This window comes from Streptomyces sp. NPDC058052, assembly GCF_042885515.1.
Taxonomy (GTDB): domain Bacteria; phylum Actinomycetota; class Actinomycetes; order Streptomycetales; family Streptomycetaceae; genus Streptomyces.
This window is the reverse complement of sequence record NZ_JBHVRX010000001.1, coordinates 445891-545926: the sequence shown is the minus strand read 5'-3', so window position 1 is coordinate 545926 and position 100036 is coordinate 445891. Positions and strand designations below refer to the sequence as shown.

General features: G+C 72.9%; 84 protein-coding genes and 1 pseudogene (1 of these 85 cut by a window edge). 32 read left to right on the top strand and 53 right to left on the bottom strand.

The window, feature by feature from the left end; genetic code table 11:
• Nucleotides 1-328: 328 nt before the first annotated feature.
• The 3 genes and pseudogenes from ACFVU3_RS02615 to thyX form a co-directional block, all read right to left on the bottom strand.
• Nucleotides 329-2014, bottom strand: a complete 1686-nt coding sequence (locus ACFVU3_RS02615) for a ribonuclease J (protein WP_030496538.1) — start codon at nt 2012-2014, stop codon at nt 329-331.
• Nucleotides 2015-2129: 115 nt separating this feature from the next.
• Nucleotides 2130-3029, bottom strand: coding sequence for a 4-hydroxy-tetrahydrodipicolinate synthase (gene dapA, locus ACFVU3_RS02610; protein WP_390062980.1), 900 nt, complete (start codon nt 3027-3029; stop codon nt 2130-2132).
• A 177-nt stretch (nt 3030-3206) separates the two neighbouring features.
• Nucleotides 3207-3946: pseudogene (gene thyX / locus ACFVU3_RS02605) on the bottom strand (FAD-dependent thymidylate synthase).
• Between the two features lie 158 nt (nt 3947-4104).
• On the opposite strand from thyX, the gene ACFVU3_RS02600 reads away from it, so the two are divergent.
• Both ACFVU3_RS02600 and ACFVU3_RS02595 read left to right on the top strand, forming a co-directional pair.
• Entirely contained in the window at nt 4105-4344 is a 240-nt protein-coding gene (locus tag ACFVU3_RS02600; RefSeq protein ID WP_390062979.1) for a hypothetical protein, read from the top strand.
• A 54-nt stretch (nt 4345-4398) separates the two neighbouring features.
• Entirely contained in the window at nt 4399-4947 is a 549-nt protein-coding gene (locus tag ACFVU3_RS02595; protein ID WP_390062977.1) for a hypothetical protein, read from the top strand.
• On the opposite strand, the gene ACFVU3_RS02590 is transcribed toward ACFVU3_RS02595, so the two are convergent.
• The 6 genes from ACFVU3_RS02590 to eccD form a co-directional block, all read right to left on the bottom strand.
• Entirely contained in the window at nt 4937-5389 is a 453-nt protein-coding gene (locus tag ACFVU3_RS02590; protein ID WP_390062976.1) for a hypothetical protein, read from the bottom strand. The two genes, ACFVU3_RS02595 and ACFVU3_RS02590, sit on opposite strands and share 11 nt — an antisense overlap.
• A gap of 5 nt (nt 5390-5394) precedes the next feature.
• Nucleotides 5395-6147, bottom strand: a complete 753-nt coding sequence (gene dapB / locus ACFVU3_RS02585) for a 4-hydroxy-tetrahydrodipicolinate reductase (RefSeq protein ID WP_390062975.1) — start codon at nt 6145-6147, stop codon at nt 5395-5397.
• 26 nt (nt 6148-6173) lie between these two features.
• Nucleotides 6174-7553 carry a M16 family metallopeptidase gene (locus ACFVU3_RS02580; protein WP_390062973.1) on the bottom strand — a complete coding sequence of 460 codons (1380 nt, stop codon included), beginning with the start codon at nt 7551-7553 and terminating at the stop codon, nt 6174-6176.
• Nucleotides 7550-9760 (bottom strand): polyribonucleotide nucleotidyltransferase, encoded by a 2211-nt coding sequence (locus ACFVU3_RS02575; protein ID WP_390062971.1) that lies wholly within the window; start codon nt 9758-9760, stop codon nt 7550-7552. The genes ACFVU3_RS02580 and ACFVU3_RS02575 overlap by 4 nt, the downstream gene beginning before the upstream one ends.
• Before the next feature lie 268 nt (nt 9761-10028).
• Complete coding sequence (gene rpsO, locus ACFVU3_RS02570; RefSeq protein ID WP_128976159.1) at nt 10029-10319, bottom strand: 30S ribosomal protein S15; 291 nt, start codon at nt 10317-10319, stop codon at nt 10029-10031.
• Nucleotides 10320-10512: 193 nt separating this feature from the next.
• Nucleotides 10513-12012, bottom strand: a complete 1500-nt coding sequence (eccD, locus tag ACFVU3_RS02565; RefSeq protein ID WP_390062970.1) for a type VII secretion integral membrane protein EccD — start codon at nt 12010-12012, stop codon at nt 10513-10515.
• A 293-nt stretch (nt 12013-12305) separates the two neighbouring features.
• Between eccD and eccCa the strand changes: the two genes are divergently transcribed.
• A complete protein-coding gene (gene eccCa / locus ACFVU3_RS02560) occupies nt 12306-16271 on the top strand; it encodes a type VII secretion protein EccCa (protein WP_390062969.1) in 3966 nt (1321 codons plus the stop codon).
• Nucleotides 16272-16279: 8 nt separating this feature from the next.
• On the top strand, nt 16280-16813 hold the full coding sequence (locus ACFVU3_RS02555; RefSeq protein ID WP_390062968.1) for a hypothetical protein: 534 nt from the start codon (nt 16280-16282) through the stop codon (nt 16811-16813).
• Between the two features lie 98 nt (nt 16814-16911).
• Here ACFVU3_RS02555 and ACFVU3_RS02550 read toward each other — a convergent pair whose 3' ends face one another.
• The 9 genes from ACFVU3_RS02550 to eccB form a co-directional block, all read right to left on the bottom strand.
• On the bottom strand, nt 16912-17547 hold the full coding sequence (locus ACFVU3_RS02550; protein ID WP_390062966.1) for a hypothetical protein: 636 nt from the start codon (nt 17545-17547) through the stop codon (nt 16912-16914).
• A gap of 72 nt (nt 17548-17619) precedes the next feature.
• Nucleotides 17620-17988 carry a hypothetical protein gene (locus ACFVU3_RS02545; RefSeq protein WP_390062964.1) on the bottom strand — a complete coding sequence of 123 codons (369 nt, stop codon included), beginning with the start codon at nt 17986-17988 and terminating at the stop codon, nt 17620-17622.
• 294 nt (nt 17989-18282) lie between these two features.
• Complete coding sequence (locus ACFVU3_RS02540; RefSeq protein ID WP_390062962.1) at nt 18283-18582, bottom strand: WXG100 family type VII secretion target; 300 nt, start codon at nt 18580-18582, stop codon at nt 18283-18285.
• Between the two features lie 62 nt (nt 18583-18644).
• Nucleotides 18645-19007 (bottom strand): WXG100 family type VII secretion target, encoded by a 363-nt coding sequence (locus ACFVU3_RS02535; RefSeq protein ID WP_390062961.1) that lies wholly within the window; start codon nt 19005-19007, stop codon nt 18645-18647.
• A 96-nt stretch (nt 19008-19103) separates the two neighbouring features.
• Complete coding sequence (locus ACFVU3_RS02530; RefSeq protein ID WP_390062960.1) at nt 19104-20396, bottom strand: S8 family serine peptidase; 1293 nt, start codon at nt 20394-20396, stop codon at nt 19104-19106.
• 37 nt (nt 20397-20433) lie between these two features.
• Nucleotides 20434-22218 (bottom strand): hypothetical protein, encoded by a 1785-nt coding sequence (locus ACFVU3_RS02525; RefSeq protein WP_390062958.1) that lies wholly within the window; start codon nt 22216-22218, stop codon nt 20434-20436.
• 6 nt (nt 22219-22224) lie between these two features.
• Complete coding sequence (locus ACFVU3_RS02520; protein ID WP_390062957.1) at nt 22225-22674, bottom strand: hypothetical protein; 450 nt, start codon at nt 22672-22674, stop codon at nt 22225-22227.
• A gap of 220 nt (nt 22675-22894) precedes the next feature.
• A complete protein-coding gene (gene mycP, locus ACFVU3_RS02515; RefSeq protein WP_390062956.1) occupies nt 22895-24136 on the bottom strand; it encodes a type VII secretion-associated serine protease mycosin in 1242 nt (413 codons plus the stop codon).
• The gene (gene eccB / locus ACFVU3_RS02510) at nt 24133-25659 is read right to left on the bottom strand and encodes a type VII secretion protein EccB (RefSeq protein WP_390062955.1); all 1527 of its coding nucleotides are present in this window, start codon (nt 25657-25659) and stop codon (nt 24133-24135) included. Before eccB ends, mycP begins: the two co-directional genes overlap by 4 nt.
• Nucleotides 25660-25840: 181 nt before the next feature.
• On the opposite strand from eccB, the gene eccE reads away from it, so the two are divergent.
• The 9 genes from eccE to ACFVU3_RS02465 all read left to right on the top strand — a co-directional run bounded on the left by eccE (nt 25841) and on the right by ACFVU3_RS02465 (nt 38245).
• The gene (eccE, locus tag ACFVU3_RS02505) at nt 25841-27202 is read left to right on the top strand and encodes a type VII secretion protein EccE (RefSeq protein ID WP_390062954.1); all 1362 of its coding nucleotides are present in this window, start codon (nt 25841-25843) and stop codon (nt 27200-27202) included.
• On the top strand, nt 27199-27918 hold the full coding sequence (locus ACFVU3_RS02500; protein ID WP_390062953.1) for a hypothetical protein: 720 nt from the start codon (nt 27199-27201) through the stop codon (nt 27916-27918). The genes eccE and ACFVU3_RS02500 overlap by 4 nt, the downstream gene beginning before the upstream one ends.
• A gap of 341 nt (nt 27919-28259) precedes the next feature.
• Entirely contained in the window at nt 28260-28493 is a 234-nt protein-coding gene (locus tag ACFVU3_RS02495; protein ID WP_390062952.1) for a DUF397 domain-containing protein, read from the top strand.
• A 502-nt stretch (nt 28494-28995) separates the two neighbouring features.
• A complete protein-coding gene (locus ACFVU3_RS02490; RefSeq protein WP_390062951.1) occupies nt 28996-32283 on the top strand; it encodes an SCO5717 family growth-regulating ATPase in 3288 nt (1095 codons plus the stop codon).
• A 200-nt stretch (nt 32284-32483) separates the two neighbouring features.
• Nucleotides 32484-34352: an ABC transporter substrate-binding protein gene (locus tag ACFVU3_RS02485; protein ID WP_390063020.1), complete on the top strand. Its 1869-nt coding sequence runs from the start codon at nt 32484-32486 to the stop codon at nt 34350-34352.
• A 2-nt stretch (nt 34353-34354) separates the two neighbouring features.
• Complete coding sequence (locus ACFVU3_RS02480) at nt 34355-35416, top strand: ABC transporter permease (protein ID WP_390062950.1); 1062 nt, start codon at nt 34355-34357, stop codon at nt 35414-35416.
• A complete protein-coding gene (locus tag ACFVU3_RS02475) occupies nt 35413-36297 on the top strand; it encodes an ABC transporter permease (protein ID WP_390062949.1) in 885 nt (294 codons plus the stop codon). Before ACFVU3_RS02480 ends, ACFVU3_RS02475 begins: the two co-directional genes overlap by 4 nt.
• Complete coding sequence (locus tag ACFVU3_RS02470) at nt 36294-37262, top strand: ABC transporter ATP-binding protein (RefSeq protein WP_390062948.1); 969 nt, start codon at nt 36294-36296, stop codon at nt 37260-37262. The genes ACFVU3_RS02475 and ACFVU3_RS02470 overlap by 4 nt, the downstream gene beginning before the upstream one ends.
• The gene (locus ACFVU3_RS02465) at nt 37259-38245 is read left to right on the top strand and encodes an ABC transporter ATP-binding protein (protein ID WP_390062946.1); all 987 of its coding nucleotides are present in this window, start codon (nt 37259-37261) and stop codon (nt 38243-38245) included. Before ACFVU3_RS02470 ends, ACFVU3_RS02465 begins: the two co-directional genes overlap by 4 nt.
• 57 nt (nt 38246-38302) lie before the next feature.
• Here the strand turns inward: ACFVU3_RS02465 and ACFVU3_RS02460 are convergent, their stop codons facing one another.
• The 9 genes from ACFVU3_RS02460 to rimP form a co-directional block, all read right to left on the bottom strand.
• Nucleotides 38303-39262, bottom strand: coding sequence for a bifunctional riboflavin kinase/FAD synthetase (locus ACFVU3_RS02460; protein ID WP_390062945.1), 960 nt, complete (start codon nt 39260-39262; stop codon nt 38303-38305).
• A 50-nt stretch (nt 39263-39312) separates the two neighbouring features.
• Complete coding sequence (locus ACFVU3_RS02455; RefSeq protein ID WP_390062944.1) at nt 39313-42828, bottom strand: trypsin-like peptidase domain-containing protein; 3516 nt, start codon at nt 42826-42828, stop codon at nt 39313-39315.
• Nucleotides 42829-43029: 201 nt separating this feature from the next.
• On the bottom strand, nt 43030-43929 hold the full coding sequence (gene truB, locus ACFVU3_RS02450; RefSeq protein ID WP_390062943.1) for a tRNA pseudouridine(55) synthase TruB: 900 nt from the start codon (nt 43927-43929) through the stop codon (nt 43030-43032).
• Nucleotides 43926-44366, bottom strand: a complete 441-nt coding sequence (gene rbfA / locus ACFVU3_RS02445) for a 30S ribosome-binding factor RbfA (RefSeq protein ID WP_360312255.1) — start codon at nt 44364-44366, stop codon at nt 43926-43928. Before rbfA ends, truB begins: the two co-directional genes overlap by 4 nt.
• A 29-nt stretch (nt 44367-44395) precedes the next feature.
• Complete coding sequence (locus ACFVU3_RS02440; protein WP_030496575.1) at nt 44396-44689, bottom strand: DUF503 domain-containing protein; 294 nt, start codon at nt 44687-44689, stop codon at nt 44396-44398.
• Nucleotides 44690-44827: 138 nt separating this feature from the next.
• A complete protein-coding gene (gene infB / locus ACFVU3_RS02435) occupies nt 44828-47896 on the bottom strand; it encodes a translation initiation factor IF-2 (protein WP_390062941.1) in 3069 nt (1022 codons plus the stop codon).
• Between the two features lie 149 nt (nt 47897-48045).
• Entirely contained in the window at nt 48046-48336 is a 291-nt protein-coding gene (locus ACFVU3_RS02430; RefSeq protein ID WP_390062940.1) for a YlxR family protein, read from the bottom strand.
• A gap of 95 nt (nt 48337-48431) precedes the next feature.
• Nucleotides 48432-49427, bottom strand: coding sequence for a transcription termination factor NusA (gene nusA / locus ACFVU3_RS02425; RefSeq protein ID WP_390062939.1), 996 nt, complete (start codon nt 49425-49427; stop codon nt 48432-48434).
• 2 nt (nt 49428-49429) lie between these two features.
• A complete protein-coding gene (gene rimP, locus ACFVU3_RS02420; protein WP_390062937.1) occupies nt 49430-49927 on the bottom strand; it encodes a ribosome maturation factor RimP in 498 nt (165 codons plus the stop codon).
• 191 nt (nt 49928-50118) lie between these two features.
• Here rimP and ACFVU3_RS02415 point away from each other — a divergent pair, with 191 nt between their 5' ends.
• The 4 genes from ACFVU3_RS02415 (at nt 50119) to ACFVU3_RS02400 (ending at nt 53125) form a co-directional block, all read left to right on the top strand.
• On the top strand, nt 50119-50751 hold the full coding sequence (locus ACFVU3_RS02415) for a hypothetical protein (RefSeq protein WP_390062936.1): 633 nt from the start codon (nt 50119-50121) through the stop codon (nt 50749-50751).
• Complete coding sequence (locus tag ACFVU3_RS02410; RefSeq protein ID WP_390062935.1) at nt 50748-51164, top strand: ferritin-like domain-containing protein; 417 nt, start codon at nt 50748-50750, stop codon at nt 51162-51164. The genes ACFVU3_RS02415 and ACFVU3_RS02410 overlap by 4 nt, the downstream gene beginning before the upstream one ends.
• 55 nt (nt 51165-51219) lie before the next feature.
• Complete coding sequence (locus tag ACFVU3_RS02405; protein ID WP_390062933.1) at nt 51220-52119, top strand: aminoglycoside phosphotransferase family protein; 900 nt, start codon at nt 51220-51222, stop codon at nt 52117-52119.
• Nucleotides 52120-52237: 118 nt separating this feature from the next.
• Nucleotides 52238-53125, top strand: coding sequence for a slipin family protein (locus tag ACFVU3_RS02400; protein ID WP_390062931.1), 888 nt, complete (start codon nt 52238-52240; stop codon nt 53123-53125).
• A 94-nt stretch (nt 53126-53219) separates the two neighbouring features.
• On the opposite strand, the gene ACFVU3_RS02395 is transcribed toward ACFVU3_RS02400, so the two are convergent.
• The 12 genes from ACFVU3_RS02395 to ACFVU3_RS02340 form a co-directional block, all read right to left on the bottom strand.
• Nucleotides 53220-54920 carry a proline--tRNA ligase gene (locus ACFVU3_RS02395; protein WP_390062930.1) on the bottom strand — a complete coding sequence of 567 codons (1701 nt, stop codon included), beginning with the start codon at nt 54918-54920 and terminating at the stop codon, nt 53220-53222.
• 71 nt (nt 54921-54991) lie between these two features.
• Complete coding sequence (locus ACFVU3_RS02390) at nt 54992-55537, bottom strand: GNAT family N-acetyltransferase (protein ID WP_390062928.1); 546 nt, start codon at nt 55535-55537, stop codon at nt 54992-54994.
• Between the two features lie 28 nt (nt 55538-55565).
• Nucleotides 55566-56411 carry a GNAT family N-acetyltransferase gene (locus ACFVU3_RS02385; RefSeq protein WP_390062926.1) on the bottom strand — a complete coding sequence of 282 codons (846 nt, stop codon included), beginning with the start codon at nt 56409-56411 and terminating at the stop codon, nt 55566-55568.
• A 247-nt stretch (nt 56412-56658) separates the two neighbouring features.
• Complete coding sequence (ispG, locus tag ACFVU3_RS02380) at nt 56659-57816, bottom strand: flavodoxin-dependent (E)-4-hydroxy-3-methylbut-2-enyl-diphosphate synthase (protein ID WP_390062924.1); 1158 nt, start codon at nt 57814-57816, stop codon at nt 56659-56661.
• A 104-nt stretch (nt 57817-57920) separates the two neighbouring features.
• On the bottom strand, nt 57921-59228 hold the full coding sequence (locus ACFVU3_RS02375) for a M50 family metallopeptidase (RefSeq protein ID WP_390062923.1): 1308 nt from the start codon (nt 59226-59228) through the stop codon (nt 57921-57923).
• Entirely contained in the window at nt 59225-60475 is a 1251-nt protein-coding gene (gene dxr / locus ACFVU3_RS02370; protein ID WP_390062921.1) for a 1-deoxy-D-xylulose-5-phosphate reductoisomerase, read from the bottom strand. Before dxr ends, ACFVU3_RS02375 begins: the two co-directional genes overlap by 4 nt.
• A gap of 34 nt (nt 60476-60509) precedes the next feature.
• Nucleotides 60510-61754, bottom strand: a complete 1245-nt coding sequence (gene aroA / locus ACFVU3_RS02365; protein ID WP_390062919.1) for a 3-phosphoshikimate 1-carboxyvinyltransferase — start codon at nt 61752-61754, stop codon at nt 60510-60512.
• Nucleotides 61755-61881: 127 nt separating this feature from the next.
• Complete coding sequence (locus tag ACFVU3_RS02360; protein ID WP_390062917.1) at nt 61882-63327, bottom strand: aldehyde dehydrogenase family protein; 1446 nt, start codon at nt 63325-63327, stop codon at nt 61882-61884.
• Nucleotides 63328-63479: 152 nt separating this feature from the next.
• The gene (locus tag ACFVU3_RS02355) at nt 63480-64955 is read right to left on the bottom strand and encodes a PQQ-binding-like beta-propeller repeat protein (RefSeq protein ID WP_390062916.1); all 1476 of its coding nucleotides are present in this window, start codon (nt 64953-64955) and stop codon (nt 63480-63482) included.
• A gap of 78 nt (nt 64956-65033) precedes the next feature.
• Nucleotides 65034-66104: an EamA family transporter gene (locus tag ACFVU3_RS02350; RefSeq protein ID WP_390062914.1), complete on the bottom strand. Its 1071-nt coding sequence runs from the start codon at nt 66102-66104 to the stop codon at nt 65034-65036.
• A 127-nt stretch (nt 66105-66231) separates the two neighbouring features.
• Nucleotides 66232-67788 carry a PucR family transcriptional regulator gene (locus tag ACFVU3_RS02345; protein WP_390062913.1) on the bottom strand — a complete coding sequence of 519 codons (1557 nt, stop codon included), beginning with the start codon at nt 67786-67788 and terminating at the stop codon, nt 66232-66234.
• A 115-nt stretch (nt 67789-67903) separates the two neighbouring features.
• Nucleotides 67904-70285, bottom strand: a complete 2382-nt coding sequence (locus tag ACFVU3_RS02340) for an ATP/GTP-binding protein (RefSeq protein WP_390062911.1) — start codon at nt 70283-70285, stop codon at nt 67904-67906.
• A gap of 246 nt (nt 70286-70531) precedes the next feature.
• Here ACFVU3_RS02340 and gabT point away from each other — a divergent pair, with 246 nt between their 5' ends.
• Together gabT and ACFVU3_RS02330 are read left to right on the top strand one after the other, a co-directional pair.
• Nucleotides 70532-71866 (top strand): 4-aminobutyrate--2-oxoglutarate transaminase, encoded by a 1335-nt coding sequence (gene gabT / locus ACFVU3_RS02335; RefSeq protein ID WP_390062909.1) that lies wholly within the window; start codon nt 70532-70534, stop codon nt 71864-71866.
• 101 nt (nt 71867-71967) lie between these two features.
• Nucleotides 71968-72702: a phosphatase PAP2 family protein gene (locus tag ACFVU3_RS02330; RefSeq protein ID WP_390062907.1), complete on the top strand. Its 735-nt coding sequence runs from the start codon at nt 71968-71970 to the stop codon at nt 72700-72702.
• On the opposite strand, the gene ACFVU3_RS02325 is transcribed toward ACFVU3_RS02330, so the two are convergent.
• The 8 genes from ACFVU3_RS02325 to ACFVU3_RS02290 form a co-directional block, all read right to left on the bottom strand.
• Complete coding sequence (locus ACFVU3_RS02325; protein WP_390063018.1) at nt 72668-74422, bottom strand: chitinase; 1755 nt, start codon at nt 74420-74422, stop codon at nt 72668-72670. The genes ACFVU3_RS02330 and ACFVU3_RS02325 overlap by 35 nt on opposite strands.
• Before the next feature lie 208 nt (nt 74423-74630).
• Nucleotides 74631-75113, bottom strand: a complete 483-nt coding sequence (locus ACFVU3_RS02320; protein ID WP_390062906.1) for a hypothetical protein — start codon at nt 75111-75113, stop codon at nt 74631-74633.
• A 130-nt stretch (nt 75114-75243) separates the two neighbouring features.
• Nucleotides 75244-76662, bottom strand: a complete 1419-nt coding sequence (locus tag ACFVU3_RS02315) for an NAD(P)/FAD-dependent oxidoreductase (protein WP_390062905.1) — start codon at nt 76660-76662, stop codon at nt 75244-75246.
• Nucleotides 76663-76700: 38 nt separating this feature from the next.
• Nucleotides 76701-77495 carry an ABC transporter permease gene (locus tag ACFVU3_RS02310; RefSeq protein ID WP_390062904.1) on the bottom strand — a complete coding sequence of 265 codons (795 nt, stop codon included), beginning with the start codon at nt 77493-77495 and terminating at the stop codon, nt 76701-76703.
• Entirely contained in the window at nt 77495-78424 is a 930-nt protein-coding gene (locus tag ACFVU3_RS02305; protein WP_390062903.1) for an ABC transporter permease, read from the bottom strand. The genes ACFVU3_RS02310 and ACFVU3_RS02305 overlap by 1 nt, the downstream gene beginning before the upstream one ends.
• The gene (locus ACFVU3_RS02300) at nt 78421-79587 is read right to left on the bottom strand and encodes an ABC transporter ATP-binding protein (protein WP_390062901.1); all 1167 of its coding nucleotides are present in this window, start codon (nt 79585-79587) and stop codon (nt 78421-78423) included. Before ACFVU3_RS02300 ends, ACFVU3_RS02305 begins: the two co-directional genes overlap by 4 nt.
• 40 nt (nt 79588-79627) lie before the next feature.
• Entirely contained in the window at nt 79628-80875 is a 1248-nt protein-coding gene (locus tag ACFVU3_RS02295; RefSeq protein WP_390062899.1) for a spermidine/putrescine ABC transporter substrate-binding protein, read from the bottom strand.
• A gap of 50 nt (nt 80876-80925) precedes the next feature.
• Complete coding sequence (locus ACFVU3_RS02290) at nt 80926-82440, bottom strand: gamma-aminobutyraldehyde dehydrogenase (RefSeq protein WP_390062897.1); 1515 nt, start codon at nt 82438-82440, stop codon at nt 80926-80928.
• A 175-nt stretch (nt 82441-82615) separates the two neighbouring features.
• On the opposite strand from ACFVU3_RS02290, the gene ACFVU3_RS02285 reads away from it, so the two are divergent.
• Complete coding sequence (locus tag ACFVU3_RS02285) at nt 82616-83200, top strand: NADAR family protein (protein WP_390062896.1); 585 nt, start codon at nt 82616-82618, stop codon at nt 83198-83200.
• Here ACFVU3_RS02285 and ACFVU3_RS02280 read toward each other — a convergent pair.
• Nucleotides 83168-83917 (bottom strand): DUF4190 domain-containing protein, encoded by a 750-nt coding sequence (locus ACFVU3_RS02280; protein WP_390062894.1) that lies wholly within the window; start codon nt 83915-83917, stop codon nt 83168-83170. The genes ACFVU3_RS02285 and ACFVU3_RS02280 overlap by 33 nt on opposite strands.
• Before the next feature lie 74 nt (nt 83918-83991).
• Here ACFVU3_RS02280 and ACFVU3_RS02275 point away from each other — a divergent pair, with 74 nt between their 5' ends.
• The 6 genes from ACFVU3_RS02275 (at nt 83992) to ACFVU3_RS02250 (ending at nt 89638) form a co-directional block, all read left to right on the top strand.
• Nucleotides 83992-85023, top strand: a complete 1032-nt coding sequence (locus tag ACFVU3_RS02275; protein ID WP_390062892.1) for an adenosine deaminase — start codon at nt 83992-83994, stop codon at nt 85021-85023.
• Between the two features lie 21 nt (nt 85024-85044).
• Nucleotides 85045-85731 carry a glycerophosphodiester phosphodiesterase gene (locus ACFVU3_RS02270; protein WP_390062891.1) on the top strand — a complete coding sequence of 229 codons (687 nt, stop codon included), beginning with the start codon at nt 85045-85047 and terminating at the stop codon, nt 85729-85731.
• Nucleotides 85731-86507 (top strand): SAM-dependent methyltransferase, encoded by a 777-nt coding sequence (locus ACFVU3_RS02265; RefSeq protein WP_390062890.1) that lies wholly within the window; start codon nt 85731-85733, stop codon nt 86505-86507. Before ACFVU3_RS02270 ends, ACFVU3_RS02265 begins: the two co-directional genes overlap by 1 nt.
• Nucleotides 86507-87655: a sensor histidine kinase gene (locus tag ACFVU3_RS02260; RefSeq protein ID WP_390062888.1), complete on the top strand. Its 1149-nt coding sequence runs from the start codon at nt 86507-86509 to the stop codon at nt 87653-87655. Before ACFVU3_RS02265 ends, ACFVU3_RS02260 begins: the two co-directional genes overlap by 1 nt.
• Nucleotides 87652-88365 (top strand): response regulator, encoded by a 714-nt coding sequence (locus tag ACFVU3_RS02255; RefSeq protein ID WP_390062886.1) that lies wholly within the window; start codon nt 87652-87654, stop codon nt 88363-88365. Before ACFVU3_RS02260 ends, ACFVU3_RS02255 begins: the two co-directional genes overlap by 4 nt.
• 94 nt (nt 88366-88459) lie before the next feature.
• The gene (locus ACFVU3_RS02250; protein ID WP_390062884.1) at nt 88460-89638 is read left to right on the top strand and encodes a serine hydrolase domain-containing protein; all 1179 of its coding nucleotides are present in this window, start codon (nt 88460-88462) and stop codon (nt 89636-89638) included.
• Here the strand turns inward: ACFVU3_RS02250 and ACFVU3_RS02245 are convergent, their stop codons facing one another.
• The gene (locus ACFVU3_RS02245) at nt 89639-90289 is read right to left on the bottom strand and encodes a nitroreductase family protein (protein ID WP_390062882.1); all 651 of its coding nucleotides are present in this window, start codon (nt 90287-90289) and stop codon (nt 89639-89641) included.
• 73 nt (nt 90290-90362) lie between these two features.
• Here ACFVU3_RS02245 and ACFVU3_RS02240 point away from each other — a divergent pair, with 73 nt between their 5' ends.
• Nucleotides 90363-91046 (top strand): IclR family transcriptional regulator, encoded by a 684-nt coding sequence (locus ACFVU3_RS02240; protein ID WP_390062880.1) that lies wholly within the window; start codon nt 90363-90365, stop codon nt 91044-91046.
• Here ACFVU3_RS02240 and ACFVU3_RS02235 read toward each other — a convergent pair.
• From ACFVU3_RS02235 to ACFVU3_RS02225, 3 genes are all read right to left on the bottom strand, one after another.
• Nucleotides 91006-91548 (bottom strand): hypothetical protein, encoded by a 543-nt coding sequence (locus ACFVU3_RS02235; RefSeq protein ID WP_390062878.1) that lies wholly within the window; start codon nt 91546-91548, stop codon nt 91006-91008. The two genes, ACFVU3_RS02240 and ACFVU3_RS02235, sit on opposite strands and share 41 nt — an antisense overlap.
• A gap of 55 nt (nt 91549-91603) precedes the next feature.
• Nucleotides 91604-92767 (bottom strand): spermidine/putrescine ABC transporter substrate-binding protein, encoded by a 1164-nt coding sequence (locus tag ACFVU3_RS02230; protein WP_390062877.1) that lies wholly within the window; start codon nt 92765-92767, stop codon nt 91604-91606.
• Between the two features lie 156 nt (nt 92768-92923).
• The gene (locus tag ACFVU3_RS02225) at nt 92924-94360 is read right to left on the bottom strand and encodes a gamma-aminobutyraldehyde dehydrogenase (protein WP_390062875.1); all 1437 of its coding nucleotides are present in this window, start codon (nt 94358-94360) and stop codon (nt 92924-92926) included.
• 205 nt (nt 94361-94565) lie between these two features.
• Here ACFVU3_RS02225 and ACFVU3_RS02220 point away from each other — a divergent pair, with 205 nt between their 5' ends.
• From ACFVU3_RS02220 to ACFVU3_RS02200, 5 genes are all read left to right on the top strand, one after another.
• Complete coding sequence (locus tag ACFVU3_RS02220; RefSeq protein ID WP_390062873.1) at nt 94566-95057, top strand: Lrp/AsnC family transcriptional regulator; 492 nt, start codon at nt 94566-94568, stop codon at nt 95055-95057.
• A complete protein-coding gene (locus tag ACFVU3_RS02215; protein ID WP_390062871.1) occupies nt 95042-96430 on the top strand; it encodes an aspartate aminotransferase family protein in 1389 nt (462 codons plus the stop codon). Before ACFVU3_RS02220 ends, ACFVU3_RS02215 begins: the two co-directional genes overlap by 16 nt.
• A 211-nt stretch (nt 96431-96641) precedes the next feature.
• Complete coding sequence (locus ACFVU3_RS02210; protein WP_390062869.1) at nt 96642-97370, top strand: ABC transporter ATP-binding protein; 729 nt, start codon at nt 96642-96644, stop codon at nt 97368-97370.
• Complete coding sequence (locus tag ACFVU3_RS02205) at nt 97352-98500, top strand: hypothetical protein (RefSeq protein ID WP_390062867.1); 1149 nt, start codon at nt 97352-97354, stop codon at nt 98498-98500. The genes ACFVU3_RS02210 and ACFVU3_RS02205 overlap by 19 nt, the downstream gene beginning before the upstream one ends.
• A gap of 120 nt (nt 98501-98620) precedes the next feature.
• On the top strand, nt 98621-99790 hold the full coding sequence (locus ACFVU3_RS02200) for an LOG family protein (protein WP_390062865.1): 1170 nt from the start codon (nt 98621-98623) through the stop codon (nt 99788-99790).
• Nucleotides 99791-99831: 41 nt separating this feature from the next.
• Here the strand turns inward: ACFVU3_RS02200 and ACFVU3_RS02195 are convergent, their stop codons facing one another.
• On the bottom strand, nt 99832-100036 hold the 3' end of the coding sequence (locus tag ACFVU3_RS02195) for an ABC transporter ATP-binding protein (protein ID WP_390062864.1). It continues 833 nt past the right edge of the window; 205 of the gene's 1038 nt are visible here — the last part of the coding sequence; the start codon falls outside the window, past its right edge — the gene reads right to left on this strand; its stop codon occupies nt 99832-99834.

Below are 100036 nucleotides of genomic sequence, written 5' to 3'. Positions count from 1 at the left end.
GCTGTTGAGTTCTCAAGGTGCGGACGCTTCCTTCGTTCCTGTTTCCAGGCCCTCCGGGCGCTTCCTTCGTTTCCGACTCTATCAGATCTTTCCGATCCGATTTCCTCGGTGCTTTCCGGTCCCGAATTGTTTTTCTCGGGGCCTTCCGGCGCGTTCCGACTTTATCAGATGATCTGAGTCGGATTTCCCGCCTCCCGTTCAGCCGGCCGGGCGCACTGCGGCGCCGGGGCTTCCCGTTCTGGCGGAGCCGTAAACGTACTGGAGCGGGGCGCCCCGATGCAAATCGAGGTGCCCCGCTCCGTAACCGCGCTGGTCAGGCCCTTCGGGCTCAGACCTCGACGACGACCGGAAGGATCATCGGCCGGCGGCGGTAGGTGTCGGAGACCCACTTGCCGACGGTGCGGCGGATCAGCTGCTGAAGCTGGTGGGGTTCGACGACGCCGTCCTGGGCGGACTTGTTCAGCGCCTGCTCGATCTTCGGGAGCACCGCGTCGAAGGCGGAGTCCTCGATGCCGGAGCCGCGCGCGTGGACGTGCGGGCCGCCGGTGATCTTGCCGGTGGAGGAGTCCACCACGAGGAAGACCGAGATGATGCCCTCCTCGCCGAGGATCCGGCGGTCCTTCAGGGAGGTCTCGGTGACGTCGCCGACCGAGAGGCCGTCCACGTACACGTACCCCGCCTGGACCTTGCCGGTGATGCGGGCGCGGCCGTCGACCAGGTCGACGACGACGCCGTCCTCGGCGATGACGATGTGGTCCTTCGGGATGCCCGTCATCGCGCCGAGCTCGGCGTTGGCCCGCAGGTGGCGCCACTCGCCGTGGACCGGCATGAGGTTCTTCGGCTTGCAGATGTTGTAGAAGTACAGCAGCTCGCCGGCCGAGGCGTGGCCCGAGACGTGGACCTTGGCGTTGCCCTTGTGGACGACGTTGGCGCCCCAGCGGGTCAGGCCGTTGATCACGCGGTAGACCGCGTTCTCGTTGCCCGGGATGAGGGACGAGGCCAGGATGACCGTGTCGCCGGGGACGATCCGGATCTGGTGGTCGCGGTTGGCCATGCGGGACAGGGCGGCCATCGGCTCGCCCTGGGAACCCGTACAGACCAGCACGACCTCGTCGTCCGGCAGGTCGTCCAGCGTCTTCACGTCCACGACGAGGCCGGCCGGGACCCGGAGGTAGCCCAGGTCGCGGGCGATGCCCATGTTGCGGACCATCGAGCGGCCGACGAAGGCGACCCGGCGGCCGTACTCGTGGGCGGCGTCGAGGATCTGCTGGATGCGGTGCACGTGGCTCGCGAAGCTCGCCACGATGATCCGCTTCTGGGCGTTCGCGAAGACGTTCCGCAGGACGTTGGAGATGTCCCGCTCGTGCGCCGTGAAGCCCGGGACCTCGGCGTTCGTCGAGTCCGTGAGCAGGAGGTCGATGCCCTCCTCGCTCAGACGCGCGAAGGCGTGCAGGTCGGTGAGGCGGTTGTCCAGCGGCAGCTGGTCCATCTTGAAGTCGCCCGTGTGGACGACCATGCCCGCGGGGGTGCGGATGGCGACCGCCAGGGCGTCCGGGATGGAGTGGTTGACCGCGATGAACTCGCAGTCGAAGGCGCCGAGCCGCTCGCGGTGGCCCTCGGCCACCTCCAGCGTGTACGGACGGATCCGGTGCTCCTGGAGCTTGGCCTCGATCAGGGCGAGGGTCAGCTTGGAGCCGATGAGGGGGATGTCCTGCCGCAGGCGCAGCAGGTACGGCACGCCACCGATGTGGTCCTCGTGGCCGTGGGTCAGGACGATGCCGACGACATCGTCGATGCGGTCCTGGATGGTCGTGAAGTCGGGCAGGATCAGGTCGACGCCCGGCTGCTCCTCCTCGGGGAAGAGGACGCCGCAGTCGACGATCAGCAGCTTGCCGTCGTACTCGAAGACGGTCATGTTGCGGCCGATCTCGCCCAGGCCACCGAGCGGGGTGACGCGCAGGCCGCCCTGGGGCAGCTTCGGCGGGGCGCCGAGTTCGGGATGCGGATGGCTCAAAAGTCTCTCCTCACCACACGCGCCACGTACCGGTCGGCACGTGGCGCGCATGACAATCGTGCACTTGCTGTTGTCGGTTTTCAGTTGTCGCCGTGTTCAGTTGTGAAGTCGGATGTCAGAGATCTACCCCGCCGGCGGCGAGGTCGACCTTGAGCTGGTCGGTCTCCTGGGCGGAGAGCTCGACGAGCGGGAGGCGCAGCGGACCGGCCGGGAGGCCCTGGAGGGCGAGCGCGGCCTTGGTGGTCATGACGCCCTGGGTGCGGAACATGCCGGTGTAGACCGGGAGCAGCTTCTGGTGGATCTCGGTCGCCTTCTCGAAGTCGCCCGAGAGGTGGGCGTCGAGGAGGGCGCGCAGGTCGGGGGTGACGACGTGACCCACGACGGAGACGAAACCGACGGCTCCGACGGAGAGCAGCGGCAGGTTGAGCATGTCGTCGCCGGAGTACCAGGCGAGGCCGGAGCGGGCGATGGCCCAGCTGGCCCGGCCGAGGTCGCCCTTGGCGTCCTTGTTGGCGACGATGCGGGGGTGCTCGGCGAGCCGGACGATCGTCTCGGTGTCGATCGGGACGCCGGAGCGGCCGGGGATGTCGTAGAGCATCACCCGGAGGCCGGTGGCGTCGGCGATGGCCGTGAAGTGCCGGTACAGGCCCTCCTGCGGGGGCTTGTTGTAGTACGGCGTCACGGCGAGGAGGCCGTGGGCGCCGTCGCGCTCGGCGGCGCGGGCCAGCTCGATCGAGTGGCGGGTGTCGTTGGTGCCGATGCCGGCGACGACGTGGGCGCGGTCGCCGACCGCCTCCAGTACGGCGCGTACGAGCTCCGATTTCTCCGCGTCGCTGGTGGTGGGGGACTCGCCGGTGGTGCCGTTGACGACGAGGCCGTCGTTGCCTGCGTCCACCAGGTGGGTCGCGAGTCGCCGGGCGCCGTCGAGGTCGAGTGCGCCGTCCGCCGTGAAGGGCGTGACCATGGCGGTGAGGACCCTCCCGAAGGGGGTCTGCGGAGTGGAGATCGGAGCCATGGGTAACACGCTACTCGCTGCTCAGCGCCGGGTGTCCCCTCGGGGGACGTGAGAAGAGGAGCCCGGCACTGCCTGCTCGGGGGTTCAAGCAGTGCCGGGTCCGTTTGATCAGCCTAGATGAACTTCACGAAACGTCGCAATACGGACACTTCGCGAGAGTGGGCGAACATCTGTGCCTTACGGCGCGACCCGTCCGTTCTTGTTGAAGGCGGCGTGGGTCAGCGGCATCAGCCGGGCCCAGTGCTCCTCCATCCTCTCGCCGACCATCTCGATCTCCCGCTGCGGGAAGGAGGGGACCGCGGCCAGCTCGTGCTGGGTGCGCAGACCGAGGAAGTGCATCAGCGAGCGGGCGTTGCAGGTGGCGTACATCGAGGAGTAGAGGCCGACCGGGAGGACCGAGCGGGCCACCTCGCGGGCGACGCCGGCGGCGAGCATCTCCTGGTAGGTGTCGTACGCCTGCCGGTACGAGTCCTCCATCGCGCGGCCGACCAGCTCGTGCTGGGCCTCGGTGCCCTCGACGAAGACGTACTTGCCCGGGCGGCCCACCTGGACCAGCCTGCGGGAGGCGTCGGGGACGTAGAAGACCGGCTGGAGCTCCCGGTAGCGGCCCGACTCCTCGTTGTACGACCAGCCGGCCCGGTGCCGCATGAACTCGCGGAAGACGAAGATCGGGGCGCTGATGAAGAAGGTCATCGAGTTGTGCTCGAAGGGCTGCCGTGGCGGTCCCGCATCAGGTAGTCGATCAGGCCCCTGGAGCGCTCCGGGTCCTTCCGGAGCTCTTCGAGGGACTGCTCCCCCGCCGTGGAGACCCGGGCCGCCCACAGGACGTCGGAGTCCGCCGCGGCGCTCTTGACCAGCTCGACGGTGACGTCGCTCCGGAGGTCGATCTTCGCCGGGTCGATGGCGGTGTCGGTCACCAGATGTACCTTCCAGTCCTTCGTGGGGTCCGCATCACAGTAACGGCCTCCGTCCGAAGGATGAGATTCGGCTGCTTCGGTGAAAAACGGCACCAAACCCTCGGTCCGCTCGTCTGTACCTGTGAGACGCACGACAACCACCGAGGAGAGTGACACCCATGTTCAGGCGGACAGAGGTCGTACCGTTCGCATTCGTGGCGGAGGCCGACGAGTTCCGCAGTAACGTCACTCCCCCGCCTCGGGAACGGCTCAGGCCCGGTCAGGTCGTCGGGCGCACGCTGCTCGGGCTGACCGTCGCCGCCGGCCTCGTCGGCTCCCTGGTCCTCGGGATGCCGTCGCTCGACAGCACGGACTCGCCCGCGCACCGGCAGCAGTCCGAAGCCTCCGACAACCGCTGAGGTAGCCTCACCGGGCACCGCCCCTTCGAGCGTGCTTGTGAGTGAGGAACCGCCGTGCCCCTGCCCTTCCTGACGGCCGACCGTGCCTTCGACACCACCGACGCCGTCGCGCTCCCGTTCGACGATCACGACCAGTGGCGCCGTCCGTACCGTCCGGGGCCCTACCGGGTCGGTGCGGCGGCGCTCGCGCTGCTGCTCGCCTCGTTCGTCCTGCTCGCCGCGGTGATCATCGCCGCCGCGGGTGCCGTCGGCGGCGCGCTCGTCACCTTCGGCTTCGCCGTGCTGATCATCCTGGCCGCCCTGCGCCTGCTGCGCATGGGCACCTGGGTGAGCCGGGCCGGCGTCCGCCGCGTCGGCTTCTTCGTCACCGGCACCACCCCCTGGTCGAAGGTGGCCGGGGTCCGCACCGCCCAGCAGCCGGTGCGCTGGCTGAACTTCCCGCGCACCGTCCAGGGCCAGGCGCTGCTCCTCGACCGGACGGCCGGCGAGCAGCTGGTGCTGCTCACCGACCACAACGCCGACTTCCTCTCCCGGACCGAAGCCTTCGACCGGGCCGCCGACACCGTCGAGGCGTGGCACGCCGAGTACGGCGTCAGGCGCTGACCGTCCGGCCCTCGTGGAGGGCGATGGCCCGCTGCATCGCCTTGCGGGCCCGGGGGGTGTCGCGGGCGTCGTGATAGGCGACCGCCAGCCGGAACCAGCAGCGCCAGTCCTCCGGCGTCTCCTCCGTCTCGGCCTTGCGCCGGGCGAAGACCTCGTCCGCGGAGTCGCGGTCGATCCGGCCGCCCTGGGTGCGCTTCAGCTCGTCGACGGGGAGTCCGCCCTCGGCCTCCAGCTCCGCGGCCAGCCGGTTGGCCCGGCGCGCGAAGCTGGTGTTCTTCCACAGGAACCAGGCGCCGACGCAGGGCAGCAGGAACGCCACCGCGCCCATGCCCATGGCCGCCGGCTCGCCGGTCAGGAGGAGCAGGACGCCCTCCATCGCCACCACCCCGAAGACCAGCACGAGGACGGTGGCGAGGAAGACGTACGTGATCTTGCCGCCCATGACCGTCAGCCCAGGTCCAGGAAGTGTTCCAGGCCGAACGTGAGGCCCGGGGTGCTCACCACGCGGCGGGCACCGAGCAGTACGCCCGGCATGAAGCTGGAGTGGTGCAGCGAGTCGTGGCGGACCGTGAGCGTCTCGCCCTCGCCGCCGAGCAGCACCTCCTGATGGGCCAGCAGGCCCGACAGCCGGATCGCGTGGACCCGGACGCCGTCGATGTCGGCGCCGCGCGCTCCCTCCACCCCGGTGCGGGTGTTGTCCGGCTGGGCGCCCAGGCCGGCCTCGGCGCGGGCCTTGGCGATCAGCTGGGCGGTGCGGGTGGCGGTGCCCGAGGGGGCGTCCACCTTGTGCGGGTGGTGCAGCTCGACGACCTCGACCGACTCGAAGTACGGCGCCGCGATCTGCGCGAACTTCATGGTGAGGACGGCGCCGATGGAGAAGTTCGGCGCGATGAGGACGCCGGTCTCCGGGGAGGCGGCGAGCCAGCCGTCCAGCTGCGCGAGACGGTCCTCGGTCCAGCCGGTGGTGCCGACGACGGCGTGGATGCCGTGGCCCACGCAGTACTCGAGGTTGGCCATGACCGAGTCGGGGGTGGTCAGCTCGACGACGACCTGGGCGCCCGCCTCGGCGAGGGTCTCCAGCTTGTCGCCGCGGCCCAGGGCCGCGACCAGTTCCATGTCCTCGGCGGCCTCGACGGCCTTGACCGCCTCGGAGCCGATGCGGCCCCGGGCACCGAGGACCGCCACGCGCAGCTTGCTCATCGCTCTTCTTCCTTCAGGGGTGGAGGTCAGGAGACGGCCTGGTGGAGGCGGTCCGCCTGCTTGTCCTTCAGCGGGCCTATCACCGAGAGCGAGGGCCGCTGGGTCAGCACGTCACGGGCGACCTCCCGGACCTCGTCCGGGGTGACGGCCGCGATGCGGGCCAGCATGTCGTCGACCGACATCTGGGTGCCCCAGCACAGCTCGCTCTTGCCGATGCGGTTCATGATCGCGCCGGTGTCCTCCAGGCCGAGGACGGTGGAGCCGGAGAGCTGGCCGACCGCGCGGGTGATCTCCTCGTCGGTCAGACCGTCGGAGGCGACCTTGTCGAGCTCGTCCCGGCAGATCCGCAGCACGTCGTGGATCTGGCTGGGGCGGCAGCCCGCGTACACGCCGAAGAGGCCGCAGTCGGCGAAGCCCGAGGTGTACGAGTACACGCTGTAGGCCAGGCCGCGCTTCTCCCGGACCTCCTGGAAGAGGCGGGAGGACATGCCGCCGCCGAGGGCGGTGTTCAGCACGCCGAGCGCCCAGCGGCGGTCGTCGGTACGGGCCAGGCCGGGCATGCCGAGGACGACGTGCGCCTGCTCGGTCTTGCGGCCCAGCAGCTCGACCCTGCCGGCCGTGCGGATGGTCTTCCGGCCGTCGCGCGGGGCAATCGGGGCGGCGTCCGTACGGGTGAGGGCGCCGGCCCGCTCGAAGGCGCGGCGGACCTGGCGCACCACCGTGGCGTGGTCCACGTTGCCCGCTGCGGCGACCACCAGATGGGTGGGGTCGTAGTGCTTCTTGTAGAAGCGGGCGATCTGGCCGCGGGAGAGCGCGTTGATCGTGTCGACGGTGCCGAGGACCGGGCGGCCCAGCGGGGTGTCGCCGAACATGGTCTGCGCGAACAGGTCGTGGACCACGTCACCGGGGTCGTCCTCGGTCATCGCGATCTCTTCGAGGATCACGCCGCGTTCGGCGTCCACGTCGGAGTCGAGGATGAGCGAGCCCGTGAGCATGTCGCAGACGACGTCGATCGCCAGCGGCAGGTCGGTGTCGAGGACCCGGGCGTAGTAGCAGGTGTACTCCTTCGCCGTGAAGGCGTTCATCTCGCCGCCGACCGCGTCGATCGCGGACGAGATGTCGAGGGCGGACCGTCGGCCGGTGCCCTTGAAGAGGAGGTGCTCCAGGTAGTGGGTGGCGCCGTTGAGCGCCGGCGTCTCGTCGCGGGAGCCGACGTGGGCCCAGATGCCGAAGGTCGCCGAGCGCACCGAGGGGAGGGTCTCGGTGACGATGCGGAGGCCGCCGGGGAGGGTCGTGCGGCGGACGGTGCCGATGCCGTCCTTGCCCGGGAGAAGCGTTTGGGTACGGGCGACGGCCCGCCCCTCGGAAGAGGGGCGGGCCGTCGTCGCGGAACTACGGGACGTCACGAGGAGGCGTCGTCCTTCGTCTCGTCCTCGCCCTCGATCACGGGGATCAGGGAGAGCTTGCCGCGCTGGTCGATCTCGGCGATCTCGACCTGGACCTTGGAGCCGATCGCGAGCACGTCCTCGACGTTCTCCACGCGCTTGCCGCCGGCGAGCTTGCGGATCTGCGAGATGTGCAGCAGGCCGTCCTTGCCCGGGAGCAGGGAGACGAAGGCACCGAAGGTGGTGGTCTTGACGACCGTGCCCAGGTAGCGCTCGCCGACCTCCGGCATGGTCGGGTTGGCGATGCCGTTGATCGTGGCGCGGGCGGCCTCGGCGGCCGGGCCGTCGGCGGCACCGATGTAGATCGTGCCGTCGTCCTCGATCGTGATCTCGGCGCCGGTGTCCTCCTGGATCTGGTTGATCATCTTGCCCTTGGGGCCGATGACCTCGCCGATCTTGTCCACGGGGATCTTGACGGTGATGATCCGCGGGGCGTTGGGGGACATCTCGTCCGGGGTGTCGATCGCTTCCATCATCACGTCGAGGATGTGGAGGCGGGCGTCGCGGGCCTGCTTGAGGGCCGCGGCCAGGACGGAGGCCGGGATGCCGTCCAGCTTGGTGTCGAGCTGGAGGGCGGTGACGAACTCCTTCGTACCGGCGACCTTGAAGTCCATGTCGCCGAAGGCGTCCTCCGCACCGAGGATGTCGGTGAGGGCGACGTAGTGCGTCTCGCCGTTGATCTCCTGGGAGATCAGGCCCATGGCGATGCCGGCGACGGGGGCCTTGAGGGGCACACCGGCGTTCAGCAGCGACATGGTGGAGGCGCAGACCGAGCCCATCGACGTCGAGCCGTTGGAGCCGAGGGCCTCGGACACCTGACGGATCGCGTAGGGGAACTCCTCGCGGGTCGGGAGGACCGGCACGATCGCGCGCTCGGCGAGCGCGCCGTGGCCGATCTCGCGGCGCTTCGGCGAACCGACGCGGCCGGTCTCGCCGACGGAGTACGGCGGGAAGTTGTAGTTGTGCATGTACCGCTTGCGGGTCACCGGGGAGAGGGTGTCCAGCTGCTGCTCCATGCGGAGCATGTTGAGGGTGGTGACGCCCAGGATCTGGGTCTCGCCACGCTCGAACAGGGCGGAGCCGTGCACGCGCGGGATGGCCTCGACCTCGGCGGCGAGCGTACGGATGTCCGTGACGCCGCGGCCGTCGATGCGGACCTTGTCCTTGATGACGCGCTCGCGGACCAGGGCCTTGGTCAGGGAGCGGTACGCGGCGGAGATCTCCTTCTCGCGGCCCTCGAAGGCCGGGAGGAGCTTCTCGGCGGCGATCTCCTTGACGCGGTCCAGCTCGGCCTCGCGCTCCTGCTTGCCGGCGATGGTGAGCGCCTGGGCGAGCTCGCCGCGGACGGCGTCGGAGAGAGCGGCGTACACGTCGTCCTGGTAGTCCAGGAAGATCGGGAACTCGCCCTCGGGCTTGGCGGCCTTGGCGGCGAGGTCCGACTGCGCCTTGCAGAGGACCTTGATGAACGGCTTCGCGGCCTCGAGGCCCGCGGCGACGATCTCCTCGGTCGGCGCCTCGGCGCCGCCCTTGACGAGGGCGATGGTCTTCTCGGTGGCCTCGGCCTCGACCATCATGATCGCGACGTCGCCGTCCTCCAGGACGCGGCCCGCGACGACCATGTCGAAGACGGCGTCCTCGAGCTCGGTGTGCGTCGGGAAGGCGACCCACTGGCCCTGGATCAGCGCGACGCGGACGCCGCCGATCGGGCCGGAGAAGGGCAGGCCGGCCAGCTGGGTGGACGCGGACGCGGCGTTGATCGCGACGACGTCGTACAGGTGGTCGGGGTTGAGCGCCATGATCGTGGCGACGACCTGGATCTCGTTGCGCAGGCCCTTCTTGAAGGACGGGCGCAGCGGGCGGTCGATCAGGCGGCAGGTGAGGATCGCGTCCTCGGAGGGGCGGCCCTCGCGGCGGAAGAAGGAGCCGGGGATCTTGCCGGCCGCGTACATCCGCTCCTCGACGTCCACCGTGAGGGGGAAGAAGTCGAGCTGGTCCTTGGGGCGCTTGGAGGCGGTGGTCGCCGAGAGCACCATGGTGTCGTCGTCGAGGTAGGCGACGGCGGAGCCGGCGGCCTGGCGGGCGAGACGGCCCGTCTCGAAACGGATCGTGCGGGTACCGAAGGAACCGTTGTCGATGACGGCCTCGGCGTAGTGGGTCTCGTTCTCCACTATGGGTTTCTCCTACGTTCGTCTTTGGTCCGCGCGCCCGTGTGGCGCGGGACGGGTGCGGGAGAAGCACTGATGTGGCGGGCCGGTCTTCGATCGAAGCACCCGGGATGAGGTCCGGGGGCCACTACCGAGGACCGGCGGCGTGCCGGCTGCTTCTCGCGCGGGTTGTGGCGTTCTGCGACCAGAGTAATTGCCGGTCGGTACTTCGCGCACGTACAGCAAAGGGAGCGGCCCCCTGAAAGTGGGAACCGCTCCCTCCACGGCGTCCTTACTTGGCGCCGCCGGCCGCACCGCGGCGGATGCCGAGGCGGTCGACCAGCGTACGGAAGCGCTGGATGTCCTTCTTGGCCAGGTACTGCAGCAGACGGCGGCGCTGACCGACCAGGATCAGCAGACCACGACGGGAGTGGTGGTCGTGCTTGTGGGTCTTGAGGTGCTCGGTCAGGTCCGAGATGCGGCGGGACAGCATGGCGACCTGGACCTCGGGGGAGCCGGTGTCGCCCTCCTTGGTGCCGAACTCGGCCATGATCTGCTTCTTGACGGCGGCGTCGAGAGCCACGCGGTTCTCCTCAGGTTTCGTGCCCGCGAGTGCCCCTGGTCTACATCTCAGGGGAGCTTCCATGACTCGGGAGCGGAGGTCCGATGCGCGCTGCTCCCCGAGGCGGGGCCGATGCGGGGCATCGGCGGGGTGCTGCTGGGGTTGCTTCTGGGAGCGCGTACACAAACGGCCGTCACACAGCGTACCAGGCGGCTCAGGAGGTGAGCGCCCGGATGGAGTGGTAGACGTCGAAGACCGCGAGGCAGAGCGGCAGCAGCGTGAGCAGCACGAACGTCTCGGCGATCTCCAGGAAACGGCCCCAGAAGGGGGTCACGCCCTTGCGCGGCACGATGAGGCCGATGGCCGTCAGGAGCGCGGCGACGCCGGCGATGGCGGCGGAGAGCCACACCGTACGGATGTCCAGGGCCGTGCCGTCGCCCTTCAGGGCCTCCAGGAGGAGCTCCACCGGCGGGTTCAGCGCGAGGCCGAGGCCCAGCAGGACGAGGGAGCCGAGGCCGGCCGCGAGGGCGCAGCCGACCTGCGCCGTGTAGCGGAACAGATGGGCGCGCATCAGCATGGCGACGCCGGTGGCGAGGGCCAGGAGCTGGCCCCACACGGTGTCGGAGAAGCCGAGGACGGCGGCGGAGCCGACGGCGACGAGGGCGCAGCCGCCGACGAGGCCGACGAGGAGCTCGTGGCCGCGGCGGGCCTGGGCGGCGATCCGGGCGGCGTCGACCGGCCCCTGGGGCTCGGCCTCGGAGCCGTAGCCGCCGACGGCGGTCCGGGGCGGTTCGAAGCCGATGGGCAGGCGGGCGAAGCGGGTGGAGAGGCCCGGCAGGAAGGCGAGCGCGCCGACGGCGACGGGGGCGCAGACCGCGGCGGTCTCGGCCGGGGTGAGCTCGGTCAGGATCGCGGCGAAGCCGGCCAGGACACCGACGGTGGAGGCGGCGACGAAGGCGACGAAGGGGCCGTCCCCGCCGGGCGAGACGATCGTGAGGATCACGGCGCACACGAGGACGGCGGTGCAGGCCAGCAGGAACTGGAGCTTGCCGATGCCCTGCCCGCCGGCGAGGGCGAGCAGCCCGGAGCCGGCGACGGCGGCGTTCGCCATCGCACCGGTGCCCAGGGCGACGGCGGAGCCGCGGTCGTCGTAGACGCGGGCGCGGACGGCGGCGAGCGCGAGGAGGAGGACGGCGGTGACGCCGGCCAGGATGCCGGCCAGGCCGTGCATGTCGTGGCGGGGCTCGGCCGTCCACAGGACGAAGGCGAGGAGGACCAGGAGGACCGATCCGCCGAAGAGGCCGGCGCCGCGCATCAGGGCGTCGGACCACAGGGTGCGGTCCTTGGAGACGGCGGAGGCGACCGCGTCGGAGACGTCGTCGAAGACGGCCGGGGGCAGCGACTCGGCGAAGGGGCGCAGCGAGAGCAGCTCGCCGTCGAGGATGCGCTGGGCCGCCAGGGAGCGGCTGCCGTCGAGGACGGTGCCGTCGCGGCGCACCAGGTGGTAGCCGACCGGGGCGCCGGGTGCCGGAGTCTGGCCGGAGAGGCGGAGCACCTCCGGGTAGAGATCGGCGAGGGCGACGTCCTCGGGCAGTGCGACGTCGACGCGGCCGTCGGGCGCGACGACGGTGATCCGGCAGAAGCCGGTGCCGCCGTGGAACACGGTGGTGGGAGCCGACGGGCCGGCTCCGCCGGCCGTGGCTGGGGCCGTCATACTCACCTGCTGCTTCCCCTCGTGGTGGTCCTGGTGCTCCTGGCGGCGGGTCCGGCCGCCGGTCCGCCGGACCGGCTCGCGGACCGGCTCGTGGACCGTGGCCCTCGCGCCGCGGATATTGCGCTCCGAATGACCCGATTTTTGCGATAGTTCATGGCTACGCAAATATTTCGGGCCACCCTACCGCCCACCCGTGACCCCGCACCAAAGTAGGATCCCTCCCCGCGGATGGATCCCGTCGCCACGGGGGCGTGTGGAGGAACTTTCCGTCCGGCAACGGAAATTGGTGAGCTGTGAGCCAGATCGTCGTCAAGCGTCCACCGCGGGCCCTGCCGTCCGAAGTGCCCGACGAGCAGGTGCAGTTGCAACCTCCGCCGGAGCTGCCCCGCGGGCAGCAGGAGGGTGCCCTGATGCAGCTCCTGCCGATGCTCGGCATGGGCGGTTCGGTGGTCTTCTTCTTCATGACCCCGAACCCGATCATGCGGATCATGGGCATGGTGATGATCGCGTCGACGGTGGCCATGGCCATCGCGATGCTGGTCCGCTACCGGCGGGGGACCCAGGGGCAGCTCGCCGACCTGCGGCGCGACTATCTGAAGTACCTGACACAGACGCGCCGCAGCGTGCTGCGGACGGCGCACCTCCAGCGGGACGCGCAGTTCTACCTGCACCCGTCGCCCGAGCAGCTCTGGGCGCTGGTCGCCGAGGGCAGCCGGATCTGGGAGCGGCGCATCGGCGACGGCGACTTCGCGCAGGTCCGCGTCGGTCTGGGCAGCCAGCAGCTCGCGACCCCGCTGATCGCCCCCGAGACGGCTCCCGTGGACGAGCTCGAACCGCTGACCGCGGGCGCGATGCAGCAGTTCCTCACCGCGCACGGCACCCTCGACGGCCTGCCGATGGCGGTGTCGCTGCGCGCCTTCTACCACCTCACCGTGAGCGGGGAACCGGACGCGGCCCGTTCGACGACCCGCGCCATGGTGGGGTCGCTGGCGGCGCTCCACTCCCCCGAGGACATGGTCATCGTCGTCGCCACCGGTGACGGCGCCGCCCCGGCGTGGGAGTGGGCGAAGTGGCTGCCCCACGTGCAGGCGTCGGGCCCCGGCGACGGCGCGGGCAGCCGGCGGCTGATGACGACGGACGCGCGGGAGCTGGAGGACCTGGTGGCCGGCCGGCTGGACGGCCGGCCCCGCTTCCAGGGCCCGAACCACCCGCTGCTCGACTTCCCGCACCTGGTCGTGGTGCTCGACGGGCAGTCGATCCCGCAGACCTCGGCGCTCGCCTCGCCGGAGGGCATCCAGGGCGTCACCATCATCGAGGTCGTGGAGGGCCGGGGCTCCGGTGCCCGCGGCGACCTGTCCGTGGTCGTGGAGGGCGGCGAGCTGCGGCTCGAATCGGGGCACGGGCACGTGTACGACGGCAGCCCGGACGAGCTGAGCCTGGACGCGGCGGAGGCGCTCGCCCGGCAGCTCGCGCCGCTGCGGGTCGCGGGCGGCTCGGACGACGACGAGCCGCTGCTCGCCAACCTGGACTTCACCGATCTGCTGAACCTCGGCGACGCGGCCTCCGTCGACGTGAGCCGCACCTGGCGGCCCCGCTCCCGGTCGGAGCGGCTGCGCGTCCCTATCGGCGTCGGCGAGGACGGCGTCCCCGTGATGCTGGACCTCAAGGAGGCCGCGCAGGAGGGCATGGGCCCGCACGGCCTGTGCGTCGGCGCGACCGGTTCCGGAAAGTCGGAGCTGCTGCGCACGCTGGTCCTCGGCCTGGCGGTGACGCACTCCTCGGAGACGCTGAACTTCGTCCTCGCCGACTTCAAGGGCGGCGCCACCTTCGCGGGCATGTCGCAGATGCCGCACGTGGCCGCGGTGATCACCAACCTGGCGGACGACCTGACGCTGGTGGACCGCATGGGCGACTCCATCCGCGGTGAGCTCAACCGGCGCCAGGAGATGCTGCGCGACGCGGGCAACTACGCCAACATCCACGACTACGAGAAGGCGCGCGCGGCCGGCGCCCCGCTCCAGCCGATCCCGTCGCTCGTCCTCGTCATCGACGAGTTCTCCGAGCTGCTGACGGCGATGCCGGACTTCATCGAGATGTTCGTGCAGATCGGCCGCATCGGCCGTTCGCTCGGCGTCCACCTGCTGCTGGCCTCGCAGCGCCTGGAGGAGGGCCGGCTGCGCGGTCTGGAGACGTACCTCTCCTACCGGATCGGTCTGCGGACCTTCTCGGCGGCCGAGTCCCGGGCGGCGATCGGCGTGCCCGACGCGTACTCGCTGCCGAACGTGCCGGGCTCCGGCTACCTCAAGTACGGCACCGACGAGATGGTGCGGTTCAAGGCGGCGTACGTCTCCGGCACGTACCGCACCAACCAGCACGCCGTCGTGTCCGGCGGGCCGCTGCCGGTGGACCGGCGGCCGGTGCCCTTCACCGCGGCCCCCGTCCCGGTGCGCTACCTGGAGCCGGCGGCGCAGGCGCGGGTCCCCGAGGCCCGCGCGGCCGAGGACGACGCGCTGGCCGACTCGGTGCTCGACGTGATCGTGCGCCGGCTGGAGGGACGCGGCGTCGAGGCGCACCAGGTGTGGCTGCCGCCGCTGGACAACCCGCCGCCGCTCGACTCGGTGCTGCCGGGCCTCGCGGGCGTGGAGGGCCGGGGCCTCACCCAGCCCGGTTACGAGGCGGCGGGCCGGCTCGTCGTACCCCTGGGCGTGGTCGACAAGCCGTACGAGCAGCGCCGCGACACGCTCTACCGGGACTTCTCCGGTGCCGCCGGCCACATGCAGATCATCGGTGGTCCGCAGTCCGGCAAGTCGACGCTGCTGCGGACGCTGATCTCGGCGTTCGCCCTCACCCACACCCCGCACGAGGTGCAGTTCTACGGGCTGGACTTCGGTGGTGGCGGCATGGCCTCGGTCGCCGGGCTGCCGCACGTCGGCGGGGTCGCGTCCCGGCTCGACCCCGAGCGGGTGCGGCGCACGGTCGCCGAGGTCTACGGCATCCTGGCGCGGCGCGAGGAGTACTTCCGCGGCGCGGGCATCGACTCCATCCAGACCTTCCGCCGGCTGCGGGCCCGGGGCGACATCTCGGTGACCGACCAGCCGTGGGGCGACGTCTTCCTGGTGATCGACGGCTGGGGCAACTTCCGCACCGAGTACGAGGGGCTCGAACCGGCCGTCGTGGACATCGCGGCCCGCGGTCTCGGCTACGGCATCCACGTGATCATCACGGCCTCGCGCTCCATGGAGGTCCGCGCCAACCTCAAGGACCATCTGATGAACCGGCTGGAACTGCGGCTGGGCGACACGATGGACTCCGAGCTGGACCGCAAGATCGCCGCCAACGTGCCCACCGGGGTCCCCGGCCGCGGCCTGACGCCGGAGAAGCTGCACTTCATGGCGGCCGTCCCGCGCATCGACGGGATCAGCTCCGACAGCGACCTCGCCGAGGCGACGGCCGCGATGACGCAGGAGGTCACCCGGCACTGGACGGCACCGGGCGCGCCGGAGGTCCGGCTGCTCCCGCGCGAGCTGGACGCGCACGCGCTGCCGGCCGGCTACGCGGAGCCGCAGCGCGGAGTCGCGTTCGCCATCGACGAGAACAACCTGGAGCCGGTCTTCGTCGACTTCGACCGCGACCCGTTCTTCCTGGTGTTCGGCGAGAGCGAGTCCGGCAAGTCGAACCTGCTGCGGCTGATGATCAAGCAGATCTCGGAGCGGTACGACGGCGCCTCGGCGAAGTTCTTCGTGATCGACAACCGGCGCGCGCTGCTCGACGTGACGCCGGCGACCCACCTGGCCGAGTACGTGCCCATGTCGAACAACATGGAGCACCACGTGGACGCGCTGGCCGACCTGATGCGCCGCCGCTCGCCGTCGGCGGACGTCACGGCCCAGCAGCTGCGCGACCGCAGCTGGTGGTCCGGGCCGAACCTGTTCGTGGTCGTCGACGACTACGACCTGGTCTCCACGTCGAGCGGCAACCCGCTCGCCAAGCTGACGGAGCTGCTGCCGTTCGCGCGGGACGTGGGTGTCCGCTTCATCATCGCCCGCAGCGCCGCCGGCGCCAGCCGGTCGGCGTACGAGTCCTTCATGCAGCGCATGATGGAACTCGGCGCCCAGGGCGTCCTCCTCTCCGGCGACCCGCAGGAGGGCGACGTCCTCGGCGGCGTCCGCATGCGCCCCATGCCGGCGGGCCGCGGCGTCTTCGTCTCCCGCCAGCGCGGCAACCCGCTGGTGCAGACGGGACGGATGCAGGAGCTGTAGGGATGCGGATGACAGCGTTCGTGTTCGGGGGCATGGCGGTGCTGTTCGCGGCCCTGGCGTGCGGTGGCCTGGAGAGGGCGGACGGCTTCTTCCGGCGCCCCCGCACCCCCGAGGACCGGGCCGCCCTGCGCGCACGCCACCGCGGCCCGCGCTGGGTGTTCGCGATCCTGGCGGCGGCGACCGCCTGGCAGTGCGTCGCCTCCTTCCAGGAGGCGCAAGCCTGGTCCCGGGGCGGCGGGGCCGTCTCCACCGGAGAGCTGCGGGCCGTGGCCGGGCACCTGGAGGAACAGCCGAGGCTGAGGTTCACCGTCGGCGAGGGATCCTGGGGCGAGTACATCGAGGACGAGATCCGGAGGCCCGGCGAGACGCACGCCGTGACCCTGGTCTCCGGGACCGGTGACACGGAACGGTACGAGGTGGACGGCACCTGCCTCACGGTGACGGCCCACCCCGTGCCCGGACAGGCCCCGCCGAAGTACGCCCACCTGGACGACCGCCGGTACGAGCTGGACGCCGAGGTGTCGGCCGGCGGGTGCGGGTGACGGCGCGGGGGAACCGCCGCGCCCTGCGACGAGCAGGAGGTGCCTGGTGATCTGAGTCGGAGATTAGCCGGCAGTAGGCGGCGAATATCCGACTCAGGTCACCAGGGGGTCCCGGGGGCGGGGACCTGCTGGGGGAGGCGGGCCTCGTCGGCGCAGCCCATGCTGTCGGCGAGGGTGCGGGAGAACGAGGCGAGGACGGTCATCCGGTCCCTGCTCGTGGTGCGCTCCGCCGACTCGGTGCTCAGGTCGACCATCTGAACCGCGAGGTACGGATAGCTCCGTTCGGTGTTGCCCGTCCGGCACCGGAAGAACAGCAGTGCCGAGTCTCCGTCCCTTGTTTCGGCGTGGACGCCCAAGGGGTAGTACGCGACGCTGTCGGGCTCTCCGCCGGCATCCTCCTTCCGGGGCGGGCGCTCCCTCGCCTCGATCCAGAAACTGATCGGGCGGGAGTCCTTCCCGGCGTTCGCCCGGCGGATGGCGCATCCGGTGTACTTCGGGGGACCGCTGCGGAGGCTTGCCGCCGCTCTGGAGAACGCGAAGGTGCGCCGCTCCCCGTCAGAGGTCTCCCCCGCCGCTTCGTAGAAGCCTTCCGTGCCGCCGATGCGCTCCAACGCCTTCGCCGCCGGCGCGTCGAAGGCTCCGTCGCACACGCGCGCCGCCGATGTGGCGGCCGGTGCCGGGGGTTCCTCCGGCTCCTGCGAGCAGCCGGAGAGCCCGACCGCGACGAGCGCCATGAGTGCGGGCCATCGCGGGACGGGGCCCGATGGCCGGCGCGGTCGATGCGTACCGATGCGTACCACGGGGCCTCAGTCCTCCTTCTCCGACGGCGGACGTCCGCGGTGGTCGTTCTCCCCCGCCCCCAGACCCACGTAGGTGTCCTCCAGCTCCCTCATGATGTCCTGGGAGTCCGCCTGCTCGGCGGCCAGACTCCCCTCGTCGACATACTTCTTGTAGCTGTCCGCGATGCTGCTGACGCCCGCTTCGTAGAAGTCCGCGCTGGTCTGCTGGGCCTTCTCCGCCGACTTCTCCTCGCCCTTCTCCACGCTCTTGTCGATCTCCTGGCCGAGGAAGGTGCTCAGGGCTTCGCCGGCGACCTCGGTGGCGACCGGGGCGAAGGCGATGGCGCCGGCTGTCGCGCCGGGCACGGGGATGGCCGCGATACCGCCGGTGATCACGGCGCCCACCGCGTAGGTGACCCAGTCCCCCGACCGGGCGAGGGACTTGTTCGCCTCCTCGGTCGTCCCACCCCATCGCAGCGCCTCTCCCCCGTCGGTGCCCGAACGTCGCCGGGTCCAACCTAGCGAGGGAAGAATGCGTTCGCAGGTGCTATCGCGGCCAGTTCCAGCCCATGACAAGGGCGTTGGCGCATCCGCTTCCGGTCGCTCCCGATGTGTGTGCGATCCCGAACACGCGACAGGGTGGGCGCCTCCCGTGCACGCCCACCCTGTGTTGCCGTTGTGCGCTTCTGTCTAGAAGAAGCCCGCGGCCCGCTTGTCGCCGGCCTGGTAGGCCGGGGCGGCCTGGCGGACGGCCTTGGAGATGCCCTGCAGCGCGTTGTGGATCGCGCGCGTCTCCTGGTCCCACTTGAGGTGAGCGCCGTCGGCGGCGGTCTTCGCCTCACCCTCCCAGGTGCTGGAGACCGAGCGGATCTTCGTCTGGATGGCCTCCAGGGCCTCGTCCAGGCGCTTCGCCTGCTTGTCGATCTGGTTCGCAGCGTCGTCGAGCGAGGCGTACGTGACGAGCATGAGGCCGTCGTTGTTGGCAGCCATGGTCCCTCCGGGTCTGGATGGTGTCGTTCAGGTGGAGTGGTGCGGTGGCTCCGACGCGGACGTCAGAGGCCGGCGATGCCCGAACGGGCCGCCTTCTCGGCGCCCGCGTCGCCGGAGAAGCCCGCGGTGACGTCGATGCCGCGCAGGGCGGCGTCGACCTCGTCGTCGGTGTTGCCGGACGTGGTCCGGGTGACCTGGATGGCCTCCTGGAAGTTCAGCATGAGCTTGGCGATGCGCACCATGCCCTGGTTGATCTCGGTCTGCTTGGCGTCGAACGCGCCGGCGCCGATGCCCTTCCAGCGGCCTTCGAGGCTGTCGATGACGCCCTGGAGGGCCGTCAGCTGGCCCTTCACGTCATCGAACTTGCGGGTGAGCTCGTCCTGGAAATCCTTGAGACTCTGATCGCCAACCTTCAAGACTGACATGTGTCGCTCTCCCTTTCTCGGGTTCTCATTGAGGCCACGTCCGCAGGTTCACGCGGACGCGGTTCGGTGGGTGGGGGGCCTGACACCGGGCCGGCGTCAGGCCGTACGGCGCTTGCGGGCGATCACGACGCCCACGCCCGCGAGGACGACCACGGCCGCCACGGCGCCGATGATGATCCCCGTCCGGCCGCCGCTCTCCGCGCTCTCGCTGGAGCCTGCCACAGCCGTGCCGGACGTCGCCTTGCCGTCGGGCGCTTGTGTCGAAGCTGTTGCGGACGGGGCCCCGGAGGACTCGCCGGCCGGTGCGGAGGCGGAGGCGGTCGCCGAGGGGGCCGTGGACGGCGTCGCGCCGCCGGCGGCGGCTCCGCCCGTGGGTTCGTTGGTCAGGGGGCTGATGTTCGGGTCGCCCGGCTTGCCGACGCCACGGTTGATGTGCGCGTTGGGACGGACCACGCCGTGACCGGCCTTGGTGCTGACCGTGCCCGGCTTCCAGTCGTCACCACGGCCCGCCGACTCGAACATGACGCGGAGGACCTGGCTTCCGGTCCAGTCGGGGTGCGCGGACCAGATGAGGGCGGCGGAGGCGGAGGCGAGGGCGGCGGAGAAGCTGGTGCCGTCGCTCACGCAGTACTTCGTGAGGCTCTTGTCGCAGTATCCGGGAATACGGCTGCCGGGTGCGGCGAGGTCGATGTAGTCACCGTACTGCGAGTAGTCGGCCACGACGCCGTCCTGAGTGGTCGCGGCGACGGCGACGACTTCGGGATAACTCGCCGGGTAGCGCTTCTTGTTGTCCTTGAGCGCGTCATTGCCCGAGGCCGCGAAGATCAACTTGCCCTTCTTGTGGGCGTACTGGACCGATTGCAGGATCTCTTCGCTGTAGTACTCGCTACCGAAGGACACATTGATGACCTGCGCGTCACTGTCAGCCGCGGCCTTGATCGCCTCCGACATGTCGAAGGCATTGACGGCCTGCTCGTTCTGGAGCTCGGTATTGCTGACCCGATAGGGGATCACCTTGGCACCCGGCGCGAGACCCCTGAGGCTGCCCTGCGCCCCGGAGCCGACAATGATCTCGGCGATGGTCGTCCCATGGCCGTCATAGTCGTCCGTCTCGTCACCCTTGGCTTCGGCGGCGTCCCAGCCCTTGAGTACCTTGCCCTTGAGCGAGGGGGTGTCGGGATCGACTCCGCTGTCGATGACGGCGACCGTGATCCCCGCACCGGTCGACTTCTTCCAGATGTCCTCGGCGCCCATGGCGTCCAGGTACCACTGCTGCGACCGCGCGTCGGCAGCGACTGCCGTCGGAGCGACCCCGACGAGAGCCGTCGCCAGCACCACGGTCGCCGTGGTGCCGAGCAGCGCTCGCCGGAGCCTGCCGCCCTCGATCATTCCTGCCGTCATCCTGACTTCCGAGCCTTCCGCGTGGTTAGTCGATCACCGGCGGCACGGCGCCGCGCCGACGGTTGTTCCAGGTCTCTTCGTCCTCCGTCAGGTAGTCGGGGCGCGAAGAGCCTTCCCGTTCCTGTTCCTCACGGCCCAGACGCTGGGTGCCGCGGCCGCCCATGCCCCGGGGCGTCCCCACCACTCCGTTGGAGCTGGGGGTGCCACGGCCGGCGGGACGCGGCGCCGCCTTGGCGTTGTTGGCACCGACCACGCCGGCCTGGCTGGGACGCGCCCCGGCCGCGCGGCCCGCGGCGGGGCCCTCGCTGCCGACGACGGTGCCCCTCGGGATCCGCGAGCCGGTACTCCCGCCGGTGGCACGCTGCTGGGTGCCGCCCATGATGGGGTTGGCCCGGCCGCCGGCCGTACGCCCGGTGGCGGGCTGTCCGGCACGGCCGGTCTGGGGCGCGGCACGCCCCGCCTGCGTGGACTGGGACGTGGCCGGAGGCCCGCCGGCGCGTCCCATGGGGTTGTTGGTGCGGCCCGTCGTCGGGGAGGTCGCCGGATTCCCGGACCGTCCCATCGGCGGCGAGTTCGTCGGGTTGCCCGGCCTGCCCACCGCGGGGGAGGTCGTGGGGCCGGTCGTCCGGCCCATCGCCTGGGGGCCCTTCGGTCCGCCGGTGCGGCCGACGGCCGGCTGGGTCGTCGGTCCGACCGTCCGGCCGAAGCCCGTCCGGCCGGTGGCGGTCCGCGGCCCCTGGTTCACGGGGGCCTTGGGCGCGCCGGTGCGCGGCGGGGTGCCGAGCGTCAGCGGCGGAGGCATCCCGGGCCCGGTCGGGGGCGGCGTGTTGGTGGGCGCGGTCGGGATGGTCGGGGCGTTCGGGAGCTGCGTGGGCGGCGGAGGCGTCCGGACCGTGTCGATCTGGACCTTCGTGTCGTCCGTGGGCTTCTCTCGGATCGGGTCGGATCCGTCGAGCTGGTCGCCGGTGCGGGGCATCGTCTGGGTGGTGCGGTCCTCGACGGTGCTGATGTGCCCGGAGGACTCCCTCGACAGGCCCTCACGGGACGATCCCGAGCCGGACGTTCCGGACTCCCCGGTCCCGAAGTAGTCCTTGGTCGGCATCGGAACCGCCGCCTTGTACGCCTCCGGCGGCTTCGGCAGCTCCTGCCCGAACAGCGTGCTCTGCGACACCGCGTAGAACGACGCCAGGCGGTTCATCTGGTTGATGGCCTCCTGGCGGTCCTTCTCCGCCCGGACCGCCTTCTGGTAGTCCTCGTTCTTCTCGACCTTCTCGACCTCGGTGAAGTCCGTGGGCTTCTTCTGGACGAGGCGGTTGTCGCGCGGCGGCTTGGCGTTGCGGACCGACGTCAGGCCGGTGCTGGCCACCTTCATCTGGGAGCCGACGGCGTTGGCGACCTTGCCGATGTCCCAGGCGTAGGTGACGACCTCGGAGCCGTAGCGCTGGAACTCGACGGCGGCCTCGCCCTTCCACTCGACGCCGGCGACGAAGCTGTTCAGCTCCTTGGCCGCCGCGTTGAGGGACTTCGTGGCGTTCTCCAGGGCCTCGCCGGCCTGCTCCAGGTCGGAGGGGTTGGCGCTCTCCAAGAGGTCGAGCATGTCGTTGAGACGGGCGCCCTCGAAGGACGTCGAGCCGAAGACGCTGCCCTTGGGGCCGAAGCCGAAGGGGAGGATCTCGTCCAGCTTCTCCAGGACGTTCGTCGTCGCGTAGACCGCGTTGATGTCCGCGGTGTCCTTCGCCTGCGCCTGCTCCTGCGGCGTCAGCTCCGGCTGCGGGGGCGTGCTCGGGTTCGGGTTCTTCTCGTCACTCATCGGTCGTCACCTCATGTTCTTCGCGACGGTGCCGGAGTTCTGGCTCTCCTGCGCGGGCTGCGTGGGCTTCTTGCTCCGCGCTTCCTCTTCGCGCTTGATGGCCTCGGCGCGCTCTTCGCTCAGGCGGGCGCGGATGTCGTGGAACCGCCGGCGCTGGTCCTCTTCGACGTTGCTGTAGCCGACATCCGCGGCGTGGACGCCGATCTGGAGGAGTTCGATCTGGCCGCTGAGGGACTTCGACAGGGCCACGAGCGAGCTGTGGACGCGCTCGTACTCGGTGAAGAAGCCGTCCGCCTCGGCGAAGGCCATGCCGGTGCCGAGCGAGGCGCGCGTCACGCGGTTCTGGCCCAGCTTCGAGGCTCCGCCCGCGCTCGCCTCCAGCTCCGTGATGACCCCGTCGACCTTGTCACGGAACTTCTTCAGCTCGCCGACGCCGAGCTCAAGGTTACTCGCCACAGTCGCCCCCGCCCCCGTCACCCGTTACCTCGAACACGAGCCAATCCTCCCCGTTTGCTCCTGCTGTCCTGCATTGCGATCGTGGCGACTCGCCATCCACCGATCACGCGCTTACCACTCTAGTGATTGCGACTGACAGGCCCAAGTCTCTTGTTCGTCACGAGACTTCTACAGTTCGTTTGTCATGTTCGACGCTATCAGCCGTGTGCGTCTGCAATGATCACCGGCCCGCTGTGGCAGCGCGCCTCCGCCGGTGGTCCCGCAGGGCGACCGCCGTCCCGGCGATGGCCGCGACCAGGACCCCTCCGCTGACGACGACGTAGGTCGCCAGGCGGGCGGCGCGCTGTTCGGGGGTCTCGCCGAGGTGGAGGGCGGCCGGGGTCGGGGCCTCGGCGCGGGTGACGCCCTCGTGGGCGACGGGCTTCTCGATGGGCTTGTCGTCCTCGGTCAGGGCCCGGACGGGGTCGACGACGCCCCAGCCGACGAGGCGGTCGTGGCCGGCGACGGAGCGTTCGGCGGTCTGCTGGATCTGGGCGACGATCTGTTCCTGGGTCCAATCCCCGTGCTCGCCCTTGATCAGGGCGGCGAGGCCGGCGACGTACGGGGCGGAGAAGCTGGTGCCGTTGTCGGCGCAGTGGCCGCCGCCGGGGACGGTGGAGACCATGTCGACGCCGGGCGCCGCCACGCCGACGAAGTCGCCGGACTGGGAGAACTGGGCGCGTTCGTTGTTGCGGTCCGACGCGGCGACGGCGAGGACGCCCTTGTACGAGGCCGGGTAGGTGGCCTTGACGTTGCCGCCCAGGCCGTCGTTGCCCGCCGAGGCGACGACGACGATCTCCTCGTCCAGGGCGGCCTGGACGGCCTGTTCCAGGAGCGGCGTGGGCTTCACGGCGTTCGCCGTGTCCTGGGAGATGTTGATCACGTCCGCGTTCTTGGCGATGGCGTGGCGGATCGCCGTCGCGAGCGTCGTCGCGGTGCCGTTGCCGTCGGCGTCGTTCTGCTGGATGGGGATGATCGTGGCGTCCGGGGCCAGGCCGACGAAGCCGGTGCCCTTGACGGGGCGGGCGGCGATGATGCCGGCCACCTTGGTGCCGTGGCCGACGGTGTCGGTGGTGCCGTTCTCCTTGCCGCGCTTCAGCTTGTACCCGTTGGCGTCCTTGACGTCCTTCGGGATCAGGTTGATGCCGGCCTTGGCGTCGACGGCCTTGGCGAGCTGGGGGTTCTTCATGTCGACGCCGGTGTCGATGACGGCGACGCGGACGTTCTTGCCGGTGGACTGGGCCCACACCTCGTCGAGCAGCACGCGCTGGAGCGACCAGGGCCGGCCCTCGTACATCTTGCTGGGGTAGGTGCACTGGCCCTCGTCCGCGGCCGCCGTGGAGAGGGGCAGGCCGAGGGCGCAGAGCGTCGTCGCGGCCAGGACGACCAGGGGGCGCCGGGACGGGCGCGGGGGCGTCCTCATGAGCCCTGCGGCTGGCGTGCGCCGCCGGTGGAGAGGCGGGGGCCGGTGGGCAGGAAGGTGGACCACTCGGCGGGGACGGGGAGCGGCTCGATGTTCTTGTAGCCGAGGCGGTTCTGCGCCTGCTGGGCCTCCGCCTGCCGGGCCTGCTTCTCCTCCTCCGAGCCGGAGGAGCCGATGCCGGAGTCGTCGGTGGCGGTGTCGCCGTTGGACTGCATCGCGTAGCGCAGGCCGGTGTCGGTGACGAGGAAGAGGAAGCCGCTGGAGGTGGTGGATCCCTTGAACTGGCGGAAGAGCTGGCCCGATCCGGGGGTCACGTACGCGCTGCTGGAGCCGGTCGGCAGCATGGCGGGGAAGTCCTTGCCGGCCCAGGTGCTCAGCGTGGTGGCGCCGTTGTCCTCGTCGACCGCGCGGAGCACGTTGCAGACGGTGTTGCGGCTGCCCTCGCCGGTGCCCGCCTCGTTGACGGGTACAGGGGCGGCCGTCGGCCACTTCTTGTCCCCGCCGAAGGTGTCGCCCGGCGACTGGAAGGCGCCGCCGCTGAGCTTGGTGGCCTGGCCGGCCTGGCCGAGGGAGACGAGCTGACGGCTGTTGAGGAGCAGCTTGGCGGTGAAGTCCGAGACGGGCGCGACCCGGTCCTGGAGCACCACGTACATCTGCTGCCGGGTGCCGTCGGTCGCGGAGAGCACCATGCCGACCTTGGCGAACTCGGGCGCCAGACCGCTCGCGCCGGAGGTGGCGCCGGGCTCGCCCGGGACGCGGGGGAAGGAGATGGTGTCGCCCTTGTGGAGGGTGTTCAGCCACGCCTCCGAGACGCGCTGGGCGACACGGCCCTGGCCGACGAGCTGACGCAGCAGCAGCTCGTCCTTCTCGACGGGGTACGCGGTCCCCAGGGCGTCGACGACGTAGCGGGTGCGGTCCGGGCCCTCGACGTAGAGGAGCTGGCCGCCGGTGAGCCGCTCGGGGCCGTCGGTCCTGGCCTCCTCGCGGGCGGCGAGGACGAAGGCGGCCTTCTGGATGGCCCGGCCGCCTTCGCCGGGGCGCTCGCAGACGGCCCAGCGCTTGGCGGCGCCGGCCTCCTTCTCGGCGGGGAGCCGGTCGGGGGCGTAGGGGATGCCGAGGGTGGCGCCGTGCGGGATCTTGCCGTTGTCGAGCACGGACTCCGCGACGGTGATGATCTTGTCCTTGTCGGGGTCGAGCAGGAGCTTCGCCGACGACATGTTGAGGACGGGGTGGAGCTGGACCTTGTCGCCGGTCTTGAGGACCACGTACCGGGTGGTCGACTTGTCAGCGATGATCACGTTCTGGCCGGGCTTGTCCCAGTCCTTGGGGGCGACGGGTTTGAACATGCCCCAGGCCCCGAAAACCGCGAGGATCACCACGCCGACGATGGCGCCCGGCACCACCGCGCGCAGCGGGCGCGGCGCGCCCTCCTCGGAACCCGTCGAGTTCGGCTGCACGAACTGCGCGACCAATCTCCGCTTCGCGAAGGTGTAGGCGTTCAGTTCGTCCCGTCGTGATGCCATCTGTTGTGTCGTCCCTCTCCCCGCCGGCCGACCAGGTTGCCACACTCGGCGAGTCCGTCAGCCGTCCCGCCGCCCCCTACTATGCCTGGCGGCACCCGTGTCTCACCGCTCAGGTAGGGTGATCGCCCGGTCAACGCCCAGGGGAATTCGGCTATTACGGACACGAGGGGGCAACGCGGCGATGGGTACGGCGACGCGTGCGCGCGACGGGCGGCGGACCAGCGGCCGAGCGCCTCAATCTTCCCGACGGCAACGCAGCAACGAGCGCGCGGAGACGCGTGCCGGCGCGCCGGGTCCGGGGGGCCCGCAGGCCGTTCCCGCGACGACGACGCTCCGGCCGCTGTCGCGCACCGGCCGGGTCGGTCCGGTGCAGCTCCGTCAGCTGGTGCTGGTGGAGTCGGCGCTGGCCCTGGTGGCCGTCGGCTTCGTGCTGGGCGGCCTCTGGCTGGTCCCGACGTGCGTCGCCGCCGGCGTCCTCGTGCTCCTCGCAGTGATACGGCGCCGCGGCCAGGCCGTGCAGGACTGGATGGCGACCGCGCTCGCGCTGCGGTCGCGCCGGCGGGACACCGCGCCCTCCGCGCCCGACGCGGACCCCTCCCTCGCCCCGGTGACCGAGAGCGTCCGCGGCTTCGGCGCGCAGCCGTACGTCGACCGGAACCACCGCACGGTCGGCATGCTCGGCGACGGCTCGTTCCTCACCGCGGTGCTGCGCGTCGAGGCGAGCGGTTCGGCGCTGCGGCCGGTCTTCGGTGCCCGCGCCTTCCCGCTGACCCTGCTGGGTGACGCGCTGGAGGTCGACGACATCGTGGTGGAGTCGGTGCAGCTGGTGCAGCAGGTGCGTCCGGCGCCGGCGCCGCACCTCCCCCAGCAGTCGGTGGCCCGGCTCTCGTACGCGCCCCTCCAGGAGCGGACCGGGGCGCCCGCCCTGCGGCTGACCTGGGTGGCGGTGAAGCTGGACCCCGAGCGCTGCAAGGAGGCGGTCGCGGCGCGCGGCGGCGGTCTGGAGGGCGCGCAGCGCTGCCTGGTGCGGATCGCGGACCATCTGGCGAGCCGGATCACCGGCGCCGGCTTCCAGGCGGTCGTCCTGGACCAGGAAGAAGTCAACTCGACGATCGCGACGGCGGCCTGCACGAGTCCGCACGCGGCCGCACGGGCGGGCCGGGCCGACGCCGCCCCGCAGCGGCGGACGGCCGAGACGTCCCGGGTCTGGCGGTGCGACGACCGCTGGCACACCACGTACGCGGTCGGGCGCTGGCCCGAGCTCGGGCGGGGCGCGGCGCCGCTGCCGCGGCTGGTCTCGCTGCTGACGTCGGTGCCCGCGTACGCCACGACGTTCAGTCTCACCGTCCGGCGCGGGACGCGTCAGGGCGCCATGGAGGTCGGCGGCCACGTCCGGGTCACCGGTGGCTCCGACAACGAACTGGTCCGGGTCCGCCGGACGCTGGAGCAGGCGGCGCGCACCGCGAAGGTCGGCCTGCTGCGGCTGGACCGCGAGCAGCTGCCGGGCGTGCTGGCGACGATGCCCCTCGGAGGTGCCCGATGAGGGGACGCGGTGGAGCGGTGAAGGGGCTGCGCGGTCTGATCGGCCCGCGGCACGCGGGGCACACGGTCCCGTCGGCCGAACTCGGGGCGCTCTCCCTCCCGGTGGGCGACGACGGCGTGGTCATCGGGGAGGACTCCGAGGGGCGCTCTCAGCTGGTGGGCTTCCACCGGTCGACGCCGTACGACGTCCTCCTGATCGGCGGTCTGTGGACGGCGCAGGTGCTGGCGCTGCGCGCGGCCGCCACCGGCTCCCGGGTCGTCGTGGAGACCGGCCGCCCGCACGCGTGGGTGGGGCTCGCGCAGGCGGCGGGCGCGGGCCTGGAGTGCATCACGCTCCATGACGTGGGCCGGGTGCCGCCGCTGGGCGCGACGGTCGGCAGCCCGGCCGTGGTGGTGCGGGACTGCGGCATGCGGCCGCCGCGCGGGCGGGTGGTGTCCTCGCCGTGGCAGTCGGTGCTGACCCTGCTGCCGTACTTGAGCCCGGTCGCCCCGCGGCTGATGCGCGCGGCCACGCTCGTCGGCGTCCAGCGGGTCTCGCCGCAGGAGGCCCAGCAGACCGGCCGGATCCTGGGCCTGACGCGGAACGAGGTGGACGCGCTGCCGACGCTCGGCGACGGCGTGACGCTGTGGTGCGCGGGTGCCGAGCGGCACTGGGTCATCACCAACGCCACGGACGCGGAGTCGGGCCTGCTCGGCACGGCCCGCCGGATGGACTGAGGTACGGGGGACGGAACGAGTCCCGGGAGACGGATCGACGTCCCCGGGGAGGCGCATCGACGTCCCGGGGGGCGGATCGACGTCCCGGGGGGGCGGATCGACGTCCCAGGGGGTGGATCGGATCCCGGGGGGGGCGGAACGAGTCAACGGGGCGGAGCGAGGTCTGCCGGACCGGACGGATCCCGTCCGCCGGTGCCGTGGCCCGGGGCGCGATCGGCCGAAGCCGCCCCCGCGCGGGGGCCGGTTCCCTAGTATTTCTCCTGGTGGCGCGGGGCGGGCCCAACTGCCCTGCGCCACGGGACACATGGTCCGCCGACAGGCCGTGAGCGAAAGGAACTCCCATGGGGAGCGCGCAGGAGAAGGACGAGTTGTACGCCCTCGACATCGCGGGTGTGGAGTGGATCGGCGCCCCCGGCACCAGCCCGGACGAGGAGCGCGTCGAGATCGCCCATCTGCCGGGTGGTGCCGTCGCCATGCGCTCCTCGCTGGACCACGGCACCGTGCTGCGGTACACGGAGGCGGAGTGGCGGGCGTTCGTGCTCGGCGCGCGGGACGGCGAGTTCGACCTGCGCTGAACGTGGCGGCCCCGCCCGTCCGCGGCGGGGCCAGCGTCGGACCGGCGGTCGCGCACCCCGCCGCGGGGTGCGCGACCGCCGGTTCGTCGCGTCACCCGTCCGGGCCACGCCGGGACGCGAGGGGCGAGCGGAGCGGGCGGAGCAGGCGGGACCCGCGGGACGGACGGAGCGGGCGGGACGGGCGGGGCGCGGGGCGGGCGGAAGCACACAAGACCGTGGGAATTCCTCCGTGTTGCTCCGTCTTGTACGGTTTCGCCCCGCATGCTTCCTCACGCTCCGCCGCCCCGGCGTCACCCGGGCCGCGCTCCCTGCCGGAGGGAGGGGCTCCGGGAGAGGACGGGCCTGCCGCGGTGGCGTTGCGGACGTTTAGGGTGGGTGGGGACGCGGCGGAGGATCCCTCGGAACGTTCGCCGGGTCCGAGGGGAGAGCCCGCCCGATCGGCAGTGAACGGTGGCTCCGACGCACGACGGCACAAGGGTGCTCGACCACACCAGGAGGCAAAGTGAACGGCGATCGCGACGACATCCGCGGGGGCTGGAACGTGCCCGCCGACGAGTCCGACGCGGATCCCGCCGAGATGACGGGTGAGTTCACCATCGACTACACCCCGCCGGCCTGGTACACGCAGAACGCGCCGGGCGGCCCGGGGGGCGCCGGTGTGACTCCCCCGCCTCCGACGGGTGCGCCGGTCCCGGTGCCCGGGGTGCCCCCGGCCGGCTTCCAGCAGCCCGCCTGGACGCACACCCCGCCGCCGGCGCCGGGCCAGGTCCCGGGTCAGGCCCCCGGCCAGATCGCGGGCCAGGCGCCCGGCCAGGTCCACGGTCAGGTCCACGGTCAGGTCCACGGTCAGGTCCCCGGTCAGCAGCCTCCCGCGCCCGGGCCGTACGGGGGGTACGGCCCCGAGGCCGGCACGCCCGTCGCGCCGTCGGCCTACCCGCTGCCCGCGCCCGTACCGGCGCCCGCCCCGGCCCCCGCTCCCTCCCCCGCCGCGCCCTTCGGCGGCGGCGAGGTGGAGAGCGGCGCCACCATGCGCTTCAACCCCGCCTCGCTGCGTCCGGACGCGGCCGCGCAGCCGGCCCCCGCGCCGGAGGCCGGCCCCCTGCCGGGCTCCCCCGAGGCCGCGGGCCTGGCCCGCGCCGACGTGCCGCCGGTCCTCGCCCACGACGGGGCCGGCGCGGAGCCGGTGGCCGCCGAGGCGGCCGTCGCGGACCCCCGGACGAGCGTCGACGGAACGGCCCCGGAGGCCGTCGCCCCTGAGGCGGAGGCCCCTGCCGGCGGGGACTCGTTCACGGACACCACCCCGCAGGCGTACGCGGACCCGGTCACGGACGCCGGGACGGACACCGACGCCGGCGCGGCCCTCGCCGAGGAGCACGACGAGCCGGCCGGGACCGGGGCCGGGACGGACGTCGAGGCAGGCGTCGGAACCGGTGTCGAGGCGGACGTCGAGACCAGCGTCGAGACCGGTGTCGAGTCCGCCCCCGAGTCCACCCCGGAGGCCGAGGCCGAGGTCGCGGCCGAGGTCGCGGCCGAAGCCGACGCGGAGGACGAGCCCCGGCCCGCCCCCGCCGACGCGGCCCCCCTCGGCGCCGCTCCCGCCGACGCCGTCCCCGCGCCCCTGCCCGCCGCCGCCCCGCTGCCCGCCGAGGGCGCCCCGGCGGAGGCGGGCGCCGCACCCGGCGCCCCGGGCCCCTTCCCGGGCGCGCCCGCCGCGGGCGGCGCGCTGCCGCCGCTGCCGCCGAACTTCCCGCCCGCCTCCCCCGACGCCCAGCAGGCCCCGGCCCCGCAGGCCCCGCAGCCCGCGCCGCAGTGGCCCGGGCAGCCGGTGGCCGGCGCCCCCGGAGCCGTACCGCCGCAGGGGGGATACGGGTACCCGCAGGGCCCCGGTGCTCCCGGTCTGCCTCCGCAGGCGCCCGCTCCGGCCCCGGCTCCCGGCGCGCCCGCCGGGTACGGCTACCCGCCGCCCGCCGCCGCCCAGGCCGGGTACGGCTACCCGCACCCCGGTCAGCAGCCGCAGCCTCCGGTGCCCGCGCCGGGGCCGGAGCAGGCACCGGGCGCGCCCGCCGGCTACGGCCTTCCGCCGCAGGCGCAGGGCGGGTACGGCTACCCGCAGGGTCCGGGCGCGCCCGGTGAACTGCCGCCGCAGGGCCAGGAGGGGTACGGGTACCCGCCGGGTGTCGACCCGCGGACCGGGGCGGCCTGGCCGCAGTCGGTCACGCACGACCAGCGCGAGCGGTCGGTGCCGGGCGCCCCGCTCGGCTACACCGCGGCCGTCGAGCTCTCCTCCGACCGGCTGCTGCGGAACAACAAGCAGAAGGCGAAGTCGAGCCGGAACCCGGGCGCGGCCTCGCGGTTCAAGCTGGGCGGCAAGAAGGAGGAGCAGGAGCGGCAGCGGAAGCTGGACCTGATCCGTACGCCCGTGCTCTCCTGCTACCGGATCGCGGTCATCTCCCTCAAGGGCGGTGTCGGCAAGACGACGACCACCACCGCGCTGGGCTCGACCCTGGCCACCGAGCGGCAGGACAAGATCCTGGCGATCGACGCCAACCCGGACGCCGGCACGCTCGGCCGCCGGGTGCGGCGCGAGACCGGGGCGACCATCCGCGACCTGGTGCAGGCGATCCCGTACCTCAACTCGTACATGGACATCCGCCGGTTCACCTCGCAGGCTCCGTCCGGCCTGGAGATCATCGCCAACGACGTGGACCCGGCGGTCTCGACGACCTTCAACGACGAGGACTACCGGCGGGCGATCGACGTCCTCGGCAAGCAGTACCCGGTCATCCTGACGGACTCCGGCACGGGCCTGCTGTACAGCGCCATGCGCGGGGTGCTCGACCTGGCCGACCAGCTGATCATCATCTCCACGCCGTCCGTGGACGGCGCGTCCAGCGCCTCGACGACGCTGGACTGGCTGTCGGCGCACGGGTACGCGGACCTGGTGCAGCGCTCGATCACGGTCATCTCGGGGGTCCGCGAGACCGGCAAGATGATCAAGGTCGAGGACATCGTGCAGCACTTCCGCACGCGGTGCCGCGGGGTGATCGTGGTGCCCTTCGACGAGCACCTGGCGGCCGGCGCCGAGGTGGACCTCGACATGATGCGGCCCAAGACCCGGGAGGCGTACTTCGACCTCTCGGCGATGGTCGCCGAGGACTTCGCGCGGGCGCAGCAGGCGCAGGGCCTGTGGACCGGCGACGGCCAGGGCGGGGTGCCGCCGCACATGGCGCCGCCGATGCCGGGGCAGTACGCCCCCCAGCCGATGCCGGGCCAGCCCGCGCCGGGGCAGCCGTACGGCGCTCCGCCCGCGCCGGGCCAGCCCTACGCGGAGCAGCAGCCGTACCCTGGCCAGCCCCACCCGGAGCAGCAGCCGTACCCCGGCCAGCCCCACCCGGACCAGCAGGGGTACCCCGGCCGGCCGATGCCCGGCCAGTACGCGCCCGGCCAGCCGGCGCCCGGCCAGCCGTACCCGCCGCAGGGTCAGCCGCAGCCGTACCCCCAGCCGGGGCAGCCGTATCCGGGGCAGCCCGGCCCGGCGATGCCCGGTCAGCAGGCACCCGGTCAGCCGGTGCCCGGGGAGCCGATGCCGGGTCAAGCCGGGTATCCCGGACAGCCGTACGGACAGCAGCCCTATCCGCCGGCGGCGACTTCCGGCCAGCCGGGGCAGCCGGGGCAGCCCGCGCAGCCGTACGGGCAGCCGCCCGCGCCGGGCCAGCCGTTCGGCCTGCCGCTGCCTCCGCAGGCCCCGCCGCAGGAGCCCCCGCAGGCGCCGCCAGCCCCTCAGCAGTAGGGCGTCACAGGAGTAGACCAATGAGGCTCCGTACCGGTTCACCGGTACGGAGCCTCCTTGCATTCCCGCAGCCCACACGGGGTTTGAGTCATCGTTGACGACGGCAGACCACCGCTGATACATCTTCGCTTCACTTGACGTCAGCCCAAGATCCACGACTCCACGACAGATCCCCCGACGCGAGGTCACGTCCCATGGTCATGGTCACGAAGGTTCCATCCCGTCCGCTCCCCCACCGGCCCCACGGGCCCCGCCGGCCCCACCGGACCGCCCGGCTGCTGCTCGCCGCCGGTCTCGCCACCGCCTCGCTCGCGGCCCTCCCCGCCACCACGGCCGCCGCCGAGGACGACAAGTCCGGCGGCACCACGCTCACGGTGGCCGTCTCGCAGAGCATCGACTCGCTGAGCCCGTTCCTGGCCCAGAAGCTCACCTCGACCAGCATCCACCGGCTGGCCTACGAGTACCTCACCAACTACGACGCGAAGGACGCCCGGACCGTCCCGGCCTTCGCGACCGAGTGGTCCTCCTCCGCGGACAAGCTGACGTGGACGTACAAGATCCGCGAGGACTCCACCTGGTCCGACGGGAAGCCGGCCACCGCCGAGGACGCGGCCTGGACCTTCAACACGATGATGACCGACCCGAACGCGGCCACCGCCAACGGCAGCTTCACGGCCAACTTCGCCGAGGTCACCGCGCCCGACGCGACGACGCTCGTCATCCGGCTGAAGAAGCCGCAGGCGACCATGACCGCGCTGGACGTGCCGATCGTGCCGAAGCACGTGTGGGAGAAGGTCGGCGACTTCTCGAAGTTCAACAACGACCAGCAGTTCCCGATCGTCGGCAACGGCCCGTTCGTCATCACCGACTTCAAGGTCGACCAGTACATCAAGCTCAAGCCGAACAAGACGTTCTGGCGGGGCGCGCCCCAGTTCGACGAGCTGGTCTTCAAGTACTACAAGGACGGGGACGCGGCCGTCGCCGCCCTCCAGAAGGGCGAGGTGTCCTTCGTCCCGAACCTGACGCCCGCCCAGGCGGCGGCGCTGAAGACGCAGAAGGACATCAAGGTCAACGACGCCCCCGGCCGCCGCTTCTACGCGCTGGCCACCAACCCCGGCGCCCGCGCCAAGGACGGCAAGACCTTCGGCAACGGCCACCCGGCCCTCCTCGACCCGGCCGTCCGCAAGGCGCTCTTCCTCTCCGTCGACCGCGCCACCCTGGTCGACAAGGTCTTCCAGGGGCACGCCGTCGAGGGCGAAGGGTACATCCCGCCCCGCTTCGGCTCCTACTTCTGGAAGCCGGAGGGCGCCCAGCGGCGGGCCTACGACCCGGCGGCCGCCGCGAAGGCCCTCGACGACGCCGGGTACCGGAAGAACGGCGACGGGAAGCGGCTCGGCAAGGACGGGAAGCCGCTCTCCTTCCGGATCCTCTGTCACGCCACCGACCCCAACGACAAGGCGGTCGGCAAGTACCTCCAGGAGTGGTGGGGCGGACTCGGCATCGGCCTGACCGTCGAGTGCCTGGACAGCGTCTCCGACCCCTGGGTCAAGGGCGACTACGACCTCGCCTTCGACGGCTGGTCCGTCAACCCCGACCCGGACTACGTGCTGTCCATCCACACCTGCGGCACCCTCCCGGCCACCCCGAAGGACACCGGCGCCACCGACAACTTCATCTGCGACAAGGACTTCGACTCCCTCTACGCCCAGCAGGCGGTGGAGTACGACACCGCCAAGCGGGCGGACCTGGTCAAGCGGATGCAGTCCCGGCTGTACGACACGGGGTACATGAACATCATGGCCTACCCCAACGCCCTGGAGGCGTACCGCACCGACCAGATCGCGTCCATCACCACCATGCCCGAGGCCGCCGGAAACCTGTGGGGACAGGACGGCTACTGGAGCTGGTGGTCGGCCGTGCCCGCCGCCTCCGCGTCCGGCTCCGGTGACGGCTCCGGCTCCTCCTCGACCGGGATCCTCATCGGCGTCGGAGCGGCCGCGGTCGTCGTCGCCGGCGGACTCGTCCTCCTCCGGACGCGCCGGCGCGCCACCGCCGACGACCGCGAGTAGCGATGACGACGGCAAGCACCCCCGCCGGCGTGGCGCGGGCCGAGGAGGCCCGCGCCGCGGACGGCGCACCCCGCACCGGCGTCGGCCCCGGCTATCTCCGCCACGCGGCGGGGAAGCTGGGCGGCGCGCTCGTCTCCCTCCTCGCCGTCCTGGTCACCAGCTTCTTCCTCTTCCGGATCATCCCCGGTGACCCGGTGAAGGCGATGACCCATGGCGCCCCCACCTCCGCCGAACAACTGGCGACCCTGCGCCGCCAGTTCGGCCTCGACCTGCCGTTGTGGCAGCAGTTCACCGACTACTGCGCCAAGGCGCTCACCGGCGACCTCGGCACCTCCTTCCAGTTCCGCTCCCCGGTCGGCGAGCTGATCGCGGCGAAGCTGCCCGCGACGCTGCTGCTCACCGGGGTCGCCGTGGTGCTCTACTCGGCCCTCGGGCTGTGGCTCGGCACCCGCTCGGCGTGGCGGCACGGCGGCCTCGGCGACCGGGTGAGCACCGGGGTCGCGCTGACCCTGTGGTCGGTGCCGTCGTTCTGGCTCGGCCTGCTGCTCATCATCGTCTTCTCGGTGGGCATGGGCCCGGTCCCGGGGCTCTTCCCGACCGGCGGCATGGAGTCGGGGACCGGCGAGACCGGCTTCGCGTACGCCCTCGACGTCGCCCACCACCTCGTGCTGCCCGTGGTGACGCTGGTCGCGGTCGGCTACGCCCAGACGCTGCTCGTCATGCGGTCCTCGCTCCTCGACGAGATGGGCGGCGACTATCTGACGACCGCCCGGGCGAAGGGGCTCAAGGACGACGAGGTGCGGCGGCGGCACGCGGTGCCGAACGCGCTGCTGCCGACCGTCACCATGGTCTTCATCAACCTGGGCCATGTGGCGGCCGGTTCGATCCTGGTGGAGACCGTCTTCTCCTGGCCGGGACTCGGCGGACTCTTCTACCAGGCGCTCAGCGTGCCCGACCTCCCGCTCGTCCAGGGCCTGTTCGTCGTCTTCGCCGGAGCGATGATCCTGATGAACCTCCTCGCCGACCTGCTCTATCCGCTGCTCGACCCCCGGGTGGGCCGATGACCTCTCTCGCATGGGAGCGCCGCAGGGGCTCCGCGGCGCGCTTCTGGAAGGCGTACCGGAGCCACCGGGCGGGCCTGTACGGGCTCGCCGGGCTGGCCCTGATCGCGCTGATCGCGCTCACCGCGCCGCTGACCGTCGGCGCCGACGTCCAGTCGGTGACGAACGCGCCCGGTACGGCCATGGAACCGCCGAGCGCGGAGTTCCCGCTCGGCACCGACCAGTTCGGGCGCTCGCTGCTCGGGCTGCTGATCTGGGGAGCCCGGATCTCGCTGCTCGTGGGGCTGCTCGCGGCCATCCTGTCGGTCGCGATCGGCACCCTCGTCGGGGTCCTCGCCGGCCACTACGGCGGCTGGTTGTCCACCGTCGTCATGCGGATCACCGACTGGTTCCTGGTGATGCCGGCCCTGGTCCTGGCGATCGTGCTCGCGACGGTCATGTCCCGGTCGATGTGGACGGTGGTGCTCGCCATCGGCATCACCTGCTGGCCGACGACCGCCCGGCTGGTGCGGGCGCAGACGATCGCCGTCGAGTCCCGTCCCTACATCGAGCGGGCCACCGCGCTCGGCGGCGGCCACGGGCACGTCATGGCCCGGCACGTGCTGCCGAACGTGATGCCGCTGGTCCTCGCGCAGACCACGCTCGGCATCTCCGCGGCGATCCTCACCGAGGCCACCCTCGCCTTCCTGGGGCTCGGCGACCCGACCGTGGTGTCGTGGGGCGGCATGCTCCAGGACGCCCGCGAGGCCGGCGCCGTCTCCTCCGGGCACTGGTGGTACCTGGCCCCGCCCGGGATCGCGATCGCGCTGGTCGCGCTCGCCTTCACGCTCTGCGGCCGGGCCGTCGAGTCCGTGCTCAACCCGAGGCTGGGGGTGGGGCGTTGAGCCTCCTGGAGATCAGGGATCTGAGGGTCACGTACGGCTCGGGGGACGGTGCCGTCCCCGCCGTGCGCGGGGTGGACCTCACGCTGGAGGCCGGGTCGAAGCTGGGCGTGGCCGGCGAGTCCGGCTGCGGGAAGTCGACGCTGGCGCTCGCCCTGCTGCGGCTGCTGCCCGCGAGCGCCCGGCTCGACGGGGAGATCCTCCTCGACGGGGAGGACGTCCTCGCCATGAAGTGGGGACGGCTGCGGGCGGTCCGCTGGGCGGGCGCCTCGATCGTCTTCCAGGGCGCCATGCACTCGCTGAACGCCGTGCGCCGGATCGGCGACCAGATCGCCGAACCGCTCCTGGTGCACCAGCGGGCCACCCCGGCCCAGGCCCGCAAGCGGGTCGCCGCCCTCCTCGAACAGGTCGGCCTCCCCGCCTCCCGGGCCGCCGGCTATCCGCACGAGCTCTCCGGCGGACAGCGCCAGCGCGTGATGATCGCGATGGCGCTGGCCTGCGAACCGCGGCTGATCGTCGCCGACGAGCCGACCACCGCGCTCGACGTGATGATCCAGGCGCAGATCCTGCGGCTGATCGAGCGGCTGGTCGCCGAGGAGTCCATCGGCCTGATGATGATCAGCCACGACCTGGCGGTCCTCGCCGACACCTGCGACCGGCTCGCCGTCATGTACGCGGGCCGGATCGTCGAGGAGGGCCCGGCCCGCGAGGTGTACGGGGCGGCCGCCCACCCCTACGGGCGGGCGCTGTCGTCGGCGTTCCCCCGGATCGGGGACCCGGCCTCGCGGCGGGCGCCGCGCGGCCTTCCGGGCGACCCGCCGGACCCGGCGGCGCTGCCGGCCGGCTGCGCCTTCCACCCGCGCTGCCCGGTGGCGGTGGCGGAGTGCTCCGAGGACGACCAGGTACTGCGGGCGGCGGGCGCCGGGCGGCGGGCCGCCTGCGTCCACGTGGGGAGTGAGCGCGGATGACGGAGACGCTGCTGACGGCGAGCGGGGTGCACGTCACCTTCCCGGGGCGGCGGGGCGCGCCGCCCGCCCGGGCGGTCGACGGGGTGGACCTGGAGATCGGGGCGGGCGAGATCGTGGCCCTGGTGGGCGAGTCCGGCTGCGGCAAGACGACGCTGGCCCGGACGCTCCTCGGCCTGGTGAAGCCCCGGGCCGGCACGGTCTCCTTCGCCGGGGAACCGCTCGCGTACACCTCCCGGGCGCTGAGGGCCTACCGCCGCCGCGCCCAGCTCGTCCTCCAGGACCCGAGCGGCTCCCTCAACCCCCGGCACACCGTGTACGAGGCGGTCGCCGAGGGGCTGCGGATCCACGGGGTGCACCGGGACGGGGCCGCGGAGCGCGCGGCGGTCGCCGGGGCGCTCGCCCGGGCCGGGCTGCGGCCGCCCGAGCGGTTCTTCCTGCGCTATCCGCACGAGCTGTCCGGCGGCCAGCGGCAGCGGGTGGTGATCGCGGGGGCGCTCGTCCTGGAACCGGAGCTGATCGTCGCCGACGAGCCGGTGGCCTCCCTCGACGCGTCGGTACGCGGCGAGATCCTGGCGCTGCTGCTCCGGCTGCGCGACGAACTCGGCCTCTCCGCCCTGGTGGTGACGCACGACCTGGGCCTCGCCTGGAACATCGCGGACCGGGTGGCGGTGATGTATCTGGGCCGGGTGGTGGAGACGGGCCCGGTCGAGTCGGTCCTCACGGCGCCCCGGCACCCGTACACCCGGGCCCTGCTGTCGGTGCTCCCGGAGTCGGAGACGGAGCCGGTGGTGCTGAGCGGCGAGCCGCCGGACCCGGCCCGGATCCCGGGCGGCTGCCGCTTCCACGCCCGCTGCCACGTGCTGGCCTCGGGCGAGGCGGCACCGGTCGCCGACCGGTGCCGGACGGAGGCGCTCCCGGTGCTCCGCGCGGGCGGCGGGGAGCGGGGGGTGGCCTGCCACTGGGCGGCGGCCCGCGAGGGCTGACGGCCCGGCACCGGGCGGCGCGCCGCCCGGTGCCGGGCAGCGGGGGGTGCCGGGCGGTCAGGCCCCGGCGGCGTCGTACGCGGCCGTCAGCTCCCGGCACTTGTCGACGTCGGCGGCCATCGCCACCAGCAGGTCGTCGAGGGTGTCGAACTTGAGCATGCCGCGCACGTAGGCGAGGAAGTCGACGGTGACGTGGAGGCCGTACAGGTCGAGGCCCTCGCGGTCGATCGCGTACGCCTCCACCGTCCGTTCGGTGCCGTCGAACTGCGGGTTGGTGCCGACGGAGATCGCCGCCGGCATCCGCTCGCCGGCCGCGGTCAGCCAGCCGGCGTAGACGCCGTCGGCGGGGATCGCGGTGTGCGGCAGGGTCTCCACGTTGGCCGTGGGGAAGCCCAGCTCGCGGCCGCGCTGCGCGCCGCGCACGACGATGCCCTCGACGCGGTGCGGCCGGCCGAGGATCTCGGCGGCGCCGGTCATGTCGCCCTCGGCGACCAGCCGGCGGGTGAGGGTGGAGGAGAAGGGCTGTCCGCCGCCGGCGGCGCCGCTCACGTACAGGTCGATCACCTCGACCTCGTAGTCGTAGGTGGCGCCCAGCTCGGTGAGGAAGGCGACGTTGCCCGCGGCCCGGTGGCCGAAGCGGAAGTTGGGGCCCTCGATGACCGCCCGCGCGTGCAGCTTGTCGACGAGGACCTTGACGATGAAGTCGGCCGGCGACAGCTGCGAGAACTCGGCGGTGAACGGCAGCACGAGCACCGCGTCCACGCCCAGCTCGGCCATCAGCTCGGCGCGCCGGTGGTGCGGGGCGAGCAGCGGCGGATGGCTGCCGGGGCGCACCACCTCGGAGGGGTGCGGGTCGAAGGTCACCACGACGGCGGGGACGCCCAGCTCGCGGGCGCGCTCGACGGCCCGCCCGATGATCAGCTGGTGTCCGCGGTGCACACCGTCGTAGGAGCCGATGGTGACGACGCTGCGCCCCCAGTCCTGGGGGATGTCCTCCAAGCCACGCCAGCGCTGCACTGTGACCGCTCCTCGTCCGCCTGTTCGCCCTGTGCGCCCATTACGCAGGTCTAAGACTGCCATGCCCGGGCCCGTCGGTTCGCATCGGCATGGACAGTGCCGGGTGCGCGCGGCGCGGGCACGGTCTCCGCGAGCAGCGCGGCGAAGGCCGGGTGGTCGGCGGCGAGCACGGCGAGCAGCCGGTCGCGGTGGGCCGCGCCGCCCGGGTCGCGGGCGTAGAGGGCGGTGGTACGGGCCAGCAGCGCGCGGTTGCGCGGTGGCGTACGGCGGGCGGCGCCCTCGGCGGCGGCGGTCAGCAGGGCGTCCGGCACGGTCCGTTCGCCCGGCTCGGCCGCGTAGGTCTCGTGGTCGAGGAGGACGTCGAGGAGCTCGGCCCGCAGATGGCGGGAGGCGCCGGTGCCGGGGGCGGCGAGGACGGGCGCGAGGGCGCGGCGGACGGCGGGGGGCCGTCCGTGGATCAGACCGACGACCAGCGGGAAGAGCACGGCCCGCGCGGTCGGCCCCTCCTCGAACCGCAGGTCCACGTAGCCGGCGGCGTGCCCGGCGCCGTCGGGGTGCCGGGTGACGTGCTCCCGGACGAGGACGGAGATCCGGCGGGTGAGGGCGGGGGCGTCGACGGCGGCGAGGGCCCGCAGCACGGCGCCCGCGTCCCGGCCCTCGTCCAGCCGCGCGCGGAGGGCGTCGAGGACGGGTCCGGAGTGGTCGGTCACCGCCTCGACCAGCGCGTCGGGCGGGACCCGGGGGTCGGCCAGGGCGCGCGCCAGATACGGGCCCCGGGCGTGCGGATCGCGGACGAGGATGCCGAGCGCCGCCGCGTGCAGCGGCCGGTCGCCGGGCCGGGCGAGCAGCGCGCCGGCCGCGTACCGCAGCAGTTCGCGGTCCTGGCCCCGCGGGCCGCGCGCGGCGAGGAGGCTGCCGTACGCGGCGGCGGCCAGCCGTCGTTCCGGCCGGAGGTCGTCGTGCGCCCACCGGTCGACGGCCCGGCACAGCGCGGCCGGCTCGTCGTCGACGAGCGCGCCGAGCAGCCCTTCGGCGAGCGGGTGCGCGGCGCCGGCCAGGGCCTCGCACAGGTCGTCCACGGCGAGGCCCCGGTGGGTGTGGAGCAGTTCCTGGGCGGCCGCGGCGACGGTGGTGTACGGCCGGCTGGACAGGGTGCGCCCGTCGGTGAACCACCGGCAGAGCAGCGGCTGGGCCGTCCGGGGTTCGGCGGCGAGCAGCCCCTCGACGGCGGCGAGGTGTCCGGCGTCGCCGGTGACCAGCCGGCGGAACAGGTCGAGCCGCTCGTCCTCCCCGACGGCCGTCTCGCGCCACCACCCGGGCCCGAAGCCGGCGAGTCCGCCGGCCGGCTCGGCCGCTTCGCCGATCCGGTCGGCGAGCCGCCGCAGCACGGGCAGGTACGGGCGGGGGTCGCCGACCCCCGCCAGGGCGCGGGTGAGCAGGGCGCTCCCCCACCAGACGGCCTCGCCGGGCGTGTCCGGCCCGGCGTCGGCCAGGAAGTCGACGAGCCCGGTCAGGCGGGGGGCGAGGGCGGCGGGCCCGCCCTCGCGGTGGGCGAGCAGCAGCGCGTGGACCACCGTGCCGACGCGGTGGCGGGGCACGGACGGGTGCGGGGTCCCGGGGGCCGGGCCGGCGGTCCCGTCGCCGGAGGCCGTCCGCCGGCGCCGCCCGCGCGGCCGGACCGGCTCCGGCCGCTCCTGCTCCCGCTCCCGCTCTTGTTCCCGCGCCTGCTGCTCCCCCTCCCGCTCCGTCTCCCGCTCCGGGGTTTCGTCGGCGGGCCGGGCCGGTGCGGCGGGCGGGTGGTCGTGGACGAGGCTCCGGAGGGCGGTGTCGAGATCGAGGTGGGCGGCCTGGAGCCAGTCGGCGAGCTCCTCGTGGGCGAAGCGGTAGCCGGAGCCGGCCGGGACGAGGAGGCCCTCGGTGAGGACGGCGGAGGCCCAGCCGTCGCGCCACGGGAAGAGGTCCTCGAAGGAGGCCCGGTCGAGGAGCCCGTGGCCGGGGCCGAGGCAGCGCCGGGCGGCCTCGTGGACCTGGCCGGTGACACGGGCGGCGAGCCGGCGGACGGCGGACCCGGTGGGCAGCGGGCGGCTGCCGGCCGCGATCCGGACCGCGATCCGCAGGCACATCAGGTCCAGGTGGGCGGTGAAGATCTCGGCCCTGCCGGGGCGGCCCGGCACCTCGCCGGGGAGCGCGGCCCGCACCTCGGCGAGCAGCCGCAGGGCGAGCGGATGCCGGGCGTCGGCCTCGGCGAGGTCCTCGTCGCCGAGCCCGTACCCCCGGCGTGCGGCCCGCGCCTCGGAGGCGGTGAGGTCGCCCAGCGGCAGGACGGCGGGGGCGGCGCTCCACAGGGCGGCGGCCTGCTCGGCGTACTCGGGTCGGCAGGCAAGGACGAGGCGGGCGCCGTGGGCGCGCAGCCAGCGCTCGGTGGCGCCGGTCCAGCCGGAGAGCCGGTGGCCGAGGGGCGGGGGCATCTCCTCGGGTCCGTCGAGGACGACGAGGAGCGGCCGCCCGGCGTCCCCGGCGAGCCGGGCGACCCGCTCGGCGGTGACGGCGTCGCCGGTGGCCCCGGAGGCGGCGGCGATCCGGGCGGCCTGGTGCAGGACCCGGCCGACGGCGTCGGCCACCGAGCCGTCCGCCTCCTGGAGGTCGGCGCCGCGCAGCCGTACCGTCGGCGCGGCCCCGCGCGCCCGCTCCTCGCAGACCGCGCCGAGCAGGGTGGTGCGCCCGCTCCCGGGCTCGCCGACGACGGCCAGGACGGGGAGGACCGGGGCGGCCTCCGGGCCGGGGGCGTCCTCCCCGGGCGCGCCCGGCCCGTCGGCCGCGCCGGCGAAGCGGGTGAGGACATCGAGGGCGTCCGGGCGGGCGACCGGGGCGGGCCAGGGGGACGGGTCGGGGGGCGGGAGCGCGGTGGCCGCGGTCAGCTCCAGGACGGCGGCGAGGTTCAGGTCGGGGCCGTACGCGGGGACGGTGGCCGCGTTGCGGCGCAGCAGGTCCCGGAGCGGGCCGTCCGGGCGGAGGGCGACCGCGTGTCCGGCGGCGCGCGGGTCGCCCTGGAGGGCGGTGCCGACGACGCCGAGGACGGTGCCGGTGGCGCTGTCGAGGACGGGACCGCCCGCGGCCGGCCCGCCGAGCCGCAGCGCCTCCGCGCCCTCGGTGCCGATGGCGAGTTCGAGGGCGTCGGCGAGGACGTGGAAGCGGTCGGTGGCGGTGTACGTGACGGCGGCGGGGCCGAGGACGCGGGCCTCGCGCCAGCCGTGGGCGGCGATCCTGACGTACGTGCCGGGCTCGACGGCCGCGCGGGTGGCGAGCGGCAGCGGGCGCACGCCGAGGCCGTCGCTGCGGATGAGGGCGAGTCCGTGCTCGGGGAAGGAGGTGACGGCGTCGGCCTCCGCGAGCCAGGTCCGCTCGCCGGGGGCGTGCAGCACGACACGCGTCAGCCCGTCGACGGCCTCGTGGCTGGTGACGAGGGTGCCCTCGTGGTCGGCGAGGAATCCGGTGCCGCGCGGCCGGCCCGCCAGATCGCAGATCCGTACCAGCCCCACCGGCTCCGCCAGGTCCCCGCGTCCCATGGTGTGGAGGGTAGGTCGAGGTGATCGCCGCCCGGCGCGGAGGGCCTACCGCCCCCCCCCCCGCCCCCCCGGTCCCCCCCGCGCGCTCCCCCTTGGGGTTTAACAACCGCGGAGGGGGGGGGGCCCCCCCCCCCCCCGCCCTTCCGGTTCGGCCGGTCAGCCGGTCGGCCGGAGACGTCCCGGTCGAGGGACGGCCGCCCTCTAGCCGAAGACGGCCAGGCTCTTCGCCTTGCCCCGCTGGTCCTCGACCAGGGCGAGCAGCTTCCCGCCGGGACCGAACACCGCGACCGCGCCCTTGGGGTACTCCGGCATCTCCAGCCGGACCCCGTTGAGCAGCAGCCGGGCCCGCTTCTCGTCGACGTCCCAGCGCGGGAACGCCGCCTCCGCGGCCTCGGCGACCGGCATCACGGTCAGCTCCTCCTGGAGCTGGTCGAGCGTGCGGGCGCTGTCCAGCTTGTACGGGCCCACCCGGGTGCGCCGCAGCGCGGTGAGGTGCCCGCCGACGCCGAGTCCGGCGCCGAGGTCCCGGGCCAGCGCCCGGATGTACGTACCGGAGGAGCAGACCACCGAGACGACCAGGTCGACGACGGGCGTGCCGTCCTCGGCGGTCGCCTCGCGCACGTCGTACACCCGGAAGGAGGAGACGGTCACCGGCCGGGCCGGGATCTCGAACTCCTCGCCGCCGCGCACGCGCGCGTAGGACCGCTTGCCGTCGATCTTGATCGCGGAGACCTTCGACGGGACCTGCATGATCGCGCCGGTCAGTTCCGCGACCCCGGCGTCGATCTGCTCGCGGGTGACCTTCGACGCGTCGACCGACGCCGTGATCTCGCCCTCGGCGTCGTCCGTGATCGTGGTCTGGCCCAGGCGGATGGTGCCCAGGTACTCCTTCTCGGTCAGCGCGAGGTGACCGAGGAGCTTCGTGGCCCGCTCCACGCCGAGGACGAGAACGCCCGTGGCCATGGGGTCGAGCGTGCCGGCGTGGCCGACGCGACGGGTCCTGGCGATCCCGCGCATCTTGGCCACGACGTCGTGCGAGGTGAAGCCCGACGGCTTGTCCACGATGACAAGGCCGTCGGGCGTCGGGGCTGCGTTGCTCATTCGGCGGCTTCGTCCTCGCCCGGCTTCTTGTACGGGTCGGCTTCGCCCGCGAAGGCGGCGCCCGAGGACGCCTCCCGCACCTGGGCGTCCGAGGCCCGCGCCTTGTCGAGGAGGTCCTCGATGGTCCGCGCGTTCTCCGGCAGGGCGTCGGCCACGAAGGCCAGGGTGGGGGTGAACTTGGTCCCCGCCGCCCGGCCGACGGCCGAACGGAGGATGCCCTTGGCGCTCTCCAGGCCGGCCGCGGCGCTCGCCCGGTCCTCGTCGTCGCCGTAGACCGTGTAGAAGACCGTGGCCTCCCGCAGGTCACCGGTGACGCGGGTGTCCGTGATGGTCACGTGCGTACCCAGGCGCGGGTCCTTGATGCCGCGCTGCAGCTTCTCGGCGACCACCTCCCGGATGAGGTCCGCCAGCTTCTTCGCCCGCGCGTTGTCGGCCACTGGTCCGTCTCCTTCTTTGCCTTGCTCATTCAGTCTTCATCAGTGTGGAGCCTTCGGCGCACCGAGAGCAGCTCCACCTCCGGCCGCGCGGCGACCAGCCGCTCGCAGCGGTCGAGGACGCCGTTCAGGTGCCCCAGGTCCCCCGACACCATGGCGACGCCGATCTCGGCGCGCCGGTGGAGGTTCTGGCCGCTCACCTCCGCCACGCTCACCGAGAACTTCCGCTGGAGCTCGGCGATGATCGGCTTCACGAGGGAGCGTTTCTCCTTGAGCGAATGGACGTCGCCGAGGAGCAGGTCGAAGGACAGAGTCCCCACATACATGGATGCCCGGATGTCCCGCCGGTTCGGGGTCAGTGGCCCCGCCCACCACTGGACGGGGACACCGAAACCGTACACGGAACGGCCGGGGCCGATCGACGGAATAACCTCCGCCGACCGGCCCCGGCACTTCACCGCGTGTTACGCGCGCGGCTTCTCGCGCATCTCGTACGTCGCGATGACGTCGTCGATCTTGATGTCGTTGAAGTTTCCGAGGTTGATACCACCCTCGAAGCCCTCGCGGATCTCGGTGACGTCGTCCTTGAAGCGGCGCAGACCCTCGATGTTGAGGTTCTCGGCGATGACCTTGCCGTCGCGGATGAGGCGCGCCTTGGTGTTGCGCTTGACCTCGCCGGAGCGGATGAGGACACCGGCGATGTTGCCGAGCTTGGACGAGCGGAAGACCTCGCGGATCTCCGCGGTGCCGAGCTCGACCTCCTCGTACTCCGGCTTGAGCAGACCCTTGAGGGCCGCCTCGATCTCCTCGATCGCCTGGTAGATGACCGAGTAGTACCGGACGTCCACGCCCTCGCGCTCGGCCATCTGCTGCGCACGCCCGGCGGCGCGCACGTTGAAGCCGATCACGATGGCGTCGGAGCCCATCGCCAGGTCGATGTCCGACTCGGTGACGGCACCCACGCCGCGGTGCAGGACGCGGATGTCGACCTCCTCGCCGACGTCCAGCTGGAGCAGGGAGGACTCGAGGGCCTCGACGGAACCAGAGGCGTCACCCTTGATGATCAGGTTCAGCTGCTGGATCTCGCCGGCCTTGAGCACCTTGTCCAGGTCCTCGAGCGAGACACGGCGGACGCGCTTGGCGAAGGCCGCGTTGCGCTCGCGGGCGGCACGCTTCTCGGCGATCTGGCGGGCGGTGCGGTCCTCGTCGACGACGAGGAAGTTGTCACCGGCACCCGGGACGTTGGTGAGGCCCAGGACGAGGACGGGGGTCGACGGGGTCGCCTCCTCCACGTTGTTGCCCTTGTCGTCGAGCATGGCCCGGACACGGCCGTACGCGTCGCCGGCGACGATGGTGTCGCCGATGCGCAGCGTTCCTCGCTGGACGAGGACGGTCGAGACGGCACCGCGACCACGGTCGAGGTGGGACTCGATCGCAATACCCTGCGCGTCCTGGTCCGGGTTGGCCCGGAGGTCGAGCGAGGCGTCGGCGGTGAGGACCACGGCCTCCAGCAGGGAGTCGATGTGCAGACCCTGCTTGGCGGAGATGTCGACGAACATCGTGTCGCCGCCGTACTCCTCGGCCACCAGACCGAACTCGGTCAGCTGACCGCGGACCTTGACCGGGTCGGCACCCTCGACGTCGATCTTGTTGACCGCGACGACGATCGGGACGCCGGCGGCCTTGGCGTGGTTGAGCGCCTCGATCGTCTGCGGCATGACGCCGTCGTTGGCCGCGACCACGAGGATCGCGATGTCGGTCGACTTCGCACCACGGGCACGCATGGCGGTGAACGCCTCGTGACCCGGGGTGTCGATGAAGGTGATGCGACGCTCTTCGCCGTTGACCTCGGTACCGACCTGGTAGGCACCGATGTGCTGGGTGATGCCACCGGCCTCGCCCGCGACCACGTTGGTCTTGCGGATCGCGTCGAGAAGGCGGGTCTTACCGTGGTCGACGTGACCCATGACGGTCACGACCGGCGGACGGGAGACCAGGGCCTCTTCGCCGCCCTCGTCCTCGCCGAACTCGATGTCGAAGGACTCGAGAAGCTCGCGGTCCTCCTCCTCCGGGCTGACGACCTGGACGACGTAGTTCATCTCCTCGGCCAGCATGACGAGCGTGTCGTCGGAGACGGACTGCGTGGCCGTGACCATCTCGCCGAGGTTCATCATGACCGCGACGAGCGACGCCGGGTTGGCGCCGATCTTCTCCGCGAAGTCGGTGAGGGACGCACCGCGCGACAGGCGAATGGTCTCGCCGTTGCCGCGAGGCAGCATCACGCCGCCCACGGACGGGGCCTGCATGGCCTCGTACTCCTGGCGCCTCTGACGCTTCGACTTGCGACCACGACGCGCGGGACCGCCGGGACGACCGAAGGCGCCCTGCGTGCCACCACGGCCACCCGGACCGCCGGGACGGCCACCGAAGCCGCCGGGACGACCGCCGAAGCCGCCGCCACCGCCGCCGGGACCACCCGGACGACCGCCGCCGCCACCACCGGGACCACCGGGACGGCCGGCGAAGCCGCCGCCACCGCCGCCGGGACCGGCCGGACGACCGGCGAAGCCGGGACGACCGCCACCGCCGCCGCCGGGACCGCCCGGACGACCGCCGGGGCCACCGGGGCCACGGCCGCCGGGGCCGGGACGCGGGCCGGCAGCGGGACGCTGCGGCATCATGCCCGGGTTCGGACGGTTACCGCCGGGCGCGCCGCCCGGACGGGGAGCCTGCGGACGAGGCATGCCACCGGGGGTCGGACGGGCGCCGCCCTGACCCTGCGGACGCGGGGCGCCACCGGGGCCACCCTGCGGACGCGGGGCGCCCGGAACGGCACCGGGGCCGCCGGGACGCGGGGCACCGCCACCCGGACGGGGCGCCTGCGGGCGCGCCATGCCGGTGGAGCCGCCGGAGGTGAAGGGGTTGTTGCCCGGACGCGGGCCGGCCGGACGGGCACCGCCCGGACGGGGGGCCTGCTGGCCGGGGCGCGGGGCCTGCTGGCCCGGACGCGGCGCGCCCTGGCCCGGACGGGCACCGGTCGGACGCGGGGCGCCGGGGGCGGCACCACCGGGGCGCTGGGCGGCCGGGGCCGCCGGAGGCGCGGTGAACTCCGGGTTGGTCGGAGCCGGGGCGGCGGGGGCCGGCTTGGGAGCCGGGGCCGCGGGCTTCGGACCCGGGGTCGGACGCGGGCCGGGGGCCGGCGTCGAGGGCTTCTCGGCCGCCGCGGGCTTGGGCGCCGGGGTGGGCGCTCCAGGCTTCGGGGCGGCGGGACGGGCGGCCTGCGCCGGGGACGGCGCCGGGGCACCCGGCTTGGGGGCGGGCGCCGCCTTGCGGGGCGCGCCGGGCTTGGCAGCGGTCTTGCCGGCGGAACCGCCGGGACCCTGCAAAGCATCAGTCAACTTGCGCACGACCGGCGCCTCGATCGTCGAGGACGCCGAACGGACGAATTCACCGAGTTCCTGGAGCTTGGCCATGACGACCTTGCTCTCCACACCGAACTCCTTGGCGAGTTCGTATACCCGGACCTTAGCCACTTCGCTCCTTTATAGGTCCGGTTACCGCCGGACCGTCGCTACTTCATGGGCGTACTCATCGCGTACTCATCGAGTGCTCATCGCAATCTCGACCTACTTCCGACTCGCGAGGTACCTGACCGCACGGTGTTCCGTGCCGTACTTCTTGTTCACTGCGGTGCCGCCTGCGCGGCCTGCTCGACGCGATTCCGCAGAACCGCCGTGTCGAGCGGCCCGGGGGTCTTGAAGGCCCTCGGGAACGCCCTGCGGCGGACCGCCAGGTCGAGACAGTGCAAGGCGGGGTGCACGTACGCACCCCGGCCGGGCAGCGTACCGCGATCATCGGGGACACACTCGTCCTTGATCATCACGATCCGCAGCAGATCGCTCTTGGCCGCTCGCTCCCGGCATCCCACACAGGTTCGCTCAGGGCACGCGCGGGCATGCGTCCGGCCAGACACGATTAAGTCTACCTCCCCGTACCGACCTCACCCGTTTGGGGCAAAAATCGAACAGCTGTTGGCCAAAAACGATCTCCGGCTTGCGGCCGGGCCGCTCAGCCCTCCTCGGCCACGACCTCGGTGTCCGGACGGATGTCGATCCGCCAGCCGGTGAGGCGCGCGGCCAGACGGGCGTTCTGCCCCTCCTTGCCGATGGCCAGGGAGAGCTGGTAGTCGGGGACCGTCACCCGGGCGGACCGGGCGGCGGCGTCGACGACCTCGACCTTGGAGACGCGGGCCGGCGAGAGCGCGTTCGCCACCATCTCGGCCGGGTCGTCCGACCAGTCGACGATGTCGATCTTCTCGCCGAGCAGCTCCGCCATCACGTTACGGACCCGGCTGCCCATGGGGCCGATGCAGGCGCCCTTGGCGTTCAGGCCCGAACGGGTGGAACGGACCGCGATCTTGGTGCGGTGACCGGCCTCACGGGCGATCGCCGAGATCTCGACCGAACCGTCGGCGATCTCCGGCACCTCCAGGGCGAAGAGCTTCTTCACCAGATTGGGGTGGGTGCGCGAAAGGGTGACGGACGGGCCGCGGACACCCTTGGCCACGCGGACGACGTACGTGCGCAGCCGCAGGCCGTGCGTGTAGTCCTCGCCCGGCACCTGCTCCTGCACCGGAAGAATGGCCTCCAGCTTGTCGTCCAGCTTGACGAGGACGTTCTTCGGGTCCTTGCCCTGCTGCACCACACCGGCGACGACATCGCCCTCGCGGCGGGCGTACTCGCCGAAGGTCACGTCGTTCTCGGCGTCGCGCAGCCGCTGCTGGATGACCTGGCGGGCGGTGCTCGCCGCGATGCGGCCGAAGTCCGACGGGGTGTCGTCGAACTCCTTGGGCTCCTGCCCCTCCTCCAGGTCGGCCGGGTCCTCCTCGGCCCACACCGTCACGTGCCCGGTGTGCCGGTCCAGCTCCACGCGCGCGTGACGGCGGGCGGACGGAGTGCGGTGGTAGGCGATGAGGAGGGCCGACTCGATCGCCTCGACCAGCATCTCGAAGGAGATTTCCTTCTCCTGTGCCAAGCCCTTCAGGAGCTTCACGTCGATGTCCACGGCTACGCCTCCTCTTCCTTCTTGTCCTTGCGGTTGAACTCGATCTCGACACGCGCCTTGGCGATCTCGGCGAACTCCACGCGGCGGGCGGTGGCCTTGCGGCCCTTCACGCCCGGGACCTCGGTGTCGAGCCCGTCCTCGTCCACGGCCAGGATGCGGGTGACCAGGTCCCCGCCCTCGGCGAGCTGGAGCTTGACCAGCCGGCCGGTGGCCCGTACGTAGTGGCGGTGCTCGGAGAGCGGACGGTCGGCACCCGGGGAGCTGACCTCCAGGACGTACTCGCCGTCGCCCATGGCGTCGGTCTCGTCCAGCTTCGCGGAGATCGCGCGGCTCAGCTCGGCACAGGCGTCCAGCTCGACGCCCTCGTCCGAGTCGACGACGATCCTCAGCAGTCCGCGGCGGCCGGCCCGGGACACCTCGATCTCCTCCAGATCCAGGTCCTCCGCGCGGACGAGCGGCTCAATGAGTCCGCGCAGCCTGTCGCTCTGGGTGGTGCTCATCCGGGTGACTCCTCGGCCGCGTGTGCTGTTGTGGGTACGTCGCTCGTCGCTGCTTGTCGCTGCGTGTCGGATCAAGGGTATCCGGTCCCGGAGGGTGTTGCCGTCCACGGCGGAGGCCCCCGCGGGTACGCTCGCCTGCGGTGATCTTCGACGGGCGGCCGGGAGGGGTCCGGAATGCTGAGGGAGAGAACGTGACGACGACGGGCAGACGCGCCGTGCTCGTGGCGGGGGCCTCGGCCGCCGCCGCGGCGGCCCTGACGGGCTGCACCTCCGACGACGGGGGCCCGCGCCGCCCGAGCGCCGCGGAAGAGGCCGCCGCCCGCGAGGCCGAACGGGTGGCCCGCGCCGAGGCGGCCCGCAGGCGCCGCGCGGTGACCGCCTCACGGACCCTGCTGGAACGTTACGACGCCACCCTCGCCGCCCATCCCGCGCTCCACGCGCGCGTGGCGCCCCTCCGCACGTCGGTCGCGGCCCACGCCGAGGCCCTCGGCGAGGGCGACTCCGCCGCCTCGGCCACCCCGGCCCCGCACGCCACCGCCACCGGCGCGGCCCGCCCGGCGGCCGACGCCACGGCCTCCGGCACCCCTGCCCCCGGCACGGCCGGCGGCGCGACGCCCACCGCCGGCCCCGGCACCGCCGCCCGACCGGTCCCGGCCGACCCGGAGGCCGCCCTGCGGGAACTGGCCGCCGCCGCGCGGACCGCGTCCGACGCGCACACCGCCGAGCTGCTCGCCGCCCCGCCCGAGTACGCCCGGCTGCTCGCCTCCGTGGCCGCCGCCGGCGCCGCCCACGCCTACCTCCTCACCCAAGGAGCCCGCGCATGAGCGCCCTCCAGGCCGCCCAGGCCGCCCTCGCCGCCGAACACGCGGCGGTGTACGGCTACGGGGTCGTCGGCGGCCGGGTCGCCGACGACCGCCGGGCCGAGGCGACCGCCGCCTACGAGGCGCACCGGGCCCGCCGGGACGCGCTGCGCCGCACCGTCCGCGACCTCGGGGGTGCGCCGGCCGCGGCGGCCGCCGCGTACGAGCTGCCCTTCCGGGTCGCAGACCCGGCCGGCGCGGTCCGGCTCGCGGCCGTCCTGGAGGACCGGGTGGCCGGGGTCTACTCCGACCTGGTGCGGGCCGCCGACGGCGCCCTGCGCCGGGAGGCGGCGGCCGCGCTCCGGGAGGCGGCGGTCCGCGCGGTGCGGTGGCGCGGCAGCGACGTAACCTTTCCTGGGCTCGCCGAGCGGGTGTGAGTCCGGCCCCCACCAGCCCTGATCCTCCCGCCCCAGCAGAAGGAACAACGCACGCATGGGTTTCGAAGCGCCCCGGCGACTGGTGACGGCGCTCCACGAGAGGTACGGCGAGGCCGCCGCGGCCGACTGGCTCGGGCGGCTCCCCGGCCTCGCCGAGCGGGTGCCCGAGGCGGCCGGCCTGACCGTCGAACGGGTGGTGGCCCCCGGCGGGCGCGACAGCCTGGTCCTGCTCGTCCGCGACGCCGGCGGCGAGCCCGCCGCGCTGAAGATCGCACCGCCGTACACCCGGCCGGACCGGGAGCGGGACGCGCTCGCGCACTGGAACGGCTGGGGCGCCGTCCAGCTCCTCGGCGAGGCCCCGGAGGGCTCCCTCGTCCTCGAACGGCTGCACCCGGAGGTGTCGCTCCGCTCACTGCCGGAGGCGAAGGCGCTCCTGGAGGCCGCCGGGACCGTACGGAAGCTCTGGGTGGACCCGCCGGCCGGGCACGGCTTCGACACCGTGGCCGGCCGCACCTCGCGCCAGGCGGAGGCGATGGAGCGCCACCGCGCCGACTCCGACGCCGGGGAGCTGACCGCCGCCGCGCTCGCCGTCCGCGAGGAGCTGCTCGCGGGCCCCGCGGAGGAGCTGCTGCTGCACGGCGACTTCCGGCAGGGCAAGGTCCTCGGCGGCGACCGCGCGCCCTGGCTCGCCGTCGGGCCCGACCCGGTCGTCGGCGAGCGCGCCTACGACCTCGCGCGGCTGGTCAGGGAGCGGGTCGAGGACCTGGTCGCCTCGTCCGCCGGGGCCCCGGCGGCCCGGCGGCGGGTCAACAAGCTGGCCGACTCGCTCGACGTCGACCGGGAGCGGCTGCGCGGCTGGACGCTCTTCCGGACCGTGGAGTCCGGCACCCGGGCGCTGGCCGGCGGGCGGCGGCAGGAGGCCGAGTGGCTGCTGGAGTTCGCCGGCTGGCTGTGAGCCGGCCGGCCGTGAGCCGGCCGGCCGTGAGCCGGCTGGCTGCGAGTCGGCCGGCTGCGAGTTCGCGCCCCCGCCGAGAGGGAATACCCTTTTTGTAACCCTTTCTCAGGGGGCCGTGATGATCGAAGACATCCTCTTGGCGGTCGCGGCGGCGGGTGTGGCCGCCGTGGCGTACGTCGGCGCGGCGGCGCGCGTGGTCAAGCAGTACGAGCGGGGCGTCGTCTTCCGCTTCGGCCGGCTGCGGGGCGCCGTGCGCCAGCCCGGCTTCACCATGATCCTTCCGGCCGTCGACCGGCTCCACAAGGTGAACATGCAGATCGTCACGATGCCGGTGCCCGCCCAGGAGGGCATCACCCGGGACAACGTGACGGTACGGGTCGACGCCGTCGTCTACTTCCGGGTGGTGGACGCGGCGGAGGCGCTGGTGCGGGTCGAGGACTACAAGTTCGCGGTCTCGCAGATGGCGCAGACCTCGCTGCGGTCGATCATCGGCAAGAGCGACCTCGACGATCTGCTGTCCAACCGGGAGAAGCTCAACCAGGGCCTGGAGCTGATGCTCGACTCCCCCGCGATCGGGTGGGGCGTGCAGATCGACCGGGTCGAGATCAAGGACGTGTCCCTGCCGGAGACGATGAAGCGGTCCATGGCCCGGCAGGCGGAGGCGGACCGGGAGCGGCGGGCGCGGCTCATCAACGCGGACGCGGAGCTCCAGGCGTCGAAGAAGCTGACGGAGGCGGCGCACCAGATGGCGGACGCGCCGGCGGCCCTCCAGCTCCGGCTCCTCCAGACGGTGATGGCCGTCGCGGCCGAGAAGAACTCGACCCTGGTCCTGCCGATCCCGGTCGAGCTGCTGCGCTTCCTGGAACGGGCCACGCCGGACGCCGGACACGCACCCGCGCCGGACGCCTCCCGCGCGGCGCCTCCGCCGGCCCCGCTGCCTCCCGTCGAGGACCTCACCGGCCCCTCCGTGGACCCGTCCCCCGGCCCCCGCGGCGACACCCGCTAGGCCCGGCCGGGCCGCCCGCCTCCGTCGTGGGCACGCGTTCCGCGAGGGCGGGACGTGTGCCCACGACGGCACGGCGGGTGCGGCCGCGGCGGGGTCAGGACGTCAGGGCCGCGAGGGCGTCCTCGACCGTGAGCTCCTCGCGCTCGCCGGTGCGGCGGTCCTTCAGCTCCACGACGCCCTCGGCCGCGCGGCGGCCGGCGACGAGGATCTTCGGGACGCCGATGAGCTCCGCGTCGGTGAACTTGACGCCCGGGGAGACGCCGGCGCGGTCGTCGACGAGGACCCGCAGGCCCGCCGCGGCGAGCTTGTCGGAGACCTCCAGGGCCAGCTCGGTCTGGAGCGCCTTGCCGGCGGCGACGACGTGGACGTCGGCGGGGGCGACCTCGGCCGGCCAGCACAGGCCCTTGTCGTCGGCGGTCTGCTCGGCGAGCGCGGCGACGGCGCGCGAGACGCCGATGCCGTAGGAGCCCATGGTGACGCGGACCGGCTTGCCGTTCTGGCCGAGGACGTCGAGCTTCAGCGCGTCCGCGTACTTGCGGCCGAGCTGGAAGATGTGGCCGATCTCGATCGCGCGGTCCAGCTTGAGGCCGGTGCCGCACTCGGGGCACGGGTCGCCCTCCTGGACGACGACGACGTCGACGTACTCCTCGACCTCGAAGTCACGGCCCGCGACGACGTTCTTCGCGTGCGTGCCCTCCTCGTTGGCGCCGGTGATCCAGGCGGTGCCGGGGGCGACGCGCGGGTCGGCGATGTAGCGGACCTTCTCCAGGCCCTGGGGGCCGACGTAGCCGCGGACCAGGTCGGGGCGGGCGGAGAAGTCGGTCTCGGTGACGAGCTCGACGGCGGCCGGGGCGAAGTGCGCCTCGACCTTGTCCATGTCGACCTCGCGGTCGCCGGGGACGCCGACGGCGACGATCTCGCCGTCGACCTTCACCAGGAGGTTCTTGAGGGTGGCGGAGGCCGGGACGCCGAGGTGGGCGGCGAGGGTCTCGATGGTGGGGGTGTCGGGCGTGGGGATGGTCTCCAGGGCCGCGACCGCGGAGCCGTCGACCTCCTTGACCGCCTGGTGCACGGCCTCGGTGTTGGCGGCGAAGTCGCAGTTCGGACAGTCGGCGAAGGTGTCCTCGCCGGCCTCGGCCGGGGCGAGGAACTCCTCGGACTTGGAGCCGCCCATGGCGCCGGCGGTGGCGGCGCAGATGCGGTAGTCGAGGCCGAGGCGCTCGAAGATGCGCTGGTACGCCTGGCGGTGCACGCCGTAGGACTCGGCGAGGCCCTCGTCCTCGGTGTCGAAGGAGTAGGAGTCCTTCATGAGGAACTCGCGGCCGCGCAGGATGCCGGCGCGGGGGCGGGCCTCGTCCCGGAACTTGGTCTGGATCTGGTACAGGATGACCGGCAGGTCCTTGTAGGACGAGCACTGGTCCTTCACCAGCAGGGTGAAGATCTCCTCGTGGGTGGGGCCGAGGAGGTAGTCGCCGCCCTTGCGGTCCTGGAGGCGGAAGAGCTCGGCGCCGTACTCGTCCCAGCGCCCGGTGGCCTCGTAGGGCTCGCGGGGCAGCAGGGCGGGGAGGGAGACCTCCTGGGCGCCGACGGCGTCCATCTCCTCGCGGACGATCCGCTCGACGTTGGAGAGGACCTTCTTGCCGAGGGGCAGCCAGCTCCAGATGCCGGCGGCGGTGCGGCGGACGTAGCCGGCGCGGACGAGGAGCTTGTGGGAGAGGACCTCGGCGTCCGCCGGGTCGTCGCGCAGCGTCTTCGCCATCAACTGGGACATGCGCTGGACCGGTGCGTTGGCCATGGTTCTCGTACTCCTGCCGGGACTGAAGATGATGGCCCCGAGGTTATCCGGGCGGCCCCGCCCGCGAGAAATCAGTTCCGGCGCGGGAGGGGCAGCGGGGCGCCCATGACGGCGTAGGGGCGGGCGGCGCTCGGGAAGTGGACCTGGCGGGCGAGGTCGGTGTAGCCGAGGGAGCGGTAGAGGCCGCGGGCCGGGGACTCGGTGTCGATGGCCGAGAGGATCGAGCGCTTCTCGTCGGCGGTGTCGGTGATCGTGGTGATCAGCCCGCGGCCGAGGCCGAGGCCCTGGTGGGCGGGGTGGACGTGGAGCTCGGTGATGACGAAGGAGGCGTCGAGCCAGTCGGCGGTGCCGGTGGCCCGCAGGTACGGCTCCACCACGGTGGACCACCAGTGGGTACGGTCGTTGGGCATCCCGTACACGAAGCCGACGAGCCGCCCGTCGGGGGTGGTGGCCCCGAAGGCGCGGGCGCCGGGGTTCATGAGGTGGCGCAGAACGATGTGGCGGCGTACGGCGACCTCCGCGGCGTCGAGGCCGAAGGCGACCGCCTGCACGGCGAGGGCCTCGTCCACACGGGCGGCGAGGTTGACGGGTCCGATCACGGCGGGGGCGTCGTCCATGCGGCGCACCCTACAAGCGCCCACCGGTTCAGAACAGAACGCTCATGAAGGCGCCGGTCTCACGGAAGCCGACGCGGCGGTACGCGGCGCGGGCGGGGGTGTTGTAGTCGTTGACGTACAGGCTGACGACGGGTGCGACGTCGGCGAGGGCGTACTGGAGGACGGCGGCCATGCCGGTCTCGGAGAGGCCCTTCCCCCGGTGCTCGGGGGCGACCCAGACGCCCTGGATCTGGCACGCCTGGCGGGTGGCGGCGCCGATCTCGGCCTTGAAGACGACCCTGCCGTCCTCGATGCGGGCGAAGGAGCGGCCGGCGGCGACGAGTTCGGCGACGCGGGCCTGGTAGAGCAGTCCGCCGTCGCCCGCCATCGGGGAGACGCCGACCTCCTCGGTGAACATGGCGACGCAGGCGGGCATGATCGCGTCCATCTCGTCCTTGCGGACGCGGCGGACGAGGGGGTCGGGGGCGACGGTGGCGGAGGGTTCCTCGGTGACCATGAGGGGCTGGTGGGCGCGGACGTCGCGGGCCGGGCCCCAGGCGGGTTCGAGGAGGCGCCAGAGCTCGCCGGTGGGGCCGGCGGGGCCGACGATCGAGGAGCAGCGGCGGCCGATCCGGCGGGCCCGGTCGGCGAAGGCGCGGACGGCCTCGGGGGTGGCGCAGATGGGGACCAGGTTCGCGCCGGAGTAGCAGAGCGAGGTGAGCCGGCCCTCGGTGTACCAGCCCCACATCTCGCCGCCCAGGCGCCAGGGGTCGAGTCCGGCGACGCGGACGCGGGCGGTCACGAAGGCGTTCTCGACCGGGGCGCTCTCCAGGACGGCGAGGGCGGCTCCGAGGTCGGCGGGTTCGAGGACCCGGGTGGTGGTCTGTGTCAACACGAGGGGGCCTCACCGTGCGGTTCTGCTGGTCCTGGCACTGTACCCCGCCCGTTTCGGGCCCGGCCCGGCTCCGGGGCGCTTCCGGCCGGGCTCACGGCGCCGCCCGCGCCCGTCCCGCCCGCTCCTCACGGGGCTCCGCGCGCTCGGGGCCGTCCCCCCGGCACGCCCCTCCGGCCCGTTCGCCGGGGCGGGCGCGCGGAACCCCTCCGGCCCGGGGCCGGAGGGGTTCCGTGGTGGTCGCGGCGGGTCAGCCGGCGATGGCGACGGTCGGCTCGCCGCTGGCGATGCCGTCCTTCTCCATCTGCTCGGCGATCTTGAGGGCCTCCTCGATGAGGGTCTCGACGATCTTCGACTCGGGGACGGTCTTGATGACCTCGCCCTTGACGAAGATCTGGCCCTTGCCGTTGCCGGAGGCGACGCCGAGGTCGGCCTCGCGGGCCTCGCCGGGGCCGTTGACGACGCAGCCCATGACGGCGACGCGGAGCGGGACGGTCATGCCGTCGAGGCCGGCGGTGACCTCCTCGGCGAGCTTGTAGACGTCGACCTGGGCGCGGCCGCAGGACGGGCAGGAGACGATCTCCAGGCGGCGCTGGCGGAGGTTGAGCGACTCCAGGATCTGGATGCCGACCTTGATCTCCTCGGCCGGCGGCGCGGAGAGGGAGACGCGGATGGTGTCGCCGATGCCCTGGGAGAGCAGGGCGCCGAAGGCGACGGCCGACTTGATGGTGCCCTGGAAGGCGGGGCCGGCCTCGGTGACGCCGAGGTGCAGCGGGTAGTCGCACTGGGCGGCGAGCTGGCGGTACGCCTCGACCATGACGACCGGGTCGTTGTGCTTGACCGAGATCTTGATGTCGCGGAAGCCGTGCTCCTCGAAGAGGGACGCCTCCCAGAGGGCGGACTCGACGAGCGCCTCGGGGGTCGCCTTGCCGTACTTCTTGAGCAGGCGGGCGTCGAGGGAGCCGGCGTTGACGCCGATGCGGATCGGGACGCGCGCGTCGCCGGCCGCCTTGGCGATCTCCTTGACCTTGTCGTCGAACTGCTTGATGTTGCCCGGGTTGACGCGGACGGCGGCGCAGCCGGCGTCGATCGCGGCGAAGACGTACTTGGGCTGGAAGTGGATGTCGGCGATCACGGGGATCTGCGACTTCCGGGCGATGGTGGCGAGCGCGTCGGCGTCGTCCTGGGTGGGACAGGCCACCCGGACGATCTGGCAGCCGGAGGCGGTCAGCTCGGCGATCTGCTGGAGGGTGGCGCCGATGTCGGAGGTGCGGGTCGTCGTCATCGACTGCACCGAGACGGGTGCGTCACCGCCGACGGCCACGCTGCCGACCTGGATCTGCCGGCTCTTGCGGCGTTCGGCGAGCCGGGTCGGGACGGTGGGCATACCGAGAGAAATCGCGGTCATCTGTAGTGCAACCTCTAAGGTCGTGCGTCGGCGGGCTCAGGCTTCCGAGGTTACCGCCCCGGGGGCGGGGGGCCGGACACGGCGGTGCACGGCCCCCCAGGGAGCTACGTCAGCTTCACCGGGTTGACGATGTCGGCGGCGAGGACGAGCAGCGTGAAACAGACGAAGACGCCGGCGACCACGTAGGCGGCGGGCATCAGCTTGGCCACGTCGAACGGGCCGGGGTCGGGGCGCCTGAAGATCCGGGCCGTGTGCCGGCGGACGGATTCCCACAGGGCGCCCGCGATGTGTCCGCCGTCGAGCGGCAGCAGCGGGAGCATGTTGAAGAGGAACAGCGAGACGTTGAAGTACACCAGCAGGTTCATGAACATGACCAGGATCCGCTCCGGCGGGAGGTCCAGGTTCATGAGTTCGCCGGTGATGCGGGCGGCGCCGACGACGCCGACGGGCGAGTCCTCGGCGCGCTCGCCGTCGCCGAAGGTGGCGTCCCACAGGCCGGGGATCTTGCCGGGGAGGGCGACGACCGACTGGAGGCCGTTCTCCATGAGCTCGCCCATGCGGTCGGTGGTCTCGACGAAGGTGAGCGGCGCGACCTCCGTCTTCGACGCGAAGCCGAGGTAGCCGGCCTCCTCGTAGTCGAGCGGCCGGGCGACCTGGCCGTTCTCGTCCTTCTTGAGGACCTGGTTGGCGACCAGCGTCGGGTGCAGGTCGAGGCGCTGCCCGTCCCGCTCGACGGTGACCGTGGCCGGGCCGATGGTCTTCCGGATGTGGTCGGAGAGGGTGTCCCAGTCGGAGACCGGGGCGCCGTTGAAGGCGACGATCGTGTCGCCGTCCTTCAGCCCCGCCTTGTGCGCCGGGGAGACCGGGTCGCCCGCGGCGCAGGTGTCCCGGCCCGCGCTCTGCTCGATGACGCACTTCTGGACGCCGGCGACCTTGGTGGTCTGGCCCTCGATGCCGAGGGTCATCAGGGAGCCGTAGAAGAGGCCGAGGGCGAGGACCAGGTTCATGAAGGGTCCGGCGAACATGACGATCACGCGCTTCCACGGCTTGCGCGTGTAGAAGAGCCGGCTCTCGTCGCCGGGCTGGAGCTCCTCGTACGACGCCTCGCGGGCGTCCTCGATCATGGAGCGCCAGGGCGAGGTGGAGCGGGCCTCGATCTTGCCGTCCTCGCCGGGCGGGAACATGCCGATCATGCGGATGTAGCCGCCGGCCGGGATGGCCTTGATGCCGTACTCGGTCTCGCCGCGCCTCCTCGACCAGATGGTGGGGCCGAAGCCGACCATGTACTGCGGCACGCGGATGCCGAAGAGCTTGGCCGTGGAGAGGTGGCCGAGTTCGTGCCAGGCGATGGAGACCAGGAGTCCCAGCGCGAACAGGACGACCCCGAGGATCGTCAGGAGCACTTCCGTCATGCGCGCGCCTCCGCGGTTGCCTTCGCTGCGAGCTCTCGGGCCCGGGCCCGGGCCCAGGTCTCCGCTTCCAGGACGTCCGGCACCGTCAGGGAGGTTCCCCGGGTGGGCCGACCGTGTTCGGTGACGACCGCCGTGACGGTGTCCATGATGCCGTTGAAGGGGAGCCGGCCGGCGAGGAACGCCTCCACGCACTCCTCGTTGGCGGCGTTGAAGACGGCGGGGGCGGTGCCGCCCAGCTCGCCGACGTGACGGGCGAGGTTCACCGACGGGAACGCCTCGTCGTCCAGCGGGAAGAACTCCCAGGTGGAGGCGGTGGACCAGTCGAAGGCGGGGGCCGCGTCGGGGACGCGCTCGGGCCAGCCGATGCCGATGGCGATGGGGCCGCGCATGTCCGGCGGGGTGGCCTGGGCGAGCGTCGAGCCGTCGGTGAACTCGACCATCGAGTGGACGTACGACTGCGGGTGGACGACGACCTCGATGCGGTCGAAGGAGATGTCGTAGAGGAGGTGCGCCTCGATGACCTCCAGGCCCTTGTTGACCAGGGTCGCGCTGTTGACCGTGATGACCGGGCCCATCGCCCAGGTCGGGTGGGCGAGCGCGTCCTCGCGGGTCACGTGCTCCAGCTCGGCGCGGGTGCGGCCGCGGAAGGGGCCGCCGGAGGCGGTGACGACCAGCTTGCGGACGTCGGCGCGGGTGCCGGCGGCGAGCGCCTGGAAGAGGGCCGCGTGCTCGGAGTCGACGGGGATGATCTGGCCGGGCTTCGCGAGCGCCTTCACCAGCGGGCCGCCGACGATCAGCGACTCCTTGTTGGCGAGGGCGAGGGTCCGGCCCGCCTCCAGGGCGGCGAGGGTCGGCGCGAGGCCGATGGAGCCGGTGATGCCGTTGAGGACGGTGTGGCACGGGGAGGCGGCGAGCTCGGTGGCGGCGTCGGGCCCGGCCAGGATCTCGGGGAGCGGCTCGGAGCCGTACAGCGCCTTGAGGGCCGTGCGCAGCTCCTCGACGGTCTCCTCGCGGGCGACGGCGACCTGGGCGACCCGGAGCCGGTGCGCCTGCTCGGCGAGGAGCGCGACCCGGCCGCCGGAGGCGGCCAGGGCGGTGACCCGGAAGCGGTCGGGGTTGCGCAGCACCAGGTCGATGGCCTGGGTGCCGATGGATCCCGTCGAGCCGAGGACGACGATGTCCCGGCGTCCTTCGGAGGTGTCGAAGGCGATGTGCGGGTCGGCGAGAGGAGAGGGGCGGTCGCTCATGCCCCCCATTCTTGCCCCAAACGCTGTGCGCTCTTCACGGGGTCCGGGCGAACGCGCCGAATCCGCCGAACACGCGGTGGAAGTCCGGGAAGGTCTTCTTCACGCAGCCGGGGTCGTCGAAGGTGATGCCGGGCGTCCGCAGGGCGGTGACCGCGAAGGACATGACGATCCGGTGGTCGCCGTGGGTGGCGATCTCGGCGGGTCCGGCGGGGGTGCCGGGGTGGATCTCGATCCAGTCGGGTCCGGTCTCCACGGTGATGCCGAGGCGGCGGAGGTTCTCGGCGCAGGCGTCGAGCCGGTCGCACTCCTTGACCCGGGTGTTGGCGACGTCCTCGATGCGGACCGGGCCGTCGGCGAAGGGGGCGAGCGCGGCGAGGGTCGGCATGGTGTCGGAGATGTCCCGCATGTTCACGGTGAGTCCGCGCAGGGTGCCGGTGGAGCGGACGGTGGTCGCGCCGGCCGTCACCTCGACCTCGGCGCCCATGCGGCGGAGCACGTCGACGAAGGCGAGATCGCCCTGGAGGGCGCCGGTGCCGAGGCCGGGGACGGTGACCGCGCGGCCGGGTTCGAGGGCGGCGGCGGCGAAGAAGTAGCTCGCGGTGGAGGCGTCCGGCTCGATCGGGAGGCGCGCCGCCCGGTAGCCGGTGGGGGCGACCCGGTAGGTGCGGCCCTCGCGGGTGACCTCGGCGCCGAAGGACCGCATCATCGCGAGGGTGATCTCGACGTACGGCTCCGAGACGAGGTCGGTGACCGTGATGTCGAGGCCCTCGGCGGTGAGCGGGCCGAGCATCAGCAGCGCCGTCAGGTACTGGGAGGACTGCCCGGCGTCGAGGGTGAGCGCGCCGCCCTTGACGCCGGCCGCGTGGACGGCGAGCGGGTGGTGGCCGTCCTTCTCGCCGTGGCGCAGGTCGACGCCCAGCTCGCGCAGGGCGGTGGAGAGCGGGCCGAGGGGCCGGCGGCGCATCTGGGCGGAGGCGTCGAAGCGGAAGGTGCCGTGGCCGGCGGCGGCGAGGGTGGGCAGGAAGCGGGCGGTGGTGGCGCCGTCGCGGCAGTAGACGTCGGCGTCGGCGGTTCCCGGTCCGGCGGGGCGGCCCTCGATGTGCCAGGCGCCGGGCTCCTGCCGGACGGCGTACCCGAGGGCCCTGAGCCCTTCGGCGAAGCCCTCGGTGTCGTCGGAGACGAGCGGGCGCAGGAGGGTGGTGGTGCCCTCCGCGGCCGCGGCGAGGAAGAGCGCGCGGGCGGTGACGGACTTGGAGCCGGGGATGTCGATGACGGTCACGCCGGTCATCCTGCCGGGGACGGCCGCGCCGTCGCCGCACGGTCCGCCTGCTGGACGCGGACGCGAAGAGGCGGCCCGGGCCCCCGCACAGTGGGCCCGGACCGCCTGGTCTCGTGGAGCGCGTGCCCTACAGGGCGAGGCCGGTGAGGACCATCACGCGCTCGTAGGTGTAGTCGTCCATGGCGTACGCGACGCCCTCGCGGCCGACGCCGGAGCGCTTGGCACCGCCGTACGGCATCTGGTCGGCGCGGTAGGACGGGACGTCGCCGACGATCACGCCGCCGACCTCCAGGGCGCGGTGGGCGCGGAAGGCGGTCTGCAGGTCGTGGGTGAAGACGCCGGCCTGGAGGCCGAAGTCGGAGTCGTTGACCGCGGCGAACGCCTCGGTCTCGCCGTCGACCTTGGCGATCGTGAGGACCGGGCCGAAGACCTCGGAGCGGGCCAGGGTGACGCCGGCCGGGAGGTCGGTGAGGACGGTCGGGGCGTAGGTGGCGCCCTCGCGCTTGCCGCCGGAGAGGAGCTTCGCGCCGGCCTCGACGGCCTCGTCGACCCAGGACTCGACGCGCTGGGCGGCGGCCTCGTCGACGAGCGGGCCGACGTCGGTGGCGTCGTCCGCCGGGTCGCCGGTGACCTGGGCCTCGACGGCCGCGACGATCTTCGGCACCAGGCGGTCGTAGACCGAGGCGTCGGCGATCACGCGCTGCACGGAGATGCAGGACTGGCCGCCCTGGTAGTTGGAGAAGGTCGCGATGCGGGTCGCGGCCCAGTCCAGGTCGGCCTCGGAGGACCAGTCCGGGAGGACGACCGCGGCGGCGTTGCCGCCGAGCTCCAGGGTGCAGTGCTTGTGGGGCACGGACTGCTGGATGGCGTAGCCGACCTTGTCCGAGCCGGTGAAGGAGATGACCGGGAGGCGCTCGTCCTGGACGAGGGCCGGCATCCGGTCGTTCGGCACGGTGAGGATCGACCAGGAGCCGGCCGGCAGGTCGGTCTCGGCCAGGATCTCGCCCATGATGAGGGAGGAGATCGGGGTGGCCGGGGCCGGCTTGAGGATGATCGGGGCGCCGACGGCGATGGCCGGGGCGATCTTGTGGGCGCTGAGGTTCAGCGGGAAGTTGAAGGGCGCGATGCCGAGGACGACGCCCTTGGGGACGCGGCGGGTGAGGGCGAGGCGGCCCGCGCCGCCGGCCTCGGTGTCCAGGCGCTGGGCCTCGCCGGCGTTCCAGCGGCGGGCCTCCTCGGCGGCGAAACGGAAGACGGAGACGGCACGGCCGACTTCGCCGCGGGCCCACTTGATGGGCTTGCCGTTCTCGGCGGAGATGACCTGGGCGATCTCCTCGGTGCGCTCGGCGAGCCGCTTCGACACGTGGTCGAGGGCGGCGGCACGGACGTACGCCGGGGTGGCGGCGAACTCGTCGACGACCGCGTGGGCGGCCGCGACGGCCTCCTCGACCTGGGCCTCGGTGGGCACGGCGACCTTGCCGACCAGACGTCCGTCGTACGAGTTCGTGACGTCGAAGGTGGTGTCGCCGGTGGCCTCGCGGCCGGCGACCCAGAAGGCGTGGGTGGTCGTCATTGCGCGTCCCGGCCCTTTCCGTTTCGGGGTGTGAGCGGTTGCTCTCCAGACACGTTAGGGCCGGACCCGGCGCGTGACGCTTGTCCGTGATGGAGTGGTGGGGCCTCCGGTCTGTCCGCTTCGGCCGAAGAGGGGGTGCGGTCCGGTGCCGGTCAGCGCTCCTCGTAGGCGGTGAACGGGCGGAAGCCGGGTCCCCGGGCGGGGATCAGCCGCCCCTCGTGCCCGAAGAGGTCCGTGATCTCTCCGAAGGACGCGCCGACCGAGTCGGGGAAGGTGCGCAGGTCGCGTTCGTCGCCGGTGTCGGCGTCGAGGACGAGCAGCCCGTCCTCCCCCTTCCCCGCGTACAGGTCGACCAGGGCGGTGACGCGCCCGTCGGCGACCCGCAGGGCGAGGACGTCCTCCAGCCGTTCGAGCTTCGCGCGCCACAGGCGCTGCCCGCTGCGCAGGTCGAAGGCGCTGATCGTGTCGTGGAACATCGCCTCGACGGCGTAGAGGCGCCCGTACGCGACCTGGGCGTGGGCCGGGGCGGCGGTGGAGAGGTAGTCGGTGTCGCCGCCGGAGGCGATGCGGCCCTGGGCGCGCCCGTCGGCGGAGAAGGAGAGGACCGTCGGGTAGCCGCTCAGGTCGAGGCTGTCGACGCTGACCACGGCCGGATCGGCGGAGAGGAACACCGACGCGTTGGCGACCGGCTCGACCACCCGGTCCCGGGAGAGCTCGGTGGTCCAGCGGTGGCGGCCGTCGGCCGGGTCGAAGGCGGCGAGCCGGATGTCCTTCCGCTCGCAGACGACGAGGGCGAGGACCTGGCTCCGGGCGGCGGCGACGCCGTGGGGCACGCAGCCCTTCGGCATGGCGGCCGTCCAGCGCGGCTTGCCGGTGCGCAGGTCGAGGGCGCGCAGGGCGCGGTCCGGGCGGACGTGGCCGGGCTCCTCGCCGGCCCACTCGTACCTCCAGTGCGCGAAGGCGTCGCGGACGACGGCGAGCCCGCCGCCGACGGCGACGACGTCCTTCTCGTCACGGATCTCGCCGCTGTCCGGGGTCCGGGCGGCGCGCCACAGCTCGCGGCCGTCCCTCAGGTCGAGGGCGACGACGGTCGCGCAGCCCGGGCCGTCCGCGACCGGCGCGTCGCCCGGGGTGCCGGGCCTGCCCTGGGCGACCAGGGCGATGCCGTCCTCGGCGGCGCGGCTGACGGAGCAGATCGCGGCGTTCCCGGACGGCGTGTAGCTCCAGCGCTCGGCGCCGGAGCGGGCGTCGAAGCCGGTGACGCCGCGGGAGCGGCTGCGGACGAGGGTGTCGCCGACGGCCCAGGCGCCGGCGCCGGACTCGGAGGGGTCGGAGGGGGTGGTCTCGGGCCGGGTGTTCCAGACCTCGCGCATCGAGTCGCCGGGGAGGTAGCCCTCGCCGGCGAGCACGCCGGCCGTGATGCCCCCGGCGCCGGCGAGGAGGGCGAGGAGGAGGCCGCCGACGACGGTGTACCGGACGAGCCGCGAGCCGGGCTTCGGCGTGCCGCCGGCGCTGCCGCCGCTGCCGCCGCCCCTGGACGCGTTCCCCGCCGGTCTCCCGGCCTTCGTCCCCGCCGGTCTCCCGGCCTTCGTCCCCGCCGGTCTGCCGGCCTTCGTCCCCGTCGCCATCCGGACCCCACCCCTGTCGCCGTGCTCACGACCGATCGATACGAGGGATCAGGGTAGGGCCACGGCGGACTCCCTCCGTCACCCCCTCCGCTCGGTGGAGACGATCAGGCAGACGGCCGCCACGACGATCGCGCCGCCGAGGAGGATGGGCCAGGTCAGGGCCTCGTCGAGGATCAGCGCGCCGAGCAGGACGGCGACGACCGGGTTGACGTACGCGTAGGTCGCGGCGAGCGAGACCGGGGCGGACTGGAGGAGCCAGGCGTACGCGGTGAAGGCGATCAGCGAACCGAAGACGACCAGGTAGGCGAGGGCGGCCCAGGAGCTGCCGGAGACCGCGCCCGGGTCGAAGCCGTGGTGCTCGCCGCGGATCAGGCCGACGACGATGCCGCCGAGACCGCCGGCCAGCATCTCGTACACGCTCGCGGTGAACGGGTTGGCGGGCATGGGGAGGCGGGCGGAGGAGACCGTGCCGAGCGACCAGAGCAGGGCGGCCACGACGACGGTCAGCACCCCGGCGATGCCGACCTCGCCGCTCAGTCCGGGGAGGGTGAGGACGGCCAGTCCGGCGATCCCGATCAGCACGCCGCCGTACGCGCCGAGCCCCGGGCGCTCGCCGGCGGCGGTGCGCAGCAGCACGACCCACACGGGGACGGCGGCGACGAGGAGGGCGGCGAGACCGGAGGGGATGTCGGTCTCGGCGAGATTGACGAGGCCGTTGCCGCCGAGGATCAGGAGCAGGCCGACGAGCGCGGCCGAACCGAGCCGGCGCCGGTCCACCTTGAGCGCGGCGGGACCGTGGCGCCAGGCCACAAGCGCGGCGAGGAGCAGTCCGGCGACGATGAACCGGGAGCCTGAGGCGAGGAAGGGCGGGACGGTCTCGACGACGATCCGGATCCCGAGGTAGGTGGAGCCCCAGACGACGTACACGATGGCGAGGGCGGCCCAGACGGCGCCGGTGATGCGGCGGCCGGCCGGGGCGGGCTTCCCCTGGAGGGCGCCGCGGCCGGGCACGGTACCGGCGGCGGGCGCGGTGCCGGTCGCGGAGGCGGTACCGGTCGCGGTCGCGCGGGTGGTCGCGGAGGCGGTGCCGGGGGAAGGGGCGGGAGCGGAGACGGGGGAAGAGGCGGGATCGACGGCGGGGCTTGTCATGAGCAGGAGATTAGGCATTCCACTCGCGTCCGGCCAGGAATTCTGCCCGCCTCCGGGCAGGGGCGGCCCGATCCTGCCCGCCTCCGGGCAGGGGCGGCCCGATCCTGCCCGGGCGCGGGCAGGGGCGCTACTTCTCCCCCTCGCCCGTCGTCTTGAGGGCCAGCCACAGCTCCATGCGGACGTCCGGGTCGTCGAGCGAGCGCCCGAGGATCTCCTCCACCCGCCGCATCCGGTACCGCAGGGTGTGGCGGTGGACGCCGAGGTCGGCCGCGGCGGCGTCCCACTGGCCGTGCCGGGAGAGCCAGGCGCGCAGCGAGGCGACCAGGTCGCCGCGGCCGGTCGCGTCGTGCTCGCGCAGCGCCCGGAGCATGCCGTCGGCGAAGGCCCGTACGGCGTCGTCGGCGAGGAGCGGCAGGACCGAACCGGCCGCCAGGTCCTCGTGCTCGACGAGGGCGCGGCCGCGCCGGCGGGCCACCGAGAGGGCCTGCTCGGCCTGCTTGTACGCGACGGCCGCGGTCACCGGGCCGGCGGAGGCGGAGAGCCCGACGACGACCCCGGCGTCCTCGGCCTCCCGCTCGGCGTACCCGGCACAGGCGGCGACGACCGCGCCGCCGTCGCCGGCGAGGACGACGAGCCGGTCGTCGCCCTCCGGGACGGTGAGCACCGCCTCGCCGGCGCGGGCGGCGGCGGCCTCCAGGGCCTCGGCGAGCACCGGCAGCGGGGGTTCCGCGGACGCCTGCTCGCCGCCGGCGGCCTCGGCGACCAGGAGGCGGAAGGGGGCGTCGAGGAGGCCGCCGTACACGTCGCCGGCGACGGTACGGGCGTGCTCGGGCTGCCCGGCCAGCATCATGCGCAGCACGGCGGCGCCCAGCCGGTGCTCGGCGGCCTGGAGGGAGCGGGAGCGTTCGGTGGTGAGGGTGAGCAGGGCGATCGCCGAGTGGACGGCGTACCGCTCGGCGGTGCCGAGGGGCGCGCCGGTGCCGACGGCGAGGGCGCCGCGGACCCGGCGGCCGGTCCCGAGGGACTGCAGCTCCACCCGGTCGTCGGTACCGCCGACGACGGCGCTGGCGGGGGCCGGGCGCTCGCGCAGCCGCTCGACGTCCGGGGTGAGGCGGGCGGCGCGGCGGGCGGCCCACTCCGGCGAGACGGCGACGACGGTGCCGGCGGCGTCGTAGAGCGCGGCCCAGCCGTCGACGTGCGCGGCGAGCCGGGCGACGACGGCGTCCGGCCCCTCCGCGAGCGCGGCCCGGGTGAGCTCGCGCTGCGCCTCGAAACCGGCGGTCACGGCGCGGTACTGATCGGCGGCGATGGCGGCGGACACGGCCTTGCTGATGGCGAGGAACGGGGTGCGGCGCGGCACCTCGAGCAGCGGCAGGTGCTCGGCGCGGGCGGCTTCGAGGAGGGCGTCCGGGATGGCGTCGTAGTTCACCCCGACGGCGAACCCGAGCCCCACCACCCCCGCCCCGAGCAGCCGCCGTACGTACCGCCGCATCGCCTCGGCGTCCTCGGCGTCGAGCGTCAGGGCGGTGGTGAGCAGCAGCTCCCCGCCCTCCATGTACGGCACGGGGTCGGCCAGCTCACTGACGTGCGCCCACCGGACGGGCGTGTCGAGGCGGTCCTCCCCGGCCCGGACCACGAGCCGGAGGGAGGAGTGCTGGACGAGCGAGGCGAGGGTGGGCGGCATCGGAAACCGGCGGACCTTTGAGCGGGACCGGACACGGACGGACCGCACCCGACGACGGGACACCGCCGGGGAGGGCGGCGCACCCGATTGTGCCAGGGCCGCCGGAGGGCCGCTCTCAGCTGCGCAGGTCGACCAGGAGAGGCGGCGTGTGCTCGCCCCTCACATGGGTGAGGGAGAGGACCGCGTGGCCGGGCGGCACACCGTGCGCGAGGTCGGAGGCGGACCACCGCTCCCGCTCGACCTCGCGGACGGTCACCGCGTCGGTGGTGACGGCCCGGCCGGTGACCAGCTTGCGCACGGCGTGCGCCACCCGGGTGAGGGGCTCGTCGGAGCGGACGGTCCGACTGGTGACGTCCCTGGTCTCCACCCATTCGGTGCCCCAGGTCTCCGCGAACCGCTTGCCGTCCCAGGTGGTGACCCCGGCGAGGGCGAACCGGCAGCCGACCGCTCCGAACAGCGCGGTGCGCAGGTGCTCGGGGACGTCCTCGACGGTACGGAGCCCGAGGACGACGCCGGCGTGGGCGGAGCGCAGCCGCTGGAGGCCCCGCACGGTCTCCGCCGTCAGCGTGTGCGCGGCGTCGTCGAGCACGAGGCAGGCGAAGCGGGAGCGGTCGGTCCGGCCGACGGTCCGGCCGAGGAACTGGGCGAGGACGAGCCGGGTGAGGAGCCGTGACGCCTCGGCGTGGCCTGCTTCGGGCAGGTCGATCCGGACGCGCACGGGGTGTTCCAGGGCGCGCATGGTGAACGGCGCGGTCGCCCCGGAGGTGTCGAAGAAGGCGGCGAAGGCGGGGCGGTCGAGGAGGGCGATCCGGTCGGCGAGGTGGCGGGCCGGGTCGCCGTCGGCGCCCTGCTGCCGGGAGCGGGCGTCGAGTTCCCGGACGAGGGACGCGTGTCCCGCCCGTTCGAGGGACGCGCGCAGGGTCTGGAGGAGCGCGGGGCCGCCGTCGAGGAGTTCGCGGAGCTCGGGGACCGAGGGGAAGCGGTCGTGGACGGCGTGGAAGGGGCCGAGCAGCTGGGCGAGCGTGGTGGTGGCGCGACGGGTGTCGGTGGTGTCGGTGGCCAGGACGTCGGCGAGCAGCGCGGCGGCGCGGTCCGGGTCGGAGGTGCCGCCGTAGAGGTCGAGGTCGTGCGGGGAGGCGGGGTCGCCGACGCGGATGACGACGTCGAAGGACTCGTCCGGGCCGAGCGGCGCGGCGTCGGAGCCGACCACGACGACGGCCGCCTGTCCTGCGAGCGCCTGCAGGGAGAGGGACTCGACGACGGGCCGCACGAGGCGGGCGGTCTTGCCGCTGCCCGAGGGGCCGACGACGAGCATGCCGGTGCCGAGCACGTCGGGATCGAGGGCGAGGCCGGTGGTGCGGCGCGCGTACGGGTTGCGGGCGGTGTCCGTGACGATGCCGAGGCGCACCTGCCGGAGGGCGAGGTCGTGCGTGGCCGTCCGGCCGGGCAGGGAGCGGGCTCCGGAGGGGTGAAGGAAGGCCGCGGCGCCCCGCGTGTGGATCTCACGGACGAAGGCGGCCTGCCGGTCGGGGGCCTGGCCGGTGTGCTCCCAGGCGGTCCTGATCCGGGCGTAGTCGACGTCGTTCATGGCGCCGGAGGCGGCGTCGGCGGCGAGCCGGTCCGCCGCCTCGGTGAGCCCGGCGGCCCTCAGCTCGGGCCAGACGGCGAGGTCGGGGCCGCCGGCGGCGGGCGGCGGGGCCGCGGCGGCACCCGCCGGCGAGGTGGCGCGGCGCAGGGCGAGCCAGACGAAGGGGAGGGCGGTGGCGACGGTGAGCAGCAGGGTGGCCGTGTCCTCCATCTCCTGGTTGGCGAAGACGGCGTCGGGCGTGGTCAGCTCGTACGGCAGCATCGAGAGGACGAGCGGGCGCAGCGGCAGCCAGTCGCCGCGGACGAGGGCGACGGTGAGAAGGCCGGCGAGCGCGGCGAGGGCGATCTGGGCCCGGGGGCCGTACTCCCGGACGAGCCGGTTCCAGGCGTAAGGCCAGCGGCCGAAGCGGCCGATCCCGCCGAAGACGCCGGCGAAGAGGACGAAGCGGTAGACGGCCAGGGCGACGGGGCCTCCGGTACCGGGCACGGGAGCGCCGCCGAGGGGGCGCCACCAGTCGCCGGGCGTGAACAGCCGGATCGGCACGCTCCAGTAGGGGATGTAGCCGTTGCGGAGCAGGGACCAGAGGAGGACGGCGACGAGGAAGGAGATCGTCGCACCGGCGAGCACGGTCCGCAGCGGGGTCTCGTCGGGTGCGTGCTCGGGGCGGGGTACGTGGCCGTACCGCCAGACGCCGGGCGCGGCCTCGGGGCGGGATGCCCGCAGCCAGTCGACGAGGGTGGCGCCGCTCCGGGCGGCGGGGGGCGCGGTGGCCGGCCGCGGTGGTGCGGCGGGCGGTGCGCCCGCCGGCATCGGCGGGACGCCGGAGGGCGCTCCGGCCGGACGGGGGATCTCGGCGTGCGGGCGCCCGTCGTGCGTGCTCCGCGAGCCGTGTGTGCCCTCGAACTCCATGTCCCCTGCCCCCTGGCCCTTCGACTCCGCGGCGCTGTCGTCCGGGCCCAATCTAGAGCCTCGGCCGCGGATCATGCCCCGGATCAGGGCGATGGCACGGAGTGGCCCCGGACAACGGCGCGTATGGCCGATAAGGACAAGGACACGCCGGGACCACTCCCATCCGTAGCATGCGCCGGGCGGGCGGCCGCGCCTAGCCTGCGGAGGAAACCCGCAAGAGCGTCCAGAACACCCCAGGAGCCCCGCATGAACGCTGTCCCGCAGGAGCGGCGCGTCGTCACCGCCATTCCCGGTCCGAAGTCGCAGGAGCTTCAGGCTCGCCGGCTGGACACCGTCGCCGGGGGCGTGGGCTCCACGCTGCCCGTGTTCACCAAGCGTGCGGGTGGCGGCATCATCGAGGACGTCGACGGCAACCTGCTGATCGACTTCGGTTCCGGCATCGCCGTGACCTCCGTGGGCGCCTCCGCCGAGGCCGTCGTGCGCCGCGCGTCCGCGCAGCTCCAGGACTTCACCCACACCTGTTTCATGGTGACGCCGTACGAGGGTTACGTGGAGGTCTGCGAGGCGCTGGCCGAGCTGACCCCGGGCGACCACGCCAAGAAGTCCGCGCTCTTCAACTCGGGCGCCGAGGCGGTCGAGAACGCGGTGAAGATCGCCCGTTCGTACACCAAGCGCCAGGCCGTCGTCGTCTTCGACCACGGCTACCACGGCCGGACGAACCTCACCATGGGCATGACGGCGAAGAACATGCCGTACAAGCAGGGCTTCGGTCCGTTCGCGCCCGAGGTCTACCGCGTGCCGGTCGCCTACGGCTACCGCTGGCCCACGGGTGCCGAGAACGCCGGCCCCGAGGCCGCCGCCCAGGCGATCGACAACATCACCAAGCAGATCGGTGCCGAGAACGTCGCCGCGATCGTCATCGAGCCGGTCCTCGGCGAGGGCGGCTTCATCGAGCCGGCCAAGGGCTTCCTGCCGGCGATCGTGAAGTTCGCCAACGACAACGGCATCGTCTTCGTCGCGGACGAGATCCAGGCCGGCTTCTGCCGCACCGGCCAGTGGTTCGCCTGCGAGGACGAGGGCATCGTCCCGGACCTCATCACCACCGCCAAGGGCATCGCGGGCGGTCTGCCGCTCGCCGCCGTCACCGGCCGCGCCGAGATCATGGACTCCGTCCACGGCGGCGGTCTGGGCGGCACCTACGGCGGCAACCCGGTGGCCTGCGCCGGTGCGCTCGGCGCCATCGAGACGATGAAGGAGCTGGACCTCAACGGGAAGGCCAAGCGCATCGAGGAGGTCATGAAGGGCCGCCTCACCACGATGCAGGAGAAGTTCCCGGTCATCGGCGACATCCGCGGCCGCGGCGCCATGATCGCCATCGAGCTCGTGAAGGACCAGGTGACGAAGGAGCCGGCCGCCGAGGCCGCCGCCGCGCTCGCCAAGTTCTGCCACAACGAGGGCGTGCTCGTCCTCACCTGCGGCACCTACGGCAACGTGCTGCGTTTCCTCCCGCCGCTGGTCATCGGCGAGGACCTGCTCAACGAGGGCCTGGACGTCATCGAGGCGGCGCTGGCCGCCCTCTGACGGACGCTTCGGCGCAAAGAGTGAAGACTCTGTGGGGGGCCGATGGCGGGACGCGTTTCCCGCTGTCGGTCCCCCTTCGCGTGCCGTACGGTCTTCCCCAGATGAGAGAAACACCCAGGGCGGAGCCTCCCCAGCCCCGCCCGCACCGTGCCGATGCGCACACCACCGGAGCCTCGCGCTCCGGGACTCCTCACCGATCGGATGGCCGCCCGCCCCACACCCCCCGGGGCGCGCGGCAGCCCGATCCCCTCGGCCGCCCCGGAACCACCCCCCCTGTTCCAGGGCGGCCGGCTCTCTTCTCGGCGCTCGTCGCCCTCGCCGTCGTGACCTGGCAGGTGCTCGTCCACGGCCCCTTGACCAGGCTCGACGAGCGGGTGTCCCGCGCCCTCGTGGACACGGTCCCCCGGTGGATCGGCGAACTCGCCTCCGACCTCGGCAATCTGACGGTGGCACTGCCCGTGCTCGCCGCCGCGATGGCGTACGCGGTGTGGCGGGGCCGCCGCGCCGACGCCCTCTTCGCGGGCCTCGCGATGGCCGCCGTGCCGCTGCTCGTCGTCCCCCTGAAGGAGTGGACGGCCCGCCCCGGCCCGCTGGAGCCCTGGGCCCACGGCTACTACCCCTCCGGCCATACGGCGACGGCGATGGTGGCCTATTTCGGTGCCGCCTACCTGGTGTCGCGACGGCTCGTCCCCGTCGCCGCCGTGCTGACGGCGGTGACGGGGACGGGCCTGGTCCTGCGGGGCTTCCACTGGCCGCTGGACGTGGCGGCCAGTCTCTGCCTCGGTTTCCTGATCCTGGGGGTCAGCTCCAGTTGTAGGCGTCGAAGTTCCGGCTGAACTCCCACTGGTTGAAGCGGTCCCAGTTGATCGACCAGGTCATCAGGCCGCGCAGGGACGACCAGGTGCCGTGGGTCTGGTAGGTGCCGCAGTTCTGCTTCTTGGTGAGGCAGTCGAGGGCCTTGTTCACCTCGGCCGGGCTGGTGTGGCCGTTGCCGGCCTGGGTGGAGGCGGGGAGGCCGATGGCGACCTGGTCGGGGCGCAGTCCGGGGAAGAAGCGCTCGGCGTTGCCGGCGACCGGGAAGCCGGTGAGCAGCATGTCGGTCATGGCGATGTGGAAGTCGGCGCCGCCCATGGAGTGGTACTGGTTGTCGAGGCCCATGATGGGGCCCGAGTTGTAGTCCTGGACGTGCAGCAGGGTGAGGTCGTCGCGCAGGGCGTGGATGACCGGGAGGTAGGCGCCGGCGCGCGGGTCCTGGCCGCCCCAGGGGCCGGAGCCGTAGAACTGGTAGCCGAGCTGGACGAAGAAGGTCTCCGGGGCCATGGTGAGGACGAACGTGGCGCCGTACTTGGCCTTGAGGGTCTTGATCGCCTGGATCAGGTTGACGATGACCGGGCTGGTCGGGTTCCGGAAGTCGGTGTCGCCGTTCTGGAGCGAGAGCGAGTGGCCCTCGAAGTCGATGTCGAGGCCGTCGAGGCCGTACTCGTCGATGATCTTCGAGACGGAGGTGACGAAGGCGTCGCGGGCGGCGGTGGTGGCGAGCTGGACCTGGCCGTTCTGGCCGCCGATGGAGATGAGGACCTTCTTGCCGGCGGCCTGCTTGGCCTTGATGGCGGTCTTGAAGTCGGCCTCGGACTCGACGTTCGGGCACTCGGCGACCGGGCAGAGCTTGAAGCGGATGTCGCCGGAGGTCACCGAGGTGGGTTCGCCGAAGGCGAGGTTGATGACGTCCCAGGAGTCGGGGACGTCGGCCATGCGGGTGTAGCCGGACCCGTTGGCGAAGCTGGAGTGGAGGTAGCCGACGAGGGCGCGGGCGGGCAGTCCGCCGCCGCCCCCGCCGCCTCCGGAGGTCGTGGTGGCGGTGACGGCCGTGGACTTCGCGGACTCGCCCGCGCTGTTGGCGGCGGAGACCTGGAAGGAGTACGGGGTGTTCGCGGTGAGTCCGGTGGCGGTGTACGAGGTGCCGGTGACCGTGGCGACGAGGCTGCCGCCGCGGTAGACCTTGTACGAGGTGGCTCCGGCGACCGCGGGCCAGGTGAGCGGCACCGAGGTGGAGGTCGGGCTGCCCGCGGCGAGGCCCGTGGGGGTGGCGGGGATCGCGACCGGGTCGCCGCCGGGGCCGTAGAGGGAAAGGTCGTCGGCCTGGTAGGCGGGGGTGCCGTACCAGCCGTGGGTGTAGACCGTGACCGCGGTGGTGGCGGCGCCGGTGGTGAAGGTGGTGCTCAGCTTCTGCCAGTCCGGGGCGGACTGGGTCCAGGCGTATCCGTCGGTGGTGCCGGTGCCGGTGACGCCGAGGTAGACGTAGCTGCCGCGGACCCAGCCGCTGAGCGTGTACGTCGAGCCGGGCTTCACGGTGATGGTCTGGGAGCACTTGGCGTTGTCGCTGCCGGCCGGGGTGGCCTGGAGCGCCTTCGTCCCGCTGCGCACGGGCGACGCGACGGCGGCGCCGCTGCCCGCCGTGCAGTTCCAGCCGTCCAGGCCGGCCTCGAAGCCGCCGTTGCGGGCGAGTTCGGAGTCGGCGGCCTGGGCGGCCGGTGAGAGCGCGGCGAGGCCGCCCATGGCGAGGGCGCCCGCCAGGAGCAGGGTGAGAGGTCTGGTGCGGTCCACGACTGCCTCCGGGGGTGGGGGATCGGAGTGGAGCGCGCCACAGCATGGTCCAGACCAATCGAGTGGTCAAGACCTCTGTACGGGAAGGGACTTGGAGCGGGATCCCGCCGGGACCCCGCAGAGACGGGGCGCGGCACGGGACGCGGGCACGGGGGCGGCCTCAGGAGGCGGCCCCTCCGTGCGGCTGCTCGCGGGCGAGCGCGCCCGCCGCCTCGTGCATGGCGAGTTCGAGCAGCGAGGCGTCGGTGAGGGTGCCCTGCCCGTCCGGCACCACCAGCCAGCGCACTCCCCCGGTCGCCCGCCCCGGGTGGGGGACGACGATCCAGGTGCCGGGTCCGGCGCCGCGGACCCCGGTGCCGAGCCAGCGGGCGGCCGTACCAGGCGGGACGAAGAAGCCGATCCGGGCGTCGCCGAAGTCGGCGAGGACGGGTCCGGGCCGGTCGACCAGGCGCGTGAGGACGTCGAGGGTGGGGTGGCCGAGCCCGCCCGGCAGGATCAGCACGTCCCAGCGGCGGCCGGCGGGCAGCAGGGCGATCCCGTGCGGGTTGCGCTCCCACTCCCAGCGGCAGGCGTCGGGATCCGGTGCGACCGCGGCCAGCCATTCCACCGCGGCCTTGACGCCGGAGGCCCCCGTAGCTGTCATCGTGCGTACTCCTCTCCGTGGGGACGCGCGGAGGTGCGCGTCCACACGGAGAGAGCGCGATCGTTCCCCGCTCTTACGCGGGTTTTCCTACCCATCGGTTGTGATCTGAATCACATCCGATGGGGCGGGTTCAGCTGTCGAAGCCGAGGCCCAGCTTGTCCATCGCCTTCAGCCACAGGTTCCGCCGCCCGCCGTTGGCGTCGGCGCGGGCCAGCGACCACTTGGTGATGCCGATGCCGGCCCAGGCGATCGGCTCCGGCGGGAAGGGCAGCGGCTTGGAGCGGACCATGTCCAGCTCGGTGCGCTCGGTGCGCTCCCCGGCGAGGAGGTCGAGCATCACGTCGGCGCCGAAGCGGGTGGCGCCGACGCCGAGGCCGGTGTAGCCCTGCGCGTACGCCACCCGGCCCTGGTGCGTGGTGCCGAAGAAGGCGGAGAAGCGCGAGCAGGTGTCGATCGCGCCGCCCCAGGCGTGGCTGAAGCGGAGCCCCTCCAGCTGCGGGAAGCAGGTGAAGAAGTGCTCGGCGAGCTTGAGGTACGTCTCCGGACGGTGGTCCATCTCCGCCTGCACCTTGCCGCCGAAGCGGTAGATGGCGTCGTAGCCGCCCCACAGGATGCGATGGTCGGCCGTGATGCGGAAGTAGTGGAACTGGTTGGCGGAGTCGCCGAGGCCCTGCCGGTTCCTCCAGCCGATCGAGGCGAGCTGCTCGTCGGTGAGCGGCTCGGTGACCAGCGCGTAGTCGTAGACCGGGACGGTGTACGGGCGCAGCCGCTTGACCAGCGACGGGAAGACGTTGGTGCCGAGGGCGACCCGCCGGGCGGCGACCCGGCCGTACGGGGTGCGGACGGCCATGCCGGCGCCGGCCGTCACCAGGTCGAGGCCCGGGGTGTTCTCGAAGATCCGTACGCCGAGGTCGAGACAGGCGCGCTTGAGGCCCCAGGCGAGCTTCGCCGGGTGGAGCATGGCGACGCCGTCGCGGTCCCACAGGCCGCCGCGGAAGGTCGGCGAGTTCACCTCGGCCCGGACGGCGTCCTGGTCGAGGAGGGTGAGGCCGTCGGCGAGGCCGAGCCGCTCGGCCTCCTCGTACCACTCATGGAGCTCCTCCACCTGGTACGCCTCGGTGGCGACGTCGATCTCGCCGGTGCGCTCGAACTCGCAGTCCAGCGCGTAGCGGGTGACGGCCTCCTCGATGGCGTCGAGGTTGGCCGCGCCGAGCCGTTCCAGCTTCGGCAGCTCCCCCGGCCAGCGGGAGAGGCCGTTGCCGAAGCCGTGGGTGAGGGAGGCGGCGCAGAAGCCGCCGTTGCGGCCCGAGGCGGCCCAGCCCACCTCGCGGCCTTCGATGAGCACGACGTCCTGGGAGGGGTCGCGCTCCTTGGCGAGGAGCGCGGTCCACAGTCCGCTGTAGCCGCCGCCGACGACGAGGAGATCGCACTTCTCGGTGCCGGTGAGGGCGGGCAGGGCGCCGGGCTTGCCGGGGTCTTCCAGCCAGAAGGGGACGGGCTGGGCGTCGGAGAGAGATTGTGCAGCGAGACGCATGGCGACTGGGGCCATGGTTTCCAACTCCTTCGGTGCCTGAGCGCTTCCTACGCTCAGGCTGTTGCTGTCTTCTTGCGCCGGTTCGTAATGATTTGCCCGGCCACGACGATCAGTACCGCGAGGACGAACATCGCGGTGCCGATCACGTTGATCTGAACGGGGGTGCCGCGCTGTGCCGAGCCCCAGACGAACATGGGGAAGGTCACGGTGGAGCCCGCGTTGAAGTTGGTGATGATGAAGTCGTCGAACGAGAGCGCGAAGGCGAGCAGCGCGCCGGCGGCGATGCCGGGGGCGGCGATCGGCAGCGTGACGCGCAGGAAGGTCTGCGCGGGCCCGGCGTAGAGGTCGCGCGCGGCCTCCTCCAGGCGCGGGTCCATGGACATGACCCGGGCCTTGACCGCCGTCACGACGAACGACAGGCAGAACATGATGTGGGCGATGAGGACCGTCCAGAAGCCCAGCTCGATCCCCATGTTGAGGAAGAGGGTGAGCAGCGAGGCGGCCATGACGACCTCGGGCATCGCCATCGGCAGGAAGATCAGCGAGTTGATCGCGCCGCGCGCCCGGAAGCGGTAGCGGACCAGCGCGAAGGCGATCATGGTGCCGAGGACGACGGCGCCGACCGTGGCCCAGGCGGCCAGCTGGAGCGAGAGCGTGAGCGACTCGCACATGTCGGCGACGCCGCAGGGGTCCTTCCAGGCGTCGAGGGAGAACTGCTGCCAGGAGTAGTTGAAGCGTCCGTTCGGCTTGTTGAACGAGAACACCATGACCACGACGTTCGGCAGGATCATGTACGCCAGCGTCAGCAGGCCGGCGATGACGACCAGGTTCTTGCGGATCCAGCTCATCAGACGAGGTCCTCCGTTCCCGCCTTGCGGATGTAGACGGTGACCATGAGGAGCACGATCGCCATGAGGATGAAGGACAGGGCGGCGGCCGTCGGGTAGTCGAGGACGCGGAGGAACTGCGACTGGATGACGTTGCCGATCATCTTGGTGTCGGTGGAGCCGAGCAGTTCGGCGTTGACGTAGTCGCCGCTCGCCGGGATGAAGGTGAGCAGGGTGCCGGAGACGACGCCGGGCATCGACAGCGGGAAGGTCACCTTGCGGAAGGTGGTCGCCGGGGAGGCGTAGAGGTCCTGGGCGGCCTCGTGCAGCCGGCCGTCGATCCGCTCCAGCGAGGTGTAGAGCGGCAGGATCATGAAGGGCAGGAAGTTGTACGTGAGGCCGCAGACGACCGCCATCGGGGTGGCGAGCACCCGCTCGCCCTCCGTCCAGCCGAGCCAGCTGGTCACGTCGAGGACGTGCAGCGCGTTGAGGGCGTCCACCACCAGGCTGTCGTCGGCCAGGATCGTCTTCCACGCCAGGGTCCGGATGAGGAAGCTGGTGAAGAAGGGCGCGATCACGAGGACGAGCAGCAGGTTGCGCCAGCGCCCGGCCTTGAAGGCGATGAGGTACGCGAGCGGGTAGCCGAGCAGCAGGCAGAGCAGGGTCGCGGTGCCGGCGTAGAGCAGCGAGCGCAGGAGCTGCGGCCAGTACTCGGTGAAGGCGTCGACGTACGTCTGGAAGTGCCAGGTGACCTGGAAGCCCTCTTCGAGGGAGCCGGTCTGCACCGAGGTGGACGCCTGGTAGACGAGCGGCAGGGCGAAGAAGACGAGCAGCCAGAGGATGCCGGGGAGCAGCAGCCAGTACGGGACGAGCCGCTTGCGGGTGGGAGGCTTGCGCAGAACCGGTTCTTCGACCGGTGCGGGCGCCTCCTTCGTCAGGGTGGTGCTCACGAGGCGTCCTCCACCGTCTCCACGCCCGCGTCGCCCACTGTCCCGGCAAGCAGGGACTGGGCGGCGTCGAGGCCGAAGGTGTGGGCCGGGTTCCAGTGCAGGACGACCTCGGCGCCCGGGCGGAGCCGCGCGTCGCGCTCGATGTTCTGCTCGTAGACCTGGAGCTCCGCTCCGGCCGGCGAGTTCACCACGTACTGGGTGGAGACGCCGATGAAGGAGGAGTCGACGATCCGGCCGGTGACCTTGTTGCGGCCGTCCGCGATCGAGCCGGCGTCGTCGGCGTGCGTCAGCGAGATCTTCTCGGGACGGACACCGACGAGGAGCTTGCCTCCCTGGCGGACGGCGTCGGTACAGCGGTCGCCGGGGACCCTGAGCTTGCCGCCGCCGGCCGTGACGACGACGTCGGAGCCGGTCTCGGCCACCTCGGCCGCGATGAGGTTGGAGGTGCCGAGGAAGTTGGCGACGAAGGTGGTCCGCGGGTTCTCGTACAGGTCGGCGGGGGCGCCGAGCTGCTCGACCCGGCCGCCGTTCATGACCGCGACCTGGTCGGCCATGGTCATGGCCTCCTCCTGGTCGTGGGTGACGTGCACGAAGGTGATGCCGACCTCGGTCTGGATCCGCTTGAGCTCCAGCTGCATCTGGCGGCGCAGCTTGAGGTCGAGGGCGCCGAGCGGCTCGTCGAGGAGGAGCACCTGCGGGTGGTTGATGAGGGCGCGGGCGACGGCGACGCGCTGCTGCTGGCCGCCGGAGAGCTGGTGCGGCTTGTGCCGGGCCTTGTCGCCGAGCTGGACGAGCTCCAGCATGTCGTCGACCTGCTTCTTCACCGACTTGATGCCGCGCCGGCGCAGGCCGAAGGCGATGTTCTCGGAGATGTCCATGTGCGGGAAGAGCGCGTAGGACTGGAAGACGGTGTTGACAGGCCGCTTGTAGGGCGGGAGGTCGGTGACGTCGCGGTCGCCGAGGAAGATCGTGCCGGTGGAGGGGTCCTCCAGGCCGGCGATCATGCGCAGGGTGGTGGTCTTGCCGCAGCCGGAGGCGCCGAGCAGGGCGAAGAAGGAGCCCTGGGGGACGGTGAGGTCGAGCGGGTGGACGGCCGTGAAGGAGCCGTAGGTCTTGCTGATCCCGGTGAGTCGGACGTCGCCGCCGGTGGTCTTGTCAGTCATGGGTTGCGGTCCCGGATCTTCGTGAAGGGTGGACGACGGCTCAGGCGCCGATGAGCTTGGCGAACTTCTCCTCGTACGCCGTCTCTTCCTCGCCGGTCAGCGAGCGGAAGGCGCGGGACTTCCTGGCCATGGCCTTGTCGGGGAGGATCAGCGTGTTGGCCGCGAGCTCGGGATCGATCTTGGCCAGTTCGTCCTTCACCCCGTCGACGGGGCAGACGTAGTTGATGTAGGCGGCGAGCTGGGCGGCCACCGGGAGCTCGTAGTAGTGGTCGATGAGCTTCTCGGCGTTGGCCTTGTGCCGGGCCTGGGTGGGGACGAGCAGGTTGTCCGTGGAGGTGATGTACCCGGCGTTCGGGATCGCGTACTGGATGTCCGGGTTGTCCGCCTGGAGCTGGATGATGTCACCGGCCCAGGCCAGACAGGCGGCGATGTCGCCCTTGTCCAGGTCGGAGGTGTAGTCGTTGCCCGTGAAGCGACGTATCTGCTTCTTGTCGACGCCCTTCTGGAGGCGGCCTATCGCCGCGTCGTAGTCGGCGTCGGTGAACGTCCCCGGGTCCTTGCCCATGTCGAGCAGGGTCATGCCGACGGTGTCGCGCATCTCGGTGAGGAAGCCGACCCGGCCCTTGAGCGCGGGGTCGTCGAGGAGCTGGCTGACCGAGTCGACCTTCTTCCCGCCGGTCGCCTTGGTGTTGTAGGCGATGACGGTGGAGATGCCGGTCCAGGGGTACGAGTAGGACCGGCCCGGGTCCCAGTCGGGGCGGCGGAACTGCGCGGAGAGGTTGGCGTAGGCGTTGGGCAGGTTCGCCGGGTCGAGCTTCTGCGCCCAGCCGAGGCGGATGATGCGGGCGGCGAGCCAGTCGGTGACGCAGATCAGGTCGCGGCCGGTGTCCTGGCCGGCCGCGAGCTGCGGCTTGATCTTGCCGAAGAACTCGACGTTGTCGTTGATGTCCTCGGTGTACTTGACCTTGATCCCGGTGCGTTTCGCGAACGCCTCCAGGGTCGGGCGGGACTTCTCGTCCTCGCTGACGTCCATGTACTCGGTCCAGTTGGAGAAGTTCACCGTCTTCTCCTTGGCCGAGAAGTCGCTGGACGCCGGGCCCTGGCCTTCCCGCTTGGCCGGCGGGATGCCGCAGGCGGTCAGGCCGGCCAGGCCGCCGACCGTGAGCGCGCCCACGCCACCGGCCCGCAGCAGCGAGCGGCGGCTGAGGGCACCACGGCCGCTCGTCATGCTGCGCCGGATCGCCGCCATCTGGGCGGCGGACAGGCGGTCGGGCTCGTACTGCTCCATGCGCTGTGCCCTTTCGGGATGGGTTGCGCCGCTGGTCGGGCGGCTGACTGCTATCGGTCCCCGAAGATCGTGCGGTGCCAGTCCTTGGCCGCCACCGCGGTGTTGTCGAACATCACGTGCTTGACCTGCGTGTACTCCTCGAAGGAGTAGGCCGACATGTCCTTTCCGTAGCCGGACGCCTTGTATCCGCCGTGCGGCATCTCGCTGATGATCGGGATGTGGTCGTTGACCCAGACGCAGCCGGCCTTGATCTCACGGGTGGCCCTGTTCGCCCGGAAGACGTCGCGGCTCCAGGCGGAGGCGGCGAGGCCGTACGGGGTGTCGTTGGCGAGCCGGATGCCCTCGTCGTCGCCGTCGAAGGGCAGGGCCACCAGGACCGGTCCGAAGATCTCCGACTGCACGACCTCGCTGTCCTGCGCGGCGCCGGTGATCAGGGTGGGCCGATAGTATGCGCCGTTCTTGAGCTCTCCACCAGGGGCTTCTCCGCCGGTGACGACGGTCGCGTAGCCGCGGGCCCGCTCGACGAAGCCGGCGACCCGGTCGCGCTGGACGTGCGAGACCAGCGGGCCGAGGTCGGTGGACGGGTCGAAGGGATCGCCGAGACGGACGGTCTCCATGAGCTCGGCGACCCGGGCCACGAAGGCGTCGAAGAGGGGGCGCTGCACATAGGCGCGGGTGGCGGCGGTGCAGTCCTGGCCGGTGTTGATGAGGGAGGCGGCGACGGCGCCGTGGGCGGCGGCCTCCAGGTCGGCGTCGTCGAAGACGACGAAGGGCGCCTTGCCGCCGAGCTCCAGGTGGAGCCGCTTGACGGTGGCGGTGGCGACCTCGGCGACCCGCTTGCCGACCGGGGTGGAGCCGGTGAAGGAGGTCATGGCGACGTCGGGGTGGCCGACCAGGTGCTCGCCGGCCTCGCGGCCGGCGCCGTTGACGATGTTGACGACGCCGTCGGGGATGCCCGCCTCCTTGGCCGCCTGGGCGAACATCAGGGAGGTGAGCGGGGTCAGCTCGGCCGGCTTCAGGACGATGGTGTTGCCGGCGGCGATCGCCGGGAGGATCTTCCAGGCGGCCATCTGGAGGGGGTAGTTCCAGGGGGCGATGGAGCCGACCACGCCGATCGGCTCGCGCCGGACGTAGGAGGTGTGGTCGCCGGAGTACTCGCCGGCGGACTGGCCCTGGAGGTGGCGGGCCGCGCCGGCGAAGAAGGCGGTGTTGTCGATCGTGCCGGGCACGTCGAACTCGGTGGTGAGCCGGATCGGCTTGCCGCACTGGAGCGATTCGACCCGGGCGAAGTCCTCGGCCTGCTCGACGAGGACCGCGGCGAAGCGGTGGAGCGCGTCGGAGCGCTCGCCCGGGGTGGCGCCCGCCCAGCCGGGGAAGGCGGCCTTGGCCGCGGCCACGGCCTCGTCGACGTCCGCGGTGGAGGCGAGTTCGTAGGTGTACACGCTCTCGCCGGTGGCGGGGTCGACGACGCTGTGCGTCCGGCCCGAGGTTCCGGGGCGGAGCCGTCCGCCGATGTACTGCGCGCCGTCCGCGAAGCGGTCCGTCACCTGGAAGCGGTTGCCCATGACGCTCTCCGTTGTCCCAGCTCGAATTGAGTGCCGATCCTGACAGAGGGACCGGGCTCGAACAAGTGATTCCGTTGTTGCCTTTTGGTTACTCGACGGAATCGGTCGACCAAGTGTCGAGGTCGCAGGAAAATCTTCGTACGGAGTGTCGGTCGCGGATGCCAGACTCGCGTGCATGATGACCGTCGAATCGCTGACACAGCAGGTCAGCAGGGGTGAGAAGGTGAAGTGGCTGCACTTCTGGGGCCATCGCGCGGCCCCGGACGGACGGCTCACGCAGAGCTGTCTGAGCCAGTGGTGGCCGTCACCCTTCGAGGTCGCCGGCGTCCGGTACGCGACGGCGGAGCACTGGATGATGGCGGAGAAGGCGCGCCTCTTCGGCGACGCGGAGGCCGGGCGGAAAGCGCTCGCCGCCCGTACCCCTGCCGAGGCGAAGAACGCCGGGCGGCTGGTCCGCGGCTTCGACGAGACCGTGTGGGCGCGGGAGCGCTCCGGGATCGTGGTGGCCGGCAGCGTCCACAAGTTCGCCTCGGACGAGGGGCTGCGGAGCTATCTGCTGGGGACCGGCGGCCGGGTCCTGGTGGAGGCCAGCCCGCTGGACCGGGTGTGGGGCATCGGCCTCGCCGCCGGTGACCCCGGCGCCGCCGACCCGGCCCGCTGGCGCGGGCTCAACCTGCTGGGCTTCGCCCTGATGGAGGCCCGGGAGCGGCTGCGCGCGGAGAGCGGCTCAGCGGCGGGTGCCGACGACGACGGTCGCTGAGGTCCGCTCCCCGCCGCCGCTCTCCCGTTGCTCCTCGGCCCACATCACGGCCCAGACGATGAAGGCGAGGGCCGCGGCCCCGAGGACCGTGGAGACGATGCCGAGGACGATGCCCGCGGTGGCGGCCCCGCCGTTGCTCGCCCGGCCCCGGCCGGCCCGCTTGCGGCCGAGAATGCCGAAGATCAGGGCGAGGACGCCGAGGACGATCGACGGGACCCCGTAGAACCAGAAGAGACAGGTGCCGACGATGCCGAGCACCATGCCGGCCGTGCCCATGCCGTTGGACTGGCCGGGCAGCGGCCCGTAGGGCATCGGAGGGGCCGGCGGGTAGCCGTAGCCGGGGCCGGGTCCCGCGGGCGGGTAGCCGTACGCGGCGGGTGCCGCGGCCGGGTGGCCGTACGCGGGGCCGGGTGCCGTGCCCGGGTGGCCGTACGCGGGGCCGGGTGCCGTGCCCGGGTGGCCGTACCCCGCCGGGGCCGGGTGGCCGTACCCGGGCGGGGGCGCCGGGGCGCCGTACGCGGCCGGGCCGCCGGGGGCGACGGGGGGCGGCGGAAGCTCCGCGCCGGCCGCCTCCCCGGTGGGTATCGAGGTGATCGTCGGCTGGTCGTGCACCGGGGCCCGCTTGCCCAGCTCCACCGGGGCTCCCGCGCGCTCCGGCGCGGCCCACGGATCGCTCGCGTCCCGGTCCCGCGGGCGCGGCTCGGCGTGGTCGGACATTCGGGACTCCCTCCGTGGTCCCGTCATGCTACGGCGTCCCGGCCGGCCGTCCCCGTCCGGCCTACGATGACCCGATGACCGATCTCCACCCCTTCATCGCGGGCCTGCCCAAGGCCGAGCTGCACGTCCACCACGTGGGCTCCGCCTCCCCGCGGATCGTCTCCGAACTGGCCGCCCGGCACCCGGACTCCAAGGTCCCCACGGACCCGGAGGCGCTGGCCGACTACTTCACCTTCACCGACTTCGCGCACTTCATCGACGTGTACCTGTCCGTCGTGGACCTCGTGCGCACCCCTGAGGACGTCCGGCTGCTGACCTTCGAGGTCGCCCGGGACATGGCCCGGCAGAACATCCGCTACGCCGAACTGACCATCACCCCCTACTCCTCCACCCGCCGCGGCATCGACGAGCGGGCGTTCATGGCCGCGATCGAGGACGCCCGCAAGGCGGCGGAGGCCGAGTTCGGCACCGTGCTGCGCTGGTGCTTCGACATCCCCGGCGAGGCCGGTCTGGACGCCGCAGAGGAGACCGCGCGCCTCGCCGTCACCGATGGCATCCGCCCCGAGGGCCTGGTCTCCTTCGGCCTCGGCGGCCCGGAGATCGGGGTGCCGCGCCCGCAGTTCAAGCCGTACTTCGACCGGGCCCGGGCGGCCGGGCTCCGCTCGGTGCCGCACGCCGGCGAGACCACCGGCCCGGAGACCGTCTGGGACGCCGTCCGCGAGCTGGGCGCCGAGCGCATCGGCCACGGCACCAGCTCCGTGCGGGACCCGGAGCTCCTGGCGTACCTGGCGGAGCACCGGATCGCCCTGGAGGTCTGCCCGACCTCCAACATCGCGACCCGGGCGGTGGCCACCCTCGACGAGCACCCGATCCGGGCCATGGCCGACGCCGGTGTCCTGGTGACGGTCAACAGCGACGACCCGCCGATGTTCGGCACCGACCTGAACAACGAGTACGCGGTCGCCGCCCGTCTCCTGGACCTCGACGAGCGCGGGGTGGCCGCGCTCGCGAAGAACGCGGTGGAGGCGTCCTTCCTCGACCCGGCGGGCAAGGACCGGCTGACCGCGGAGATCGACACGTACACGGAGGACTGGCTGGCGCGCTGAGCCCCGGCCAAGAATGGGCCCATGCGATCTGTCACTGTCGTAGGCCACCGCGGCGACCCGTACCGCGCCCGTGAGAACACCCTCCCCTCGATCGGCTCCGCCTTCGAGCGGGGCGCGGACGCGGTCGAGGTCGACGTCCGGCTCACGAAGGACGAGGTGCCCGTCCTCCTGCACGACGACACCCTGAAGCGGCTGTGGGGCCACGACCGGCCGCTCTCCTCGCTCACCCACGCGGAGCTGCGCGAGCTGACCCGCGGCGGGGTGCCGACGCTCCGCGACGCGCTCCTGGCGGCGGGGGCCCGCCGGCTGATGCTGGACCTGCCCGGCGGGAACGAGGCGTCGGTCCGCCGGATCGTCGGCGCCGTCCGCGAGGCCGGCGCCGGCGAGCGCGTCTACTACTGCGCGGGCGCGGTCGCGATGCTCCAGGTGCGGGCGGCCGATCCGCACGCGGAGATCGCGCTCACCTGGACCTCGCTGGCGCCGCCGCGTCCGGTGCTCCTCGACGCCGTCCGCCCGAAGTGGCTCAACTACCGCTTCGGGCTGGTCGGCGAGGCGCTCGCCGAGCGCGTGCACCGGGACGGACTGCTGGTCTCGGCCTGGACGCCGGACACCCGCAGGACCATGCGTAGGCTGATCGCGAACGGGGTCGACTCGATCACGACCAACCGGGTCGACGCCCTCGCCGCCGTCCTGCGAAAGGCTCCCTGATGAACGACCGGATCCGGACCGACATCGCCCACAACGCCCGGGTGTGGAACTACTGGCTGGGCGGCAAGGACAACTACCCGGTGGACCGCGCCGTCGGCGACCAGGTCACCTCCTTCTACCCGAGCATCGGCGAAGTCGCCCGCGCGGACCGGGCGTTCCTGGGCCGCGTGGTGACCGGGCTGGCCGGCGAGGGCGTGCGCCAGTTCCTCGACATCGGCACCGGGCTGCCCACCGCCGACAACACCCACGAGGTGGCGCAGCGGGTCGCGCCGGACGCGAAGATCGTCTACGTCGACAACGACCCGATCGTCCTCACCCACGCCCGGGCGCTGCTGACCAGCTCCCCCGAGGGGGTCACCGAGTACGTGGACGCGGACGCCCACGAGCCGGAGAAGATCGTGGCGGCGGCCGGCGAGGTGCTCGACCTGTCGCGTCCGGTGGCGGTGCTGATGCTCGGCCTCCTCAACTTCGTCCTGGACACCGGCGAGGCGCGGTCGATCGTCCGGACGCTGATGGCCGCGGTGCCGTCCGGCAGCCTGCTCGTCCTCACCCACCCGACGCTCGACCCCGAGCTGGGCGGCGAGGGCAACGAGGCGGCGATGGCGTTCTGGAACGAGAACGCCACCCCGCCCATCACCGCCCGCACCCGCGAGGAGTTCGCCTCCTTCTTCGACGGCCTGGAGCTCGTCGGCCCCGGCATCGTCTCGTGCGCGCGGTGGGGCGCCGCGGACGCTCCCGCCGTGGCGCAGTTCGGCGCGGTGGGCCGCAAGCCGTAATGCGGATACGGGGGGTGGCGCAGGCGCGGGAGTGGGGCGCGGCGCATCCGGGGGCCGTGGACGCGGGGCTCGCGCTGCTGGTGCAGGCGGCGGTGACGATGCCCTTCGTGGTGCCGCGCCCGCCGGAGCTGGAGCCGGCGACCTGGCCGGCGTACGGGCTGACGACGCTGACCGTGCTCCCGCTGGTGTGGCGGCGGCGGGCGCCGATGGCGGTGCTGCTCGCGGTGCTCGCCGCGAGCGCGCTGTACCAGCTGACGATGGACGGCCCCGGGCAGCCGCTGCCGTACCAGGGGCTGGTGTGCGTCCACACGATCGCGGCGCTCGCGCCGGCCTGGCAGCGGGCGGTGACGGCCGGGCTGCTGCTGGTCGCGGTGCCGGTGTCGGTGTGGCTCAACACCCGGTCGGCCCGCGAACTCACCTTCTCGCTCTTCGTGTTCGGGGCGGCCTACGTCTTCGGCCGGCTCACCGACGCGCGGCAGCGGGCGCATCTGGTGGAGTCGGAGCGGGCGGCCGCCCGGGAACGGGCCCGGATCGCCCGGGAGATGCACGACATCCTGTCGCACGCGGTGAGCCTGATGATCGTGCAGGCGGAGGCCGGTCCCGTCGCGGTGCGGAAGGCGCCGGAGCGGGCGGAGGCGGCCTTCGACGCGATCTCCGCGACCGGACGGGACGCGATGGACCAGCTGCGGCGCATGCTGGGCGTGCTGCGGGACGACGACACCGGGGGCGGCCGCTCGCCCCAGCCCGACCTGGGTGAACTGCCCGCGCTCCTCGACCGGGTGCGGGCCGGCGGCCTCGCGGTGCGGTACGAGCCCGCCGCCGGCCCCGCCGCGCTGCCGGCGGCGCTCGCGGCGACCGTCTACCGGATCGTCCAGGAGGCGCTCACCAACACGGTGCGGCATTCCGGCGCCCGGAGCGCGACCGTGCGGATCGAGCGGGCCGCCGGACGGCTCACCGTCCTGGTCCGCGACGACGGGCGCGGGCCGGCCACCGGAGCGGGCCGCCCGGCCGGCCACGGTCTGGCCGGGATAAAGGAGCGGGCCGCCGCGCACGGCGGTTCGGCGCGGGTCGGCCCCGGCCCGGACGGGCGGGGCTTCGAGGTGCTGGTGGCACTGCCCGTACAGGACGCGGTGGAGGCGGGAAGATGACGATCCGGGTGGTGGTCGCCGACGACCAGGAGCTGGTCCGCAGCGGTTTCGCGCTGATCCTCGACGTCCAGGACGACATCGAGGTGGTCGCGGAGGTCTCCGACGGGGCGCAGGCCGTGGAGGCGGTGCGCCGCCACCGGCCGGACGTGGCCCTGCTGGACATCCGGATGCCCCGGATGGACGGCATCGAGGCGTGCCGGACGATCAGCGCGGAGAGCGCCTGCCGGACGGTGATCCTGACGACCTTCGACTCGGACGCGTACGTGTACGAGGCGCTGCACGCGGGCGCGAGCGGCTTCCTCCTGAAGGACGTGCGCCGGGACGACCTGGTGCACGCGGTCCGGGTGGTGGCGGCGGGCGACTCGCTGCTGGCGCCCTCGGTGGCACGTCGCCTGGTGGAGCAGTACACGGCGGGCGGCCCGTCCCGGGCGGCGGCGCCGGACCCGCGCCTGGACGTGCTGACGGGCCGGGAGCGGGAGACGCTGCTGCTGCTCGCGCGGGGCCTGTCGAACGCGGAGATCGCGGCGGAGCTGGTGCTGAGCGAGCACACGGTGAAGACCCATGTGGGCAACGTGCTGGCGAAGCTGGGGCTGCGGGACCGGATCCAGGCGGTGATCTGCGCCTACGAGACGGGCCTGGTGGCGGCGGGCTCTCCCCCTCCCGGGGGAGGCCGGGGGCCCGGCGCCTCCCCCGCTCCGGCGAGGGACTGACCCGCGGGGACCGCCGGTGCGGGCGATCCGCGGACCGACGCGGGTCAGCAGGATGGAGCCATCGGAACGACGGCTCACACCACTGGAGTTGACCATGCGGAAGTCCACCCGCGCCCTGCTCGCCGCGACCCTGGTCCTGGGGGTCGCGGCCGGCCCCGGCGCCCTCTCCCCCGCCTTCGCGACGACGGCGACGGCGGCGACGGCGGTCCCGGCGGCCGGCCCGCAGGCCCCGGACCTGTCGGCGGTGATCGCGGGCCTGCCGCGCGCCGACGCGACGGCGGCGCTGGTCCGGGTCGGCGGCACCGAGGGTTCCTGGGCGGGCAGCGCGGGCGTCCACGACCTGGAGTCGGGGGCGCCGGCCGACCCGGCGGCCCGCTTCCGGGCGGGTTCGGTGACGAAGGTCTTCACGGCGGCGACGGTGCTCCAGCTCGCCGCGGAGGGCCGGATCGACCTGGACCGGACGGCCCGCTCGTACCTGCCGGAGCTGATCCCGGGCCGGTACGCGACGGTGACGGTCCGTCAGCTCCTCGACCACACGCACGGCATCCCCGCCCCGAACTTCGCCGGAGGGACGGTCGAGGAGTGGTACGCGAACCGCTTCGAGGTCCACGACCCGCGGGAGATGGTCCGCTCGGCGACCGCGAAGCCGCGCGAGTTCCGTCCCGGCACCCGTCAGCACTACCTGAACATCGGCTACACGATCGCCGGCCTGATCGTGGAGCGGGTCACCGGCGACACGTACGAGGAGCAGGTGGAGCGGCGGATCCTGCGCCCGCTCGGGCTGAGGGACACGTACCTCCCGGGCGAGGCCCCGGGGATCGCCGGGCCGTACAACCACGGCTACCAGACGATGCTGCTGGAGGACGGGACGACCGGGCTGCGGGACGTCTCGGTCTGGGGGACGACGGACGGCTGGGCGGCCGGCGACCTGATCTCGACCACGGCGGACCTGGAGCGGTTCACCCGGGCCCTGTTCGCGGGCCGGGTGGTCCGCGGTCCGCTCCTGGAGGAGATGTTCACCCTGCCGAAGGTGACGGACCTCCGCAGCGGCGACCCGGCGGCCTTCTCCGTCGGCCTGTCGATGAAGCGGCTCGGCGGGCGCGAGGTCTGGGGCAAGACCGGCGGCCGCTGGGGGTACAACGCGGCCATCGCCTCGACCCGGCACGGGGAGCGGACCCTGGTCTACTCCGTCAACTCGACCGACGCCAAGGGCCAGGACACCAACCGGACGGTCCTCGGCCTGATGGTCGGGGCCTACGGCCTGCCGGACTGATCACCAGCGGTCCCAGTGCAGGACCTGCTCGCGGGGGATCCGCCGGGCGGGACGGAAGTCGGTGCCGATCGTGTACGCGACGGGGATGAAGGCGGCCTGCATGACCTCCCCGTACGGGATGCCGAGCGCGGCGGCGAACTCCCGCTCCAGCGGCAGGTTCCCGGTCGTCCACACGGTGCCGAGGCCGCGCTCGCGGGCGGCCAGCATGAAGCTCCACGCGGCCGGCAGGATCGACCCCCAGGTCCCGGCCTGGTGGGTGACGGAGAGCCCTTCGGTCCGCCCTTCCACGCAGGGGACGACGTAGGCGGGCACCTCGTGCAGGTGCCGGTACAGGTGTCCGACGCCCGCGTACACCCGGTCCATCACCCCGGGCGCCACCTCGGCCCGGCGCACGTCCCGGGCGGGCAGCGGCTGGTGGGCCCCGGGCGCGTCCAGGCTCGCCCGCCACAGGTCGGCGAGGACGGCCCGGCGCTCCGGGTCGGTGACGATCACGAAGTGCCAGCGCTGCCGGTTGCGGCCGGTGGGCGCCTGGACGGCGAGGTCGACGCACTCCTCCAGGAGGGCGCGGGGCACCGGCCGGGTGAGGTCGAGCCGGTGCCGGACGGCCCGGGTGGTGGAGAGCAGGGTGTCGGAAGCGAGACCGAGGTTCATGTGTTGAGCCTCGTACGGGCCGGACGGCGGCGGGAAGTCCGGGCTTCCACTGGGTGAAAGACGGGGTGACGGGGTGGGCGAGAGCGTGGCGGGACGGCTCTTCTCGGTGCTGGACGCCTTCGAGGGCGAAGGCCCCGCGGCGCTGCGGCTCACCGACATCGCGGCGCGCACGGGGCTCCCCGCGCCGACGGCGCTGCGCCTGGTGCGGGAGCTGGTGGCCTGGGGCGGTCTGGAGCGGACGGCGGACGGCACGTACCGGCTGGGGCTCCGGCTGCGGGTGCTCGGCGCGGCGGCGCCCTGTCCGCGCGGGCTGCTCGACGCGGCGCTTCCGGCGCTGCGGGCGCTGGGCGCGCGGACCGGCGGTCACGCGGATCTGGCGGTGCCCGCGGCGCCGCCGGCCGGCGGGGTGCTGTGCCTGGTGAGCGGGGAGCGGCCGCCGCCGCACGCGACGGCGTACGGGCAGGTGCTGCTGGCCGCCCCGCCGGCGGAGCCGGCCCGGCACACCCGGCACACCGTCGTCGCGCCGGGGGCGCTGGCCGCCCGGCTGGCCCGGGTGCGGGCGGAGGGACTCGCGGTCTGCGCCGAGGAGTTCCGGCTGGGCGAGGTGACGGTGGCCGCCCCGGTGCGGGGTCCGGCGGGGACGGTCGCCGCGCTGGGCGTGACCGTCCCGACCGGTGTCCCCCTGGACCGGGTGGCGGCGGCGGTCCGGGCGGCGGCTACGCGGGTACGGCCTCCGGTGCCGCCGCCGTGGCCGTGACGGCCTCCAGGCGCTTGATCATGCGGCGGACGTGGAGGAGCGGCAGGATGCCGAAGACCCCGAAGGACATGTCGATGACCGACCACCAGAAGGGGATGTCCCGGATGGGCCCGCAGATCAGGGCCAGGGGGATGATGCCGGCGCAGGCGATCATGCCGAACTCGACGACCCAGATGTTGCGGACCGGGTCGCGGTAGGGCCCGTAGAAGGCGACGGCGATGACGAGGTGGGCGAAGGCCAGCCAGTCGGTGCCGTAGAGGAGGTACGGGGCGTCGGTGCCGGCGGCCCCGACCCCGCCGGCCACCTTGTGGATCCACTCGGCGAGCCCGGGGAGGGCGTCGGCGACGGGGGCGGCCCAGCCGGTCAGCGAGGAGTCGAGCCAGCGGAGTTCGGTGACGAGCGGGAAGGCGGTGGCCCCGCTCAGGACGAGACAGACGACGAAGAAGATCAGCCAGGCGCGGATGCGCGCGAGAAGGGCTCTCGGCCCGTTCGTGTCGCTCATGGGCACAGCGTACGCCTGCTCTGAACGTGTTCAAAAACGGGGGGTCCCGGTGCTCCTACAGGCCGACGATCCCGTTCCAGCGCTTGGCCATGTCCTTGCGCTCGGAGGCGGCGATGTCGCGGGCGATGGCGAGCCGGCTCCGCATCTCGCGGTCCGGGAAGATCAGCGGATCCTCGGCGAGCGCGGCCAGTTCCTCGTCGCCGGAGTCGGCGAGGACGGCCTGGGCGGCGGGGACCGGGCAGACGTAGTTGACCCAGGCGGCGAGCTCGGCGGCGACCTCGGGCTCGTAGTAGTAGTCGACCAGCCGCTCGGCGTTGGCCTTGTGGCGGGCGAGGTTGGGGATCATCAGCGACTCGGCCCACAGCTCGCCGCCCTCCTCGGGGACGACGAACTCGATGTCGGGGTTGTCGGCCTGGAGCTGGATGACGTCGCCGGAGTACGCCTGGCAGGCGAGCACGTCGCCGGCGGCGAGGTCCTTGATGTAGTCGTTGCCGGTGAAGCGGCGGATGTGCTTCGTCCGGACCAGCTCCTCGACCCGGTCGCAGACGGCGTGGAAGTCGGACTCGGTCCAGCGCGTGACGTCCACTCCGTCGCCCTGCATGAGCAGGGAGATGGACTCGTCGAGGCCGGAGAGGAGGGTGACCTTGCCGCGCAGGTCGGCGTCCCACAGTTCGCGCGTGGAGCGCAGCTCCCGGCCGAGCCTGCGGCGGTTGTAGGCGATGCCGGTGATGCCGGACTGCCAGGGCACGGAGTGGAGCCGGCCCGGGTCGAAGGCGGGGCGGCGCAGCTGCGGGTCGAGCTGGCCGGCGACGTGGGTCTGGGCGGCGCGGTCCATCTTCTGGACCCAGCCGAGGCGGACGAAGCGGGCCGCCATCCAGTCGCTGACGACGATGAGGTCGCGGTCGGTGGCCTGGCCGTTCATGAGGGCGGGGCCGACCTTGCCGAAGAACTCGTCGTTGTCGTTGATCTCCTCGGTGTAGCGGACGGAGATCCCGGTCCGCTCCCGGAAGGCGTCGAGGGTCGGCCGCTTCTGCGAATCCTCGTCGTCGGTGTCGATGTAGAGGGGCCAGTTGGCGAAGGTGACGCTGCGCTCGCGGCCGGACAGGTCGCGGCCGGCCCGCTCGTCCTCGGCGACGTAGGCGGGCTTCACGCCGCAGGCGGCGAGGAGGCCACCGGCTCCGGCGGCGCCGAGACCCCGCAGGAGGGACCGGCGCGGCATGGGGTTCCTGGCTATCGCTCTCACCCGCGAAGCATCGCCTCCGGCCGTGAGCTGCCGCAATGGACGCTCCGTCGAGCGGCACGCCACGGCCCCGACACCTTGTCGATCATCGGGTCGACGGGTGCCGGGGCCGTGGCGGGAGGGCTGCCGAGGGGGTCAGCCCAGGGAGGTCATGACGTGCTTGATGCGCGTGTAGTCCTCGAAGCCGTACGCGGAGAGGTCCTTGCCGTAGCCGGACTTCTTGAAGCCGCCGTGCGGCATCTCGGCGACCAGCGGGATGTGGGTGTTGATCCACACGCAGCCGAAGTCGAGGGACTTGGACATGCGCATGGCGCGCTGGTGGTCCTTGGTCCAGACGGAGGAGGCCAGGGCGTACTCGACGCCGTTGGCGAACTCCAGGGCCTGGGCCTCGTCCGTGAAGGACTGGACGGTGATGACCGGGCCGAAGACCTCGTTCTGGACGATCTCGTCGTCCTGCCGGAGGCCGGAGACGACGGTCGGGGCGTAGAAGTAGCCCTTGTCGCCGACGCGGTGGCCGCCGGACTCGACCTTGGCGTGGGCCGGGAGGCGGTCGATGAAGCCGGCGACCTGCTTCAGCTGGTTGGCGTTGTTGAGCGGACCGTAGAGCACGTCCTCGTCGTCCGGCTGGCCGGTCTTCGTCTCGGCGGCGGCCTTGGCGAGGGCGGCGACGAACTCGTCGTGGATGGACTCGTGGACGAGCACGCGGGTGGCGGCCGTACAGTCCTGGCCGGCGTTGAAGAAGCCCGCGACGGAGATGTCCTCGACGGCCTTCTCGATGTCGGTGTCCTCGAAGACGACGACCGGGGCCTTGCCGCCCAGCTCCAGGTGGACGCGCTTGACGTCCTTGGCCGCCGACTCGGCGACCTGCATGCCGGCCCGGACGGAGCCGGTGATGGAGGCCATCGCCGGGGTCGGGTGCTCGACCATGGCGCGGCCGGTCTCGCGGTCGCCGCAGATGACGTTGAAGACGCCCTTGGGGACGATCGCGCCGATGATCTCGGCCATCAGGACGGTGGAGGCGGGGGTGGTGTCCGAGGGCTTGAGGACGACCGTGTTGCCCGCGGCGAGGGCCGGGGCGAACTTCCACACGGCCATCATCATCGGGTAGTTCCACGGCGCGACCTGGGCGCAGACGCCGACGGGCTCGCGGCGGATGATGGAGGTCATGCCCTCCATGTACTCGCCGGCCGAGCGGCCCTCGAGCAGACGGGCGGCACCCGCGAAGAAGCGGATCTGGTCCACCATCGGCGGAACCTCCTCGCTCGCGACGAGGGCGGTCGGCTTGCCGGTGTTGAGGACCTCGGCGGCGATGAGCTCCTCGGCCCGCTCCTCGAAGGCGTCGGCGATCTTGAGGAGCACCTTCTGGCGCTCGGACGGCGTGGTGTCGCGCCAGGCGGGGAAGGCGGCCGCGGCGGCCTCCATGGCGGCGTCGACGTCGGCCTGGCCGGAGAGCGGAGAGGTCGCGTACACCTCGCCGGTGGCCGGGTTGGTCACCTCGATGGTGCGGCCGTCGGCCGCGTCGCGGAACTCTCCGTCGATGTAGTTGCGCAGCCGGCGCAGCTCGGTGGTCACTTGCCACCCCTCCTGTCACGTTCTGTTCCGCACGGCCTTGTGCGGGCGTCCCGATGGGTGAGACACCTCAGCCTACTTGCTCGGCTGACGCTTTCAACAGCCCCGGAGCCCTCCGACTTCGGATTCGGTGACATCAGGGGCTCTGAACAACGAATTACATCGCTCTGGGGTTGCGCGACGGCCCATCTCGGTGCACAGTGAGGACGTGGCCAGTCGAAGCGCAGACTCCAGAACCGGAACCGGTTCGTCCCCGACGATCGATGCCGTCTCCCTGGCGATCATCGAGCAGCTCCAGGAGGACGGCCGCCGTCCCTACGCCGCCATCGGCAAGGCCGTCGGCCTCTCCGAAGCGGCCGTGCGGCAGCGCGTCCAGAAGCTCCTCGACCAGGGCGTCATGCAGATCGTCGCCGTCACCGACCCGCTCACCGTGGGCCTCAGGCGACAGGCGATGGTCGGCATCCACGTCGAGGGTGACCTGGATCCGGTCGCGGAAGCGCTGACCGAGATGCCCGAGTGCGAGTACGTGGTCATGACCGCGGGCTCGTTCGACCTGATGGTGGAGATCGTCTGCGAGGACGACGACCACCTCCTGGAAGTGATCAACAAGCGGATCCGCACGCTCCCCGGCGTGCGCTCCACCGAGAGCTTCGTTTACCTGAAGCTCAAGAAGCAGACCTACATGTGGGGAACCCGATAACCGTGACCCAGTCCCGCAGCGACCTGTCAAAGTCCGCCTACGACCACCTGTGGATGCACTTCACCCGCATGTCGTCGTACGAGAACAGCCCCGTCCCCACCATCGTCCGCGGTGAGGGCACCTACATCTTCGACGACAAGGGCAAGCGCTACCTCGACGGTCTCGCGGGACTGTTCGTGGTCAACGCCGGTCACGGCCGCCAGGAGCTGGCCGAGGTCGCGTACAAGCAGGCCCAGGAGCTCGCCTTCTTCCCGGTGTGGTCGTACGCGCACCCCAAGGCCGTCGAGCTCGCCGAGCGCCTCGCGGACTACGCTCCGGGCGACCTCAACAAGGTCTTCTTCACCACCGGTGGCGGCGAGGCCGTCGAGACCGCGTGGAAGCTCGCCAAGCAGTACTTCAAGCTGCAGGGCAAGCACACCAAGTACAAGGTCATCTCGCGTGCGGTCGCCTACCACGGCACCCCGCAGGGCGCCCTGTCCATCACCGGCCTGCCGGCCCTGAAGGCTCCCTTCGAGCCGCTGGTCCCCGGCGCGCACAAGGTGCCGAACACCAACATCTACCGCGCCCCGATCCACGGCGACGACCCCGAGGCCTTCGGCCGCTGGGCCGCCGACCAGATCGAGCAGCAGATCCTCTTCGAGGGCCCCGACACCGTCGCGGCCGTCTTCCTGGAGCCGGTGCAGAACGCCGGCGGCTGCTTCCCGCCGCCGCCCGGCTACTTCCAGCGCGTCCGCGAGATCTGCGACCAGTACGACGTGCTGCTCGTCTCCGACGAGACGATCTGCGCCTTCGGCCGCCTCGGCACGATGTTCGCCTGTGACAAGTTCGGCTACGTGCCGGACATGATCACCTGCGCCAAGGGCATGACCTCGGGCTACTCCCCGATCGGCGCCTGCATCATCTCGGACCGCATCGCCGAGCCGTTCTACAAGGGCGACAACACCTTCCTCCACGGCTACACCTTCGGTGGCCACCCGGTGTCCTCGGCGGTCGCGATCGCCAACCTGGACATCTTCGACAAGGAGGGCCTGAACCAGCACGTCCTCGACCAGGAGGGCAACTTCTTCGACACCCTGAAGAAGCTGCACGACCTCCCGATCGTCGGCGACGTCCGCGGCAACGGCTTCTTCTACGGCATCGAGCTCGTCAAGGACAAGGTCACCAAGGAGTCCTTCACGGACGAGGAGACCGAGCGCGTCCTGTACGGCTTCCTCTCCAAGGCGCTCTTCGAGAACGGCCTGTACTGCCGGGCCGACGACCGTGGCGACCCGGTCATCCAGCTGGCCCCGCCGCTCATCGCCGACCAGGGCACCTTCGACGAGATCGAGGGCATCCTGCGCAACGTGCTGACCGAGGCGTGGACCAAGCTCTAAAGGGCTTCTCCCCCTGGCACCACGCCGCCCTCACGGCGTGACCCCCACGGCCCGGGCATGCCGCCATCCGAGTGGATGGCGGCGGCCCGGGCCGCGTGCTGTCCGTACAAACGGATCCGAATACTTACGGTGCCCAGTGACCGACAGGCCCGACCCTCGTTCCCCCGGACGGGGGAACGCAAGAATCGGATCCGACATCGAGGTGTACGCGATGGCCCCACCGGACAACGACGTGCTCTGGGCGCGTTCCCTGCACTGCTCCCTGGGCGGCACGGAGGCCCTCAGCGGCGTCTCCGTCGGCGTCCGCGAGGGCGAGATCCTCGCCGTGACCGGCCCCCGCGGCAGCGGCAAGACCACCCTCCTGCGCTGCCTCTCCGGAGAACTCCCCGCCCAGAAGGGCGAGGTCTGGTTCAACAGCTCCCCGGTCCACACCCTCACCCCGGCAGGACGCGAACGGCTCCGCCGCGAACGCTTCGGCTGGATCGGCCCCGACGCCGGCCTGGTCCCCGAACTCACCGCCTGGGAGAACACCGCCCTCCCGCTGCTGCTCCGCGGCGTCCCCCACCGGGCCGCGAAGACCACCGCCGGCGAATGGCTCGACCGCCTCGACATCGGCTCCTGCGGCCCCACCCGCCCGCACGCCCTCACCCGCTCCCAGCGCCAGCGCGTCGCCATCGCCCGCGCGCTCGCCGCCACCCCGGCCGTCCTCTTCGCCGACGAACCCATCGCCGCCCTGCACCGGGCCGACGGCGCGCAGGTGCTCCGCACCCTCACCGCCGCCGCCCGCTCGCACGGCATCACCGTGCTCCTCGCCACCCACGACGGCGAGGTCGCGGCGCTCGCCGACCGCACGGTCGCCCTGCTCGACGGACGCCGGGCCGGCAGCGTGCCGCCCGCCACGGGGGCGGAGGGCGTCGCCGCGTGCTCGCTCTCCGTCTAGTCCGCGGCTCCCACCCGCTGGTCCAGCTGCGGCGGCTCCTCGTCGCCGCGGCCGCGGCCGGCGTGGGCTTCCTGCTCCTGTGCACGCTCGGCTACGCCGTCGGCCACCCCGAGCACTCCGCCGCCTCCGTGCTGCGGCTGCTCTGGTGCGCCCTGCCGATCGCCGCCACCGTCCAGTTCGCCGTCGCCGTCGCCCGCACCGACCCCGCCACCCGGCCCCGCCCCGGCCTGGCCTCCCTCGGCCTCGGCCCGGCCCGGCTCACCGCCATCGCCGCCACCTCCACCGCCGTCGCCTGCACCCTCGGCTCCATGACCGCCCTCCTGGTCTACCTGCACCTGCGCGGCGACATCACCGGCCTCCCCTTCGACGGGGCCGCCGCCGGTTTGCTCGCCGCCGAGCAGCCGCTCCCGCTGGCCGCCGCCCTCACCCTGCTCGCGGTCGTGCCCGTCGCCGGCGCCACCGCCGCCGGACTCGCGCTGCGCCCCCGCACCCGGACCCCCTCCCCCGAGGGCGCCGCCCGGCCCCTCCCGACCGGCCTCCCGTGGGGCATCGCCCTGGTCGCCGTCGGCCTCGCCGTGGAGACGTACGCGGGCCGCGGCGGCGGCGAGGGCGTCGCCCTGCCCGGCCGCTTCGACGGCTCCCCCGGCGGCGTCCTGGCCGGCTGGATCCTCACCGCCGCCGGCCTCGCGCTGGCCGGCCCCGGCCTGACCCACCTGGCCGGCCGGCTCCTCCAGACCGCCCGGCCCGGCGCCGTACGGCTCCTCGCCGGCCGCGTCCTCATGGACGAGGCCACCCGCATCGGACGCCCCCTCGGCGTGGTCGGCGCGGTGCTCTCCGGCGCCCTCGCCGCCGCCACCGTCCACGCGGCGTCCGACGGCGGCACCGCCTTCGGACCGCTCACCGGCCTCGGCGCCGGCGTCGTCCTCGCCTGCACCACGGCGACCCTGCTCACCGCCGCCCTGGAGTCCCGCCAGTGCCGCGCCCACACCGCCGAGGCGCTGGCCCGGCTCGGCGCCCCGCCGACCGTGCTCCGCACCGCCGCCCTGCTGCGCGCCGGAGCGCTGCTCGCCGTCTTCCTGCCCCTCACCTGGCTGATCGGCGAACTCGCGGCCCTGCCGCTGACCACCTGACCCCGCGGCCCGCCACGGGGCCGCACCAGCGACGGCCGGGGCCCGACGGGGTCCCGGCCGTGGTCGTGCGGCCGTCCCGTACGGAGGGCCGGGACGCCGCCGCCCGCCTATCGTGGGCCCATGGCGACGCCCCCACCCCCGCCCCGCTCCCCGGGGTCCCCCCGCGCGAGCGACGCCGGGAGCGCGGGACGGCACGAGCGCGAGATCCACACCCTGGACGAGTTCGACGCGTCGCTCGCCCGGCCCGGCGGCCTCGCCGGACAGCGGATCCAGTCCGTCGACCTCACCGACCGCACCTTCGCCCTGCTGACCGCCTCCACCGCCACCACCGTCTTCCTCGGCTGCGCCATGGAACCGGAGGCGGCGGCCAAGGTGCGCGCCGACGGGGCGCTGGTCTTCCCGCCCGTCCCCGACCTCCCCTTCGACCCGTACCGCAACCGCCTCTACACCCCCGGCGAGCTGTACGACGGGGTCACCGGCGACGGCGGCTACGCGCGCACCCCCGACGCCCGCTCCTACGCCTGGTTCGGCGCCACTCGCGCCGACGGCGACGTCTTCTCCTCGATGCTCCGCTCGCTCCACGACGACGCCGTCGGCGACGCCCTCGACGAACACCTCGCCGGCCGGCGGACCATCGGCGTCATGGGCGGCCACGCGATGGGCCGCGGCACCGAGGCGTACGCGGGCGCCGCCCGCCTCGGCCGCGCCCTCGCCCGCACCGGCCACACCGTCGCGACCGGCGGCGGACCCGGCGCGATGGAGGCCGCCAACCTCGGCGCCTACACCGCCCCCCTCGCCGACACCGCCCTCGCCGACGCCCTCGCCCTCCTCGCGAGGACGCCCTCCTTCACCCCCTCGGTGACGGAGTGGGCCCGCGCCGCCTTCGCCGTACGGGAGCTGCTGCCGGGCGGCGGCGACTCGGTCTCCCTCCCCACCTGGTTCTACGGCCACGAACCGCCCAACGCCTTCGCCGGGCACATCGCCAAGTACTTCGCCAACGCGCTCCGCGAGGACGGACTCCTCGCCCGCTCCACCGCCGGCGTCGTCTTCCTCCCCGGCGCCGCCGGCACCGTCCAGGAGATCTTCGACGACGCCACGTCGAACTACTACGGCTCCCTCGGCACCCCCACTCCCATGGTCCTCGTCGACCGCGCCCACTGGACCGACCGCTTCCCCGCCTGGCCCCTCCTGGAACGGCTCGCGGAGGGCCGCCCGATGGCCGCCCGGATCGCCCTGGTCGACTCCGTAGACGACGCCCCGGCCGCCCTCGAACGCCTCGCGGCCGCGTAGGCGGGGACACAGCCCCACAAGCCCCACGAGCCCCACGAGCCCTACGAGCCGCCGCGACCGTCCCCGTCCAGCACCACCACGTCCTCCGGGCGGAACGCCACCGCCACCTCCGCGCCCACCTCCGGCACCTCCCGCAGCGGGAACTCCGCCTCCAGCGGCGGCCCGTCCGCCGGACGCAGCACGACCGACACGTGATGGCCCCGGAAGGTGCGGGACTCGACCCGGCAGGCCAGGCCCGCGCCGTCC

Coding starts and splice junctions, on each gene's coding strand:
- dapA (WP_390062980.1), bottom strand. CDS start 3,029: ATGGCTCCGATCTCCACTCCGCAGACCCCCTTCGGGAGGGTCCTCACC.
- ACFVU3_RS02600 (WP_390062979.1), top strand. CDS start 4,105: ATGTTCAGGCGGACAGAGGTCGTACCGTTCGCATTCGTGGCGGAGGCC.
- ACFVU3_RS02590 (WP_390062976.1), bottom strand. CDS start 5,389: ATGGGCGGCAAGATCACGTACGTCTTCCTCGCCACCGTCCTCGTGCTG.
- dapB (WP_390062975.1), bottom strand. CDS start 6,147: ATGAGCAAGCTGCGCGTGGCGGTCCTCGGTGCCCGGGGCCGCATCGGC.
- eccD (WP_390062970.1), bottom strand. CDS start 12,012: ATGACGGCCCCAGCCACGGCCGGCGGAGCCGGCCCGTCGGCTCCCACC.
- ACFVU3_RS02555 (WP_390062968.1), top strand. CDS start 16,280: ATGACAGCGTTCGTGTTCGGGGGCATGGCGGTGCTGTTCGCGGCCCTG.
- ACFVU3_RS02550 (WP_390062966.1), bottom strand. CDS start 17,547: ATGGCGCTCGTCGCGGTCGGGCTCTCCGGCTGCTCGCAGGAGCCGGAG.
- ACFVU3_RS02540 (WP_390062962.1), bottom strand. CDS start 18,582: ATGGCTGCCAACAACGACGGCCTCATGCTCGTCACGTACGCCTCGCTC.
- ACFVU3_RS02535 (WP_390062961.1), bottom strand. CDS start 19,007: ATGTCAGTCTTGAAGGTTGGCGATCAGAGTCTCAAGGATTTCCAGGAC.
- ACFVU3_RS02530 (WP_390062960.1), bottom strand. CDS start 20,396: ATGATCGAGGGCGGCAGGCTCCGGCGAGCGCTGCTCGGCACCACGGCG.
- ACFVU3_RS02525 (WP_390062958.1), bottom strand. CDS start 22,218: ATGAGTGACGAGAAGAACCCGAACCCGAGCACGCCCCCGCAGCCGGAG.
- mycP (WP_390062956.1), bottom strand. CDS start 24,136: ATGAGGACGCCCCCGCGCCCGTCCCGGCGCCCCCTGGTCGTCCTGGCC.
- eccB (WP_390062955.1), bottom strand. CDS start 25,659: ATGGCATCACGACGGGACGAACTGAACGCCTACACCTTCGCGAAGCGG.
- eccE (WP_390062954.1), top strand. CDS start 25,841: ATGGGTACGGCGACGCGTGCGCGCGACGGGCGGCGGACCAGCGGCCGA.
- ACFVU3_RS02500 (WP_390062953.1), top strand. CDS start 27,199: ATGAGGGGACGCGGTGGAGCGGTGAAGGGGCTGCGCGGTCTGATCGGC.
- ACFVU3_RS02495 (WP_390062952.1), top strand. CDS start 28,260: ATGGGGAGCGCGCAGGAGAAGGACGAGTTGTACGCCCTCGACATCGCG.
- ACFVU3_RS02485 (WP_390063020.1), top strand. CDS start 32,484: ATGGTCACGAAGGTTCCATCCCGTCCGCTCCCCCACCGGCCCCACGGG.
- ACFVU3_RS02480 (WP_390062950.1), top strand. CDS start 34,355: ATGACGACGGCAAGCACCCCCGCCGGCGTGGCGCGGGCCGAGGAGGCC.
- ACFVU3_RS02475 (WP_390062949.1), top strand. CDS start 35,413: ATGACCTCTCTCGCATGGGAGCGCCGCAGGGGCTCCGCGGCGCGCTTC.
- ACFVU3_RS02465 (WP_390062946.1), top strand. CDS start 37,259: ATGACGGAGACGCTGCTGACGGCGAGCGGGGTGCACGTCACCTTCCCG.
- ACFVU3_RS02455 (WP_390062944.1), bottom strand. CDS start 42,828: ATGGGACGCGGGGACCTGGCGGAGCCGGTGGGGCTGGTACGGATCTGC.
- truB (WP_390062943.1), bottom strand. CDS start 43,929: ATGAGCAACGCAGCCCCGACGCCCGACGGCCTTGTCATCGTGGACAAG.
- ACFVU3_RS02440 (WP_030496575.1), bottom strand. CDS start 44,689: ATGTATGTGGGGACTCTGTCCTTCGACCTGCTCCTCGGCGACGTCCAT.
- rimP (WP_390062937.1), bottom strand. CDS start 49,927: ATGAGCACCACCCAGAGCGACAGGCTGCGCGGACTCATTGAGCCGCTC.
- ACFVU3_RS02410 (WP_390062935.1), top strand. CDS start 50,748: ATGAGCGCCCTCCAGGCCGCCCAGGCCGCCCTCGCCGCCGAACACGCG.
- ACFVU3_RS02405 (WP_390062933.1), top strand. CDS start 51,220: ATGGGTTTCGAAGCGCCCCGGCGACTGGTGACGGCGCTCCACGAGAGG.
- ACFVU3_RS02400 (WP_390062931.1), top strand. CDS start 52,238: ATGATCGAAGACATCCTCTTGGCGGTCGCGGCGGCGGGTGTGGCCGCC.
- ACFVU3_RS02395 (WP_390062930.1), bottom strand. CDS start 54,920: ATGGCCAACGCACCGGTCCAGCGCATGTCCCAGTTGATGGCGAAGACG.
- ACFVU3_RS02390 (WP_390062928.1), bottom strand. CDS start 55,537: ATGGACGACGCCCCCGCCGTGATCGGACCCGTCAACCTCGCCGCCCGT.
- ispG (WP_390062924.1), bottom strand. CDS start 57,816: ATGACCGCGATTTCTCTCGGTATGCCCACCGTCCCGACCCGGCTCGCC.
- ACFVU3_RS02375 (WP_390062923.1), bottom strand. CDS start 59,228: ATGACGGAAGTGCTCCTGACGATCCTCGGGGTCGTCCTGTTCGCGCTG.
- dxr (WP_390062921.1), bottom strand. CDS start 60,475: ATGAGCGACCGCCCCTCTCCTCTCGCCGACCCGCACATCGCCTTCGAC.
- ACFVU3_RS02360 (WP_390062917.1), bottom strand. CDS start 63,327: ATGACGACCACCCACGCCTTCTGGGTCGCCGGCCGCGAGGCCACCGGC.
- ACFVU3_RS02355 (WP_390062916.1), bottom strand. CDS start 64,955: ATGGCGACGGGGACGAAGGCCGGCAGACCGGCGGGGACGAAGGCCGGG.
- ACFVU3_RS02350 (WP_390062914.1), bottom strand. CDS start 66,104: ATGACAAGCCCCGCCGTCGATCCCGCCTCTTCCCCCGTCTCCGCTCCC.
- ACFVU3_RS02345 (WP_390062913.1), bottom strand. CDS start 67,788: ATGCCGCCCACCCTCGCCTCGCTCGTCCAGCACTCCTCCCTCCGGCTC.
- ACFVU3_RS02340 (WP_390062911.1), bottom strand. CDS start 70,285: ATGGAGTTCGAGGGCACACACGGCTCGCGGAGCACGCACGACGGGCGC.
- gabT (WP_390062909.1), top strand. CDS start 70,532: ATGAACGCTGTCCCGCAGGAGCGGCGCGTCGTCACCGCCATTCCCGGT.
- ACFVU3_RS02330 (WP_390062907.1), top strand. CDS start 71,968: ATGAGAGAAACACCCAGGGCGGAGCCTCCCCAGCCCCGCCCGCACCGT.
- ACFVU3_RS02325 (WP_390063018.1), bottom strand. CDS start 74,422: ATGGGCGGCCTCGCCGCGCTCTCACCGGCCGCCCAGGCCGCCGACTCC.
- ACFVU3_RS02320 (WP_390062906.1), bottom strand. CDS start 75,113: ATGACAGCTACGGGGGCCTCCGGCGTCAAGGCCGCGGTGGAATGGCTG.
- ACFVU3_RS02315 (WP_390062905.1), bottom strand. CDS start 76,662: ATGGCCCCAGTCGCCATGCGTCTCGCTGCACAATCTCTCTCCGACGCC.
- ACFVU3_RS02310 (WP_390062904.1), bottom strand. CDS start 77,495: ATGAGCTGGATCCGCAAGAACCTGGTCGTCATCGCCGGCCTGCTGACG.
- ACFVU3_RS02300 (WP_390062901.1), bottom strand. CDS start 79,587: ATGACTGACAAGACCACCGGCGGCGACGTCCGACTCACCGGGATCAGC.
- ACFVU3_RS02295 (WP_390062899.1), bottom strand. CDS start 80,875: ATGGAGCAGTACGAGCCCGACCGCCTGTCCGCCGCCCAGATGGCGGCG.
- ACFVU3_RS02290 (WP_390062897.1), bottom strand. CDS start 82,440: ATGGGCAACCGCTTCCAGGTGACGGACCGCTTCGCGGACGGCGCGCAG.
- ACFVU3_RS02285 (WP_390062896.1), top strand. CDS start 82,616: ATGATGACCGTCGAATCGCTGACACAGCAGGTCAGCAGGGGTGAGAAG.
- ACFVU3_RS02280 (WP_390062894.1), bottom strand. CDS start 83,917: ATGTCCGACCACGCCGAGCCGCGCCCGCGGGACCGGGACGCGAGCGAT.
- ACFVU3_RS02275 (WP_390062892.1), top strand. CDS start 83,992: ATGACCGATCTCCACCCCTTCATCGCGGGCCTGCCCAAGGCCGAGCTG.
- ACFVU3_RS02270 (WP_390062891.1), top strand. CDS start 85,045: ATGCGATCTGTCACTGTCGTAGGCCACCGCGGCGACCCGTACCGCGCC.
- ACFVU3_RS02265 (WP_390062890.1), top strand. CDS start 85,731: ATGAACGACCGGATCCGGACCGACATCGCCCACAACGCCCGGGTGTGG.
- ACFVU3_RS02260 (WP_390062888.1), top strand. CDS start 86,507: ATGCGGATACGGGGGGTGGCGCAGGCGCGGGAGTGGGGCGCGGCGCAT.
- ACFVU3_RS02255 (WP_390062886.1), top strand. CDS start 87,652: ATGACGATCCGGGTGGTGGTCGCCGACGACCAGGAGCTGGTCCGCAGC.
- ACFVU3_RS02250 (WP_390062884.1), top strand. CDS start 88,460: ATGCGGAAGTCCACCCGCGCCCTGCTCGCCGCGACCCTGGTCCTGGGG.
- ACFVU3_RS02245 (WP_390062882.1), bottom strand. CDS start 90,289: ATGAACCTCGGTCTCGCTTCCGACACCCTGCTCTCCACCACCCGGGCC.
- ACFVU3_RS02235 (WP_390062878.1), bottom strand. CDS start 91,548: ATGAGCGACACGAACGGGCCGAGAGCCCTTCTCGCGCGCATCCGCGCC.
- ACFVU3_RS02230 (WP_390062877.1), bottom strand. CDS start 92,767: ATGCCGCGCCGGTCCCTCCTGCGGGGTCTCGGCGCCGCCGGAGCCGGT.
- ACFVU3_RS02210 (WP_390062869.1), top strand. CDS start 96,642: ATGGCCCCACCGGACAACGACGTGCTCTGGGCGCGTTCCCTGCACTGC.
- ACFVU3_RS02200 (WP_390062865.1), top strand. CDS start 98,621: ATGGCGACGCCCCCACCCCCGCCCCGCTCCCCGGGGTCCCCCCGCGCG.